The organism is Halomonas sp. M20, assembly GCF_020622265.1.
Lineage (GTDB): Bacteria > Pseudomonadota > Gammaproteobacteria > Pseudomonadales > Halomonadaceae > Modicisalibacter.
On the sequence record NZ_JACNMQ010000003.1, the window covers coordinates 229,330 to 344,672 of the forward strand.

The following is a 115,343-nucleotide window of genomic DNA, read 5'->3' on the forward strand; positions in this document are numbered from 1 at the left end:
TTCAAAGCACCCCACCGCAGGATAGGCGTTGGCTTCTAAACGCCGTAGGAGGACGTGATAGAGCCAGGATAACAAGGCGTCCTTAGCCATGGAGAAACGCGATGCAATGGTTTAAGAGGCACTTGATGTGGGGCCTGACGGCGTGGCTGTGGTTGCCGCTGGCGGGAGCGGCGGCGGAACTTGCCGTCGACAACGCCCACTTGCGGCTGCTGCCCGGAGAGTTGCCCGCGGCAGGTTATTTCGATCTGCGCAATACCGGCGATACTCGACATGTGCTGGTCGGGGCGAAAAGCGCCGCCTTCGAGCGGGTGGTGATGCACGAAAGTAGTGAAAACAACGGTACGGCCTCCATGAAGCGCATGAAGCAGTTGACGCTGGCCCCCGGTGAACGGGTGCGTTTCGCCCCGGGTGGGTATCACCTCATGTTCATGGAGCGTACTCGGCCCCTTGAGGTGGGCGATGAGGCGAGCGTCACCCTCGAGTTCGTCGACGAGCAGCGCTTGCCGGTCACCTTTCGTGTCGTTTCGCCGACTTTCACCCAGGAGGAATGATGCGCCATACGCTATTGATGTTGTTGGCTCTGGCTGGGCTCGTCGGCTGTTCCGATCCAGGCTGGCGAACCAAGGATATTTCCGGGCTCATGCCGCCACTGGCCTTCGAGCTCGTCAATGAAAATGGCAAGACCGTCAGTGCCGAGGCCTACCGTGGCCAGGTCACGCTGCTTTATTTCGGCTTCACTCATTGTCCCGACGTGTGTCCGACGACACTTGCCCAGCTCGCGGCGGCGGCGAATGAACTGGGAGAAGAGACGCAGGACGAACTGCGAGTATTGTTCGTATCCGTCGATCCGGCTCGGGACGATCCGGAAACGCTACACGACTATACTACCGCCTTCGGCCCCGAGTTCGTAGGTTTGACCGGCGATAGGGCCGCGCTGGATGCGTTGACGCGCCGGTACCACGTCACCTACGGCTATGGCGACAAGGACGCCGAAGGCAACTACGACGTCTCGCACTCCAGCGCCGTGTTTGCCTTCACTCGTGACGGGGAGGCGCAGTTGTTGATCCGGGAGAGCGATCCCAGGCCCGCGGTCGTCGACGATTTGCAGCGGCTGCTGGCGCGCGGGTGATGGCAGCCCTGGCCTGAGGCTGGCACTGCGCTCGGGCAGGGCCAGTCCGTACACGATCTGACCGCGGAGCCCTCTGTCATCACCTCGTTAATCAGCCACGACGACGCGATGCCGCCAAGGCCGTCATAGACTTTCCCTCTCCATGCCGGGTACCTCCAGCGATTGCAACAAAGCCCCCAAGCCTTCTGGCGCCCGCGCCTTGCAGCGAGCGCTGGTGAGGACATAGGAAGCGGCGTTCCAGACGATACGAAAGCCGCCGGCTTGGAGTGCGCGCACCAGATGCACATCTTCGTGAGCACGACGGGGTTCAAAGCCGCCTACCGCACGGTAGGCGTTGGCGCACACGCCCAGATTGGCGCCGTAAATGCGCCGAGGGTCACTGCCACGCAGATGCGCCAGGTAGCGCTTGCGCTGAACGACGGGTAGTTGGGACCATTGCGCCAGGCGAATGTTGCCGCACACGGCATCGCAATCAAGTTCGCACTGGCTGCTCAGCCAATCGTGGCTGACTTCGCTGTCCGCATCGGTGAAAGCCAGCCAGCGCGCCCCATGCTCGAGTAGCCAGCATGCACCGATGTGCCGCGCCATACCCACGTTGGTATGTTCGACTTCGATTACACGAACGGGAAAAGTAGTGGCAATGGCCGCAGAATCATCGGTGCAGGTATCCAGCACCAGAACGATCTCCACCGCCTCCTTTTGAATGTAAGAAAAGTGCTCGGCGGCGACCGTCAAGGCATTCAGGCAACAATGCAGGTGGTCTTGTTCGTTGTGCACGGGTACGACGATACCGATCATGGCGATCTCACTTCCCTGTGATGAACGATCTCATATCAAGCCATCGCGTCGAGCCACGGAGCTTTTTTCTTTAGACCACAGCTCGATGATGACGTCTTCTTCCAGATGCTGACTCAGACGAGTCAGTCCGCTGCCCTCGTTGATTAGGCGATGTACCGTCTCGCCATCGATTTCGCCGCCTTCGATAGGATGACGCCAGTGGCAGGCCAGTACTTCACCGCCATCTTCAAGAAGCGCCGAGAGGCGTGTAACAGCGACATCCATTGCCGAGCGATCGAGAAAGTACCCCAGCTCACTGAATACTACCAGATCGTACTTGCCCTCGGGCCAGGTATCCGGCAGTCGATGCTGTTCCAGGGTCACATGCTTATGCTGAGCCAGACGCTTGCGAGCGGTTTCGAGAGCGGCGGCACTCAAATCCCAGCCCAACAGGGTATCGCAGCGCTCCAGAAGCGCCTCGCTCATCACACCAATCGAGCAGCCAGGTTCGAATACGCGCTTGTAATAGGGGCGGGTCAGCATGGCAAGGCACAGAGCGCGCTTGCGCGCCTCGTACCAGCGATGCTCGTAGCCCCAAGGGTCGGGGCTTTGGGCGTAGAGCGTATCGAAATCATCCTTCGTGAAGCTCATAGAAACAGCACCTCGAAAGGGCGCAGCAGTCGCGCCAACGCAAAAGGCGCCAGCACCGGTCCTTGCTCGGTCGTGTCATCCGCAGTGAGCTGGCTGACGTGAGCCTCCAGAGCGGTGCACTTGCGCTCGTATTGATCGAGGCTGAGTTCAATACGCCGAGCGCGCTCCCAGGGGACGCGAGGGTCCCCGGGGCTTGCCCAGTGCCAGGTCCAGATCGGCAACTCGATGAGGGAGCACCCCTTGGTGCTGGCTACCTCGGCGCAGGCCTGGCCGGTTGCCTCATGATCCGGATGGCCATCGCCGCGCCAGGTGGTCACCAGGATGTCGTCGGGTTGAAGATGATCGTCAAGGTGCGCGATCAGCGCGGCTCGCTCTTGCGTCACTCGTGTGTCGATCAGTCCCAGTCGCAGGATAGGCACCTTGGCGAGTCCCAAGTATTCGAGGGCACGTAGGCTTTCTTGTGGGCGGGCCTTGGCCAGACGCTCCGGGGTCCAGTAGCCAGAGCCAGGATGACTGCCGGTGCCGTCGGTGACGCCAAGAATCAGTATCTCATGGCCGAGGGCGGCCAGCTGCATCAGCAAACCCGCGCAGCCCACTATCTCGTCATCCGGATGCGGCGCCACCATGACGATGCGGCTTCCCGCGGGTACCAGCGCTGAGGCTTCGGCGGCGGGCATGTCGAGCAGACCCGGCCAGGCGAGCCAGTCGCTCTCGGGAGTGCCTTCGCCGACGATGCGCCGGTTATCGTTCATGCTCATGGGCTCAGCCCCCAGGGCGAGGCCTCCGCAGCCGCCAACTCGCGGCCCAATGCTTCAAGGTCGCGCTCGGCGTGGCTTTGGCGCAGAAACACCGGCAGATCCGCCATGCGCTGGGCGAAAGCCGGGTCACGGCAATAGGGCCCCGCCCCCAGGGCGCGACCGGTATGATGGATTACCTCATTCACGGCGTTTTCGATTACGGCCCGGGCACGCATGGCGATAAGCTGCGCGCTCTCTCGGGGATGTGCATCGATCCAGCGAGCGGCTTCGCGCAGCGTGGCCCGAGCGCTTTCCAGGGCCACATCTACTGCGCCCAGGTGCGCCAGTAAATGGGGGTTGTCATTGCCTTTGGCCCGAGCGCGCAGCGTCTCCCCCAGGGCGCGGGCGCCGCCAAACCAGCAGGCGGCAATGCCGGCGCCACCCTGCCAGAACCCGGGGCGTTCGAGATAGCCCCCGGCAGGGCCGATGAGCAGCGCCCGGGCGTGATCGAACTCCACCTCGACGCTGGCAGTGGCGGCCATACCTACCGCCTCCCAGCCCCTATCGGTGACGTTCACCCCGGGCTGATCCAGCGCTACCGCTACCAGACGCTGGGCGTCGTTCTGCCAAGCGGTCATCAAACCATGGGTCAGAATCGGTGCACCGGAACACCAGGCCTTGCGACCGGAAATCGTCACATCACTGCCGCTGGCATCGCATTCATCGCCCGTTTGCTCTATCGCCACACGCGCAAACGGCGGCTCTGCGGCCCACATACCCCACTGGCCATCGGCGGGTACCAGGGCGTCGGCTTCATGTTCGGCGATGATGGCCAGCGCATCGGTATGGCCCTCGAAGAGCTTGACCAAGGAAAGATCGAGACCGGCCACATCGGCAAGAGTCTGCCAGCGGCTCAAGGTGCCGCCTTGGCCGGGCAGCGGCAGGTGGTCGGCGCCGGTGTCGATCAGATGCGCCAGCAACGCCGCAAGCGTATCGATATCGGTGGCAGGCACTCTTGAGTGCAGAGCCGGATCCGCAACGATCCGATCTCGATGCTCGGCGCTTGCGGGGCTGGATGACAAGGAGTGAGAAGCCGATTCCGTGGCCATGGATTTTCCTCTTTAGATTTTTTTATCCTGTCAGCTTAGCACGGCTATCACGATAACCTCGGTTGTGTTGAGGCTTGCGTGCCTTGCCGTTTCACACGTCTTTGCTGCCATTTTGGGTTGCCCATTCGGACCGGTGAAGGCGATTCAGGTAAATTTCAGAGGTAAATGATATTATAGGTGCGCCGATCGACCCCCCCATGGTCAAGCATCGCTGACGTTACGAGAAGATGGGGGCTGCAGACGATCCGGCCCTTCATAAGATCAATAAGTCCTGTTTCGCTTTTTCAATGAAGAATTCAAGCGCTTTTCCGCGCCTCATGGGTGCATCACTTATTTAGTTTTTTCGTACCGGTCGACACAGTGGTCTGTTTTTGGAGGAGTGGTCAGATGCCGGACAGTGCTCTGTCACGTTTGTTTATACGGTTTCTATTACCGTTGATATTGGTCGTGTTGAGTCAGGGGGGGCTCGCCGCGAATCAGGACTTCCTGCCCGTCGACAAGGCCTTCAAGCTACATGCGGAAAAGCAGGACGGCGAGGTGGTTCTGCGTTGGGAGATCGCGCCGGGCTATTACCTCTATCGCAAGCGCCTGGGCATCGAGGGCGAGTCTTCCGCCATCGCGCCGTTCTCTCTGCGCGATGGCCGGATCATCAGCGACGAGTACTTCGGCGAATCCGAGGTCTATTACGAGGAACTCGAGGTACGGGTCGACCCCCAGGAAGCCGAACGCCTGGCGCTGACCTGGCAGGGCTGCGCCGAGGATGGCCTCTGTTATGCCCCGCAGCGCGATACCTTGGATCTAGCCAACATGAGCCTCGAGAACGGTAAGCTGGCGGGAGGCGGTTTTTTCTCGTCCCTGAGTGGTTCTGGCGCTAGCTCTAGCTCAGAGTCTGGCTCGTGGTTTGGCTCCAGCGAATCAAGCGCCGGCAGTCCGGCCACGACCGAGCCAGAATTTGAGCCCGAGCCCGAGCCCGAGCAGAATGCTGCGGTCGCTAATCCTCAGGGTAACAATACCGCGCTGGGCGAAGACCAATTCCTGGCCGCGCAGCTATCCGATGCCTCGTTTGGCTGGGCCTTGGCAGCTTTCTTCGGCATGGGGTTGCTGTTGACGTTCACGCCCTGTGTGCTGCCGATGGTGCCGATCCTGTCGAGCCTGGTGGTGGGTTCCGGCGCGGGAGCCAAGCGCGGCCTGCTGCTGTCGATTGCCTTCGTGCTGCCCATGGCCCTGACCTATGCCGTGATCGGCGTCATCGCCGCCCTGGCCGGCGCCAATCTACAGGCGATGCTGCAAACCCCCTGGGTGTTGGGCGTGTTCGCGTTGCTGTTCGTGGTGCTGGCCCTGGCCATGTTCGGACTTTTCGAGTTGCAGTTGCCCCAGGCGCTGCGTCAGCGCCTCGATAACATGCAGCAGCGCCAGCGCGGCGGCACCCTGGGGGGCGCCGCGGCGATGGGAACGCTCTCGGCGATACTGGTCGGCCCCTGCATGACCGCCCCTCTTGCCGGGGCGCTTTTGTATATCGCGGATAGCGGCGATGCACTGCTGGGCGGTAGTGTGTTGCTGGCGTTGGGGCTGGGCATGGGCGCGCCGCTGCTGCTCGTCGGGGCGCTGGGCGCACGTTTGCTACCCCGCCCCGGGGCCTGGATGACCCGGGTCAAGGTGCTATTCGGGTTCGTGCTGCTGGGCATGGCCATCTGGTTTGTCGCCCGGGTCATCCCGAGCAGCATCGAATTGGGGCTGTGGGGTGCCTGGCTCGTGGGAATCGCCGTCGCGCTATGGCAGGCGAGCCAGGCTACCGTGCCGAGCCCGGGGCAGTTGATTGCTCGCAGTGCTGGTCTGGTACTGGGGCTGTGGGGGGCGGTGATGCTGGTGGGCAGCGCTGGCGGCGGTGACGATCCCTACCGGCCTCTGGCGTTTCTCCAGTCGGCTCCGGCAGGCGCTGGCGTTCAAGAAGACTTCATGGCCCGCTTTGCGCAGGTGGAGGATCTCGCCGATATGTCGCGCAAGCTCGATCTTGCCGGCGAGCGTGGCCAATGGACTCTGGTCGATTACTACGCCGAGTGGTGCATCTCCTGCAAGGTGATCGAGGAAGAGGTGTTCGGTGATCCTCGAGTACAGAAGGAGTTGGCGAGCATGCAGCTGCTGCGCCCGGACGTGACCGAGAACGATGCCGCCGACAAGGCCATGCTCAAGGCGTATGGCGTGCTCGGACCGCCCACCATCATGCTGATTGGCCCTGATGGCAAGGAGCGTCGTGGTCAGCGCATTGTCGGTGAAATCAGTGCCGAGGCGTTTCTCGAACGGCTTGATCAAGCCCGGGAAGGGGAGCGGAGCACGTCTTGAGTCGAGAGGGTAAGAGCGCCACTTACGTCATAAAAGGAGTTTCCATGATCGATAATCACCTGGGCCACGGTTTGCTGATCGTTGTTCTGACAGGGCTACTCTGGCCCTTGGACGGTATGGCTCAGGAGTCGAAGTGGCCGGCACCGGTTCAGGCGTTGGAAAAGCAGGGCTTGACGGTGCATGAGCGCTTCGAGACCCCGGCAGGACTGACCGGCTACGCTGCCAGCGTGCAAGGCCGTGAAGTGGCGGTCTATGTCACCGAGGACGGTCAGCATGCCATCGTCGGGACATTGCTGGATGCCCAGGGTAACGATCTTTCCGCCGAGCCCCTGGCCAAGCTAGTGGGCGGGCCGCAGGATGCGGCACTGTGGCAACAGCTCGAGGAAAGCACCTGGATCGCCGATGGCGATGATGACGCCGAGCGTGTGCTCTATACCTTCACCGATCCCAACTGTCCCTATTGTCATAAGTTCTTCAAGCAGACACGGCCCTGGGTGGAAGCCGGCAAAGTGCAACTGCGTCATGTCATGGTGGGTATTCTCAAAAAGGATAGCCCGCTGAAGGCGATTGCCCTGCTTGCCGCCGATGATCCTACCCAGGCACTTCGCGACCATCAAAACGGTGACGAGGTGGCGTTGCTTGATAAGCTGCCCAAGGAAGAAGAAGACGAATTGTTCGCCAACAATCAGTTGATGAGCTCTCTAGGGCTGAACGCCACGCCCAGCACCTTTTATCATGCGGGAGAAAACGATCGGTTATCGGTAACACAGGGCGCACCCGGCGAGGACGAGCTGGTAAAAATGATGGGCTCGCCCAAGCCTTGACCGGATTCCAGCAGCGTCAGGCTTTTGCCGGCAGCTTACGCGCCAGAAACCATCCGCCGATCATGGTTGCGAGCATGGCAACGAGCGGCGGCGTGATGCCGGCGATGGAGGCGAATGCCGGCCCCGGGCAGTAGCCGGAGAGCCCCCAGCCGATGCCGAATAGCGCCGCGCCACCGATCAGGCGTCCATCCAGGTCGCGCCGGGTCGGCAGTTGAAAGCCTTGTGCCACCAGGGGCCGGTCGCGGCGCAGCACCAGCCGGTAACCGATGAAGGTCGTGACCACGGCTCCGCCCAGCACGAATATGAGCGTTGGGTCCCAGGCGCCGGCAACGTCAAGGAAGCCCAGCACCCGAGCGGGGTCGGTCATGCCGCTAATCGCCAGTCCCAGGCCGAACAGCAATCCAGCGATGTAACCCATTAGCGCTTTCATGCGCCACCTCCGATTGCGTGTCGTGTCACATAGACGGTCAGCATGGCCACCAGCAGGAAGGTAACGGTCGCAACGATCGAACGCGTCGATAGGCGCGCCATGCCGCAGACGCCATGACCGCTGGTGCAGCCTCCCCCGATACCGGTGCCGACCCCGACCAGCAGGCCGGCCAGCAGCATCAGACCGATGCCTCCGGCAGGCTCGCCGATTACCTTGGCGGGAGCATTGACTACGTTGCCTAGCCCTTCACCCAGGCCACTGCCCAGCAGCATCAGGATAAGCGGGCCGCTGATCAGCCCCAGAAAAAAGGTCAACCGCCAAGCGGAATCGCCTGGACTGCTACGGGTCAAAAGCCCCGACAGAATGCCGCTGATACCGGCGATACGCCCGAGGGTCGCCATCAGCCATACGGCGGACAGGCCGATCAGAACACCGCCGATCAGACCATGAATAGTGGCCGTCACATCCACATGAACTCTCCTTTATTAACCGTTTCAGAACAGATTGATAGGCACTTTGATATAGACCTGATCGTTGTCCTCTGGGGGCGGCAGTTGTCCGGCGCGCATGTTGACCTGCACCGAGGGTAGAATCAGCTTGGGCATGTTCAAAGTAGCGTCCCGCTCGGTGCGCATTTTGACGAAATCATCCTCATCGATGCCTTCATGCACATGAACATTGTTCGCCCGCTGTTCAGCTACTGTGGTCTGGTGCTGATACTCTTCGCGGCCGGGCGCCTTGTAGTCATGACACAGGAACAGTCGGGTCTCGCCGGGTAGCGCCAGTACCTTCTGGATCGAGCGATACAGGGTGCGGGCGTTGCCACCTGGGAAATCGCAACGCGCCGTGCCGTAATCCGGCATGAACAGGGTATCGCCGACGAAGGCGGCGTCGCCTATCACGTAAGTGAGGCAGGCGGGGGTGTGCCCGGGGGTATGCAGCACCCGGGCTTTCAGACCGCCGATAGTGAAGGTGTCACCCTCTTCGAACAGACGATCGAACTGGCTGCCGTCCCGGGCAAACTCGGTGCCGGCGTTGAAGGCCTTGCCAAAGGTCTCCTGGACCTCGCGGATTCTGGCACCGATACCGGTCTTGCCTCCCAGCTTCGCGTGCAAATAGGGCGCGGCGGAAAGATGGTCGGCATGCACGTGGGTCTCGAGTACCCACTCGACGGATAAATCATGGTGCTGAATGAAATCGATGATGGCGTCGGCGGAACGTACGTCGGTACGCCCCGCGGCGTAATCGAAATCGAGTACCGAATCGATGATTGCGCAGGCATTACTGCTCGGGTCCTGAACGACATAGCTGAACGTGCTGGTGGGCTCGTCGAAGAAGTGAGTCACAACTGGATTACACATGGTAGGCCTCCAGATTCATTGGCATCATTCAAGATGCAGACCAAAGATCTTAAAATTAGTTCTAACGTTAGGCATTTTTAGCATAAAGCAAGCCGAAGTGCCTTACGAAATCGGAGAAAGTGCATGGCGAGTTACGTGTTGATCAAACAGCTCCACATGCTGGCGGCGGGGCTCAGCATCGTGCTGTTCATGCTGCGAGCCTGGTGGGCGGTACGGGAATCGCCTCAACTCAAGCGGCGCTGGGTGCGCATTCTTCCCCATGTGATCGACACCGTGCTACTGATCGCAGGCGTCACCCTGATGATCCTGCTCAAGGCCTGGCCCACCCAGCAGCCCTGGCTGGCGGCCAAGCTCATAGGGTTGGTGGCCTATATCGGCGTTGGTACCATCGCCATCAAACGCGGTCGTACCCCGGCCACGCGAGGTGCGGCGGCGCTGATAGCCATCGCGATCTTTGCTTATATCGTCGGTGCGGCCGTTACCCGCGACCCACTTTCCTGGTGGACGATGATGGCGACATGATCATGATCATGAGCAGATAGCGAGGCGAGCAGTTCGAACAAGGCACTCTTGCGTCAAACGATCCGGAATAAACGCTGTCGTGCCTTGTTCCTGAAAGGCGCGAATAGCGCGGATACCGGCTCCAGAAGAACCTGTCCGGCTGGCTGTAACGTGATTGCATTTGTCGTGAGCGTCACCAGGCCATCCTCGACAAAGGGGGTTAGCGCCACCAATTCTGAGGCGAAATACTTGCGAAACACGATGTGATACCGCTCTTCTATCGCCTTGACCTCAACCCTATGGCGATCCAGCAGTTGATGAACGATCTCGCGTCGCAACAGGTCATCGAAATTCAACTTGTAGCCGCGCCATACAGGCAATCGGCCCTGATCGAGATGGTTGAAATAGTGAGATAACCCCAGGGTATTCTGACTATAGCTATCGTCCAGCCGACTGAAGGCCCCAGCCCCTAGACCGATCAGATCGCAACTCCGACGGGGCGAATACCCACCCAAATCGTAGCGCAGAGTGTGCCTGTGCCAGTTCACTGTCAGGTCGTCTTCCGCCAAGGCGAAATGCCCCAAGCCAAGATGTTGGTAACCGGCTTCCTTGAAATGCAGGATGGCCTGCTGCAGATGCGCGAGGGGGAGTGTGGTGGTGGCGTTTTCAGCGTCGAAAAAACGGTGGTAGTAAAGGCTGACTTGATCCGGCCGTAGCGCGACCAGTTTGGCCAAGTCTGACTCGAAACTTGCGAGCGTCTGCTGCGGATAGCCGTAAGTCAATGTAATGCCCACACCCTGTAGCTGCGCTTGCCGCGCGGCGTCGATAAGCGGCACAAGAGATTCCACGCAAAACCTGCCGCTGCCCTGACCCGGGAATGATGTTTGAGTCCGTGCTATCAGGTTCAGGTGGGTGAATCCCAGCTCCCCAAGGAGTGCTATATACCCGGAAGAGGCGCTATCAGGTCTTATGTCGATGGTGGAGGTGGGCTGGTCGCCCTGAGCCAGCGAAAAGTGGTGTGTCAGTACGCCGAATAGCCTTTCCCACTGGGTATATTTCATGCAGGCCGATAAGTCGCCATTCACATGAACGTGCTCTATCTGGCGATCCTTGTCGAACAGAGCGGCTTGCAAAGCGATTTCGCGTTCGAAATGGCCAATATACTCATTGATGCAGGCTGTATGACGGGCAGTGTCTACCCCTGGACAAGTGTTTAGTTCGTCTAGATCATGGCTGGCAGGCAGACACAAGGAAACCGAGAGTGGTCTCGGGATCGGGTCTTCATTGCTGGCTTGAGCCGCCTGACGGTAGGCTTTCTCCGAGAAATCCTTGCGTAAATGCATCAGGGGAGAATAGGGCCCCTGGCAGGACTCGGTGCAAGCGTATTTTTCAAGTAAGGCGCGATCGAGCACTACGTGGGCAACCATCCTGTGTCCTTAGCCAAGGATCTTTGCACTCACTATAGTTAGTGACGCCCCGTAGGATGTTGACTTAAGTCACGTCTGCTCGATCGTTCCACTGATAGGGTGGTACTTCATCCGCTGCGACGGCAGGCGTTCGGAGTCGCCTCGGGTGCCGTTCCATAGGCCAGTTCCGTCAAGGCAGATTTATCGGCAATATTAATTTCCTTGCCGGCGATGTCGAGAAGGCCTTGCTCTTCCAGGCGACGGAAGGTGCGGCTCATGGTTTCAGGCACCAATCCAAGATAATTGCCCAGATCCAGGCGTGACATGGGTAGGCGGAAACGATTGCCGGACAGGCCTCGTCTGACGAAGCGCTCGGAGAAATTTAGAAGGATGGCGGCGAGACGTTGCTCCGCAGAACGGCGGGTGAGCAATTGGGCAGTACCTTGCTCCGTGACCAGTTCGCGGCTCATGATGCGAACCAGCTGCTGTTGCAACTTGGGCGCCTTCTCACCCAGCACTTCAAGCGCATGGAACGGAATCTCGCAGACACTCGAGGTTTCCATGGCGATAGCGGCGCAGGCATGTCGATCGGATGTGATGGCTTCAAGCCCGATTACCTCGCCGGGGAAATGAAAACCGGTGATATGCTCATCGCCATTGGCCAGCAGACTCGATGTCTTGATGGAACCGGTACGCACCGCATAAATGGCATTGAAAGGGTGGCCGGATTGAAACAAATAGTCGCCCCGGGCAATTGGTTTGCGGCGTTGAACGATCTCCTCGAGCTTGGACACCTCTGCCAGGGAAAGGGAGTCGGGCAGACAGAGTTCGCGCAGACGGCAATTGCGACAGCTGTCACGCACCTCATTGACTGCAGCAACACGGGGCAGGGACATGCTTTCCTCCTCACTGTGAGCCTTGCCTTTATGTAAAGAATGCTGACGCAGGGTTAGCAAGGGCTCGATGATCGTAAATACATAGTATAGGTTAAACGGGTGGGTACCCAAGGGTGAAAATGGACAAGTCGACTAGCGTAGCAAGGACTCGAGCTTATTGTCGGCAGAAATGGTATTTACTTTAGAAGGAGTAAGTCTTTATGTCTCAACAGAATTTGCCTTCCGGCGCCGGTGAAGTTGCCGAACAGTATCCTGAAGTATGGAATGCTTATGCCGCTCTGGGAGAAGCCTGCGCCAAGTCGGGGCCGCTGGATGAGCGCACCCGCCGCCTGGTCAAGCTGGCGTTGGCGGTAGGGGCACGTTCCGAGGGCGCGGTGCATTCCCACACGAGGCGTGCCCTGGAAGAATCCATCGGTGCCGAGGAACTCAGGCAGGTGGCCATGATGTCGATCCCCACCCTGGGTTTCCCCGCTGCCGTAGCGGCTCTGACCTGGATCGAAGATGTCACCGAGAAATGATGCTACACGGCCCCGGAGGGTGAATCCGGGGCAGCACCTGCCAAGATGAGGTCTTCAGCGTTCGGTAGAATGCTCGCCATTGGAATGGTGCTTGGCATAAGCCGCCGCCGGCGCCTGAATCTCGGGGAGATAGCGAAAATGCTCCTCCGCTAGCTCCGGCACGCGCTGACGTTCCATGCGACGAATCGCTCCGTGCATCCAGACAAGCGACACAGCCACTAGAACGAACAGCACCATGTAGGAACTGGTCCACACCCCGGTAAGATCGAGCACCGCACCGAACAGGATCGGCAGGAAGAAGCCACCCAGGCCACCGATCATGCCCACCAAGCCGCCCACGGAGCCCACGTTCTGCGGGTAATAGACCGGGATGTGCTTGTACACCGCCGCCTTGCCCAACGACATGAAGAAGCCCAGCAGTACGGTGAGCACCACCACGCCCCATAGCGGCATGGCCAGGGTGAAGGCGATCTCGCCCTCCTTGCCCTGTACCACGTAGCTGGTTTCCGGATAGGCGAGCAGGAACAGGCACACCAGCGAGGCGATGAAGGTAAGGTACATGATCGCCCGGGCGCCGTAGCGATCCGACATCCAGCCGCCCAATGCACGGAACACGCTGGCCGGCAGGGTGTAGAGCGCCGCCAGGGTGCCCGCCACGGCGATGCTCACCTCATAGGCACCGACATAATAGCGCGGTAGGTAGGAGGCCAGCGCCACGAAGGCGCCGAATACGAAGAAGTAGTAGAGCGAGAAGCGCCACACCTGGATATGCTTGAGTGGCTCAAGCTGAGCCATTGCCGAGGTGGCCTTTCCTCCACTACCGCGCCGCGCGCGGGTCAGCGGATCTTCCTTGGTGAATATCCAGAAGATCACCGCCATTACCGCCAGCACGATGGCATAGACCACCGCCGTACGCTGCCAACCCACCGCCAGCAGCAGGAAGGGCGCGGCGAAGTTGGTCACCGCGGCGCCCATGTTGCCGGCCCCGAAGATGCCCAGCGCCGTGCCTTGTTTCTCCTTCTCGAACCAGTAGGAGGTATAGGCGATGCCGACGATGAAGGAACCACCGGCGAGCCCGACACCCAAGGCGGCCACCAGGAACATGGCGTAGGTTTCGACGTAGGAGAGCAGGAAGACGCACACTGCGGTGATCAGCATCAACAGGCTGAATACCCGGCGCCCACCGAACTGCTCGGTCCAGATGCCGAGGAAGATACGGCTGATGGAGCCGGTCAATATCGGGGTGGCCACCAGGATGCCGAACTGGGTCTCGTTGAGGCCCAGGTCCTGTTTGATCTTGATGCCGATGATGGAAAATATCGTCCACACTGCAAAACAGGTGGTGAATGCCAGGGTACTGAGTGTCAGTGCCTGGTACTGCTGAGGTCGAGTCACCCCGTCGAGATGGTTCATGGCTTGTTCCTGCGTGGCTTGGGAGAACGGTGTCAAGCTGACACACTGCATGCGGCCTGGTCTTGACATGAATCAATTCAATGAAGCGGCTCCCTCCTTTGCGCCGATGGCTATATCCAAGGAGGTAGCTATCTCTAAAAAAAGCCCGAGCGTTGGCTCGGGCGTCTCATCACGGGTTCTTCACGTAGGCGTTCTTGCGCAGATAGAACCACCAGTTGACCACCAGGCAGGCGGCGTAGAAGACGGCGAAACCGTACATGGCCATTTCCGGGGTACCGGCCTTGATCTGTTCGCCGATGACGCGCGGAGCGATGAAAGCGCCGTAGGCGGCCACGGCGGAGGTCCAGCCCAGTACCGGGCCCTTCTGCTGCACGTTGAAGATCACCCCGATACTGCGGAAGGTGGAACCGTTGCCAATGCCACTGGCGGCAAACAGCACGATGAACAGCGCCAGGAACATCCAGAAGTACTGGTTCGGGTCGGTGGCGTTGTAGGCCAGCATCATCACGTAGCCCACCGCGGCGGAGGCCACCACCATGATCACCGAGATGATCTGGGTGACGATGGCGCCGCCGACCTTGTCGGAAATCCAGCCGCCCACCGGGCGGATCAGGGCGCCGACGAAGGGACCCATCCAGGCCCAGGTCAGGGCGCTGGGCGCGTCCGGGTTGGCGACTCTCGTCATGGCGCCGTCGGCGGCGACCTCCATCATGTTGCCGAAGATGACGGTGATGGAAAGCGGCAGGGCGGCGGAGAAGCCAATGAAAGAGCCGAAGGTGGCGGTATAGATAATGGTCATCGCCCAGGTGTGCTTGTCGCGGAAGATGGCGTACTGGGTCTTGATGCTGGTCTTGATGGCGCCCGGCAGCAGCAGCAACAGTCCTAAGGTCAAGAGGATGGTGATGGGCAGAGCCAACCACATGTTGATCCAGTCCAGCGCGATCATGCCGACCACTGAGGCGATGAGCCCGAGTGCATACAGCCCGATGATCTTGCCGAAGGCGGCCGGCGGCGTGCCGGGATTCGGCGTGACGGTGCGCAGGTTGTTCATGCCGAACCAGCCTGCAAAGGCCAGCGGGATCAAAAAGACCAACCAGATGAAGCCGGCGTTCTGAATCCAGGTGTCGGTGCCCGCCTCGATGCGTCCGATCAGGGTGCCGCTGGCGCGGGTCAGCTCCATCGGGTCGCCGGCAATGGCGCCGAAGATGCCGACGGTCATCACCAGCGGGATCAGGATCTGCATGGTGGTGACGCCGAAGTTGCCCAGCCCAGCGTTCATGCCCAGGGCGTAGCCTTGCTGCTTCTTGGGGTAGAAGGTCGAGATGTTGCTCATGGAACAGGCGAAGTTGCCGCCGCCAATGCCGGAGAGCAGCGCAAGGGCTTGGAACACCCACAGCGGCGTGCCCGAATTCATCAGCGCCAAGCCGGTCCCGAGTGCCGGAATCATCAGCAGCGCAGTGGTCAGGAAGATGGTGTTGCGCCCGCCGGCAATGCGGATCATGAACGAGGCGGGAATACGCAGCGTGGCGCCGGCGAGTCCGGCGATGGCGGTCAGGGTGAAGAGTTGATCGACCGTGAAGTGAAAGCCCAGGTTGCGCATTTGCGTGGTGATCATGCCCCACATCAACCACACGGCGAAGCCCATCAGCAGGCTGGGAATCGAGATCCACAGGTTGCGGGTGGCGATCTTCTTGCCTTCCCGATTCCAGAATTCTTCGTTTTCGGTGTCCCAGTGCTCGATATCGGCATTCGCACGTCTCCGGCCACCGCCGGCATGGTTGCTTGTGGCACCACCATGGTCAAGGTCTACGTTTCCGGTCATGACTCCCCCAATCGATGAGTATGCAAGGCGCCTTGTCATGCCCTCTCGAGATTGAGCAAGATCAAGAGACAAGGCTTTAAGGCGCAAGATACGCCCTCTCTATAGGGGGGGGAACTGACGAAAAAAGCTGCAAAAGCAGGTAGATACCACTTTCGAGATAGAAGAAGATGTATTTTATCTGTTTGTTGGTAAAGCGTTTTTTGTGCGCTGTGACGGAAAAATCAATGCGTCTTGATGGCTCGCTGCTTTTTGGAGGTATCCACGAAAATCGAGGTCTGGCTCAGTCGCCGAGGTTGGCCTGCACTGCCCACACCGCCGCTTCCACCCGGGAGCGCAGGTTGAGTTTCTTGAGCAGATGCTTGACGTGGACCTTGACCGTGCCTTCGGTGATGTCGAGCTTGCGCGCGATCAGCTTGTTGGAAAGTCCGGCGGCGAGCTCGCGCAGGATTTCACGCTCGCGCTGGGTCAGGCTATGCACATCTGGTGTGGTTGGCTTGTTGCGCTGGTTACGCAGGGCTTCCGCAAGTAATACCGTGAGGCTGTCGCTGATCACCATGCGCCCCAGTCCCGCTTGGCGTATCTGGCGCACCATTTCGTCTGGGTCCATGTCTTTGAGCAGATAGCCATCGGCACCGGCACGTAGGGCGGCGACCACGTCCTCTTCGTGGTCCGATACCGTGAACATCACTACGCGACCGGCATAGTTTGCTTCGCGCAAGCGCTTCAGGGTCTCGATGCCATTCATGCCCGGCATATTGAGATCCAGCAGGATCATGTCCGGATCGAGTTCTTCAGCGAGACGCAGGCCTTCTTCCGGATCGCCGGTCTCGCCCACCAGTTCCAGATCGTCTTCGAGTTCCAGCAATTGTGCGACCCCACGGCGCAATAGTGGATGATCGTCGATGATCAAAAGCGTGGCGGGTGTTTCCTGAACGGACTTGGCGGAGTCGGCCATCGTCGCTTATTCCCTGTGGTTGGTGGTGGTGGCTACATCGCGCGCACCGTGCCCCGGTTGGCGGGCAATCAGGCGGGCAGTTTGCGGCGTGAACCTCAGTGCCACCAGGGTGCCGCCGGCGGCACGATTGCCAAGTGTTAGTTCGCCGCCCAAGGTCTGCGCACGATCGCTCATGATCACCAGGCCATAATGCATCGCCGGCGAGTTGTTGTCTTTGAGACCCACACCGTCATCCTCGATCTGAAGCAACAACTGGGCATTGCTAAAATGCAGCGAGACGGCGGCCCAATGTGCATGAGCATGCTTATGGGTATTGGCCAGAGCCTCGCGCACGATCTGCAGGACGTGGATCTCCTCGTTAGGATTGAGCAGGTACGGCGGGAGGTCGTAGAAGAATTCCACTGGCGCCCCCATGCGCTCGGCGAACTCCTCGGTGGTTTGCAGCAAGGTAGACTTGAGCCCGGGACCTTCGAGCTTCAAGCGAAACGTCGTGAGTAACTCCCTGAGTTGTCGATAAGCGCTGTTAAGGCCGGTACGCAGCTCGTCGAAGACTGCCGCCTGCGTCTCCCGCGAAGCATTCTTCTGCTGCATGCGCTCCAGACGCGCCACCTGCATCTTTAGATAAGAAAGCGACTGGGCCAGGGAGTCGTGCAGCTCCCGGGCGATGATGGTGCGCTCGTTCATCAGCGTCACCTGTTGCTGCTCCTCGATGCGTCGTTGCAGGTAGACCGCAGTGGCCAATTGATCACTCAGAGCGTTGAGCAGACGACGAGTGCTGTCGCTCAGGGGCGTGGTTTTGGCGTGCCAGATTTCCAGGGTGCCGAGCAGCTCATTACCCATGTTGATTGGAAGCAGCAGGCATTCGCGCTCCGCGTCCGGCTCGAGCTCGAGCGAGTGGGGCTCGATCAGGCAGGCATGACACTCCCAATCCCGGCAGTAGTCGGGGCGAGTAGTCGAATGGGTAGCCAAAACGGGGGTCGGTTGTTGATCGAATGAATCGTTGAGCGATAGCTGAATGGGGCCGATGTCGAGCAAGGTTTCGAGCTCACGCAACATGGGCGCTGCGCTGGCACACAGGTCGTTGCCGCCGCCATAGAGAAAGCGGCTGCCATCGTGCAGGATCTGCATGGCCTGGTTACTGCGCTGAAGTTCCTGCTGCTTGGTTGACACCCGATCTTCCAGGGCCGCATAGCTCGATCCCAGCTCCTTGGCCATGGTGTCCAGGGTCCGACCGAGTAATGCCAGTTCATCGTTACCTCGCAGATGGCTGCGTGGGCGGAAGTTGTGGTGCGCAACCTCTCGGGCCAGGGAGACCAGCTGGCGTAACGGAATGACCAGGTTGTGGCGAATATCGTAGAGGGCGATGGCCACCACCGCTGCAGTGAGGATCAGAAACAAGATCTGCAGGGCACTGATCAGTCGAATCTTCGACTCGGCGTTCTGTTCGAGCAGCGTCACCATATGGTCGATATCGCCCACCAGATCATCCAATGTTTCGCGCAACGCCTGATCATCCAAGCGCTCCTCCTGGAGAGAGGTTTTGACCTGAGGCGCAAGCTCCTGCTCCCAGCGGGCCAGCAGGCGGCGATACTCTTCGCGTAATTCATGATCATCGGCCGCCGGGATGGCGCCCACTAATTCATGACTGGTCAGGCGCTCGCGAAAGCGCGTGATCAGTCGTTCGACCTGCTCGCGCCGGGAAGCATCGGGTTGTTGCTGATAATAAAGTAGGGCGGCGGCGATCTGATAACTGTTCATGCGCAACGAGCCAGCCATGTTGATGGCGGCAGCGTCCCCTCGACTGCTGTTCGCAACACTCATGGTCACGACGATGCTGATTAGCACCATGGCAGTGATCGCCAGTAGCGAGGCGACGATGCGTGCCACCAGGGAACGTTGCAACAGTCTCATTGCGGTTGAAATCCTCTCGCTACCGAGGCCGTTGGTATCAGCCTCAACACGCAGATTTAGAAGTAAAAGCTCTACTACTTTACTTGGTCAAGTACGAACCCTCAAAGCCTACCTCAAAGGAGTTACTCCCGATGCCCTTTTGACGCTGGGCGATGGCGTCGTGAAAATTTCTCTGATCACTCATGAGTCTTCCGGTATGTCCACGGCCCAATGCGCTAGTGTCTTCGAGGCAACCAATGGCTATCAGCCGTTGGTGGTGGCGTTGTTGTCGCCATTGGCCTTCGCCCTGGTGTTTGCTTGCTGGACACTGTTCGCCGTGCTCGGTATGGAGCTCAAGCGCTCCCTGGGCTTTGACGAGTTCGATTTTGCCCTGCTATTGGCCACGCCGATGCTGATCGCCGCAATGACCAGCTTACCCATGGCGCGGCTGGCGCAGCAGGTTGGTGGGCATCGTGTCATGCTGGGCTGTCTACTACTTATCTGCCCCTTTCTTTGGTGGATCAGTGTCGCCGAGCGCTATGCCGAATTTCTATTGGCGGGTGCAGGGCTGGGTTTCGGTGCCGGCTCTCTCGCGGCCGGGCTAGTCTACGTGGCAGCCTGGGGGCCGCGAGGGCGTATCGGTCTGGCGCTAGGCCTCTACGGTGCCGGCATGCTGGGCGCTGGGCTCAGTTATCTGCTATTACCCCTGGCCAGTCAGGCCTATGGCTGGCGCTTGGCTCCAAAGCTTTATCTGTTGCCGGTATTGCTGGTAGCGATTTTGCTATGGCTGTTCGCCGAGAATGATGCAAATGACGATGGCGCTCCTATCTCTGGCTCCATGGAAGATACGCAACGCCGTGTTCGTCGACGACGCTGGCAACGACTGCTCGTTTCGTTATTACCGCCGGCGAGTTGGCATGTGTGGCGTCTAGCCCTCTATTACAGTTTCTTCTATGGCGCCTTCGTGGCGCTGGCGTTGTGGTTGCCAAGCTATCTTGCCGCGCAGTATCAGCTATCGCTACAGCAAGCGGCCCTATGGGCGTTATTGTTCATTCTCGCGGGCGGGACGGGGCAAATCCTCGGAGGGCTGTTGGCAGACTGGCGCGATTTCCGAGCACTGCGCTGGTGGGTCAGCGCCTGGGTGCTGATCTGCCTGTTTCTACTCTCTTACCCCCCATTTTCGATCCAGATTGAGGGCGTACATGGCACGGTCGCCTTCCATTTCAGCACACCACTGTGGGCTTTCGAGGCACTGCTAGTGCTGATGGGGCTGGCCATGGGCCTGGGCAAGGGCAGTCTGATGCGCCTGATCTATCGCGATCATGGCGATGACATGGCCCGGGTCGGTGGGCTGGCGCTGGCTTTAGGCGGGCTGTTCGCTGGGGTATTGCCGCTGGTATTCGTACTCGGCAACGAGTGGGTCGGCATTCGTAGTGCCGGCTTCATGTTCCTGTATGGCGCTTTAGTGGTGTGCATGCTGGTAATGCTGTGGGACCACAACCGTACTGTCTCATGAGCCCTCTGTTCATGTTATCCCTCGCGGCATTGCGCCCTATCTCCTTGGAGGTAGACCGGGGGTATGTGGAGGTAACCACGGCGAAATCTGCTTGCCGTTAACGCAGAATTGCCCTCAACACCCCTGCCGAAGGGAGCGATTCCGCATCTCCCCCGAAGGCTGGCCGAGTAAACCCCGTGTTTGCTCCCATTTTCTAGGAGCCTGGAGATCGTCCATGAGTCACTTTCTAGATCGACTGAAGTATCTGGCCAACAAGCCACCCCAATTCGCCGACGGCCATGGCGAGACTCGTGATGAGGCCCGCAACTGGGAAGACGGCTATCGTCAGCGCTGGCAGCATGACAAGGTCGTGCGCAGCACTCACGGCGTGAACTGCACCGGTTCCTGCAGCTGGAAGATCTACGTCAAGAACGGCCTGGTCACCTGGGAAAACCAGCAGACCGACTATCCGCGCACTCGGCCGGATCTACCCAATCACGAACCTCGCGGCTGCCCCCGGGGCGCCAGCTATTCCTGGTATCTGTACAGTGCCAACCGTCTGAAGTATCCGCTGGTGCGCCAGACTCTGATCAGCTTGTGGCGCGAGGCGCGCCAGGAACACGCCGACCCGGTGGACGCCTGGGCGTCGATCGTCGAGGATCCGACCAAGACCAAGCAGTACAAGCGTATTCGTGGGCGCGGTGGTTTCCTGCGTGCCGACTGGGACGAGCTCAACGAGCTGATCGCCGCCTCCAACGTCTATACCGCCAAGCAGTATGGCCCGGACCGGGTGATCGGCTTCTCGCCGATTCCCGCCATGTCGATGGTCTCCTACGCCTCCGGCGCCCGCTACCTGTCGCTGATCGGCGGGGTCTGCCTCTCCTTCTACGACTGGTACTGCGACCTGCCGCCGGCCAGCCCGCAGACCTGGGGCGAGCAGACCGACGTGCCGGAATCCGCGGACTGGTATAACAGCAACTATCTGATCGCCTGGGGTTCCAACGTGCCCCAGACCCGCTCTCCGGACGCTCATTTCTTCACCGAGGTACGCTACAAGGGCACCAAGACCGTCGCCATCACCCCGGACTATGCCGAGGTTTCCAAACTGTGCGATGAGTGGCTGAGCCCGAAGCAGGGTACCGACGCGGCGCTGGCCATGGCCATGGGCCATGTCATTCTCAAGGAATTCCATCTCGACAAGCCCAGCGTCTATTTTACCGACTACGTGCGCCGTTACACCGACATGCCGTTTCTGGTCGAGCTGGAGCCTCGGGAAGATGGCGTCTACGCACCGGGGCGTCAGCTGCGTACCTCGGATTTCGAGGGTGCACTGGGCCAGACCAATAATGCGGAATGGAAGACCGTCGCCTGGGATGAAACCAGCGATCGCATCGTCGTGCCGCGCGGTTCCATCGGCTTCCGCTGGGGCGAGAAGGAGGGGGACACCGGCCGTTGGAACCTGGAGTCCAAGGACGCTGACGGCAAAGAGATCAAACCGACCTTATCCCTGGCCGAGCGCCATGACGAAGTTGCTCGAGTCGGCTTCCCCTACTTCGGCGGCATTCAGCACGAGCACTTCGATCACGTCGAGGCCAAGGAAATCCTGCAGCACAATCTGCCCGCCAAGCGCCTGACCCTGGCGGATGGCCGCGAAGTGCTGGCGGTGACAGTGTTCGACCTGATGTGCGCCAACTACGGCATCGATCGTGGCTTTGGGAGTAACGAGGGCGAAGACGACGGCGCCACCAGTTACGAGCAGGTCAAGCCCTATACCCCGGCCTGGCAGGAAAAGATCACCGGCGTACCGGCGGAGCAGGCCATTCGTCTGGCCCGGGAGTTCGCCGACAACGCGGACAAGACCCAGGGTCGCAGCATGATCATCGTCGGTGCCGGCATGAACCACTGGTACCACATGGATATGAACTACCGTGGCCTGATCAACATGCTGATCCTGTGCGGCTGCGTAGGGCAGACCGGTGGCGGCTGGGCGCACTACGTGGGCCAGGAGAAGCTACGCCCGCAGACCGGCTGGCTGCCGTTGGCCTTCGGTCTCGACTGGAACCGCCCGCCGCGCCAGATGAACGGCACCTCGTTCTTCTACAACCACTCCAGCCAGTGGCGCTACGAGAAGCTCGAGATCAAATCCATCCTCTCGCCCCTGGCCAAGGCCGAGGACTACCCTGGTTCGCTGATCGACTACAACGTGCGCGCCGAGCGCATGGGCTGGCTGCCTTCCGCGCCACAGCTGGATACCAACCCGCTGCGCCTGGCCAAGGCGGCCAAGGATGCCGGCAAGTCCACCGCAGACTACGTGGTCGACGAACTCAAGAGCGGCAAGCTGCGCTTCGCCGCGGAGCACCCGGACAGCCCACAGAACTTCCCGCGCAATCTGTTCATCTGGCGCTCCAACTTGCTGGGTAGTTCCGGCAAGGGCCACGATTACATGCTCAAGTATTTGCTCGGTGCCAATCACGGCATCCAGGGCATGGATCTGGGCAGCATGGACGGTATCAAGCCCGAGGAAGTCGATTGGCGGGAAGAAGCGGCGGAAGGCAAGGTCGACCTGCTGGTGACCCTGGACTTCCGCATGTCCACCACCTGCCTGTATTCCGACATCGTGCTGCCTACGGCCACCTGGTACGAGAAGGACGATCTCAATACCTCGGACATGCACCCGTTCATCCACCCGCTGACTGCGGCCACGGATCCGGCCTGGGAATCCCGCAGCGACTGGGATATCTACAAGGGCATCGCCAAGGCGTTCTCCAAGGTCTGTGTGGGCCATCTCGGCGAGGAAACCGATCTGGTGACCCTGCCGATGCAACATGACTCCCCCGGGGAACTGGCCCAGGCTCACGTTCTGGACTGGAAAAAAGGCGAGTGCGCGCCGATTCCCGGAAAGACCATGCCGAGCCTGATCGAGGTCAAGCGCGACTACCCGGCGACCTACGAGCGTTTCACCTCGGTGGGGCCGCTGCTGGAAAGCATCGGCAACGGCGGCAAGGGTATCAACTGGAAGACTGAATCCGAGGTGGAGCTGCTGCGTGGGCTCAACCACCGCAAGCTCGACGGCCCGGCCAAGGGCCAGCCGATCATCGACACCGCCATCGATGCCGCCGAGATGATTTTGACCCTGGCGCCGGAAACCAATGGTCAGGTGGCGGTCAAGGCCTGGGAGGCGTTGTCCAAGATCACCGGGCGCGATCACACCCATCTGGCGCTGCCCAAGCACGATGAGAAGATTCGCTTCCGCGACGTGGTGGCCCAGCCGCGCAAGATCATCTCCAGCCCGACCTGGTCGGGGCTCGAGGACGAACATGTCTCCTACAACGCGGGCTATACCAACGTCCACGAGCTGATTCCCTGGCGCACCATCACCGGCCGTCAGCAGCTCTATCAGGATCACCCCTGGATGCGCGCCTTCGGCGAGAGCCTGTTGGTCTATCGTCCGCCCATCGACACCAAGGCGGTGGCCAGCGTCCACGCGCCGAAGAGCAACGGCAATCCGGAAATCGCGCTGAACTGGATCACGCCGCACCAGAAGTGGGGCATCCACTCCACCTACAGTGACAACCTGCTGATGCAGACCCTGTCCCGAGGCGGGCCCATCGTGTGGCTGTCCGAGGACGATGCCAAGTCCATCGGCGTCGAGGACAACGACTGGATGGAGCTGTACAACGCCAACGGCGCCATCGCGGCGCGGGCTGTGGTCAGCCAGCGGGTCAAGGTGGGCATGGCGATGATGTACCACGCCCAGGAACGCATCGTGAACATCCCCGGTTCCGAAATCTCCGGCACCCGGGGCGGTATTCACAACTCGGTCACGCGGATATGCCCCAAGCCGACCCACATGATCGGCGGTTACGGTCAGCTTTCCTACAGCTTCAACTACTACGGCACCGTGGGCTCCAACCGGGATGAGTTCGTCATCGTGCGCAAGATGAAGCGCATCGATTGGCTCGACGGCGAGGGCAATGACTACGAACAGGAGTCCGTGAAATGAAGATTCGCTCACAAGTAGGCATGGTCCTCAACCTGGACAAGTGCATCGGTTGCCACACCTGCTCGGTGACCTGCAAGAACGTCTGGACCAGCCGCGAGGGCGTGGAATACGCCTGGTTCAACAACGTCGAGACCAAGCCCGGTATCGGCTACCCGAAAGAGTGGGAGAACCAGAAGAAGTGGCGCGGCGGCTGGCTGCGTCGCAAGGATGGCGGCATCGAACCGCGCATCGGTGGCAAGTGGCGGGTGCTGGCGAACATTTTCGCCAACCCGGATCTGCCGGAGATCGACGACTACTACGAGCCGTTCACCTTCGACTATCAGCACCTGCACACCGCCAAGATCAGCGAGCACCAGCCCATCGCAAGGCCGCGTTCGCTGATCTCGGGTCAGCGCATGAAGAAGATCGAATGGGGGCCTAACTGGGAGGAGATTCTCGGTACCGAATTTGCCAAGCGGCGCAAGGACGTCAACTTCGAGAAGATCCAGGCGGACATCTACGGTCAGTTCGAAAACACCTTCATGATGTATCTGCCGCGCCTGTGCGAGCACTGCCTGAACCCGACCTGCGTGGCGAGCTGCCCGAGCGGTGCAATCTACAAGCGCGAAGAAGACGGTATCGTACTGATCGACCAGGACAAGTGCCGCGGCTGGCGGATGTGCATCTCCGGCTGCCCCTACAAGAAGATCTACTACAACTGGAAGACCGGCAAGTCCGAGAAGTGTATCTTCTGCTATCCGCGCATCGAGGTGGGCTACCCCACGGTGTGTTCCGAGACCTGCGTGGGCCGTATTCGCTATCTTGGCGTGCTGTTGTATGACGCGGATCGCATCAAGGAAGTGGCCGCCTCGGAAGACGAGCGGGATCTCTACCATCGCCAGTGCGAGATCTTCCTCGACCCACATGATCCGGCGGTGATCGCTCAGGCACGCAAGGACGGCGTTCAGGACAACGTCATCAAGGCCGCCCAGGAATCCCCCATCTACAAGATGGCCATCGACTGGCAGCTGGCCCTGCCGCTGCACCCGGAGTATCGCACCCTGCCAATGGTGTGGTACGTGCCGCCACTGTCGCCGATCCAATCCGCCGCAGAGAAAGGGCATGTCGAATTCGACGGTGTGCTGCCGAAGATCGAATCCCTGCGTATCCCGATGCGCTATCTCGCCAACATGCTCACCGCCGGCGATGAGGCCCCGGTGGTCCGTGCCCTCAAGCGGTTGATGGCGATGCGCCTCTACATGCGCGGCAAGCATGTGGAAGGCAATGCCGAGGCCGCGGTGCTCGAGGAGGTGGGCCTGAGCGTGGCCCAGGTGGAAGAGATGTATCGCTATCTCGCCATCGCCAACTACGAGGATCGGTTCGTGATTCCCACCAGTCATCGTGAAATGGCCCGGGACGCCTACGCTGAGAAAGGTGGCTGTGGTTTCACCTTCGGCGATGGCTGCCACGGCGGCAACGATCGCGCCAATCTTTTCGGTGGGCGCAGCCAGACGACGACCCTGGTCAAACCTGTCGAGACCTATGAGCCGCAGCCGAAACAAGAGAGGGAGGTGCAGCATGACTGATCAGACACTATGGAGCCTACGTGTGCTGGCGCGCCTGCTGGATTATCCCAGCGCGGAGCTGCAGGACGCCGTTCCCGAGATGATCGAGATCATCGCTGCCGAGAAGCGTTTGAACCCGCTGCTGCGTGGTGAGCTCATGAGCTGGTGCCAGCGTCTGCTCGAGGCGGATCTGCTTGACCTACAAGCCGAGTACGTGGCGCTGTTTGATCGTGGCAAGGCCACCTCGCTACTGCTGTTCGAACACGTGCATGGCGAATCTCGGGATCGTGGCCAGGCCATGGTCGATCTGCTCGCCCAGTACGAAGCCGCCGGTTTCATACTCGACGCCCGGGAACTGCCGGATCACCTGCCGGTGTTCCTGGAGTTCCTTTCTACCCAGGATGAGGCGGAAGTAGGGCGCTGGCTGGGCGAGATTCGTCACATTTTGGCGCTGCTGGCTGCGCGTATCGAAGAGCGTGGCGCCGATCATGCCCTGGTACCCACCGCGCTGCTCGGACTGATCGGTGCCGAAGACGAGATCGAGCAACATCGGCCCAAGGTCAAGGAAGAGGAGCCGGATCACACTGCCGAAGCCTTGGACGCAGTATGGGAAGAGGAGGCGGTGCGCTTCTCTGCGCAGTCCGACGAGGACTGTGCCCTGCAGTCCGCCGAAGGCCGGCGCTTGGCCGAACGCAAGCACGCGGTCGCCAGCGAACCCGTACGTATCATGCCCGCGCCGAACGCTACGTCCGCAGCGATCGAGCGTTAACCGGAGAATCGCCATGTTTGTAGAATACTTGCAGCACCTCATCTACGGTTACTACCCGTATCTGGCCGGTACGGTGTTCCTGGTCGGTAGTCTGATGCGCTTCGATCATGGTCAGTTCACTTGGAAGACCGGTTCCAGCCAGATGCTTTCTTCGAAGAACATGCGTCTGGCCAGCAATCTTTTCCATATCGGTATTCTGGTGATCTTCTTTGGCCACCTGTTCGGCATGCTCACGCCCCACTGGGTCTATGCACCTTTCCTGAGTGCCGGATCCAAGCAGATCCTGGCCATCCTCATCGGGGGCATCGCCGGCGTGCTGGTGCTGATCGGAGGCGGCATGCTGCTGCATCGTCGCCTGACCAACCCGCGGGTCAAGGCCTCTTCCAGTACCATGGATACGCTGATCCTCGCCATCCTGGTGTTCCAGGCGGCGCTGGGTATTGTCACCGTGTTCTTTTCCCTGGGCCATCTGGACGGCGAGATGATGCTGACCCTGGCCTCCTGGGCGCAATCCATCGTGTTCTTCAGCGGCGGCGCGGCGGATTACATGGCGGAAGTCTCCTGGATCTACAAGCTGCATGTGTTCCTGGGCCTGACCATCATCCTGCTGTTTCCGTTTAGCCGCCTGGTGCATGTGTGGAGCATTCCGCTGGGTTACCTAGGACGGAACTATCAAATCGTGCGCCGCAGGGGCTAAAACTGGCTTTGCTCGGCCATGCGTTGTTGGAGATCGGCTCAAAATGCTCATTTACAGGCTCGTAAACTCCGCTTTTTCGCCGTTCTCCGCCTAGCCTGGCCATCGCACACTCAGTTTTGAGGTTGAGGAGAAGAATATGCAGATGATTGAAGTCGAAAACCTGCCGGGGGGGAGCGCCGCTCCCCCGATCCGAGTGGGTGACGTGGCGATAGCCGAGGAAGCGATCGCTCAGGAGATGCAGTACCATCCTTCAGAGAATGTCAGCGATGCCCAGCTCAAGGCGGCGCGTGCCTTGGTGGTGCGGGAGCTATTGAGCCAGCGAGCGGCGGAACTCGGTCTCGCGCCGATCGTGGATGACAAAGGGGTCGAGAACGACGCCGCCATGACCGAGTTGCTGGAGCGGGAGCTCGAGGTGCCTGAACCCGATGAAGCTGCCTGCCAGCGCTTCTTCGAGGCCTATCCGGAGCGTTTCTTCGAGCCGGTGCAGATGCAGGTGCGGCATATCTTGTTGCTGGCCGCCCCGGAAGACGCTCAAGCGCGGGATGCCCAGTATCACCAAGGCGTCGAGTTGCTCGAAGAACTGGCAGTAGCGCCGGAGCGTTTCACCGAGTTCGCTTTGCGCCATTCCGCTTGCCCTTCGAAGAATGAAGGAGGGGAGCTGGGCTGGTTGACGACCGGCCAGACCGTGCCCGAGCTTGATCGTGCCTTGCAGCATCTGCCCGGAGGGCTTCATGATCGCCCATTGGCATCGCGCTACGGCTGGCACCTGGTCAGCATCGACAAGCGAATCGAGGCCCAGCCGCTGCCTTTTGAGGTGGTCGCGGATAAAGTTCGCCATACGCTGCACGAACAGGCCACTCGCCGTGCCCTGCGCCATTACCTGCTGGCGCTGGAAGAAACCTACGGTGTCGAGGGGCTGGCTCTGGATAAAGATGCGGACGGCGCTTTGATGCAGTAGACCTGACAAGCATTGCGGTCTACTGGACCAACAACAAGGAGAAGGTAGACGTCATGTGTCCCAGCACATCTCATTCATCAGGGCAGCAACCTTCGCTCACGTCGACGCAGGTGCGCGAGCTAGTCGTCCAGGTGCCCTGGTTCAGTCATCTGCCCGCTTCGACAATCGACGCCATGCTGGCATCGTCTCGATTACAGGCAATCGAACACCATGAATGGCTGTTTCACCAAGGTGAAGCCGCCGAATACTTGTATGCTGTGCTCAGTGGCGGAGTACGCCTGGTCCGAACTTCCGACGATGGCCGCCTGGCAACCATTCGGTGCGCTGAGCGTGGCGATACCGTGGGCGAGTTGAGCATGCTGTCGAACGAGCCCCGCTATCTATATTCCGCCGAAGCCTTGATGCGAACGGAAGTACTGGTACTGAATCTTGCACAGTGCTGGCGCTATATCGACGCTAACGCAGAGTGTCGTGCGAAATTCATGCTGCAGCTCTCTGGCGAGTTGGCCGATCGCCTGGAGGACATGGTGCTGTTGACCCAGGGTGATGCCCTATCACGTCTGATTGGTTTTATCCTGCGTCAATTGCCTGAACCGCCGCAACCGCCTGGCGTGGTTCATCTGGATACACCGAAATACCTGCTGGCAGCGCAACTGGCGATGACGCCGGAAACCCTGTCGCGGTTGCTCACTCGCCTGCGTGAGAGCGGCGCCATTACGGTCGAGCGCCAGCAGCTGATCGTGCATGACGCTCAGCAATTGAGAAAGATGATGGCGGTGAAGAAACAGTAGTATTCGTGAAACGTGAAAAACGGCTGGATAGTGCGTAATTCGCTATCTGGCGACCTATGGATACTCTCAAGCAAATAAAAAATCGGCCGATTAAGATGCCAACTGGTTTGGTCGGATGTAGGCCGCGAACCCACGTTTAATATATAGATAAAAATATGATAGCTATTCATGCACGTTCGGGAAGCTTTAGCGATAAATGGATCGAGTACTGTGAAACGCATCGCATCGCCTACAAGCTGGTCGATTGTTACGCACTCGATATCATAGAACAGATGCGCCCCTGTAGTGGCCTGATGTGGCATTGGGCAGAGAGTGACGGCAAGTCGTTGCTGTTTGCCAGGCAGTTGACCGCCGCGCTCGAGACAATGGGCAAGAAGGTGTTTCCCGGCAGCGCTACCATCTGGTATTACGACGACAAGATAGCGCAGAAGTATCTACTCGAAGCGATAGGTGCTCCGCTTATCCCTAGTCATGTTTTCTACGATAAGCGGAAGGCGCTGGAGTGGGCGGAGGCTGCCGATTTTCCCAAGGTGTTCAAGCTGCGAGGCGGCATTCTGTCGGAAAACGTGCGTATCGCCAGGGACCGCAAGGCCGGCGTCAAATTCATCGAGCGGGCTTTCGGATCCGGTTATCAGGCCAAGAGCCGCGTTCATTATCTTAACAAGCAGCTACGTCGATTCGGCCGGGAAAGGAACCTGCAGTCCTTCGTCGGCATCGGACGGGGAGCCTACCGCGTTGCCTTTCCCACGCCCCAGGTGACGAACAACACCACCATCGAAAAGAACTACGTCTATTTCCAGGATTTTGTTCCTAACAACGATCACGATATCCGCGTCGTTGTAATCGGGAAGCGAGCGTTTGCTGTCAAGAGAATGGTTCATGAAGGGGATTTCAGAGCCTCGGGTAGCGGGCATATTATTTATGATCCGTTGCAGATTCCTGAAGAGTGTTTAAAGATCGCCTTCGACGTCACCGACCGGCTCGGTTCTCAATGTGCCGCCTACGATTTCGTGTTTGGTGAAAATGGGCCGATGATAGTGGAAGTAAGCTACGGTTTTTCAATATCGGCGCACCGCCCCTGCCCGGGATACTGGACATATGAGCTTGAGTGGAATGAAGGCGAGTTCTTCTTCGAAAGTTTCATGATCGAAGATTTCATTGCGGAGTGTTCCAGCATTCAAAGAGAAAACGAGAGGGCGTGAATTCTTCGTGGAAATCCACAAAATCGAAGAATGCATTGCCTATTTCAATAGCGGGATTGGCTTCTCTGACTCGGTTTCAAGTTTAGATGTCGAGTCCCGCGTTATTGATTACGCGGGCCCGACAACTAGACATTTTCTGAAAAGATTAGATGGCTTGGTTAGAATGCTCTTTTTTAAAGTGGCAAAGTAGGTCTGCAAAGTTTGGACCATGCACAGCTTCGCTAAATTTTATGTCATTATGGCCAGCATTCCATTCCATTATTTCAGTTTCTTCATTTTCATTAATGCTAATATCCCAGCCGATGCAGCTAACAAACGGGTAGTTGTTATGAAGGTTTTCAACTTCCCGTAGAGCGTTTTTTAAATTAGGGATAACCAGTCCGTTAAAATGTTTTTTTGTGTCGGGGTGAGAGTCTGTTGCTCTCCAGTCCACCAAGTAGCCAGTAGGAAATAATTCACCGGTATCTAAATTAATGGCGATCCTAATTGTATTAAACACCTGGACATGTTTAGACAGCGAATTACCACTACTACTTCCTATTCTAAGGTAGGCTGCCCGTGTCGTAGCAACACCTTTAGGGTCAAGCGCTGTCGTTATCCTTATGGTTGCTCCTGGATGAGGGTATATTTCATCAAAAAATCTATGTTGTTTGATAACTTTTTGAAAGACACCGTTGGATAAATCCATTTTTTCGGCATCCCAATTGTCTTTAAAGAAAAATTCAACTCCTTTTCCCTGTAAAGAGTTGTTTTTTTTGAAGATGACAGAGTCTCTCTCATTAAATAATAAGTCAAAAGCCTCCTCGGGTGTTACTGGGTTGTAATTGTCAGGTTCGAAAAAAATGCCATTATGGTAATATAGTATATCTGGAAGCTTGTCTGTCTTTAACAGCCTGTTTGATAACGCCTTTAGATTAGCTGGGATGGAAAATTCTCCGTCCATTTTAGGGACGATATTTGTTCCATAGTAATTGTCTGGAATCCATCCTTCCTTAAACTGTCCCTGCATGGCTGAATAAACATATAGCCATGGAGCATATTTCTTGTCACCTAGATATTCAGTAGCATGTTTGTCGCATAGTGAAATAGTTTCTTTTGATAGCTTTCCATTTTTATTTTCAATGGCCTTTAACGCTTTCAACGCACTTTTTTTGTGTGATTGATGGTAGCGATAGCTTTTTATGCTTTTGGTTAAATGGTTTGCAATAAAATTAGGTAGTTTTTTCAAAATGGAAGACCTGTAAGATATTTGAATACGGTTACGCATGCTCTGTTATGCGTTGGGAAATAGTATTATGCTTTAAAAGCTGAAAATAATTCTCTTGATCCACCATTTGAACATCGACGAGAAGATATGTTGAATCACGTTTTTTAACGGTAACCAAACGGTGTGAAAACGTAATGATAGTCTTTTCTGAGAAGCTATGGATGGCATCCATAACCAGCTTTCCACTGATGCCATCCAACGCTTACCTGGACTTTCCTAAGCGCTCGATGGCCAGGTGCTTGTCTTTTATCTCTTCCAAGTGTCCAAGAGTCGCGTCCCTGGGTAAAAGTTTTTATACGCCTGATTTTGGCGGCAAGTTTTGCTAAACGGACTTCAATTTCTTGGAGAAAACAAATGGCCAGCACAAAAACCAACGTTATATGTGTATTGCAGATATAATTTAGTAATTAATATCGGTTAGAGGAATCAAGTCGCCAGCTTCGTCACGATAAACGCCTCCATCGCCTGGGCCGCCGGCGACAGGCTGCGCTTGCGCGGCCTTAACAGGCCAATTTCGCGTTCGACCTTGGGATCGGCGAAAGGGATGAAGCGCAGTCGTGGATGTTCTTTCGGAAAAGCCAGCTGGGGTAGCGTAGTCACGCCCACGCCGGCCTCTAGCATTGCCGTCAGCGATATCATGTTGGCGACGAAGTAGGCGTTCTGCTCGAGTAGCGGCGCTGCCTCGGTGCCTTCCAGCAGTCTCGATGTGCCGTTGCCGATCACTACCTGACGCTGCAGCTCCTGCCAGTCGAGTGTTTCCCGCTCAGCAAGAGGGTGATCGGTGCGGCATACTACCCCGACCCTGTCCCGTAACAGTGGCGTGAAGTCCAGCTCGTCTTCCATTTGTCCCTCTTGCCTCGACCACACGCTGCCCACGCCCAGATCCGCGTCGCCGCTCGTCACCTGACGGCGCACGAACTCTGCGTTACCGTCCTGCAGGCTGACCTTGAGATCAGGATAGAGGGCAATGAACTTCCCCAGTATCTCCGGCATGAGCCGACTGGCCACCGAGGGGACCGCGGCAATATCAAGATGCCCGGCCTGCTTGTCGATCTGGGCCTTGAGCTCGCGACTCAGCCGGTCGTGCTGGGCGATGAATTCACGAAAGCGTGGCAGGCAATAGAGGCCGAAGGGTGTCAGCTGCGCTTTTCCGCTCTTCTCGAACAATGATTGCCCCAGCCGTTGTTCGAGCTCCTTGATTGCCATGGAAAGCGCCGGCTGGCTGCGGTGCAGATGTCGTGCCGCCGCATTGAAGCCACCTTCATCAATGATGGCCAGCACATAGCGCAAGGGCTGAATCTTCAATTCCGGCGGCATCGCTATAGTCCCCTCGTTTCATGCGGTCAGCAGTAAGTAAAATTTATCGTTTAATTTTTATAATTGATTATATTTATAGCTCATTCCCCGCTAGGCTGACAGCAATCTTTCAGGAGGTTTTCATGTCTAACGCTCACTCCCTCTATATCGATGGCCAGTGGATCGCCGGTAGCGATACGCTGACCAACACGAATCCTTCGGATACAAGCGACGTGATCGGTGAATTCGCCCAGGCCAGTACCGATCAAGTGCAGGATGCCATTACAGCGGCCCGTCGTGGTACTCGCGAGTGGGCCAAGAGCGGCCTGGAAGCGCGTTACGGCGTACTGATGGCGATCGGCAATGAGCTGATTGCCCGCAAGGACGAGCTGGGTCGGCTGCTTTCCCGGGAAGAGGGCAAGACCCTGGCGGAAGGCGCAGGCGAGGTCTATCGCTCCGGGCAGTTTTTCCATTATTACGCCGCCGAAGTGCTGCGCCAGATCGACGATCGTGCCGATTCCGTTCGTCCGGGTGTCGAAGTGGAAACCCGCCGTGAGCCGGTCGGTGTGGTCGGTATCATCAGCCCCTGGAACTTCCCGTTGGCAACGGCGGTGTGGAAGATCGCCCCGGCATTGGCCTTCGGCAATGCGGTGATCTTCAAGCCCGCCAACTTGGTGCCCGCCAGCGCCTGGGCCTTGGCCGAGATCATCAGTCGTCAGGAATTGCCAGCAGGCACTTTCAACCTGCTGATGGGCTCCGGTAGCCAGGTCGGCGATGCGTTGATCTCGAGCCCGGAGATCGACGCGGTGAGCTTTACCGGCTCCCTGGAAGTCGGTCGTCGTGTGGCCGCAGCCACCGCAGGCAATCTGGTCAAGTGCCAGCTCGAGATGGGCTCCAAGAACGCCCTGATCGTCGCGGATGATGCAAATCTCGATCTAGCGGTAGAGGCCGCCTTTGCCGGCGCCTATTCCGGTACCGGTCAGAAGTGCACTGCCTCGTCACGCTTGATCGTGACGGAAGCCGTTCACGACGCTTTCGTCGAGAAGCTGGTCGAAAAGCTCAAGACCATCAAGGTCGGTCACGCCCTGGAAGAAGGCGTGCATCTGGGGCCGGTCGTGGATTCCCGCCAGCTTGAGTCCAATCTATCCTGGATCGAGCGTGGCAAGAAAGATGGCGCCACCCTGGTCTTCGGCGGTGAGCGGCTAGAGCGCGACACCGATGGCTTCTTCATGGCGCCGACGCTGTTCACGGATACCCGCAACGACATGGCAATCAACCGTGAGGAAGTGTTCGGTCCCATCGCCTGCGTGATCAAGGTGCGGGATTACGAGGAAGCCATCGCGACCCTCAACGACACGAACTTCGGTCTGACCGCCGGCATCATCACCGATTCTCTGAAACTGGCCAGCGACTTCAAGGCTAGGGCCGAGACCGGCTGTGTGATGGTCAATCTGGCCACCGCCGGTACGGATTATCACGTGCCCTTCGGCGGACGCAAGGATTCGAGCTTCGGGCCTCGGGAGCAGGGCCGCTACGCCCGGGAGTTTTATACCCAGGTCAAGACTTGCTACGTGAAGGCGTGAGGTAGGGTTATGTCTCAGGAAATGCTCATCGTCGATGGTCTGCAGTACTCCAGCTGGTCCCGGGAAATCTTCGAGCAGATGCACGAAGGCGGGGTCGATGCGGTGCACGCCACCCTAGTCTATCACGAGACCACGCGAGATACGCTGAGCCGGCTGGGTGAGTGGAACCGGCGCTTCGAGGCCAACAGCGATCTGATCATGCCGGTGCATGAGCCGGCGGATATCCAGCGCGCCCGAGAGGCCGGCAAGGTGGGCATCTTCCTGGGCGCTCAGAACTGCTCACCGATCGAGGACGACATCGATATGGTGGCGGTAATGCGTCGGCTGGGGCTTTTGATCATGCAGCTCACTTATAACAATCAGAGTCTCTTGGCCTGCGGTTGTTACGAGAGCAAAGACAGCGGTATTACCCGCTTCGGTCGTCAGGTGATCAAGGAGATGAACCGGGTCGGCATGGTCATCGACATGTCCCATAGCGCCGAGCGCTCGACCCTGGAGGCCATCGAGCTCTCCGAGCGGCCGGTGATCATTTCCCACGCCAACCCCAATGCCTGGCACCCGGCTAAACGCAACAAGTCGGACAAGGTGCTCAAGGCCATTGCCGAGTCTGAGGGAATCCTAGGCTTTTCGGCCTACCCTTTTCACCTCAAAGACGGTCCAGACTGCACCCTGGAAGCATATTGTGACATGATTGCGGCCACGGCTGACCTGATGGGGATCGAGCATATCGGTATCGGTACCGATCTTTGTCAAGGCCAGCCAACGTCGGTGCTGGAGTGGATGCGTAACGGTCGTTGGTCGAAGGAGATGGATTACGGCGAGGGAAGCCAGGCCAATGCCGGTTGGCCGCGCCCGCTATCCTGGTTCCGAGACAATCGCGACTTCCCCAATTTGATCGAAGGACTGCGTCAACGCGGGTTCGATGACGGGGAAATCGAACGCATCATGGGCCGCAATTGGATTGAGCTGCTCGAACGAGCCGCGACGCCAACGGCTGCCTGATCGTTTTCCGTTATGTTCCAAGCCCAACACCAACAGTTGACAATAAAGGGCCATTAATCATGAGCAATGACAGTGCAAAGAGCCACTCGTCATCACAAAGCAAGACCTCTCGCTGGGGCGACCCGGTCGTTCTCGGCGTCAGCATCGGGTTCATCGTGCTATTCGTGGCATTGTCACTCTATGACCTCGACATGGTAGCTAATGGTATCAGTGAAGGATTTGCCTGGACCGCCAAGACTCTGGGCACCTTCTTCCAGATGCTGCTGCTGCTGACCTTCTTCATCGCCATGGCGCTGACCGTATCTTCTGCCTCGGGCGCGCGTATCGGCAATCGCCATACGCCCGAGATGAGCAACTTCAAGTGGTTGTCGATCATCATGTGTACCCTGCTGGCAGGGGGCGGTGTATTTTTCGCCGCAGGTGAGCCAGTCTATCACTTCATCGTCACGCCGCCGGCCTTCGATACAGAACCGGGCACTGCGGAAGCGGTGTCGAACGCCTTGGCGCAATCCTTCATGCACTGGGGTTTTCTGGCTTGGGCAGTGTTGGGTTCGCTGACTGCCGTGGTACTGGCGCACCTTCACTACGTCAAGGGTCATCCATTGCGTCCCCGTACGCTTCTTTATCCGGTATTGGGTGAGAAGTTCATGAGCGGCTGGTTTGGCGGCTTGGTGGATGCGCTCTGTGTCATCGCCGTGGTGGCAGGCACCGTGGGACCGATAGGTTTCCTGGCGACCCAGGTGGCCTACGGCTTGCATGAACTGTTCAGCTTCTCCGAAGGTTTCGGCACTCAGCTCATCGTGCTGGTGGGTCTGGGCGTGGTGTACGTCACATCCGCTGTAAGCGGTATCGATCGCGGTATTCAACTGCTCAGTCGTTTCAACGTCTTTCTGGCCTTGGCCATTGCGGCGGCCATCTTCATCTTCGGCCCTACGCTGTTTCTGACCAATGCCTTCTTTCAGGGCTTCGGTGAATATCTGACCTCGTTCTTCACCATGGCCACCATGACCACGGAAACCGCCCCGGAATGGTGGATGCAGTGGTGGACGGTGTTCTTCTTCGCCTGGTTCATTGGCTATGGTCCGTTGATGGCGATCTTCGTGGCGCGTATCTCTCGCGGTCGTACCGTGCGTCAGATGATCCTCGCCGTGGCGGTCATGGCGCCTATCGCCACGACGGTCTGGTTCACCCTGCTAGGCGGATCAGGTATCTACTATCAGTTGAACGGCGCCATCGATCTTGCGGATGCCCTCAACAACTTCCAGTTCGATGTGGCGACCCTGACCGTGGCCCAGGCCTTGCCCGGTGGCACCTTCATGGCGTTGGCCATTCTGCTGCTGACCACCATCTTCGTGGCCACCACCGGCGACTCCATGAGCTATGCCATTGCCGTGGTGGGGTCTGGACATGACGATCCCAATGCATTCATCCGCGCCTTCTGGGGCATCGCCATGGCGGTAATGGCGGGCATCCTGCTGTATATGGGCTCGGGTCAGATAAGCGCCTTGCAACAATTCATCGTGATTACCGCGATTCCCGTATCCCTTGTATTGCTGCCATCGCTTTGGACAGGGCCTCAGGCGGCCTATGCCATGGCGCGAGAGCAAGGGCTACTGCCCAAGGAGAAGGAGCATGCACGATCTTGATAGCCAACCACGTGTCAGACCTCTTCTGCGTCCTGCCGAGCAGGTCATGGAATTGGAACGGCTGGGCAGTTTACACGCCAGCCGCCTGAGCTTCGTGCGCTCGCTGGTGCGCCAGATGGCGCGCCAGCGCTGGCAGGTGAGCTGTAGTCGTTTCGAGCTCGACGACAATGGTCATGGCACGGCTATCTATCGTGTGCAGACACCTCATGGGCGCTACCATGAGGTGATCTTCTCCCAACCCTTGAGTGACGAAGCCCGCTCCGACCGAGTCATCGCCGAGGCCTGGGATGTCACCTTCGGCCTGGTCGAGGGGGATGTCGACGAATCACTGCTCGAGCAGATGGCGGCCAACGTGCCGCTACAAGAAGCCGGCCGGCAGCACCCGCGGCTGCTGGTGCTGTCTCGAGCCAATCGCAGCCTGCGTAACTTCTCCCATTTTACTCAGGCACTGGCGGAAGGCCGTCAGCCGGATCCTGCTTGGTTGACCAAGGTGGGGTATCTTTACCGTACTACCGCCGTCTACGGTAACGGCAAGTTTGGCATTGCGGACTTCGCGCGCCTGCAAGACAGCCCGGACTTCAAACGACCGTTCTCAGCGCAAATGCTTGCAGTCTATCTGCTGCGCCACTTCTCCATTGCCCAGGTGGAACATATTGCCCGTGTCCGATCGCCGCAAGCCGCGGTGACCATGGACCCCGAGCTGCAACGTTATCTGGGAATAGGCAACTCCACGGGCCTGGGAATGGCGCCATTTCTGATCAACCACCCCAAGTTGATTCAGCAGTGGGTGCACTGCCGTGAGCAGGCGTTGGGTCTGGCCATCGATCAGCTCCCCAGCGAGGCGGACCGCCTGCGCCTGATTGAGCTCACACGCCGCGCCCTTACGCACCTCGAGCAGACGGTCACCGAGGATGTGGAGCAGGGTGAGCGCAATGCCGCTATCGTGGCGGCGCTACCGGAAGTAGTGACCTGGCTGGAGCAGGTGCCGCTGAGCCTGGATATGTGGCAGCAGCTAGTGGCCTGGGGGGAGCGCACGTTGCCTCTGGAGGCCCAGGAGCTTATCAATACGCTGTTGATCGAGCTTTATCCGCTCCAGGTCGATACGCTCGAGGACCATATGGGGGCCGATGAGCGTATGGAGCTGGTGCCGGACATGGCCTTGGTGCGGCTCAAGCAATTGATCGAAACCCATTACGATTGGGCACTTGCCGAGGACTACGATGCACTGGATGCCTGCTACTGGTTCTGGTATCGCTCCGCGGAGAAAGAGGAGCCGCGCCTTGGGGTGCGCTACACGGAGCCGGGACAGGAAAAAGAGATGCCCTTGGCCATGGCCCCCCGAGTACGCAAGGCCCACGAAGCGCTGAGTCGCTTTCTTGAGGATCACCCCCGGGCGCTAGTCGTGGAATTCCTGATGGCCAACCCGCGTCACAAGGAGATCGTTCGCCGTATCCAGGCAATGGCGGATACGCCCTACGGTGAGATTCGCGCCAATCTCTGGCACCGGGACATGAAGCCTATGCACCTGTTGCGCACCAAGCTCTCGTTCTTCGGCGCCAGCCGTTTCGACCCTAAATCCGATCGCTGGGTGCGCATCACCTTGTTCCAGGGCGCGCCCCTGGTCGAGGAATTGAACGCCGAGCCGGTGAGTCTGGCTGACTTCGACGACTGGAGCTTCCCCCTGGAGCCCAAATTCAACGATATGCCAATGACGAACGAGTTGGCTGTTCAACAGGGGTGATCGCAGATAACAACGAGACGACTGTGTGATGGTCGTGGGCCGATGGTGGGCCGATAGAGAGAAGGGCGAAGCATGAAAGTATCCTACAACGAGCTTCAGGGTCTATGCCGCAAGGCGTTCAGCGGCATGGAGTTCGAAGAGGGCGAGGCTGCGGACGCCGCGGATATGGTGGCCTGGATGCAGTGCCATGGCCTGGAGGGGCTCAATGCCCTGGGTCGCGGGCTGGATCATCTGTTGCAAGAAGACCCCAATCAGCTGACCAGCATTCTCTACAATGATGGCGATCTTGCCGTGCTCGACGGTCACGGCCAGAGCGTGCTGCGCAGTTCGAGCCTGGCGGTGGAACTGGGCTTCGCCAAGGCCCGGGCGCGGGGGCTTGCCATCATCAAGATCCGGCGCTGTCACAATCGCCAATTGATCATGGGCTATCTATCCCGGTTGGCGGGGCGAGGCATGAACGTTACCGCCTTCTGGCGCAACGCCCAGATGCCGTTGACCGAGCAGGTAGTGGGTTTCCGCGCCAATAGTACGGTACCGGAGATTCGCGTCTATGCCGTCCACGAAGTGCCAGAAGAGAATGAGCCCAACGATGGCATTACCCTGGTTCTGGCCAACCACGTCGATCTTCTGCCGGCAATGCGCTCGGACTATCACTACGAGGTATTGGCCCGCCAGGAGGAATCCGAGCTGCTGGCCTGCCGCGAGCGCGCCTTTGCCGAAGGCATCGATGTCGACGACGCGCTATGGCAGCGGCTCAAGACTCTGGCCTCGCGCATCCTGGTGGAGTCCAGCGATGCCTCACGCGGTGGCGCCGGGGCGGGAACCAACGATAACGATTGAATGGCCAGCTCGTGGCGCGCCTCACTCGGAGCGTGCCAGCCGAATCCCTTTCGCCTCGATGACGATCCGCCGCTGCTTGTAGAGCTTGCCAATGGCCTGCTTGAAGGCGCTCTTGCTGATGCCCAGCTGCGATTTGATGGTGGCCGGCGAGCTCTTGTCGCTCAGAGCCAGAAAGCCTTGATTCGCCTGCAACGCGTCTATTATCCGTTCCGCGGCCAGTTGCTGCTTTTCCGCCCCCGAAGGCAGTAGGGAAAGATCCAGCCGGCCGTCCTCGCGCACCCGGCGCACGTAGCCCTCCATGCGTTCACCGCGTTTCGGCGGGCGCGTCAATTCATCGTGATACAAGAGCCCCCAGAAACGCTGGTTGACCACTGCCTTGACGCCAAGGTCGGTTCGCTCGCCGATTACCAGGGCGACCTTGTCGCCGTTTTTCAGCCCTTCTGCTTGATCGATGATGAAATCCTCGAGTCGCATCGACGCCGCCGGTCGGCCTTGGTCGTCCTCGAAGATCATCACCAGCACCTGCTGACCGACCCGGGGGCGGCTGCGCTGCTCGCTGTAGGGCAGCAATAGGTCCTTGGGGCGCCCCCAGCCGAGAAAGGCACCAGCATCCTTGATCGCCACCACCTCGAGCAAGGCGACGTCACCGATGGTGGGTTGAAAGAAATGATCTCGAGGCATGGGCGGTTTTCCTTTCTGAGCATTCGGGCAAGGCTGTTCCGAGTGCAGGTTAGCAAGATGTCGACCTTGGGCGCGACGCTTAGCGTTCCGCTCGCGTCATGGTCCTCTTGCGTGCCAGGGCCTGCGCTATGCTGCGAACGTAGCTCCCATTCAACCGCAAGGGTAGTGCCATGACCCTGTTCGACAACAAGAATACCTACCTCAACGCCGTTGCCAAGGATGCGTCGCTGGTGAACCCGGTGAGCGACACCACCCACCGCCGGGCACGCGCCTATCGGCTGGCCCGGGTCAGGGAAGAGCTGGCGCGTGACGACTGCGCGGCGGTGCTGCTCTACGATCCGGTGAATATCCGCTACGCCACCGATGCCTCCAACATGCAGGTCTGGACCGCCCACAACGCCGCGCGTTATGCCCTGGTTTTCGCGGACGGCCCGGTCATTCTCTGGGAGTTTCATAACTGCGCGCATCTGTGCGCTCATCTAGAAACCATTGACGAAGTACGCTCGGCGATCAACTGGGCCTATTTCGGCGCCGGCCCGCGGGTGGCGGAAAAGGCCCGGGAGTGGGCCGCGGAGATTGCTTCGCTGCTGCAGGAGTATGGTGGCGGCAACCGACGCCTGGCGGTAGACCGCATGGAGCCGGAAGGCGTGCATTGCCTCGCGGCCCTAGGCGTGACGCTGCGCCAAGGGCAGCCACTGCTGGAGCAGGCACGTTCGGTCAAGTCCAGTGAGGAGCTCGAACTGATTCGCTGGACGATGACGGTGTGCGATCACGCCATCGAGCGCATGCGCCACGAGCTGCGCCCGGGCATGACCGAGCAACAGCTATGGGCCCACCTGCACTACGAAAACATCCGCCATGGCGGCGAGTGGATCGAAACGCGACTGTTGGCCTCGGGGCCGCGCACCAATCCATGGATGCAGGAGTGCAGTTCGCGCATCATGCAGGAAGGCGAGATCGTCGCCTTCGATACGGATATGATCGGCCCCTACGGCTACTGCGCGGACGTCTCCCGGGCTTGGATCGTCGGTCATGGCGCGCCGAGTGCCGAGCAGCGGCGTTTGTATGGCATCGCCCACGAGCAGGTACACTACAACATGGCGCTGCTGCGGGTCGGCATGACCTTCAGGGAGTTCAGCGCCAGGGCCTGGGCCATTCCCGAGGCGTTCTACGCCAATCGCTACTGCTGCGTGGCCCACGGCATCGGCATGGCGGACGAGTATCCGGCCATCGCCCATGCCGGTGACGACTGGATCCGTGCCGGCTACGACGGCGTGTTCGAGGCAGGCATGACCGTCTGCCTGGAAAGCTATATCGGCGCCGTCAGTGGCAGGGAAGGCATCAAACTGGAGCAACCGGTGCTGCTCACCGAGGCGGGCTGTGTACCCTTGACGAACGCTCCCTGGGAGGAGGAGTGGCTATGCTGAAACGATTCGTCTGAACCGACTGCCATATCGGAAATACAACAATACGGGAGGACACTGCCTATGGACGAACGCTGCCCACCCCCCTGAAACTGTTTTAGAAGGCTATTTTGGAATACGGCTGGCCGATGGAGCGATGAGTTAGTCATGAGCGAAGTCGACGCGTGCAGGCAAATTTTTCAAAAGAATGCTCACAAAGACTCAATCTTGAGCTTTACTTAGGAAAAACGCGTGTTGAAGAATAAATAACTCGCTGAAGTTTTATTAGATACGGCATAATAAGTAATATTAAAAAATTATAATGCCTCTTGGTAAGCATATCAGTACGTAGTACTGATATAGGGAGTGGGTCATGGGAGGTTCCGATAGCTCGGCTGGGGAAACTCAGTCTCGAGAGTGGGCGTGGCCGTCCCCCGCGCAGGGAAACGCCAGTTTCGAGCACCTTTCGATCTTGGCTAGCGATATCTTCGACGCATCTTCGGTGTTACTGGTGCTGGAAGATGCGGATCGCCTCTGGGTGAGTCCCGGGTCGGACTTGAAACTGACGGCTTGCATCAGCACTCTGCTGTGCCGGCTCGTTATCGATGGCAATGCGCCAAGACTCATCGAAGATACTCTCGATCCGCCTGTATCCGAAGAGGATTTTCCTCTCGATCAAATCCCGCAGGTTCGCTTCCTTGCAGGTTACCCGCTCTATCTGCAGGGCTCTCGCCCGGTAGGCGCACTATGTCTTCTGGATGATACTCCTCGCAAATTCGATGATCGTGCCTGGCGTCTATTGCGTGGTCTGACGCAGCAAGCGGAAGAGCTTTTGCGGCTACACGCCCAGTGTCGGCAAAAAGCACAGGAGCAGGCCCGCAGTCGCAAGCTTTCGTCACTTTATTACAATGTGTTCGACAGTTGTCGTGAACCCATCTATGTGCGCAATCGCAGTGGCAGTTTTCTGGCGGCCAATCGCGCAAGTTATGCTTTGATGGATGAAAAAACAGAGAATCTTCCCGAGCAGGTGCGTTTGAGTGATTACTTTCCAAAGGAGGTAGTGGAACGGCTCGAACAAGGGGAGCGCGAAGTCATCGAACATCATGAGTCACGCAGCGTGCTGTTGCCACCTATCAAGAACTGTCAGTTCGAGATCACCATTTCACCGTTGATCGATGAGCTAGGCGACGTGCGTGGCGTGGTATCCGTGGCTCACGATATTACCGAGGAACATCGTCAGGCCCTACTGCTCAAGGTGCTGCATCAGGGCATCACCGATTATCAGGCGCTGATGTCCGGTGAACGACTATGGGATTTTCTACTTCAGGCACTGCGTAAGCTGACCTTGAGCGATTATGGCCTGATTGGGGAGGTGATCGATCAACAGGGCACTCCGTCCTTGAGGATTCATGCGATCACTGACCTCATCTGGGATGAAGAGTCGCGTCAGCTGATGCAGGGGCTGCGCAGTGGCGACGTGCTGCTGTCCAATCCAGAGAGCCTGCTGGGGCGCGTATTCGCTCAAGGCGAAACGGTCATGTCCGACGATCTCTACAGCCGGCCCAAACAGGGCGGCTTTCCTCCGAACAATCCGCGCTTGCACAACTATCTGGGCGTACCCATCTATGATGGTGAGACGTTGATCGGCATGTACGGCATTGCCAATGGTCACCAAGGCTACGATGAGGCGCTGCTGGAGCGATTGAAACCCTTCACGGCGACCTGTGCGCTATTGATCAATCTTTACCGCCAGTTCGCCGAACGCGAACAGGTAATGCAGGAGCTGGCCTACGCCCGGGACGAGGCCGAGCGAGCCAGTCAGGCCAAAAGTGAGTTTCTTTCCGGCATGAGTCATGAGTTTCGTACGCCCTTGAATGCCATTCTGGGGTTCGCGCAACTGCTCTTGAACAGTCGTCGATCGCCCTTGGATGAGCGTCAACGGCGACAGGTGGCCCACGTTGAAAAAAGCGGTCATCATCTGCTGAATTTGATTAACGAAGTGCTCGATCTATCGCAGATCGAAGCAGGACGACTTCAGCTTTCTCTCGAGGCCGTTTCGCTACAGGTGGTGATTCAGGACGTTGTCGAAACGCTCTCGGCGGCTGCTTACCAAGGTGACGTCACGATCAAGTTTGACGAATGCACCGAGGATTTAAGGGTGCGCGCCGATTACACTCGCCTCAAGCAAGTGCTGCTCAATCTGCTTTCCAACGCCATCAAGTACAACTCACGCCCGGGACATGTGCATATCCACTGTCGCCCTCGCCAGGAGACTCTGCGCGTGATCGTCAGTGATACGGGGCCGGGAATTCCCAAGGATCGCCATGCCGAACTCTTCCAGCCGTTCAGTCGTCTGGGCGCGGAACACGGCGCCATTGAAGGCACCGGTATCGGTCTTTCCCTGACCAAGAAGTTGGTCGAGCGCATGGCCGGCACCATTGGCGTCGAGAGTGTAAAAGGCCGGGGTAGCCAGTTCTGGTTCGAATTGCCGTTGGCCTTGGAAAGCAAAACCGTCTCGGGCATATCCCGGGGCTCGAAACGCACGGCTTTACACTCCCATGCACAGCGTCGTTGGCAAGTACTGCATATCGAGGACAATCCGGCCAATCAGCGCCTCATGGAGGATATCTTCATCGATTACCCTATGCTCGAGTTGCACGGCGCTGCGAGCGCCGAGGCAGGTATGGAATTGTTGAAAAATCAGCCCATCGATCTGATTTTGATGGACATCCACCTACCCGGTATCGACGGTTATCAAGCCTTGAACCGGCTGCGCCAGGAGTCGCGCTTTACCGACCTGCCGATCATCGGGTTGTCGGCCGATGCCATGCAGCGCGATGCCTACCGTGACACCGCTACCGAATTCACGGACTTCTTGACCAAGCCTCTCGATATCACAGCGCTGATCGATGCGATATCGAAGACGCTGCCAGAAAGTGTGGCACGGTCATGAAACTATCCAGCTGCGAGAAAGAACTCGTTGGTAAACACGTGCTGATCGTGGACGATCAGCCGGTTAACGTGGAACTGCTGGAAACGCTGCTCGAAGACTACGGATTCGAGAACATAGAAGGATTGAGCGATCCACGCAAGGTGCTCAAGTACTGCCAGCAGCGGCCCCCCGATCTGATTTTACTGGATATTCGGATGCCGTATCTGGATGGTTTTCAGGTGCTCGAGCAACTCGATGCGCAGTTTGACGAGTGGATGCCGGCGGTCATCGTACTCACGGCACAGATCGACGATCAGACGCGTCAGCGAGCCTTGAGCATGGGAGTTCGGGACTTCTTGAGCAAGCCCTTGAAACATGATGAGGTCATTCAGCGACTGAACAATGTGTTGTCGGTGCAACATCGTTACCAGCTGCGCGATCGCGAGGCGGACGCTCTCGAGCTGATGGTGGCCGAACGTACCCGGCAGCTAGAGCATCAGTCGCACTCCGACCCCATTACCGGCCTACCCAATCGACGCGCATTGCTGCAACATCTCGACAATTTTGTACGATCGGGGCGTTCGATCGGGCTGTTGTTCATCGCGTTGGATAGCCTGGACGACATCATTCGTCTCCATGGTTACAGCGCTAGCGAGGCGCTGCTATGGAAGCTAGGGAAAACGCTGCAACACCATCTCGAGGAGGAACACTATCTTGGTTTGTGGGCTGGCGGCGAGTTGCTAATCGTCTGGGCGGATGCGCCAGATGATCTGGTCTTGAAGCAACTGGCTCAAAAGATACATGCCCTAGTGCATACGGACCATCGGATTGGCGAACTGCTGTTGCCGCTCAAGGCGCGTATCGGGTTTCATCATGGCGTTGGCGGAGAGCCGGAGCGTCTAGTGCAGATGGCGGTACTGGCGCTGCCGCGCCAGGGCAAATCACCGATACAACGCTATACCCGACAACTCGAGGCCGCGCAGCAAAAACAGCTCAGCATACAGCAGGCGTTGCATGGGGCGGTATCCCGAGGCGAGTTTTCGCTCAGCTATCAGCCCAAGGTATCCCTGACAAGCGGCTGCACCCAGGGGGTCGAGGTCCTGTTGCGTTGGTATCATCCCTACTTGGGGTGGGTGTCGCCGGAGGAGTTCATTCCTCTAGCCGAGGCCTCGGGCGATATCCTTGGCATAGGTGAATGGGCCCTGGAAGAAGCCATCGTTCAGGCAGCGAGCTGGTATACCCAAGACTTGCTCGAGAATGACTTCGATGTGGCCATCAATGTATCCGTGCGGCAACTGGTGCAGGACGGTTTCGCCGACCATCTGCTGACGTTGCTAGCCGATCAAGGTTTGCCCCATGAACACCTTTCCCTGGAGATCACTGAATCCGATCTTATGGTGGATGTGGAAACCGCTCGGGTTCAGTTACTGAGGTTGTCCCAATCCGGCGTACGTGTCGCCATCGATGATTTCGGTACCGGTTACTCGTCTCTAGTGTATCTGAAGTCGTTGCCGGTATCGGTACTCAAGATCGATCGTGCCTTCGTAGAAGGTCTGGTAGTAAACACCGACGATCAACGATTGGTAAGCATGATCCTGAGCCTTGCTCATGGTAGTGGCTGTCTGGTCGTGGCGGAGGGCATCGAGACCGAAGAGCAGGCTGCCTTGCTGGCGAAAATGGGCTGTGATCAGGGTCAGGGCTATTTCTACCTGCCGCCACGAAACGCCGATGAACTGGTGGCCTGGTGTCGTACTCGAAAGCCTGCTCGCAAACACCTGGGGAGTGCATTCAAGTAGCTGAAAATAGGGTTTTTCTAGAAGGATATTTGCAGGTGCAATGAGTGCATTTACGCTAGTCATTTGCCCTTTGAGCGGCCGCTGTCGATAGTCGAGGTGAGGCTAACACAACAACTCAAGGAGCATGTCATGCAGTTGCCATCACTCATCGAGATTCCCAACGGTGACAAGGTCACCCCCACCTTCTCCGATCAGGAAATGAAGTCGCGTCTGGACCGGCTGAGACGCCACATGGCGGAGAACGATATCGATGCGGCGGTTTTTACCTCCTATCATAACATCAACTACTTCAGCGATTTCGTTTACTGCAAGTTCGGTCGGGACTACGGCCTGGTCGTGACCCAGGACAAGTTCACCACGGTTACCGCCAACATCGACGGTGGACAGCCATATCGGCGTAATCGGTTGGGCGACAACATCGTCTACACCGACTGGCAGAAGGATAATTTCTTCAAGGCCATCAAGCAGCTATGTGGAAACAGCAAGCGTGTCGGCGTTGAGTACGATCACCTGACCCTGCAAAACCAGCAGAAGCTCAAGGATTCATTGGGAGGCGTCGAGTTCGTCGATATCGGCGTACCTACCATGAAGATGCGCATGCTCAAGTCCGCTGAGGAGATCGAGCTGATCCGCAATGGCGCCCAAGTGGCAGACGTGGGCGGCGAAGCGATACGCGACGCGATCAAGGCCGGCGTACCTGAATATGAAGTTGCCCTGGCGGGCACCCAGGCCATGGTGCGTGAAATCGCCAAGCGCTTTCCCCATGGCGAGCTGATGGATACCTGGGTATGGTTCCAGTCCGGTATCAATACCGACGGCGCCCATAACCCGGTGACCAGCCGCAAGGTGCAGCCCGGCGACATCCTGAGCCTGAACACTTTCCCAATGATTGCCGGTTACTACACGGCGCTCGAGCGTACTTTGTTCTGCGAGCACGCCTCCGACGAGCATCTACGCCTATGGGAAGTCAACTGCAAGGTTCACGAGCGCGGCCAGGAACTGATCAAGCCGGGCGTGCGCTGCAGCGACATCGCCCACGAGCTCAACGAGATCTTCGCCGAACACGACCTGCTCAAGTACCGCACCTTCGGCTATGGCCACTCCTTCGGTACATTGAGTCACTATTATGGCCGTGAAGCCGGTCTTGAGTTGCGCGAAGACGTCGACACGGTCCTCGAGCCCAACATGGTCGTGTCCATGGAGCCGATGATCATGATTCCCGAAGGCCAGCCCGGCGCCGGTGGCTATCGTGAACACGACATCCTGGTAATCCACGAGGACAAGACCGAGAACATCACCGGCTTCCCCTATGGGCCGGAACACAACATCATCAAGTAAACAAAATGAAAAGGGGAGCCAGGCTCCCCTTTTTTGTGTGCTCCATTAAAAAAACAACCGGAGCGTTTTCGCAACTAGTGCGAAAACCCGTATGGAGAAGTGACAATGTCGAATAACAGCACAGAGCAGAATGCCTCTGCCGGGAACTCCCAGTCTCCCGGGAGCGTGGAGGTTCCTCGATTCACGGGCAAGGATCTTCCACCCGTTGGCCGATTATTTATCCAGTTTGCACCGCCGATAGCGATCATTGCCCTTATTGCGACGGTGCTAATCAATCCTGACGGTGTGGCCGCAGTCATTTTCGATATGCGTAGCTTTGTCACCGGCGGGTTTACCTGGATGTTCATCCTGTATTCGCTTTTTGCCGTGGCAGTGTGCGCCTGGCTTGTGTTCAGCAAGGTTGGTGGAAGGGTTCGATTGGGTGGGCCGGATGCGAAATCCGAACACAGCAATTTTGCCTGGTACTCGATGCTGTTTGCCTGCGGGCAGGGCATCGGGCTGATTTTCTGGTCGGTGGCAGAACCGATCATGCTTCGTGATGAAAGTCCTGTCATCCAGGCGACGGCAGGCAACGTCGCTGAGGGTGGCCTTGTCTGGGCTTATTTTCATTGGGGTTTCACCGCCTGGGCCATGTATTGCGTCGTGGCGGTGTGTCTTGCCTATTCGCATCACAATCTGGGCAAGACCCTGACTTTTCGCGAGGCTACGGTGGATATTCTGCCAAAGTGGGCCCAGGGCGGCGCCGGCGTGGTGGTAGAGTTGCTGGCCATCATGGCCACGATACTTGGCTTGGCTACGTCCTTCGGGTTCGCGGCACTGCAGTTCAGCTCCGGAATCACCTCCTTCACCGGGATTGCGTCGTCGCCTGCGGTTTGGTTGATTGTTATCCTTGGATTGGCAGTTCTCACCGCAGTCTCGGCTTTCTTCGGTATCAGCAAGGGCATGCGCGTAATCAGTGAGACCAACTCCATCCTCAGTGTCGTTCTGGTCATTGCTGTTTTTGTGTTTGGCCCGACGCTATTTATCATTTCCAACGTCACTCAGACCTTTGGCTCCTTCTTTACTAATTTCGTGGCCATGAGCTTCTGGACGGACGCGCCGAGTACCGCGGAGCCACTGACATCCTGGCAGGACAGCTGGAATGGCTGGTGGACCGTGTTCATCTGGTGCTGGGTCATTGCATTTTCACCCTTCGTGGCGGGTTTCATCGCACGTATTTCCCGAGGTCGTACCATCCGTGAATTCGTGATTGGGGTGACCGTCGTTCCTTCCCTGATCGTCATGGTATGGATTGGGGTTCTCGGATCGGCTGCTATTTTCTATGACGATCAGACCGGGCGTGGGATCTCGACAGCGGTGGGCGAGAACGTCTCCAGCGGACTGTTCGTGATGCTGGAATCAATACCCATCGTCGGTAGCCTCCTGCTCGTAGTCTCGACCGTGTTGGTGGCGACGTACTATGTCACATCGCTGGATGCCGGTACCTACGCACTATCAGACTTCGTATCTTCACCGAAAAAGTCAGGGGCGTGGTTCCGAGTGGTTCTGGTAGCCAGTATTGCCGCAGTCGCGTCACTATTGCTGACCGTAGGCGGAAGCGCTGTGGTCGATACGGTGCAGACCGGTACCATCATTGGGGCGTTCCCCTTCTCCATTGTCATCATGCTCATGATCGCCAACATGATCAGGCGGCTCTTGAAAAGAGATCGGTCGACCAGGCAGCTGGAAAGGGCGGTCAACGACCCGAATCCCAACGTCAAGTTGCACGTGGATGACAACGGTGAAGTGCAGTCAACGCCGGATATGGCAAATCCAGATGGTTTAGCTTCTCGGTGATGGTATGAAGCCAATGGGTATCGAGGTTAGTTGAAATGAAAAATATCAAGATTGAAAACATGGACTGGGTGTCCTACAAGGGCAAGACCGAGAAAGGACAGTGCAGAATCATCCTGCCGATCGGTGCGATCGAGCAGCATGGTCCTCACATGTCCCTTAACCCGGACGTGCTGATCCCCAGTTATATTGCAGAACAAGTGGCACAAAGAGGTGACAACATGCTGGTGGCGCCGGCCATCAGCTATGGCTACAAGTCTCAGGTGAAATCCGGTGGTGGCAACTTCTTTCCGGGCACTACCTGCGTCTCGGGAAGCTCTCTAGAACAGTACGTCTATGACGTACTGCTGGCCTATGTGAATCATGGCAACCGTGAGTTCGTCCTGATCAACGGCCACTTCGAGAACTCCATGTTCCTGTGCGAGGCAGCAGACAAGCTGGTCAAGCACTGCGAGCTGCGCAACCTTGAAGTGAAGGTCTACCTGCTTTCCTACTGGGATTTCATCAGCGAAAAAACCATCGCCAAGGTGTTTCCCGATGGGTTTACCGGCTGGGCCGTCGAGCATGGGGGTATTCTGGAAACTTCCATCATGCTCGAGCTTCATCCGGAGCTTGTGGATATGGATAAGGCGGTGCATGTCGAGCCTGCCACGTTTCCCCCCTATGATGTGTTCCCGGCCGATCCGAGCTGGGTGGCCGAAAGTGGCACACTCTCTTCTCCTGTAGATGCCACTTCAGAAAAAGGGCGCTGGATACTAGATGAGTGCATCGAGGGAATTTCAGGGCAGCTGAAATGAAGGTCAGGTAACTTCCGTTAACAGGGCATCGTCAATCACAGGGTCTCGTATCGGCTCTTCTCCAGATTGGCGATGCCTGCACGAATAAAGTCCAGGGCGCGGTGTGCGGCGGCACTCAAACGTTCGTTCTCGTAGTAGACGCCGATGCAGACATTGCCCAGTTTCGGCAGATTTGCGGTGTGCTCGATACTTTTCAACTGACTGGGAATGGTCGAGTGCGCCATGACGGTAACGCCGAGTCCTGCCTCTACCGCAGAAAGTAGCCCTAACAGACTCGGGCTGGTGTACACCATTCTGTGCGGCTTTTCATGGGCGACTAGCACTTCTTCGGTAATTCCCCGATAGACGCACCCTTGAGGGTATGTAATCAAGGGAATGCTTTCCTGAGGCGATAGCTTGTAGTCGTGGGCCATGACCCACTCCAGAGGCTCGATGCGATAGTCGCGTCGGTCACGATGCTCGTCACCGTTGACCCGCTCCATCAATAGCACGATATCGTAGAAATGCTTCTGATAGCGCTGCTGAATGGCCTTGCTGATGTCGCAATCCACCTCCACGGAAACGTTGGGGTGGCTCTTGGTGAAACTTCTGAGCACCTTAGGCAGGAAGGCCAGTTCGAAGTCGTTGGGGATACCGAGGCGCACCTTACCCGAAACGCCTTCGCCTTTGATCTTATGGATGATCTCGTCGTTGATTTCGAGCATCTTCTTGGCCGACTCGTACAGATATTCGCCATCGGCGGTGAGCGTCAGGCTAGTACCGCGCAGGAAAAGCCGCGTATCGAGTGTTTCTTCGAGTTTCTTGACCTGCAGGCTGATGGCGGGCTGTGAGCGCCCCAGCAGTTCTCCCGCGCTAGTGAATCCGCCCAAGTCCTTGATGGTAACAAAGGTTCTCAAGAGATCCGTCGGTATGTTCTTCATTATTGTTCCCCCCTATTGGCATACATGATGCCGGGATTAGCCATACAAATTGGTCACCCCTGACTCGCTGCAATAACGTCAATTGTTATAACGGTATTCGCTGCGCTTGTTTAACCCCCGCAGCAGCAACAATCCTATTTTAACAAGCTCAATAACAAGAGGATGCGATCATGGATTCCTGGGTATTGTCCACCTTCCTGGTGCTGACCATCTACATGTTAGTGCATGCCGGTGCCGCCTACGTGCGCCGTGAGTTCAAGCGCAAGCAACAAGAACAAAAGGGGAGGTAATCATCATGGATGGCTATCAAATATTCAACTGGGGTCTCTTGCTGATCACCTTCGGGCTGATGATCTATCTGGGCTTTCTATCCTCGCGCATGATGAAAAAAGACGACGAGGGTGGCTTCTTGCTGGCAGGACGATCTCTCGGCGCTTTCGTGGGTGCCGGTACCATTGTGGCCACCGGCTTCAGCGGCTGGGGATTCGTGGGTTCTCCCGGAGCCACCTATCAGTTCGGCGCAGTCGAGGTGCTGGGCAATTTCTTTTTTGCGCCGGCGATGATGATTGCGGTGCTCTATTTCGCCAGTTTCCTGCAAGCCAAGGCGGTGGATATGGGCAGCAATACCATTCCCGAGTACATCGCCCAGATTCACGGCGGCGGCACCTTGGGTCGCGCGGTACAAGGCCTGGCGGCGGTCATCACCATCATACTGCTGTTGGTGTTTCTGACCAGTCAGATCAAGGCGGTGGCATTGCTTGGCGCCAACTGGCTGGATATCGAAATGACCAACAGTGCGCTCTTGATGGTCGGCGTCATCATCATCTATACCATGCTGGGCGGGCTTGCCGCCGTTGCCTGGACGGATACAGTGATGGTCTGCGGCATGGCAGTCGCTGCGGTATTGATCGTCGTTCAGATATTGACCAGCGTGAACCTGGGCGAGTGGGAAAGCGCGCTCAACGCCATCGATCCGGAACTCTTGAATCCCACCACCGGCGCCCACTATGGCGATAGCCCGGCAGCCATATTCCTGGTGCTGCCCTATGCGTTCCTGTTCGCAGCGGTATTACCCTTCATGGCGGTGCGCTTTCTGGCCTTCAAGCCGGACGTCAAGCTGCACAAGATGGGGGTTTACGTGGCGTTTTTCGGTGCATTGTTGAGCCTTGTGCCGATCGTAGGGCTTTATGTGCGCATGAAGGTGCCCGGCCTGGAAGATCCAGACAATGCCATGCCGGTTTATCTGGCGGAGTTCATGCCGCCGGCCCTGGAAGGCTTGATTACGCTGTTCATTCTGTTCGCCATGAAGTCTACCGCTAACTCGCTGTTGCACACCGTGGCCTCCGCGACCTCCCACGATCTGCGTCTGGCGCTATTCGGCAATTTCTTCCATCGCGCGTCTCTGGTGCTATGGATCAACCGCTTTGCGGTGGTCATCCTGGGCGTCGTGGCGCTGTTGATGATGCTCTATGCGCCGCCCTTCATGCTCTCCTGGCTAGGCATCCTGGGCACCGGTACGTTGCTGGCCAGTTTGATCGGCCCGGTGTTCATCTCGACTTTCTGGCAGGGCTCCGCCTGGGGCGCGATCGTTGCCATGCTGGCGGGCTTCATTACCAGCGGCTACATGATGCTGTTCGCCGATGTCGGCTGGCTGATGGGGCCTCTTACTGGCTGCGTCGTTTCCTCGATCTGCTACGTAGGCGTATCCTTGGTCACTAAGCGTACGGCATATCAGAAAGCAGCGGCCTAAAGTCGCCATGTCATCCCCGGGGCTCTTTGGGCCCCGGGGATGCTCGTTAACGGGGGCATCGGAATTTTTACGCCATTTACTCTTTCGTCCATTTTATTTGAAACTCGATCTCCTCTTCGTTTTTCTCCCGTTCATGCTCGATGCTGTAGGTCGCTCGTACAGGTACATAGATCCTTTCACCGGCAATACTGATTTCAAACTGCTGCCCCTTTTCGAGGCAGTCCGCAAGACGGCGCAGCTTCGCGATGAAGTCGGCGGTGGGGTAACTTTTCTCGATATCTCTATCTGTCTTGTCGTTCATGATCTCTTCTTGTTGTTTGGCAATTGCCTGTTTTGTAGCAGTAGAGTGGCGAGCTCGCTCAACTGGTCGACGACGAGATCTGCGTCCTCAGTGAAGCGATGATTATCACCATAGCGATACAGACAGCTCAAAGCACCGGCAGCCCTGGCAGTTTGCAGGTCAAAAAGAAAGTCGCCCACGTAGATGAGCTGTGATGCGCTAGCGTTGAAATGAGCGGCAATCTTGTTCAACCCATCCGGGTTGGGCTTGGGTGCGCAGTCTTCCCGGGTCAGGGTCAGATCGATGGGGATTTCCAGGTTGCGCTTGGCAAGCTCCATGGCCTGACGGGTATTGCGGGTGAGAATCGCGGTATAAAGACCAACGCCATGGAGTGTATCGAGCAGTTGTTGAGCACCGGGCATCCAGGTAGCGGCTGATGCCCCGGCCATTTCATGACGGTGGATGACCTGGTGAGCATGTTGAACCTGGTTGTTATCTTCCAGCGTGGCGATGTGCTCGAGCAAGCCGACATCTTCGGGAAAACCAAGCTCTCGACGAATGGCAGGAAAATCCAGGCGTGAATCAATCAGGGTGCCGTCCAAGTCGAAGGCGACGACGGTTAAGTTCGCAAGGTCCAGCACCGGGCGGCTCCTATGGCAGGAATAGGATGAAGAAAAAGGTAAATTAAGTTCTATTACTATTTCTGACATTATCAGCGTCAATTTCAATACTCTCTCAACAATAACCTTCGAGAATCATCGATGCATAAAAAACGCTCACGACTCGACCCCTACGTCTTCTGGCCCGCCATCGCCGTACTGCTGGTAATCACGGCGCTGCTGGCCGGTTTTCAGCAAACCCTCGCGCCCCTGATGACCCAAGCCCTGAACCTGATCAACAATCGACTGGATTGGGTTTTCGAGTTCTTAACCTTTGGCATCTTCGTCATGCTGCTATGGTTTGCCTTCGGGCGCTACGGGAGGATTCGCTTCGGCGGGCACGGCGAGCCTCAAGCCTTTGGCAACTTCAGCTACGGTGCCATGCTCTTCTGCGCCGGTATGGGCACCAGCATCATGTTCTGGTCCATCATCGAGCCGATGTACTACTTTCAGGGGCCGCCATTCCAGGTAGAGGCCAAGAGCGACGCAGCGGTGGAATGGGCGCTGACCTATGGGCTCTTCCACTGGGGCGTGTCCGCCTGGTGCATCTACACCCTGCCCACCGTCGTGATCGCTTATTCCCTCTACAACAAGGGCAACAAGTCGCTGAAGATCTCCCAGGCATGCAAGGGGGTACTGGGCGCCACGGCGGACGGCTGGCTGGGGCGCATCATCGATATTTTCGTGATCTGGTCCTTGGTAGGCGGACTGGGTACGTCCCTGGGGCTCGGCGTGCCGATGATCTCAGCCGGCATCGGCGATATCTTCGGTATCGAGCAGTCTACCCAGCTCAGCATCATCATCATTCTGATCTGGTCGGTCATCTACCTGACCAGCGCCACCCTGGGGCTCGAGAAGGGCATCAGCAACCTGAGCAACCTCAACGTCTATCTGGCGGTCACCCTGGCCCTGTTCGTGCTGCTCGTCGGCCCCACGAGCTTTCTGCTTTCCTATTTCACCGACAGCTTCGGGCGCATGGCGCAGAATTTCCTGCGCATGAGCTTTTACACCGACCCGATTCGCCAGGGCGGCTTTCCCCAGAGCTGGACGGTATTCTATTGGGTCTGGTTTGCCTGTACCGCGCCCTTTCTCGGCCTGTTCGTGGCGCGTATCTCCAAGGGGCGTACCATCAAGTCCGTCGTCGTCAACATGCTCGCCTGGGGCACCTTGGGCGGCTGGCTGTACTTTGCCGTCATGGGTGGCTACGCCATGCACCTGCAACTGACCGATGTGTTTGATGTGGTGGGCAGCATGGCGGAAAACGGCGATGCCCAGACCATCATCAATGTGCTCAACACCCTGCCCCTGGGCAAGGTCGTGGTGATCTTCTTCGTCGTCCTTGGCTTCATCTTCCTGGCCACGTCGCTTGATTCGGCGTCCTTCGTGCTGGCTTCTACCGCCTCCATCGGCGAAGAGGATGGCGAAGAGCCGGCTACCTGGCACACCATCACCTGGGGCGTGCTCATGGCAGTGCTGGCGATTTCCCTGCTGCTGATCGGTGGCTTGAAGGTGGTGCAGTCCTCCACGGTCATCGTCGCGGTGCCGGTACTGTTGATCTATCTGCTGCTGATTGCTTCCATTGTCTGCTGGCTACGCCAGGACCATGGACCACAGGGAGAGAAATGATGGGTGTATTCGACGTCGACTACAGCAAGATTCACGAACGAACGGACCTGCCTTATGCCGTCGCGGTCACCGAGCATGCGCCTATCGAGCTTGCGGACGGCACCGTGCTCTCCGCCAAGCTGTGGCTTCCCGAGGGGCTCGCCACGGCCCGAGGCGTGATCCTCGAGTATTTGCCCTATCGCAAGGACGAGTTCACCGCGCTGCGCGATGAAATTCGCCACGCCTATTTTGCCGGCTGCGGCTATGCGGCGGTGCGGGTGGACATTCGCGGCACCGGCGATTCCGGCGGCATCATCACGGACGAGTACCCGCATCAGGAGCAGCAGGACTGCCTGGAGATATTCGACTGGATCGCCGAGCAGTCCTGGTCCGCCGGCAATATCGCCATGATCGGTAAGTCCTGGGGGGGCTTCAACGGCCTGCAGATGGCGTCCTACAACCATTCGGCGCTGAAGACCATCGTCACGCTGTGCTCCACGGACGACCGCTACGAGGACGACGTTCATTATCGTGGCGGTACCTTGATGGCCTCGGATATGCTGTGGTGGGCCTCCACGATGTTCGCCTACAACGCCCGCCCGCCTTTTCCACGCTTTGTCGGCGACAAGTGGCGCGAGATGTGGCTGGAACGCCTGGAAAAAACGCCGCCTTTCGTCGAGACCTGGCTCGAGCACCAGACCCGGGACGACTACTGGCGCCAGGGCTCGATCTGCGAGAATTTCAGCGATATCCGCATTCCGGTGCTGACCATGAGCGGCTGGGCGGACGGCTACACCGACGCGGTGTTCCGACTGATGGATAACCTCGACGTACCCAAGCGCGCCATCATCGGCCCCTGGGCCCACGAGTTTCCCGACCTGGCGATACCCGGGCCGCAGATCGGCTACCTGCAGGAGTGTGTCAGCTGGTTCGACCGCTGGCTGGCCACGGATGCCACGGACGAGCCCCACAAAGACAGCTTCGTCGTCTACCTGCAGGACAGCGTGCCCCCTCAGACCACCTATGACTATCGGCCCGGAGAGTGGGTGGATATGTTGGCCACGGATATCTCGCATATGGACGTGCTGGACGTCTTATCCGGGCAGCGCACACTCGCCAACCGCCAGCATCACGGCCTGTATTCCGGCGTGTTCTGTCCCTTTGGCCAGGAAGGCGATCTGCCCGACGATCAGACCATCGATAACGCTCTGGCCACGTCGCTGACGCTCTCGCCGGCGGAGCAACCGCTCAATATTCTCGGCAAGACGCAGGTCAAGCTGCGCCTGAAAAGCAATCAGCCTACCGGCAACGTGCATGCGCGGCTGACGGATGTGTCACCGGCGGGTGAGAAGACCTACATTACTGCGGGCCAGTTCAATCTTACCCATCGTCACTCCCATGCGGTGCCGGAAGAACTTCCGTTGGATGAATGGTTCGACGTCGAGTTCGGCCTGGATGTCATCGGCTATCAGTTGCCGGCAGGACATCAGTTGGAAATCAGCCTGAGCCCCACCTACTGGCCGCAGATATGGCCGGCGACGACGGTGGCGGAACTCCAGGTCGATCTGGGTCACAGCCAGGTACGGGTGCCCCGGGCCACCGAGCCGGTATTCACCGAACTGCCCTTCACCCGGGCGGAAACCGCCAGACCCCTGGCTAAGACGGTGCTGCGTGAAGGCAGTCGCACCCGCCGCGTCATCAAGTCCCTGACCACTCGGGAATGGCTGCTCGACGACTTCTCCGACGAGGGGTTGCGCATGCTCGATCACAACGGCATTACCTATGGCACCAAGAATCATAACGTCTGGCGCATCCGTGAGGGCGAACCTCTGAGCGCCGTGACGGAGTCCAACTGGGAAGTGGATCTGAGCGATGCGGACATCCGCATTCATGTGGATACCCAGAGTCGCATGAGCTGCGACGCGGAGAACTTCTATCTGGTCAACAGTCTGCAGGCCTTTGAAGAAGACGAGGAGATCTATCGCAATACTTGGGAGAAAACGATTCCCCGGCATTGGTAGTGAGTCAATGAAGCTTCATGGCTGATATTGTTACTGGCCCCTAAGCGCAAATAAAATAATCAGCATATTTATATTATAAGTTGCGACGAGCAAAAAGCCCGATGCGCTTAATGCATCGGGCCTCGCTTGCTATTCTGTGTCAGCGATAGGAAGTCGCCCTCAGGCGATAGTGAAGTAGTCCGCCATATTGGCATTGATGTCGTCCGCGGCCACTCCGATCATCATAATTTGGGTCTGTTCACCCAGTTCGACCGCAGTGCCTTCATCGGCATCCGTGACGCGACCCGCCAGGTCAGAAAGGCTTTCGATATCCGTATCGTTGATGTTGGTGGCGACGATGATTTGATCGTTTGCGGCAGCGAAGTCATGGATCTCATCGTTGCCGTCGTCACCGATATAGAAAATCTTGGTGCTGCTGCCTTCGGTGGGCTGGCCGTCCTCATCGGCGCTGCCGAAGATGATGTCGTCACCGCTCTCACCCTGGATCTGGTCGTCACCGGTACCGCCGTGAAGCCAGTCGTCGTCTGCACTGGCAAAGATGATATCGTCGCCTTCGCCGCCAAAGATCACGTCCTGACCGGTACCGCCGTGGAGCATATCGTTACCGGTATCGCCGTACAGGGTGTTGTCGCCGGACTTGTCGCCGAAGATGGCCACGAGGATGTCGTCGCCCGGGCCGCCCAGCAGCTGATCGTTGCCTTCGCCGCCCCTGAGCATGTCGTTGCCTTCTCCGCCGGCCAGCCAATCGCTACCCGCGCCGCCGTGGATCAGGTCGTCACCGTTCTCGCCGAGAATCGCATCGCTGCCGTCGCCGCTATAGGCAACGTCGTTGCCATCGCCGAGATGGGCTATATCGCTGTAGTCGCCAAGGCGCAACCCATCATTGCCACCCCTTGCGCGAACGAGGGAGGAGTCGCTGCCGAAGATGAGTTCACCTTCGTCGGTACCATAAGTCAGACCGCTGGCTTCCTGGATAAAGGACATGGTGTTTCCTTCGATGAATAGCATGGCTGCATCGTGTGGATGCATTGAGTCACGTTTAGCACTGCCTTAAAGATTGAACCGGACCAATATCTTGATGGCCAAGGTTGCCAATAGCCGCGTTAAGCGCAGGCAGAATGATAGGTGCCATCGTTTGGATTGATAGGCGATTTTTGTAGTGTTTTGTTGGCGAAAAATGTGCTGTGAGCTAATTTAGCTAATCTGCTGTCAGGTAGGAGCGTAATCATCCGGTCGCTTATATCTGGTCACGGCAAGTAGCTCTGCGGCTCTTGCGACAAGCCCTTGAGGCCATGAAGACAATCCCGGTGATCGATCTGGCGCGACGATTTTAGCTTCCAGAGACCCATTCTCATATCTTTCTAGCTCGACGTTGATGATGGCAGGCCTGTCCGCTCAGATGACTTTGCCTTCATCGGTGCAGTTGATCAATTCGCTGCCCTGATTCTGAATTGCCATGCTCCGCTCCTTGAATAATCGCTGTGTCTGCTAAGGTTGTGTTTAACGCCGTGCCGATGACTGTACCGGTCTCGGTAGTAGTTTTCACAACGAGAATCGTTGTGCTTTGCAAAAAACAAATATATCAATAACTGGTATTTGTAGCATTTTGTCAGCGTCTATCTCTCAACGTGCAGCGGATGACGGTGAGGGCTGTTCTTCCGGTCTCGCAGATCCTTGAGCGCAACCCCGAGGGCGCCAAGGACGACGACGATGATCAGGCCGAACCCGAGGGCTACGGCTACCGGCCAGGAGGAGGTCACGCCAAGCGCGGCAAAGACCGCCGCGGTGATGACGGCGATGCCGATGGAGGTGCCGATGCGTTGGCCGGTCTGCATGATGGCGCCAGAGCTTCCCGCGTACTGCAGGGGAACCTCCGCCAGGGTCAGCGCCTGGTTGGGGCTGATCACGGCACCCTGAGCCGTGCCGATCAGTGCCAGGGAGAGCAGCAGCCACCAGATGCTCAGATAGCCGCCTGCATGCAGCAGCACGACGGCGATACTCGCAGCAAGGCCGGTGAGGGCGAGAAGCAGGCCACAGATAACCATCTTGCGCCCATAGGTCATCACCCGCCGACCGGCCCAGCTGGCTGCATAGGCCGAGATGAAGGCGGCTGGCGTGCTGATGAGACCGGTTGCGAGGGCGGATTCACCTAGGCCCTGCTGCAGATACAGTGCCACCAGCACCCAGATGCTGGTCATCCCGGTAAAGTACAGGGTCATGATGAGAGCGCCGTTGGTGAAGCTGCGGGTGGAGAATATGCTCAGATCCACCATCGGACTGCGACCTAGGCGAGCATAGCGTCGTTCCCAGCCAACCCAGAGCGCGACGAGGGTCACGCCTAGCGGGAGCAGCAGCCAGGTGAGAGGCGACGACTGGGACTCCATGAACGGGAACAGCACGGCGAGCACCGCAAGCGCTAGCAGTACGGCTCCAACCGGGTCCAGGGAGCGGAATGTATGCAGCACCCCGCGGGGGGTGTTCGTCGACTCTTCTGGCCCATGACTGAACAGCGGTTTCGGGAACCAGGCAAGCGCCATGACGATGGCGGCGATACCAATGGGCACGTTGACCAGAAACGTCAGGCGCCAGCCGAGATCGGCACCACCAAGTTCGATCAGCAGGCCGCCCAGCACCGGACCGATGCCAACCGACAGGCCGACCGCGGTGCCAAAATAGCCGAACGCTCTGCCACGCTCCGACCCGCGAAAATACTGCTGGATCATGCCCACGCCCTGAGGGCTCAGCAGCCCCGAGCCGACGCCCTGCACGAATCGGGCGATATTGAGCCAGTCGGCATCTGGGGCCAGGCCCGAGGCAATTGAAGCTGCCGTGAATACCGCCACACCGACAACGAAGATGCCACCTCGTCCCAGGAGATCCCCAGCGCGACCGGCGGCTACCAGCACCACGCCGAAGGTCAACGCATAGCCCGACAGCACCCACTGCAGATCGGACTGGGAAGCCCCCAGCCCCTGCTGAATGGAAGGCAGGGCGACATTGACGATGCTGACGTTGATCAGCGACATAGCGATGGCTGCCAGCAGCACCGCTAGGATGCGCCAGCGCGTCGAATCATCGATCGACTCGTCGCTTATCTTCCTTGAATCAGACCGACTTTGCACCGGATCTTGTCTCCGCTTCCTGGGGGGTAAGTATGAATAGCGCCGAGAGCAGACGAATTCGCCTACAAGAGTGACACCATCCCTGCCAAGAATGAAGGCGCGCCCGTTTGCTTACCTCACTGTAGTGACCTCGAATGTTTTCATGCCCTGTAAGCGGGTGCTACTAGCCGGGCAATAGTCGGCGCTGCATCTTGGCAGGCTGTGCACCGGGGAAGTTGCGCTCGATGAGGCGCATGGCGATGGTCAGTACCACCGTCAGGGCAATGTAGATTCCCGCGATCAACAGCAAGGGCTCATAGACCAGGAAGGTCTCGTCGCGCACCAGGTTGGCGGCCTTGAGCAGATCCATGACGGCGATGGTGGATACCAGCGGCACGGACTTGAGCAGCAGGATCATCTCACCGGTGAGCGTGGGCAGACAGAGCTGCACGGCCCGCGGCAGCCATAGACGATAGAGCACCTGCCAGCGTGACAGCCCGAAGGCCCGGCCCGCGGCCAGTTCGCCGCTGGGCACGCTGAGCATGGCGCCGCGAAGCACCTCGCCGGAATAGGCGCCCACGCTGATGGTGAAGGTCAGCGCGCCGTAGAAGAACGGATCGCGCAGCAGCGGCCAGATGATGCTTTCCTGAATGCCGGGAATCTCCGGCAGTAGGCGCCCCACGCCATCATAAAAGAAGAACAGCTGCACCAGTAGCGGCGTGCCGCGGATCACCGTGGTGAAGCCGCGTACCAGCATGGCAATCGGCTTGGGCGCGGTGATCTGGACCAGGGCGATGATGACCGCCAGTATCAGCCCCAGGATGCCGGACACCGCCACCAGCAGCAGCGTGTTGACGAAACCCGTCCAGAGATATTCTTGATAGAAAGGATCGAAGATCCAGGAAAAATCCATGGTGTTGTTCTCTTGGAAGTTGGCTTAGACCTCTTTCAGCAGTGCCTAGGCGTTGTCTGAAAGCTGGCCACGCCGAACGACGCGCTCCGCCCAGCCGAAAAGCGCGTTGGAGCCCAGTGTCATGACCAGATAGAGCGCTCCCGCGACGCTGTAGAACAGGAAGTAGGAGCGGGTGCTCGCCGCCGCTTGCTGGGCGGTGAAGAACAACTCCTCGAAACCGATCACGCTGATCAACGCCGTATCCTTGACCAGGATCAGCCACAGGTTGGACATGCCGGGCAGGGCATTAGGCAACATGCCGGGAATCACGAAACGATGAAACCGGGTCCAGCGCGAGAAACCATAGGCATCCGCGGCTTCGAGCTGGCCGCGAGGAATGGCCAGAATGGCGCCGCGAAACACCTCGGTCATGTAGGCGCACTGAACGAAGGCCAGCACCCCCACGGCAGTGACGAAGCCGCTGATCTGCATGGCGCTTTCGAAGCCCAGCGCACCGAGCCCCGCATTGAGTGCCTGGGTGCCGGCGTAGTACAGCAGGATGATCAGCAACAGCTCGGGGATGGCACGTACAAGGGTGGAGTAGGCGGTGGCCAGGGCCTGTAATGGTCCCCAGCCGCTCAATCTAGCGCTGGCGCCGATCAGCCCGAGCGCCAGGCCGATGGCATAGGCCAGTAGGGCGATCTCTATCGTCACGAGTGCCCCTTCCAGGATCGGCCCGGCCCACTCCTGGAGTCCTTCGTTCTGATAGTTTTCCATGGTGAGATTCTTTATCGAATGAGCAGGATCTTCCGCCAAGGCTTTACCCTGGCGGAAGAAGCGATGAGCTAGGAAAGGCGATCAGCCGCCGCAGATATCCGTTCCGAAATACTGCTGCGAAAGCTCGCTGCACCTGCCGTTTTCCACCACTGCGGCGATGGCGTCGTTGAGCTTGCTTTCGAGCTCGTCATCGTTTTTGCGCAGCCCGATGCCGATACCTTCACCAAAGGCTTCATGCTTGGGCGCCGTGGCAATGATGGCGTACTCCTGGGCTTCGTCCCGCTCGACAAAGGCGGTCATGACGATCTTGTCGGCGAGCATGACATCGATACGCCTGGCCAGCAGATCGCGGTTGACCTGCTCCTGCTGGTCGTAGATCTTGAGCTCGACGCCGCTGTCGCGCAGTTCCCGCCGCGCATAAGTGGCGTTTGTGGTGGCGCCCTGCACGCCGAGAATCTTGCCGTCCAGCCCTTCGGGAATCTCGAAGTCGGCGTCCTTGGCTGCCACATAGGCCGCCGGGGTGTAGTAGTAGGGATCGGTGAAGTCGATGACCCGCTTGCGTTTATCGGTGATCGACAGGGAGTTCATGATCATGTCGATCTTGCCGGAGTTCAGTGCCGGAAAAATCCCGCTCCAGCCGGTCGGGGTGACCTCGCACTGCACCTGCATTTCCTCACACAACGCTTGGCCGAGCTCGACCTCGAAGCCGGTCCAGTCGCCATTGGCGCTCTTGTAGCTAAAAGGGGGGTAGGGTTCCGCTGCAATGCCGATCTTCAGCGGCTCCTGGGCCAGGCTGGCGGTGCTTAGGGCCAAAGCGGCGAGTCCAGCCGCCATGACCAAGGTGTGCTTCATCAGAGTCGTTTTCATCAGCTATCCTCGTTTGTTGTTTTCTTTCTATGCCACGCTGGACAGAAACTGCCGGCAGCGTGCGTTGCTCGCTCGTTCGAAGACCTGTTGTGGCGTGCCGGCTTCGGCAATTTCCCCTTCATGCAGGAACACCACCTGATGGGAGACTTCCCGGGCAAAGCTCATTTCATGGGTCACCATCAGCATGGTGCGCCCCTCGGCGGCGAGATCGCGTATCACACCCAACACTTCGCTTACCAATTCTGGGTCCAGAGCTGACGTGGGCTCGTCGAACAATAGCACCCGAGGCTCCATGGCCAGTGCTCGGGCAATGGCAACCCGCTGTTGCTGGCCGCCAGAAAGATAGGCTGGGTATTGGTCGCGCTTGTCGGAAAGACCTACCTTGGCCAGATAATGCTCACCGAGCTTGACCGCCTTACGCCGGCTCAAGCCGCGTACCCGCAACGGCGCCTCAATGACATTGCCCAGCACGGTCAGATGCGGCCAAAGATTGAACTGCTGGAACACCATGGTGACCTTGGCGCGCAGGCGATGGATTTGGCGGCGATCCAGACCGGTGATGTTGCCCTCGGCGTCATGAGTGAAGTGAATGTCCTCATCGGCGATGGTTAGTTCACCTTTATTGGGACGCTCGAGCAGGTTCATGCAACGCAGTAGCGTGCTCTTGCCGGAACCACTCGAGCCAATGATCGAGACCACCTGGCCTTCAGCGACACTAAGGGAGACATCCTTGAGGACCTCGAGTTCTCCAAAGCATTTGACCAGATGACGAGCATCGATCATTGGGGCAGACGTTGTTGTTGTATTCATAGGCACTCAAGCTGTTGTTGTCAGGCATTGCTCGGCACAGCGTTCGATCCGTTTGCAGGCCTCGCCCAATAGTTCCGCTTCCACCGTCAGACTCAGGCGCACGAAGCCCGCCGCCGAGGGGCCGAAGGCCTCGCCGGATAGCACGGATACATTCTGCTCCGCCAGCAGGCGGTCGGCGAAGGCCTGGGTGGATAAACCGGTACGGCGAATATCCACCATCATGAACATGCCGGCCTTGGGTGTGAGCACCTCAAGTACCTCGCTGTCGGCCAGGGTCGCCAGAACCACATCCCGGCGCTGCCGATAGGTCTCGCGCATCTGCGCGAGTTCTTGCGGCGGATGCTCCAGGGCGTGACAAGCAGCGTCCTGGATAAAATCCGGGCAGCCATAGAGCATGCATAGCGCCAGATTGGTCAGGTGCTCGATCAGCTTCTCGGGACCGATCACCCAGCCCAGTCGCCAGCCGGTCATGGCATGGGATTTCGACAGGCTGTCCACCACCGCGGTGCGTTCCGACATGCCAGGGAGGGTGGCAGGGGAGATATGTTCGTTCTCGAAGACAAGCTCGCCGTAGACTTCATCGGAGATCAGCCACAGGTCATGACGCTGACACGCATCGGCGATGGCCTGCCAGTGTTCTCGGCTCAGTACCTGGCCGGTGGGGTTGTGCGGGCTGTTGACCAGCATGGCCTTGGTGCGTGGTGTGACGGCCGCCTCGATATCCGATGCCCGGGGCAGGAAATCCTCGTCCGCGTGCAGCGATACCCGCACCAGAGTGGCGCCAGCGGCTTGCAAAGCGGCTTCATAGGTGACGTACATGGGCTCGAAGACGATCACCTCGTCGCCAGGGTCGAGCAGACACTGAGCGACGGCGTAAAGCCCGCACTGGGCGCCGGCCAGCACAGCGACGTTATCCGCCGTGGCGCTGCCGCCGCGCTGGCGATGTTGGGCGGCAATCAGTTCCCGCAGGCGCAGCTTGCCCTGAACGTCGGCGTAGTGGGTCGCGCCGGCCTGCAAGCTCGTCACGGCGCTGTCTATGATGGGCTGGGGCGTGACGAAGTCCGGATCGCCGATGGAGAGCACGATGATATCCTCGCCCCGGGCCTTGCGCTCCATGGCGTGATAGTGAATATCCCAGGCGGCTGCGCCTTCACCGGCGATGCGATTCGTCAGGTCAGAGTAATGCATGATGGCTCCTTTTTACTGGATAGCGTCCTGGGCTGGTTGTCCATCCCGCCTCGTCACTCCCTCTAGAAACGCCCTGATCTGATCCGGATGATCCTCGATCCAGGCCTCGGCGACGTCTTCCAGATTCTTTTCCTGTTGACTGAACTCGTCGATGAACCGGCTTTGTTCCTCCGCGCTGAACACGACTTGATCCAGCAGCTTGGTCAGATTGGGATTGGCTTCGCTGAAATCACGCCGAACGATGGTGCGGATATCGCTTTTGCCGTTCTCCTTACCGTAGACGCTTTCCGGGTCGTCGAGAATGGCCATGTCGTACTTGGGCGCCATCCAGTGCGGTGTCCAACCGTAGAAGACGATCCAACGCTCATCCCGGGCGGCGGCATCGACCTCCGCCAGCATGCCCGCAGTAGAGGATTCGCGGATGTTCCAGTCGCCCAGGCCGTAGACATCCGCATTCACGGCGTCGTTGATGGATTCGCTGACGGTGGAGCCGCTTTCGATAGAGTAGAACTCGCCATCGAAGCGCTTGCGATTTTCCGGATCATTCAGTTGGGCGGCGCTGGTGATGCCCGCATCATGCACATAACCCGGCACCGCGAATCCCATGCGCGCACCCTCGACGTTGTTGCCCAGATCGACGATGGCATCGGACTGTATGGCGGCGTCATAAATCTTCTGCTGGGCAGGCAGCCAACCCCCGAGAAAGACGTCGGTATCGCCGGATTGCAGGGTGCTGTAGCCCACGGTGCTGCTCATGTCGATACGGTTGGCCCGGTAGCCCAGATCGTCGATGAGCTTTGCGACGATTTCGGTCTTGACCGTTACCCCGGGCCAAGGAGGCACCACGAAGTTGACCGTATCCGCTTCATCGGCGGCCTGAACGGTGAGGGGAAGTAGCGTCAAACTGGCAATAAACAATGTCTTGCGTAGTGTCATAGGGTTGCCCTCATTATTGTGTAAGGCGCTGGTTGAGTAGCGCTCTGCCGCCTCCCGGCGGGCAAGTAGAAAAACAGAAATCAGTTCTTGGCGGCTACCTCAGGTGTTTGCTCGGCACCGAACGGGGCGCGACTCATGATGCGCTCCACCATGGGCACGAAGTGCTCGAGAGGCAAGGTGTCGTAGTCCGGATCGAAGGCGCACTGATCCCAGTCGTCGCAGAAGCGCACGGTGCGGGCATAGGCCGTGTGGTCGCGATATTGCTCCCGGGCCTTGGGGTCGAGGCCGTAGAAGTGGCGATAATGGTAGCCTTGGAACAGCTCGTGGTGGCGAATCATCCAGGTGTTGAGCGGGTCGATGAAGGGCTCGAGAATCCCCGCGGCGATTTCCGCATGATTGGCCGGCGCCAGGTCGTCGCCGATATCATGCAGCAGGGCGCAGACCACGGTTTCCTCGTCGGCGCTGTCGCGCAGCGCCCGGGTGGCGGTCTGCAGGCTGTGCTCGAAGCGGTCCACCGGGTAGCCGTGATTATCGCCCTTGAGATGTAACAGGTGTTCGAGCACCCGGCGGCTGGCGTCGTTCTGATACGCTTGGAAGTGCTTGTCGATGATCTGCCAATCCTCGGCGCGGCTTTCGTCGAAGCGCTTGAAGGTTGCCTGGTTCATCATGCGCCCTCCCTTAGTTGTGTCTGTAGAACGCGGCGACGGCTGGCGGTGCTATCCCGGTCCACGTAACCCTGGCGCATATGGCGTATGCCGCCTTCCAGTTGAAAGGCGGTGCGACCGTGGAACAAGCGGTAGTTGTCCAAGATCAGCATTTCACCCTGGTCGAGCTTGAGATGCACGGTCAGTTCATCGGAGGTGATCAGCTCGTAGAAGCGCTGCCGGGCGGCGTAGTAGTGCTCCAGGGTGGCCGGATTGTGGGCGGGAATGCGCTCGGTACGATTGGAAAAGCGCACCCGGCGTAGCTGACCTTGGCTGTCGAGCTCAATCAGCGGCCCTTCGCTTTCCAGATGGGTTGTGTCATCGGTGTACACGAACTCCGTGGCGAGCTGGCTCAGGCAGTCGAAGTGCTCCGGAGACTCTTCTCGCAGCCGCCGGGCCGCCATGAAGCCGTCCACCAGGGTGCTGTCACCACCCTCCGCAGCGTTGGTCAAGCAATGCAGCCAGATATAGCCAGGGATGGGGTCGCGATAGGGGTTGTCGGTATGCGGTTCCAGGCCGCGCTGGGTCATGGTCAGGTCATAGGCTTGAGGCACGGATTTGACGTCGGCGATGCCGCCCCAGTTGGTGCGCCGCAGCGGGCCGATGCGATCGATCAGCGCCTGCATGCCGTCTTCATCATTAGGCACACCGCGCACCCGCACGAAGCCGTAGCGGCGCAGATCCTCCAGCATCGCCAGCAGCCGCTCGTCGCTTTGCAGCGCAACATCGAAGTCTGCCTCTGGCAGCGTGGCAAGCCCTGCATCCCAGAGAATCAGGTCGTCGGGTATGTCGCGCTTGCTGACATCACCTGTCTCGCGAAGCGCCGCTAAAGGAAAGGCCGTGCGATGTGCGTCGCTGAACTGCAGGCGGAGTGTTTCACCCTCGACCTTGGCTTCTTCGATGGTCAGGTCGAGAGGTAGCTGAGCGGCCTCGATCAGGCGCTGACCGGTCTGGGCATCCAGCGTCTCGGTATCCGGGGCGCGCTCCCGCAACCACAAGGCGGCGAAGCAGCGCTCCCGGTCTTGATCGCGCAGGACTAGACGACGGCCTTGGGCATCCAGCGTGATGTCGGCGGTGGTCATGGTTCGCGATTCTCCACGGCATTTGGGTGATGGATGACGGCATTGGCTTTAACTTAGTGCCATAATTGCAATCGAGTTTGATTTTTTTGGCCATATGATTGCAGTTATTTGCCATGAATGAACCTTTCTCGACAATTTGGCCCTATCCGCATCCGGACATTCCACCGGTGCTGCGGCCGGAAGAGGCCGAACACACCATTGATGTCTGGCTGCTGCCCAAGTTCTCGATGCTGTCTCTCGTTTGCCTGCTGGAGCCGCTGCGGGTCGCCAATCGTTTCGGTCGCGCACTGTTCGCCTGGCGTTTGCTATCGAGTACCGGTGAGCCGGTGGTGGCCAGTAATGGCGTACGTACTGATGTGGATGGCCGGCTCGAAGAGCTCAAGGCGTGCGAACTGCTGATGGCGATCTCTTCTTACGAGGCCGAAGCAACGGTGACTGCCGGCGATCGCGCCATGCTGCGCCAGGTCGCGGCGTTTGGTGGCAAGGTCGGGGGGCTGGATACGGCGCCCTTCATTCTGGCCCGGGCCGGGGTACTGGAACGTCAGCCGGTGGCCTTGCATTGGGAGAGTATCCCGGCGTTCCAGGAGGAGTTTCCGCATCTTGTAGTCAGCCGGTCACGCTTCGAATTCACTCCCCAGTGTTTGACCGGTTCCGGCGGCGCGACGGGCATCGATATGATGCTGCAATGGATCGAGCAGGGTTATGGGCCAGCGTTGGCGGAGGCGGTCAGTCGCCAACTGGTGCACCAGCGCTTTTCCGAAGGCGAGTTGCGTGAACATCAGGCTCAACGGCAGCTAAGGCATTTGCCGCGCACGGTGGCCAACGCCCTAGCCATCATGGAGGCGCACCTGGGCCAGGTATTGCCGATACCGGAAATCTGTCGGCTGGTGGGGCAGTCCCAGCGCCAGCTATCCCGCCAATTCCAGGCGCACTTCAATGAGACCCCCAAACAGTGCTACCTGGGTATGCGCCTGGATCAAGCCCGGCGCATCCTCACCGACAGCCGTTGCCGAATCACCGAGGCAGCGCTGGCCACGGGGTTTACCCATCTGGCGCATTTTTCCCGGGCGTATCAGATGCGCTTCGGCGAGCGTCCCAGTGAGACCGCGGAGCGGGGTGCTATTTGAGCCGATGTTGCTAAAGAAAAGCCTGAAGCCGTCGATACTTTTCTTTCGTAAAGATTACTTGTCCGGAGCCAATATGAGCGGTACCTATAATTTCTGGTTGGTCGCCCTGTCGCTGGTAGTCGCATCGCTGGCATCTTATACTGCCCTTGATCTGTCGGGTCGTATCGCTTTGCTCAAGCGCTCCAGACTGCGCCATCTATGGTTTGCAGGTGGTGCCGTGGCCATGGGGCTAGGTATCTGGTCTATGCACTTCATCGGCATGCTGGCGTTTTCACTGCCGATGGCGATGGGCTATGACCTGGTGATTACTGGCTATTCACTGGTCATTGCCATTGTCGTCTCCTGGTTCGCGCTACATGTCGTCACGCGTGCGAAACTAGGTATTTATCGCCTCGTTGTGGGCGGTATATCGATGGGCCTCGGCATCGCCAGCATGCACTATACCGGTATGGCTGCCATGCAGATGCAACCCGCCATTGAATACGAACCGGGGCTCTTTGCTACTTCCATCGCCATCGCCATCGCCGCCTCCGGTGCCGCTCTCTGGATCGCACACACGCTCAGCGTCTCCGACCATTACCGTGTCTTCATCAAGCGCGTCATCGCCGCCTGCGTGATGGGCATTGCGATCTGCGGCATGCATTATACTGGAATGGCCGCGGCCCGCTTTCCTCAGGGAATGGTCAGCGGCGCGGCCAGTAGCATCGACTCCCATTGGCTCGCCACTACGGTTACCCTGTTCACCTTTGCCATCTTGGCCGTAACACTGATCCTGTCGCGCTTCGATACCAGGAACAGTCACCTGGCCGGCTCGGTGTCTCAGTTGAATGGCCAGATCGTCCATATGGCGACTTTCGACACCCTGACCGAACTGCCGAACCGACATACTTTGACAGAGCGTATCGAGCGGGCTATCGAGCATTCGAGACGCCGGCACAGCCTGTTCGCAGTCCTGTTCATGGATATCGATGGCTTCAAGACCATCAACGATTCGCTCGGTCATACTGTGGGCGATGAGGTCTTGAAATCTTTCGCACGACGACTGCTTTACTGCGTACGCAACGACGATACCGTGGCTCGCCTCGGTGGCGACGAGTTCGTGGTAGTGCTCGAGAACATTGCCTCGCCGGACGATGCCAGCCGCATGGCCAAGAGCGTCCTCGAACGGATGCGTAAAGGATTCTGGAATGATGATCAACCCCTGCAGGTCATGCCCAGCATCGGCATTGCCCTGTTCCCTCAGGACGGCAAGAGCGTCGATACGCTGCTCAAGAATGCCGATGCGGCCATGTACGAGGCCAAGCATGGCAAGAGCACCTATTGCTTTTACGAAGCGAGCATGAACGAGAAGGCCTCGCGCATCCTGACGATTCACCAGGCGCTGCTCGAGGCGCTGAACAACGGCTATTTCCTACTGCATTTCCAGCCCAAGTTCCACAGTGCCAGCGGTGAGCTCTCGGGGGCCGAGGCGTTGCTGCGTCTCGATCACCCCGAACTGGGCCCGCTCATGCCGGGGGAATTCATCCCGATCGCCGAGCGCTACGGGCAGATCGTCCAGATCGGCTACTGGGTGGTAAGCGAAACCTGTCGCCAGATCCGGCGCTGGCAGCGCGATGGCCGGCAGGCGGTGCGGGTGGCCGTCAATCTCTCGCCCCGGCAATTGGCGGAGCCGGATCTCGTCACCAAGATCCTCGCCATCGTCCACGCGGAAGGCGTCGATTGCGATCAGTTGATGTTCGAGATTACCGAGACGGTAGCAATGCAGAATGCAACGCGGACCATCGAAATGATCCGTGAATTCCAGGCAAACGGTTTCGAGATTGCGATCGACGACTTCGGCACCGGCTATTCCAGCCTTGCTTACCTGCAGCGCTTCCGGGTCAAGCAGTTGAAGATCGATCGCTTTTTCACCAATGGCTTGGATACCCATGCCCAGGAAGGCAGCGCCATCGTCTCGGCGATCATAGCCCTGGCCCACTCACTTGATATGGGTGTAGTGGCCGAAGGCGTCGAAACGCCGTCGCAGCGCGACAAGCTGAAGTCCTTGATGTGTGACGAGATGCAAGGCTATCTGCTTGGCAGACCACTGTCTGCCGATGCTTTCCAGGCCCTACTGCAAACGCTGAGAGAGCGAGCCTGAAGGCATCGTATCCTTTACTGCTCGACCACAGCCTCCTGATGTGACTGATCGAACGCCTCGACCCGCCGTTGGCGTTCGGCTCGCCACAACATGCGCAGCCGGGAACGGATCTCATCGCGCTCCATGTAGCAGCCCTGCAGCCAACGGCGGCCTGAACTGCCCTCGAAGGCGTCCCGGGCGTGTAGCAGGCGACGGTTGTCGAAGATCACCAGATCGCCGGGGTGATAGGTGAAGCGCTGGGCGAAACGCGGCTCCTTGAGCATGCGCTGCAGCTGCATCAAGGCGTCATAAGCCGGTTCGATGTCATCAAACGGTGCCATCAATGGGCCGCGCAGGAAGTCGGCGATGCGTACCTCAACCAGGCGCCCTCGATCATCGAGCTTGATCATCGGATCGAACCAGACGTAATCCGTCACCTTGGCGGTGTTGGCGTAGCACCAATGAACACGAGTCAAGGTCGCGAAAGCCTCGGGATGCTCATCGCGCAGCGTCTCGGCAATGGCGAAGCCGTCCGCCATTACCGCCTGACCGCCTTCGACGCTGTTTTCCAGGCAGTGCAGGAACTGCAGCCCCGGTTGATATTCCCGGGTGGGCAGATCCACGTGAAAGGGCAGGGCGATGGAAGTGTAGGCGTTGGAGTCCGGGTCTGGTTTAGCCTTGACGTCGAACAGGGTGCCGAAGTTGGTATCCCGCATGGGGCCTATGCGCTCGGCGATGCGCGCCAGGGTGCCGGGCTCCGTAGGCAGGTTGCGCAGGCGCACCAGCCCGTGACCGAGCACCGCTTTCAGGGCGCTTTCAAGCAGCGCCTCGAACTGTGGGTCGTCTTTCGTATGGGTATCTGTATGAGAGAGCCAACCGCTGGCGTCCAGGCTGATAGGTTCCGCCATGTCCTTGCCGGTCCAGGTGGTCACCGGCACCAGCGGCGCGTCTGGTTGCTCGAGGTTGGAGTAGTCATTCGCCCGCAGCCAGCCTGGGTGAAAATGCAGGGTGCGATTTTCTGGGGCAAAGGTGACGCTCAAGGCGCCGTGATCGTCCAGCCTCGCCGCGCTGATCGTCGGCCATCCGCCGAGACTCGAAAGATCGAGGATACGCTCCCGGGTGGCGGGATTGACGGTGCTCTCGTCGGCGGCATTCTCGCGCAGCCAGACGCTGTGATAGTGGCTGACTCGTCCATCCTGCCAATGCAGTTCAAGCACGCGTTCATCGTGGCTGACCCGGGCAGGCCATACCTCAATGGGCCAGGCGTCGTAATCCGGTGTGAGGGGAAGGCGATAATCGGTCGCTGTGCTGGTCATGATCATGGTTGCCTTGGGAACATTTTACGTTAGCATGCCCGTCTGGGTCTTCATCGACATGACATAACACGACGGCTTATTAGCATGACTCGCCATGTCATGAAGGGTAGTGCCTGGGGCGTCATGAACGATTCAGTCGGGATGCCGATCCGAGCGGGGGCTGAGGCTGTAGCGTCCTTTATAGGCTCGGGAGAAACTCGAAGGCGAGGTAAAGCCACAGGCTAGGCTGATACTCAGAATATCGTGATCGGTTTCCTTTAGAAGCTGACGCCCACGGCCGAGACGCAGCGCAAGATAGTGATCGCGAGGGCTTGCGGTCAGTTCCTGCTCGAACAGCCGTTGCAGTTGGCGCAGCGAAATACCCACTCTCTCGGCGATATCGCCGACGGATAACGGCATCTCGATATGCTGCTCCATCAACGCTACCGCCTCGATCAGAGCATGGCGATGAGTGCCCAGCCGGCGGGTCAGGGTCAGGCGCTGATGGTCATGCTGGGTGCGCATGCGGGCATGAATCAACTGTTCCGAGACCGCGTTGGCAAGCTCGTCGCCATGACGCCGCGTAATCATCGCCAAAGCCATGTCCATGGCGGCAGCACCGCCGGCACAGGAAAAGCGCTCAGTGCTTATTTCGTAAAGTGATTCAGTGGCGTCGATCTCGGGGAAACGTTCGCGAAACGTCGGCAGGCTTTCCCAGTGCATTGTCACACGCTGCCTTTCAAGTAACCCTGCGCGAGCCAGAATGAAGCTGCCGGTATCGATACCCCCCAATACACAGCCGCGTTGCGCCAACCGGTTGAGCCAGCGAATTAGCTCGCGGGACAGGGTCGCTTCCGGCTCGAAGCTGGCCACCACTGCCAGACTGGCTAACGGCGGAGCCGAGTCCAAGGACGTATCCGCTAGCAGGGTCATGCCATTGCTGGCGCTGATGGGCTGGCCATCCTGGCTGATCACATGCCAGCAAAAGACCTCCTTGCCCGCAATGCGATTGGCGATGCGCAGTGGCTCCACCGCGGAGAAGAACGCCATCATCGAAAAGCGGGGCAGCAATAGGAACCCGATGGGCTCGGGCCAAGGCCCTTGATAGTCCAGGCGCATGCAGGTGTCTCGCGATAATCAATGTTGTAAAGCGACGCAACCCCCTATCCTAATCTAAGAAGAATCTGAAGAAGATGGCGCCAGTTCGAGCCGCGCCTTCTCCACCAGCTCCTCCGGTAGTTCCTTCTTGACCGATACGCCGAGTTCACGAAACTCACTCGCCTGCTTGATCAAATTGCCCTTGCCGCCGGTGAGCTGGCCAAGCGCCTGGTCATAGCTCATTCTCGCGCCATCCAAACGTTTGCCGACATCCTGCATGCTCTCCAGGAATACCCGCAGCTTGTTGTAGAAGCGCTCGGCGCGATTGGCGAGTTCGGCGCTGTGCTTGCTTTGATCCTCGAAGCGCCAGAGCTGGCGCACGATATTGAGGCTCGTCAGTAGCGTCGTGGGCGTGGTGACCAGCACGTTGTTCTCGATGGCGCGCTGATAAAGCGTGTCGTCGAACTTCAGCGCCTCGACGTAGGCGGACTCCACGGGAATGAACATGATCACCACCTCCGGGGAGTTGAGCCCGGGCAGGTCGTAGTAGTGCTTATCCGCCAACTCGTTTATGCGATCGCTGACCGCCCGGCTGTGTTCTGCCAAGGCCTGGGTACGCTCAATGTCCTCATCGCTGTTGACGTAGCGCACGTAGGCGGAAAGCGACGTCTTGGCATCGATGATCAGATGCTTGTTTTGGGGCAGATAGACGATGGCGTCCGGGCGGCGGCGTCCTTCCTCGGTGGTGAAGCTGACTTCCCGCTTGTAATCCGTGCCTCGTCGCAGCCCGGAACCATCCAGCACGTTCTCCAGCATGAGTTCGCCCCAGTTGCCCTGAATCTTCTTCTGCCCTTGAAGTGCCTCGGTCAGACGCTGGGCCTGATCGGTAATCTCCCGGTTGAGGCTTTGCAGGTTTCTGAGCTCCGTGCGCAGCGCTTCCTGCTGCCGAGTGTCCTGATGATGCAGATTCTCGATCCGCTCCCTAAACCCTTTCATCTCAGCATGCATGGGCTGAAGCAGGTTGGTCAGGTTTCTCTCCGAGAATTCGCTGAAGCTCTTGCCCTTGCGCTCGAGCACCTCGTTGGCCAGATTCTCGAACTCCTCCTTGAGCTGTTCTCGGCTGGTGTCGACAAAAGCGAGCTGCTCATCGAAATGGCGCTGTTTCTGTTCGAGGGTGATCGACATGCGTGTATTGGCTAGGCGTTCATCCTGTAATGCTTGCGAAGTGTGATCGAGCCGCTCCCGGGTCTGGGCAAGTTCCTGCTCACTTTGTTGCAGACGCTGGTGATAGTGCTGGGCCGCCTGCTGACTGACGATCCATTTGCTGCGCAGGATCAGAAAGGTCAACAGAACGCCTGCCAGTAGGGCAGCAAATAAGTAGAGCGCCAGATAGAGGGAATCGGTCGGCATGGGGTAATTCTCAGGCAACGATGATCGGAAACGCTGGTTCCCGATAATATCAGCGATCGGTGAAAGCCGCAGAATCGACTATTGATCAGCCGGATTTGCTATCGTGATGCGGTCTTCCCCTAATCGGAATCTGCTTGTGGCTCTCGCCAACACTCATGGGTTGTCCATTGGCTTCGTATTGCTGCCGCGCTTCACCCTGTTGCCCTTTGCCGGCTTCGTCGATTGCCTGCGTCTGGCGGCTCGCCCTGCCAGCCCCTGGAGAATTCCGACTATCCCAAGCAGAGCATCATTGCGGTCGGCGAGCGTTGCAGCTTTACCGAGACCATGCACTTCTCGCACAACTTCAAGGAGTCTTTCGGCTATACCCTGACGGAAATTCGTAAGGGAGATGCCGTCCTGCAGCAGGAATTGGTTGATCCCTTCTTCCTGCATATCGGCAAGCTCGATGGATAGCGCTTGGGTGCTTTCTTGATAGCTGCAAAGGTAAATGGTTTGCCCGATTGAAAGTTTTCGCAAAGTAATGGCTTTTACCAAGGAGATGGTCGTTATATTTGCGTTTTATGCAACGTTTTTCGTATTTGCAATCTCTTGCGCTATATGGAATATCGTGTACGAGTCTATTGTTCCATAATTTTCATTGAGTTAAAGGTTTTTTCCATGCTTTCCCAATGGCTTTCCTCCATTGGGAAGGGGGGGGATAAATTATTGCTCTTCATATTATCAATTTTGGCCGAAATGGCATTAGACGATTCTAGATGCAGCGCATAGTCTTTATAATATCAAATAAAGTTAGTCTTTAGTTTTGATAATTAATGATATTAAGAGTTAGCTGTTAAGTAGTTAGTGCATGAGTTGGCTGTCGGGTTTTTAAGATTGCTGACGCAATGCTTAACACGGTAATAAAAAAGTAAGTCTTATAAATAAATATAAATAACATTGGAGAAAAGATATGTCACAAGATCTGATGAAGATGCTGGAACAAGCCTTCGAGGAATCCACCAAACTGTATCAAGAGCGCGGCTTTCAGCGGCGCGTTGGCTTTGGTAAGCGTCCCGCACTGGTAAGCGTTGATCTCGCCAATGCTTGGACCCGCCCGGGTAATCCCTTCACCTGCGACCAGGAGAAGATGGACAACGAGATCATTCCCGGCATGCAGAAGCTCCTTAAGGCCTTCCGTGCCGCGAATCTGCCGGTTATCCATGTGACGACGGCCTATGAGATCACCGACCGCAACGCGCCGTTCACCGACATGGGACTATGGCATAACAAGATTCCCGTCGATGTCGTTGACCTTGCCGACAAGGAGCTTTGGGCCATCGACAGCCGCATTGCCCCGGTCGAGGGAGAATATACGCTGCTGAAGAAGCGTGCCTCGTCCTTTCACGGGACCGAACTCGCTGGCATCCTGCGCGCCAATAATGTCGACACGATCCTCGTGACCGGCGTGACGGCCTGCGCCTGTGTACGCCAAACGATCTGCGATGGGATCGCGGATGGTTTCCGCCCTATCGCGGTCAAGGAGTGCATCGGCGACCGGGTGCCTGGCGCGGTAGCCTGGAACTTGTTCGATATCGACGCCAAGTTTGGGGACGTGGTGACCGTCGATCATTGTGTCGATTATATTGATACAGTCAATAAAGTATAACTTATTGCCCTAATGCTGCTGAGACAATAAATATAGTCATCTTGGGAGAAATAGCATGGCACGTATAGGCGTGGACGTAGGCGGTACTAATACAGACTTAATATTGGAAACCAGTGACAATGACTCGGTGGGGAAAGGAATATATCAGCACAAAGTACCTAGTACGACGGATGATCAATCCGTAGCGGTGATGCAAGGCATCATCGAAATATGCGAAAAAGCAAGAATCAACAAAAATGAAATTGACCATATCGTTCATGGAACCACAGTAGCAACGAATATCTCCATTGAACATAATGGTGCCGAAGTGGGCATGCTTACTACAAAAGGTTTCCGCGATATATTACATATTGGAAGACATAAAAGACCACATAACTTTTCCTTGCATTTCGATGTTCCATGGCAAACGTCTCCTCTAGTAAAGCGCCGTAATCGAATCCCCATCAGTGAACGGGTATTACCTCCCAATGGCGACGTGGAAACACCTTTAGATGAAGAGGAAGTTAAAGCAGCAGCTGAAAAGTTAAAGAGAGAGGGCGTTAAATCTGTCATTATCGGCTTTCTCTACTCATTCCTAAATCGCGACCACGAAATCCGTGCCAAGGAAATCGTCAAAAGCATCATGCCGGATGCCTACGTTTGCTGTTCTTGTGAAGTGGTTGATGCCATGCGGGAGTATGAACGGTTTTCAACAACCGCGATGAATGCCTACATTGGACCTAAAACATCTTACTACCTAAAGCATCTAGAAAGTGAGTTAAAAGAACAGGGAATTCACGCCGATCTACGCCTCATGCAATCCAATGGCGGTGTGGCGACCATCGATAGCTGCTGTGAGAAGCCGGTTAATATTTTGATGTCGGGCCCCGCAGGTGGTGTGATTGGTGGGCATTATTTCGCAAATCTGGACGGAGAAAAAAATATCATTACCGTGGATATCGGCGGAACGTCGGCCGATATTTCCACGCTTTCGGATGGTGGTATAAAAATAATGAACCCACGGGACTCCTATGTTGGAGGACACCCCGTGATGGTTCCAATGATTGATCTTATCACTATCGGCGCCGGTGGAGGTTCAGTTGCTTACGTAGATGAAGCCGGTGGTTTTCAGGTAGGACCACGCTCTGCAGGCTCGATGCCAGGGCCTGCTTGTTATAACCGAGGCGGGACCGAGCCGACAGTCACTGATGCCAATATCGTGCTAGGACGCCTGGATCCCGATCAGATGCTCGGCGGTGATCTACAAGTAGATCCTGCGCTCTCCATCGAAGCCATTAGAGAAAAGGTGGCAGAGCCCCTTGGGCTAAGTGTAAAGGATGCGGCGCTGGGTATTATTAAAATAATAAATAACAATATGGCGCTCGCAATCCGCTCGAATTCTGTCGCTAAAGGGGTTGATCCACGCGATTACGTATTAATGCCCTTTGGTGGTGCAGGCCCGGTTCACGGCCCCGCACTAGCCGAAGAAATGAATGCCAAGGCAGTGCTATGCCCCCCTGCACCTGGTATCACGTCGGCCGCCGGTTTGTTGACGACAAACCTACAATACGAAGCCACACGTTCTCTGCTGTGTGATCTCGACACTATTTCGAAAAATGATTTCGAAAAAGCCATTGTTTATGTGAATGAACTCGAAGAAGAAGTCACGGGTAAACTTCGTGATGATGGGGTCGATGATGCCCATATCAATTTAATACGGCTAGCCGAATGCCGGTATCATGGGCAGGGGTTCGAGTTGCGTGCCGACGTCCCGGCAGGCGAGTTGGATCAAGATAAGCTGGCGACTGTAATTGAGAATTTCCATAGAACGCATGAAGCGGATTATGGGTATCGTTTCAATGATGCGGCAGTCGAACTCGTGACATTGCGTGTTATCGGCACATCGGAGTCAAAAAAGCTAACCTGGGATACCTTGAAAGAAGCAAGTGTCGACGATCTCAAAGAAGCACTGATGTATGAGAGGAAAACGACATTCGATGATGGTGAAGAGCTGCTTACGCCCCGCTATAACAGGAGTTTATTGGGAGCCGGTCAAGTTATAGAAGGCCCTGCCATGCTGATGCAACATGACTCTACTTCACTGGTACCTCCTGGTTGGGTAGCCAAAATATCTGCCCATGGAAATCTTATAATTTCTAAATAGTGCTGATGAGGTGAATGATGAAAAATAATACAGTCGATCCTATTACTCTCCAGGTGATAAGTGGCGCACTAGATACAATTGCTGAAGAAATGGGGCATGTGCTCTACCGCATGTCTTTTTCTTCTATCATTCGAGAATCACAGGACTTGGGAGCGGGGTTGTTCGATGCTAACTATCAGACGATCTGCGAATCCGAGTCGACCCCTATGCATATTGGTTCGATTCCCGCTTATCTCCGCGGTGCCGAGCAAACATTGCAGGATGGCGAATGGCATGAAGGGGACGTGATTGTTCACAACCACCCTTATTATGGGTCCAGCCATACACCCGATCTGGCTATTATAATTCCTATTTTTTATCAAGGTGAACTGGTCGGGTTCTCGGGTAATACGGCCCATCATATTGATATCGGTGCCGCGACCCCCGGCCTGATTATCGACGTGGGCGATGTGTATGCAGAAGGTATGCTTTTTGCAGGGCTGAAGTTATATGAAAAAGGCGTAAGAAACGAAGGCCTTGCTAAGATGATTACGGCCAATAGCCGTGCATCTAATCAGCTCATGCGTGATATCGAGGCTCAGGTTGCCTCGGCAAAGCTTGGGGTTAAAAGGTTTAAAGAGCTAATCGATCGATATGGAAAGGGTGTTACTTTTTCCGCCATTGAACAGTTGATCAACTATTCCGAAAAGATGCTCAGGCAAAGAATACAAGAAGTACCCGATGGCGAATATCGTGCCGAAGGGTTCTTAGATGACGATGGAAGAAATCGTGAAAATCGATTGCCCGTCGTGGTGACGGTAAAGGTAGAAGGAGATTCGGTGGTCGTCGATCTAACAGGTTCAGCGCCTCAAACACCTACCGCTTACAATGTACCTTTTGAAGGGTCGTGTAAGGTGGCAGCATATGCCGCATTCCGAAAGCTTCTTTTAGACGCATGCAGTCTCGAGGTACCCATTCCTTCGAATGAAGGCTCATTCAAGCCAATCAGTGTAGTGGCTCCGAAAGGTTCTATCTTTAATCCGAATTTCCCCGCCGCTGCTGAGGCTCGGTTTACTCAATGCAATAGGATGATTGATCTCATCATCAAAGCTCTCTCACCTGTGCTACCAGATAAGGTTATTGCCGGTAGCTCCGCATCTATCTCATTTGCGTCTTATGCTGGCATGAAGGAAGACGGTGATTACTGGGTCTTCTTGGAGGTTAATGAAGGCGCTTATGGAGGAAGGCCGAAATCGGATGGTCCGGATTCTATTGATAATCTCATGGCAAATACACGCAATAACCCAATCGAAGATCTTGGTATGCACCTGCCGATGATCTGTGATCGCTATGAGTTACGAGATGATGTTATGCCAGGTGCGGGTAAGCATCGTGGAGGTATTGGTGTCGTTAAATCGCAGCGTGTTCTTACACCAGGATTTATTACTCATGAAAGTGAGCGCCACTACGATGTTCCCTGGGGAGCATTTGGAGGAAAGGATGGGGCTGTAGGAAAAACGGAGATTTATAATTACTCTGATAGTAAGAGTATAAAGGAGATGCCCTCCAAGTTTTCAGGGTACGTAACCAAAGCCGGCGATGTAATGGCTTATTATTCTCCATGCGGTGGTGGTTTTGGTGATCCCTTAGAACGCTCAGCGGAAAAGGTAAGAGAAGATGTTTTGGATGACTTCTGTACCGTAGAGCATGCCTACGAGGTATATGGCGTAGTTTTAGATGCTGACCTTAGGGTTGATGTTGGGGCGACCGAAAAACGTCGACAGGCAGCAAGTTAAGAATAATATAACGCTATTTTATATCTTATAGAATCGTTTGTTTGCGCAGGTGGGCATCATATGTATGCTCACTTGTACGCAAGCAATGAGAGCGAGTTCTATCAAAGACATATTTAACACCTTCTGATTAAAATTTAATAAGTACAATTAAAGGAAGCCTACAATGTCTTCAGATATCAGTGCAGAGTCGTTGAGTGCTCAAAAAGAGACGCCTAGAAACAAGCTTCTAGAACAGTCTATTTTACCGGTTGCGATCAATCAGAAACCTATATCTGCATTAGGCTTTGTATGGATCTGGATTGGTATCGCAGTCATGATCGCAACTTTTCAACTTGGAGCTAATGGTGTTACTGGTCTGCCACTAGCTCAAGTTGTGACAGTAATCTTTATCGCTAATATGGTGCTGGCCCTCTTGATGATGCTAACCGCTGACATCGGGACGGAGCATGGTCTTTCGTTTGCCGTTTATTTACGAGCGCCTTTTGGAGTGTTCGGGACTCACTTGCCTTCTGTATTCAGAGGTGTAGTCGCTGCTATTTGGTTCGGAATTTTGACGTACTTGGGTGCCCTTGCTCTCAATGGAATCGTTGAATATTTTATAGGATACTCTAACTGGCCTCTTTGGTATGCAGTTTTTGCTCTTGTTCAAATGGCTAATACTGCCCTCGGGATAAAGGCCGTCGAACGCCTTGCCGCCATAGCTGCACCCGCAATAATGGTGATATCTATTTGGATGTATTACACGCTTGACGTGCTTGCAAAGACGAAAGGCGTTAATATATGGACTTTTGTTGGGAATCAAGAGGTTACTATTTTGACTCTGTTTCTCGCTAATGTCGCATTCTGGTCCACCTTGGCCATTGATATCCCTAATATTACGAGGTTTGTCAAAGCACACTCTGGTACAAAGAACTTTTTCTCACGCAATAGAAATATTTTTGCGGCACAGCTTTTCGCTTTGCCCGTTACTCAAGCTTGGGTAGCCTTGATTGGAGCCGTTTCTTTCATTGCTGCCGGCGATTGGAATCCAATCAATGTTATACAAGAACAAAGTGCTGGTTTTAGTCTTATCGTGTTATTGATTTTAATAATATTAGCGCAGTGGTCAACAAATAGTGCTGCCAATCTTATACCGGCGGCCCTGACATTTGTGAATGCGGGAGCTCCATATGTTAAATACCCTATGGCAGTATTTATTGCTGGTGTAGTCGGTACTCTCTCCATGCCTTGGGCCATTCTAGATAATCTTTTTTCTTTCTTATTTTCTTATGGGTCATTTCTCTCGGCGATTGGCGGTATCATGATTGCGGATTATTATCTAATAAGGAAGCGGCGGCTCAATGTACCTGAACTCTATATATATTCAGGTCAGTTTTATTATACAAAGGGATTCAATCTGGCTGGTGTGGTAGCCTGGTTTAGTGCGGGTGGTATCGCATTTTACTCTGGGTCCTGGGCATTTTTGGTCGGGTTCTTTTCCGGAGCCATCATATATTTCATATTGATGAAAGCTTTTGTTATGCGAAAATATACTCAGACGGAGTGTAGCAATAAAAATAGTGACGAGTTTTTAGCGACGAGTGTTGGCATGAACTGGATCTACGATGAAAAGAGCAAGCGCTTTTCGCGCGTACCAAATGAAAAAACCGAGCTGAAGGCGGCTAGAGAGGACCTTTAAAATATTTTCGTGGAATGATAGTGCTGCGGCAGGGATGATAGCCACTTGCATTCGTGCCGCAGACTTCATTGAATATCCAGCTCGTTTTGCAGCAAGTCTCTGAACAACTTAAAGCTTGAGCTAATATAAGATTGATTCCATGCGGCGATCGTCTCGATCCTGTGTTGTTCGTTCGCAAGTGGCACGATAGCGATGCCTTCGCGCTTGAAACTCTTTGCGCATTCGGAGTACAGGGATATCCCCATGTTGGCAGCCACCAGCCCGAAGATGCCATTGCTGGTGGTAGCCTCTTGAATGACATAAGGTGTAAAGCCCGATTTCAAGCACAGCTCGAAGGTATAAGTACGGAACGCTTGCCAGCCACTTTCCGCGCCCAGTATGAATCTTTCCTCCGCTAACTCTTCTATCTTGATGCTCTTGCGGGTGGCCAGCGGATGTCGCCTGGGCAGGATGACAACGACCCTCTCCAATGCCAATCGATGTGTTTCCACGCCCTTGAGTTCGAGAGGGCCGATCAAGAAACCGACATCTATGTCGTAGTCCTTTATTGCCTGGTATTGCTCATGAGAAGGCATATAAGTGAGATCGATCGCAATGTCGGGGTATTTTTCCTTGAAACGATCGAGTATCTCGGGAAGCACACCATTTATAGAAAAGTCGTTATAAGCAACGGTGATGCGCCCAATATCGCCTTGGGCGGCAAGTTGGGCGAGATGGACCCCCCTTTCCAGATGGCTGAGGGCGTCTTGGCATTCCGCTAGAAATAGCCTCCCGGCGTCGGTGAGTTCAACCTGTCGTGTAGTTCGCTTGAATAGCTCCGCTCCGATACTTTCTTCTAACCCTTTGATAAGGCGGCTAAAGGCAGGCTGCGTGATGCACAGAATATCGGCTGCTTTCTTGAAATGCAGCGTTTCGGCCACGGCGATGAAGGCTCTTATATGACGAAGATCGAATTTAATATTATTGTTCATGATGTTATCAGTTTTATAGAAAATGGCATTATACGGTAAGAGTTGTGGCGCATGGGCTGGTTGTTGTCAAGCAAAATGCCGATTCAGGCGTCGGTGCGATAACAACTGACAGAATGAGGTGCGGCAGTATGTTCAACAAGCGAGCAAAACCTGTTCTTTCCTATGCTGACTCGGGCGCGACGCTACTGACAGCATTGAGTACGACGCATGCAGCGACAGGTGTTCGAGTACATTGAACTGTTTACAACCGGCAACGGCGGCACTGAGCAATCGAGACGATCAGCCCAGCTGCGTTGGAGACCCGAATGATAGCCTAGTCGAGCATTTACCAATGCAGGCAAGAACGCTTCTTTATTTTTAACCGTTTATTCCTGGACGGTTTTTTTATGCTTGGTTGTCGATAAACATTCCTCGAATAGTTATTTAAAGCAATGGCACATTGTTAACTTTAAGGCATTAATAAAATTAAAAAAGGAATTGGATATTATTAATTGCCACGCTTAACCTTGATGGTGTCAGAGGCAAAATACTCTCTCAAGAATGAGTATTACCCTTAATTTATTTTGAATTTCCCTCTTATTAGGAAGCAAGGAAATGTCACAAGATCTAATGAAGATGCTGGAGCAAGCCTTCGAGGAATCCATCAAACTGTATCAGGAGCGCGGCTTTCAGCGGCGCGTCGGCTTTGGTAAGCGTCCCGCGCTGGTAAGCGTTGATCTCGCCAATGCTTGGACCCGCCCGGGCAATCCCTTCACCTGCGACCAGGAGAAGATGGACAACGAGATCATTCCCGGCATGCAGAAGCTCCTCAAGGCCTTCCGCGCCGCGAACCTGCCAGTTATCCACGTAACCACGGCCTATGAGATCACCGACCGCAACGCGCCTTTCACCGATATGGGGCTTTGGCACGACAAAATTCCCATCGACGTTGTCGATCTTGCCGACAAGGAGCTCTGGGCCATCGATAGCCGTATCGCGCCGGTCAAAGGTGAATACACGCTGCTGAAAAAGCGTGCATCGTCCTTCCACGGCACCGAGCTTGCTGGCATCCTACGCGCCAATAACGTCGACACGATTCTCGTGACTGGTGTAACGGCCTGTGCCTGTGTTCGGCAGACGATCTGCGATGGTATTGCGGACGGTTTTCGCCCTATTGCGGTCAAAGAATGCATCGGCGACCGGGTGCCTGGCGCTGTAGCCTGGAACCTGTTCGACATCGACGCCAAGTTCGGCGATGTAGAATCCGTGGATACCTGCATTGACTATTTGAACAGTCTAGCTAAATAACCTCGACCATTTTCATGTATCGCCTGGCAAGCCAATGGTCTGTCAGGCTTCTTTTTTTACGTACTTGAACTTTTTCCTATCTCGATCCGGCTATACCCGGCGCAATATTTGCTATCGTGACATCTCTCCTACTGATCGGAAATCAACCGTGGAGCTCAACACTCGAGGGTTGTCCATTGGCTTCGTATTGCTGCCGCGCTTCACCCTGTTGCCCTTTGCCGGCTTCGTCGATTGCCTGCGTCTGGCGGCGGACGAGGGCGATATGAGTCGTCAGTTGCGTTGTAATTGGACTTTCATGACCAGCGACGGCGAGAGTGCGCTATCGAGCAGCGGGGCGGCGATATCACCCTGCCAGACCTATCAGCCGCCAGAGAATTTCGATTATCTGGTGGTCATTGCCGGGGTGCTCAAGGACAAGGAGATGGTGGATCGTGTAACCATTGACTATCTCAAGCGGGCGGATCGGCTCGGCGTTCCGCTGGTGGGGATCTGTACCGGAGTGTTTGCTCTGATTCAGGCGGGCTTGATGAATCGGCGGCGCTGCTGCGTGAGCTGGTATCACCACACGGATCTCGTGAAGCGCTTTCCCCAGGTTACCCCGGAATCGGATCAGCTGTTCATCGATGACGGCGATCGCCTGACCTGCGCGGGAGGAATCGCCTCTGCGGATCTGGCCGCTTATCTGGTCGAGCGCCACTTGGGCCGGGCCTGGGCCAAGAAGAGTCTGCATATCATGCTGATCGACGAGGCGCGCCAGGGCAATCATCCGCAACCCCATCCGCTGGTACTCAATAAGGTCGATAATCGCCAGGTGCGCAAGGCCATCTCTCTGATCGAACAGCATCTGGGGGAGTTGATTCCCATCGATGAACTCGCAGAGCGCGTAGGGTGTTCTCGCCGCGCCCTGGAGCGGCATTTTCGCGAAACATTGGGGGTCAGCCCACAGAAGTTTTCCCGGGATCTACGCTTGCGCTATGGCCTGTGGCTGCTCAATTTCACCCAGAAAAGCATCACCGAGGTTGGCGAACGCTGCGGGTTTTCCGATACCGCGCACTTTTCGCGCAACTTCAAGGACTCCTTTGGCTACACGCCGTCGGAGGTCAGAAAGGGCGAGACTCAGTTGCCGGAGAATCTGGTAGATCCTTTCTTCCTGCATATCGGCAAGCTGGATGGATAGAAAAAGCATGAGGCAATAAATAATGTGGCATTTTATATCTAATGTCTTAAATTGTATTTTTAGCTCCCGTTCAATGTCAGGCTAACCTTACAAAGGAATGCAATATCGGGGTATAGACAAATGTTGCAATAACAATGTCTACACAAGGACAAGGTGATCAACTCGATTCTCTTCGATCGGGTTTTACCCAATCCGATCTTATAAGGAAATAACAGCTCATGCCCCAATCTCGTTCGTCCAAAGTCGGCGCCATACTGCTTTTTGTAGCCTCTCTCGCCGGGCTTGGCGTTGCCCTCTATGCCTATTTTGCACCGCTTACCGGTGTTACCGGCTCAATTGGCGCACTTGTCGTCATTCTGGCCTGCATCGCGCTCGCAGTCATGGCACTCATGCTGGCAGCAGCGAAAGGCCGTGGCGCTCTCATCGCTTTGCGGATCTTGATTCTTGTTGGTCTTGTCGGCACCTGCTTTGCCGGGCTCCTTTTGCATCAGTGGTGGATCGGGGTTGCCATGGCGGTCGGCCTTCTCGGGTTGATACTCGACATGGTTCGTCATACCAGCAATGCCAATCGTTTTGTCTATTCGTAAGGAATCCACTCGTGCCGACATCCAACTCCATCGTATACCGTCTTTTTATAGCTACTGCGCTTGCGCTGCTTGTCGCACCAGCTTCGCTGCTGGCCCAGGATCAACCAGCCAACTCAGATCAGCCGATGGATTCGAGCCAGACAGCTGTTCAAAGTCAGTCTCAAGAACAGGATAAGTCCGCTGAACAGAAAGGCGCTGCCTCACAGGAGTACGCTGCAGCGCCGGTACCTCTTGTGCCCGAAACCCCCACCTGGGACAGCTTCCATGGTCAGCTGAATGCCCAGAAATACAGCCCGCTTGATCAGATCACTGCGGAGAACGTGGGTGAGTTGGAAAAGGTTTGGGAAGTGCATACTGGCGACGTTTCTGATGGCTCCGGCGATCTGCCTCCCACCGTCTGGTCCGCGACACCGATCTTCGCTAACGAGACGCTATATATCGGTACGCCATTTTACCGCATCCTGGCGCTCGACCCGGCCACCGGTGAGGAGAAGTGGAGTTTCGATACACAGTCCGAGTTGAAGGCGTTGACCCAGCCTGCCTTGAAAAATCGCGGCGTGGCTTACTGGGAAGCCGATGACCCGAAAGAGGGTGAGGCCTGCCAGAAGATCATCTACATGGGCACCATGGATGCGCAGCTTTTCGCCGTGGATGCTGACAGCGGTAAACCCTGCGCCGATTTCGCCGATAATGGCGTGCTCAATGTCAATCAATGGAACACCATCAACGACAAATTCCCCTTGTCGCTGCTGCAGCCCCCCAACGTGATCGGCGATCGGTTGATCTTGGGCTGGGCGGGCAAGGACTGGGCTTATGAGCAGACGCCACCGGGAACGGTTTTTGCCCTGAATGCCCGCACCGGCGAGCGTGAATGGACCTTTGAAGCCTTGCCCGAGGAGCTGCGCGAGAAAAGCGGTACCGCTAACGTCTGGACCCACATGTCCGCAGACGAAGAGCTCGGACTTGTCTATTTGCCGGTCTCGTCCCCCTCGCCGAACTACTGGGGCGGCAACCGTACCCAGGACGCGCCCCTAGCGACCTCAACGACCGCACTGAATATCGACACCGGTGAGGTGGTTTGGTCCCGTCAATGGGTGCATCACGATATCTGGGATTACGATACCAACTCTGCCCCGACGCTGATGGATATCACCGTGGATGGCGAGGAAATCCCCGCGCTGATGCAGGCCACCAAGCAGGGTTTTCTGTTCGTCGTGAACCGAGAAACCGGCGAGGATGTCTGGCCGATCGAGGAACGTCCGGTGCCTGGCGGCGATGGCTCCGTGAAGGGCGAGGTCTATGCCGATACTCAGCCTTTTCCGACCAAGCCTGCGCCGCTTCTCGATCAATCCGAGAAGCCGGAGATCTGGTGGCTGGCGGATGCGGTGGGAATGGGGCAATGCTCCCGCCTGTGGGATGATCTCTGGTACGAAGGCATGTACACCCCGCCCACGACCCAGGACGAGGGGGTGTTAACCTATCCGGACAGTTCCGGGGGCGTGCAGTGGGGCGGGGTAGCTTTTGATCCGCAGAGCCAGACGGCAATCGTGAACACTTCGCATATCGTGCAGTACGTAAAACTCTATGGTCGCGAGGCCTATGAAAAAGCGGATAGCGGATCGGGCAACAAGAGCGGGTTCTCGGCCCAAGAGGGCGCGCCCTACGGCATGCGTCTCAAGACGGCGCTGAACTGGCTCGGCATGCCCTGTTGGGAGCCGCCTTTCGGCGAAATCGTGGCACTCGACATGAAAACCGGCGATATCAATTGGCGTCGGCCGGTGGGGGCCTCTCAACAATACGGCTTCTTCATGCCGGAAAACTGGGGCTCGCCTACCATCGGTGGCCCGGCGGTCACCGCCGGTGGGGTCGTGTTCATCGGCGCTTCCATGGACGCTAAACTGCGTGCCTATTCCCTCGAGACCGGCGAAGAGCTCTGGGAGGATCAGGCTGAAGCGCCGGCAGTTGCAAATCCCGCGGTCTACGAATACGACGATCGGCAATATGTTGCCTTCGCAGCCGGCGGTAATACGATCATGAAGGATCAGGTTGGCGATCAGATCGTGGTGTACGCGTTGCCGGAATAGACCTCTAGCGTCATGCCGTTTTCATGATAAAAACGCCGGCCTCGCAAGCGGGACCGGCGCATTTGTCTCGTAACGGCTATTAACGTGGCTGACGTACCACCCGCAAGTAGGAGGTCTTTGTTTCCCAGCCTTCCGGGAAGCGCTCCTTGGCGGCTTCATCCGAGACCGAGGGAGCGATGATGACGTCCTCGCCGTTTTGCCAGTCCACCGGGGTTGCCACCTGGTGCTTGCTGGTCAACTGCAGCGAGTCGATCACCCGCAGGATCTCGTCGACGTTACGCCCGGTGCTCGGTGGATAAGTCAGGGTTAAGCGAATTTTCTTGTCCGGGTCGATGACGAACACGGTGCGCACGGTGACCTTGGGATCCGCCTTGGGATGGATCATGCCGTAGAGGTTGGCCACAGTCTGGTCCGGGTCTGCCAGCAAAGGGTAGTTGAGCGCCGCGCCCTGGGTGGTTTCGATATCCTTGGCCCAGCCCTGGTGAGAGTCCAGTGGATCCACGGAGACGCCCAAAAGCTTGACGCCACGCTGGTCGAATTCCGGGCGACGCTTGGCGAAGGCGCCGAGCTCCGTGGTGCAGACCGGGGTGTAGTCCGCCGGATGGGAGAACAGCACGGCCCAGTCGTTTCCGAGCCAGTCGTGGAAGCTGATTTCACCCTCGGTGGATTCGACGGTGAAGTCCGGTGCGGTGTCGCCTAGTTGTAGTGCCATGAGAGGCTCCTTTTGCGGTAGGTAAGATGAAGGGTCATTGTTCGTGGAAATGACGCCCGGCGGTGGTTTCCTTGATCACCCCAGCGCGGATCACGAAGTCGCCGAAATGCTCGCTTTGCTCGCGCTCCTTCGCGTAGCGATGCAGCAGCGGCGTCAACTCCTCGAGAATCGTCGCTTCGTCGATGTTCTCGCGATAAAGCTTGTTGAGCCGCTGCCCGGTGAAGTTGCCGCCGAGATAGAGGTTGTAGCGCCCCAGCGCCTTACCGACGAAGCCGATCTCGGCCAAATAAGGGCGGGCGCAGCCGTTGGGGCAACCGGTCATGCGCATCACGATGGCATCCTCGGCGAGCCCCGCCTCGGCCATGATTTCGTCGAGCTTGTCGATGAGTGACGGCAGGTAGCGCTCGCTCTCCGCCATGGCCAGGCCGCAGGTGGGGAAGGCCACACAGGCCATGGACTGACGGCGCAGCGCCGTGGTGTTGCGGCTCAGGCGGTACTTGTCCAACAGGGCGTCGATGGTTTCGCGCTGCTCGTCGGCGACGTTGGCGATGATCAGGTTCTGGTTGGTGGTCAGCAGTATGTCGCCGTCATGGCGTTGGGCGATCTCACGCATGCCGGTCATCAGCTGGCGGTCGGTGTCGACGAAATCCGCAATGCGGCCATTCTCTACGAACAGGCCGTAGTGCCAGTGGCCGTTCTCGCCCTGATACCAGCCATAGCGGTCGCCGTTGCTGTCGAACTGGAAATCGCGGGCTTCTTCCAGGGCGTAGCCCAGGCGACGCTCCACTTCACTGCGGAACCAGTCGACGCCGTGGGTCTCGAGAGTGTATTTCAGCCGCGCCTGCTTACGGTCGTGGCGGTTGCCGTAGTCGCGCTGCACCAGCATGACCTTCTCCGCCACTTCGACGACGCGCTCCACCGGGCAGTAGCCGATGACGTCGCCGGTACGCGGGAAAGTTTCCGGTTCGCCGTGGGTCATGCCCATGCCGCCGCCGACGCTGACGTTGAAGCCCTTGAGTTCGCCGCTTTCGACATGCGCGATGAAGCCCAAATCGTGGGCGAAGACATCCACGTCGTTCTCGGGGGGAATCGCCAGGGCGATCTTGAACTTGCGCGGCAGATAGTGCTTCGTGTAAAGCGGTTCTTGCTCCTCCGGGCCGCCGGCCACCCGCTCCTCACCCAGAAAGATCTCGTGATAAGCCCGGGTGGTCGGCAGCAGATGGGCGCTGATCTCGCCGGCCAGTTCATAGGCTTGGCGATGAATGGGCGAAACATGAGGGTTGGCGGTACTGATGACGTTGCGGTTGACGTCGCCGCAGGCGGCGATGGTGTCGAGCATGGCGTCGTTGACCGCCTTCAGGTGGGCACGCAGGTCGTTCTTGAATACGCCATGATACTGAAAGGTCTGGCGGGTGGTGATGCGCAGGGTGCCGTTGGCGTAGTGCCGCGCCGCCTCGTCGAGCTTGAGCCATTGTGCGCTGCTCATTACCCCGCCGGGCATGCGCAGGCGCACCATGAAGGAGTAGAGCGGCTCGAGCTTCTGCTGGCGGCGCTCGCTGCGCACGTCCCGGTCGTCCTGCATGTAGAAGCCGTGGAACTTGGTTAGCTGGGTGTCGCTGTCCGCCACGGCGCCGGTGGCGCGGTCGGCCATGCCTTCCACGAGCTCACCGCGCAGGTAATCGGCGTTCACCTTGAGGCGCTCGTTGGCGTGCAGCTCTTCTAGGAAGTCAGGGTCTTCTTTGAGTCGTTCGATATAGTGGGTCATCAGTACACATCCCGCTGGTAGCGCTTGGCTTTCTGTAGATCACGCACATAGTCTGCCGCCGCATCCTCGCTGCGCCCGCCTTGCTCACGAATCACATCGATCAGCGCCTGATTGACGTCCGCGGCCATGCGCTCGCCGTCGCCGCAAACGTAAAAATGCGCGCCTTCCTCCAACCAGGCATAGACGTCCTGGGCGTTCTCGCGCAAGCGGTCCTGGACATAGACTTTCTCCTGCTGATCCCGGGAGAAGGCCACGTCGAGCCGGTTGAGCAGCCCCTTGCCGCGCCAATTGAGCCATTCCGCCTGGTAGAGAAAATCGCTGCGAAAACGGCGATCGCCGAAGAACAGCCAGTTCTTGCCCTGGGCGCCGGTCTCCTCACGCTGTTGCAGAAAGGATCGGAAAGGCGCCACCCCGGTGCCCGGCCCCACCATGATGGTGGGCGTGGCGTCATCAGAAGGCAGCTTGAAGTTCTTGTTGCGGTCGATGTAGACCGGCACGCTGTCACCGGGCTGAATGCGATCGGCCAGATAGGTGCTGGTCACGCCGTTACGCTGGCGGCCGTGAGTCTCGTAGCGCACCGCGCCCACAGTCAGGTGGACCTCGTCCGGGTTGGCCTCGAGGCTCGAGGCGATGGAGTAGAGCCGCGGCGGCAGCTTGCGCAGCGCCGCAAGAAAGTCCTTGGCGGCCAGTCCCGTCACCGGAAAATGCTCGAGCACGTCGATGATGTGGCGGCCGTGCATCCACTCGCGCAGCTCGCCTCGGGCTTCCTCGCCCAGCAGGCGACGCAGTTCCTCGGCTTCCGAGAGCTCCGCCCAGTGGTTCAGGAAAGGACGGGTCAGGGTGGTGACTTCGAACTCCCCCAATAGCGCTTCTCTTAGCTTGCGGCCCTCGCCGAGATCTTCCTCGGCATCCAGACGTAGCGTTTCGAGCAGCTCGTCCACGTAGCGGGGATCGTTCTGGGGCAGGATGCCCAGGGCGTCGCCGGGCTGATAGTCGAGGCCCGAGTCCTCCAGGGAAAGCTCCAGATGATGGGTGGCCTTGTCAGAGCCGCGGCCGTTGAGCAGCACCGAATCCAGCACCTCGGCCTGAAAGGGGTTCTTCTTCGAGTACTGGGTCGCAGGTTCGGCAACAGCGGTCAGCGGTATCTGACCGGGGGCCGCTGTAGCTTCGGGTGCGGCCCCTGAGGCGACATCACCGCCGGACAACTCGCCGAAACGATTGAGCACCGATTCGATCCAGGCTTCGGCGGGATCTTCGTAGTCGACATCGCAGTCCTGACGGTCATGGATGCGCTCGCCGCCCAGAGCCGCGAAGCGCTCGTCCAGGTGCTTGCCGGTATAACAGAAATATTCGTAGCTCGAATCACCCAGGCCGAGCACGCTAAAGCGCGAGCCCTCGAGCTTGGGCGCCTTACGCCCGTCGACCAGCTCGAAGAAGCCCTCGGCGGTATCCGGCGGCTCGCCTTCGCCCTGGGTGCTCACCACCACCAGGTAGTTGCCGGCTTGCTTGAAGTCCTTCTTGTTGGCCTCGGCCATGTCCAGCAGTCGGGCCTTAAAGCCCCGCGCCTGGGCGCGCTCGAAGGCCTGTTGAGCTACACCTTCAGCGTTACCAGTCTGGCTACCGTAGAGCACGGTGATCTCTAATGCTTCGGGCGCGGCGGTGTTGGCGGCAGTCTGAGAGGCACTCGGCGCGATACTCTGCGCTGTCAGACCAGCGAGATAGCCGCTCAGCCAAGTCATCTGCTCACCGTTGAGACCGGACAGCGCTTGATTCAACTGTGTGGCCTGCTCGGCCCTCAGAGGGCTGGTGGTATCAGACAAAGGCGCATATGACATCGAATTAGCCGTCTCTATTCATGAAGAGTCGATCAGGCTAGCGGCTTTGTGAGTCGATTCAAAAGAATAAAAATAAATTCTTTTATTCTTTTCAGGAATTTGTAAATGAAAGACCTTTTTCTACTTGTATTGCTGACGTTCGAAGGACTCTAAGCAGAAAGTAGACAATTCTCGCATTTGTTATACAAATAGTTTCTTTCGCCTTGAAAACAAGGGGTTAGAACGGCTTTTTTTTCTGCAATAAACTTGGCGCATTTATTCAATTCCTGACGACATCTCTCCGCTATTAATGGCTGACATACATTTGTTAGCTTTTACGACAACTACAGCTAAGGGGAAGTCATTGTGATTGAAAGCTGTCGCAAGCCCAGCTTGCCTTTGGCACTCTTGCCCATCGTACTGACGTTTTTGGTGTTGGGTACGCAGCTGTTCATCTTCGATACCTTTACGCCCCATGTGCCCTTGGTGATCGGCATTGCCATTACTGCGGTACTGGGTCGCTATTTGAATTGCGCCTGGCAGGACATGGAAGAGGGCATGCTGCATGTGGTGAGCATCGGCCTGCCTGCGGTGGGTATCCTGATTCTGGTGGGAATGATCACCGGCGTGTGGATTTCCAGTGGCACTGTGCCAACGCTGATCTACTATGGTCTCGAGGTCTTGAGCCCCGAAGTGTTCCTGACGGCGGCGGCGATCCTGTGCGCCGTAGTCTCCGTATCCTTGGGTACTTCCTGGGGTACCGTGGGTACCGTAGGCCTGGCGTTGATGGGTATCGGGGCCGGTTTCGAGATTCCCGTCTACTGGACCGCCGGTGCCGTGGTATCCGGCGCATTCTTCGGCGACAAGGTCTCGCCGCTTTCCGATACCACCAATCTGGCCCCAGCGGTGACCGGGGTAAACCTGTTCGATCATATTCGCAACCTGATGCCGACCACGCTGCCGGCCATGCTGATCGCCTTGATCATCTATACCATCGTTGGCTTTGGCATGGTGGGTGACGAAGCCGCTTCCTTTGCGCGAATTACTGCCATCAATACCGGGCTTGCCGACAACTTCACGCTTTCCCTGTGGACGATACTGCCAGTGGTGCTGGTCATCGCATTCGCGGTGATGCGTATGCCAGCCATGCCGGTACTGTTCATGGGGGTGGTACTCGGCGGCCTGACGGCGTTGCTGTTTCAGGACGCCCCGGTCAAGGACATCTTTACCTACGCTTTTTCCGGCTATGAGATCACTACCGGGGTGGATGAGATCGATGGTCTTCTGAATCGCGGCGGCATTCAGTCCATGACCTGGGTAATCACCCTGTTGTTAATTGCGCTGTCCTTCGGTGGCATCCTGGAAAGTACCGGCTGCATGAAGGCGATCATCGAGGCGGTGGTCAAGCGGGCGCGCCGCTTCGGCTCGCTGCAGTCCTCTGCCATCGGCAGTGCCATCGCCACCAACGTGGTCGCAGGCGACCCTTATCTATCGATCACCTTGACCGGGCGCATGTTCGGACCGGTCTATCGCGGCATGAAGTACTCCATGCTCAACCTCTCTCGCGCCACGGAAGAGGGCGGCACGTTGGTATCGCCGCTGATTCCTTGGAACGCGGGGGGCGCCGTGGTCATCACCTCTCTGGGGCTTGGGGTCTACAGCGGCAATATGGAGCATCTTCTATATATCCCACTGGCCTTTGCCTGCTGGCTGTCGCCGCTGATCGGGATTCTCTATGCCTGGACGGGGTGGTTCTCTCCCAAGGCGAGCGAGAAAGAGCAGGCCCAGTGGAAAGCCCAGGGCGAGGAAATCATGGACGTGACTTACGTTCAGAACGAGACCCGTTCGAGAGTCTATCGCGTCAACTAGCAGTAAATAACCGCATTTGGATTATTGATTGGTACCTGAAACGCACTCTCACTAGCTTGTAAGCAAGCGTCGCTGAACCGATACAGAGCGATCATGAAAATATCACGTAATAGCACATCGAGCACAGCTCTCGATTACAACAAGGAGAAGACCATGAATACAACGTCCCTTCACGATTTCGATCCCCAGGTTGCTGCCGCCATTGATGATGAAGTGGCGCGTCAGGAAGCACATATCGAGCTGATCGCCTCGGAAAACTATGCCAGCAAAGCCGTCATGGATGCCCAGGGCACCCAGCTGACCAACAAGTACGCGGAAGGCTATCCGGGCAAGCGCTACTACGGTGGCTGCGAGCATGTGGATGTGGTGGAGCAGTTGGCCATCGATCGTGCCTGCGCCCTGTTCGGTGCGGATTATGCCAACGTACAGCCTCACTCCGGTGCCCAGGCCAATGCCGCCGCCTTCATGGCGCTGGTCAAGCCCGGTGACACCATCCTGGGCATGAGCCTGGCCCACGGTGGCCACCTGACCCACGGTGCGGCGCCGAACTTCTCGGGCAAATACTACAACGCCGTGCAGTACGGTCTGAACCCGGAGACCGGCGAGATTGATTACGAGGAAGTCGAGCGTCTGGCCCGCAGTCACAAGCCGAAAATGATCATCGCCGGCTTCTCCGCCTACGCTCGCGTGGTGGACTGGCGCCGTTTTCGCGCCATCGCCGATGAAGTCGGTGCCTGGTTCCTGGTGGATATGGCCCACGTGGCGGGCCTGGTGGCAGCGGACCTCTATACGAGCCCGATTCCCCACGCCCATGTGGTTACCACCACGACCCACAAGACCCTGCGCGGCCCCCGCGGCGGCCTGATTCTCGCCGCCGGCGGCGACGAAGCGCTGCACAAGAAGCTCAACGGCGCGGTATTCCCGGGGCAGCAGGGTGGCCCCCTGATGCACGTCATCGCCGCCAAGGCGGTCGCTTTCAAGGAAGCCATGAGCCAGGATTTCGTGCGTTATCAGACCCAGGTCATCGACAACGCTCGGGCCATGGCCAAGGTATTCCTGGAGCGCGACTATGACGTGATCTCCAAGGGTACCGACAATCATCTATTCCTGGTTTCGCTGATCAAGCAGGGCGTGACCGGCAAGGATGCAGACGCGGCCCTGGGGCGTTCGCACATCACCGTCAACAAGAACGCGGTACCCAATGACCCGCAAAGCCCCTTTGTCACCTCCGGGCTGCGTATTGGTACCCCGGCGGCGACTAGCCGCGGCTTCAATGAAGAGGATTGCACGGCTCTGGCTGGCTGGATCTGCGATATTCTCGATGTACTGGCCCGCGGTGATGACACTAGCGACATAGAGGCAGAAGTGCGAGAGAAGGTCGCCGAAGTGTGCGGTCGCCACCCGGTCTATTCCGCTCAGACAGGCAGTGTTCGCGAAACCGCCAAGGCCTGAGATAAGCCCCGAGGAGAGCTTTATGCAACGTTATTCCGGCTTCGGCTTGGTCAAGCACGCACTGAGCCATCATGAAAACTGGCAGCGCCAGTGGCGTAATCCCACGCCCAAGAAGCAGTACGATGTGATCATCGTCGGGGGTGGCGGCCACGGGCTGGCCACCGCCTATTACCTGGCTAAGAACCACGGCATCAAGAACGTGGCCGTGGTCGAGAAAGGCTGGCTGGGCGGCGGTAATACCGCTCGTAATACCACCATCGTGCGCTCCAACTATCTTTGGGACGAGGCGGCGCGGTTATACAACCATTCCCTCGACCTGTGGAAGGGACTGTCTCAGGACATCAACTACAACGTGATGTTCTCTCAGCGTGGCGTCATGAACCTGGGCCATACCCTGCAGGACATGCGTGACATCCAGCGCCGGGTCAACGCCAACCGCTTGAACGGCATCGACAGTGAGGTGATCACTCCTGAGCGGATCAAGGAGATCGTGCCGATCATCGACACCTCCACGCGTGCCCGCTATCCGATCATGGGGGCTTCGTGGCAGAAAAGCGCCGGTGTTGCGCGCCACGACGCCGTGGCCTGGGGCTATGCCCGCGCCGCGGACTCTCTGGGAGTCGACCTGCTGCAGAATACCGAAGTGACCGGTTTCAAGATTCGTGACGGTCAGGTGTATGGCGTACACACCAACCGCGGCGATATCGAAGCCAAAACCATCGGTTGCGTGGCGGCGGGTAACTCCGGAGTACTGGCGAACATGGCTGGGCTTAAGCTACCGCTGGAATCCCATCCACTGCAGGCACTGGTCTCCGAGCCGCTCAAGCCGATTCTCGACACCGTGGTGATGTCCAACCATGTGCATGGCTACGTCAGCCAGTCGGACAAGGGCGACCTGGTCATTGGCGCCGGTATCGACGGCTATCTCGGCTACGGTCAGCGCGGCAGCTACTCCACCGTGGAGCATACCCTGCAGGCCATCGTCGAGATGTTCCCGATGTTCTCCCGGGTGCGCATGAACCGTCAGTGGGGCGGTATCGTAGATACCTGCGCTGACGCCTGCCCGATCCTGTCGAAGACCAAGGTCAAGGGCCTGTTCTTCAACTGCGGTTGGGGCACCGGCGGCTTCAAGGCCACCCCGGGTTCTGGGCATGTGTTTGCCGCCAGCCTCGCCAAGGGTGAAATGCATCCCATCGCCGAGCCGTTCTCTATCGATCGCTTCAATACGGGCGCACTGGTAGACGAACACGGTGCCGCTGGTGTCGCCCACTGATTTCTGCGAGCTGCGCCGCGCGATGGCGGCGTTGTTCGACTCATCGGAATCCTCATGTACAAACACGTACACTCCGGTTCCTCTTTGTCGAACGCCTTGCCCTCATCGCGACACGCAGCGCAGAAGTTGTTAGTGGTGAATTACGATTTTTTCCCTTAGAGGGGACCTGACAATGTTCTATATTCATTGCCCTTACTGCGACGAGCATCGCGAAGAGGAAGAGTTTCATCCCAAGGGCCAGGCGCACATCGCGCGGCCGGCGGACCCGGAGAACTGCACGGAGGAGGAGTGGGGCGACTATCTGTTCTTCCGCGACAATCCACGCGGTATCCACCATGAGCTGTGGGTACACGCCATAGGCTGTCGCAAGTTCTTCAACATCACCCGTAACACGGCGACCTACGAGATTCTCGAGACCTATCGCATGGGCGAGCGCCCGGCGGTAACCGCAGAAAATCTGCCAGACAAGCAGAAGCAGTCTGGCGTTCAAGCCGCGGATGCCGGCTGGCAGACCGTAGGCGCTCGTCCTGAAAGCGAAGCGCTGAACGAAAGCAGCGAGTCACAGGGCAAAGCCAATAAGGAGGAGTCGGTATGACTCAGACCAATCGTCTGCAGCAAGGCGGTCGTATCGATCGTTCCAAGGTTCTGAGCTTCAGCTTCAACGGCAAGACCTATCAGGGCCATGCTGGCGATACGCTTGCAGCGGCGCTGTTGGCCAACGGCATCGATGTGGTCAACCGTAGCTTCAAGTACTCCCGGCCCCGGGGTATCGTCGCCGCCGGTGCGGAAGAGCCCAATGCGCTGTTTCAGCTGGGTCAGACGGAAGCAGCGCAAGTGCCCAACGTGCGCGCCACTCAGCAGGCGCTGTACAACGGCCTGACCGTTCGCTCCACCAACGGCTGGCCCAACGTCCAGAAGGACATGATGAGCTGGGTCGGCAAGCTGGGCGGCGGTTTCATGCCCCCGGGCTTCTATTACAAGACCTTCATGGCGCCGGCTTCAATGTGGATGACTTATGAAAAGTACATCCGCAAGGGTGCTGGCCTGGGGCGTGCTCCCAAGGAAAGCGATCCGGACATTTACGATCATCTCAATCAGCACTGCGACGTGCTGGTGATCGGTGCCGGCCCGGCGGGTCTGTCCGCGGCGCTTTCGGCGGCCACCAGCGGCGCTCGGGTGATCCTGTGCGACGAGCAGGAAGAGATGGGCGGTTCGCTGCTTGATAGCCGTGAAACCCTGGACGGCGCGCCGGCAGCGAAGTGGGCTGAAAGTACGCTGTCCACGCTGGCAGGCATGGACAATGTAACCCTGTTGCCGCGTACCACTGCCAATGGCTATCACGATCACAACTTCGTGACCCTGCACGAGCGTCGCACCGAACACCTGGCGGACACTGCGCCGATGGTCAACAACCATCGCCAGGCTCGTTCCAGGCTGCATCGCGTGCGTGCCGATCAGGTGGTACTGGCCACCGGCACCCATGAACGGCCGTTGGTATATGCCAACAATGACGTCCCGGGCAACATGCTCGCCGGTGCTGTTTCAAGCTACATTCAGCGCTATGCCGTGGTACCGGGTAACAAGCTGGTGCTCTCCACCACCAACGACCATGCCTATCGTGCCGCGCTGGATTGGACCGAGGCAGGCCGCGAGGTGGTCGCCATCGTCGATGCCCGGGCTAACCCGGACGGCGATCTGGTCAAGGAAGCCCAGGCCAAGGGCATCCGTCTTATCACTGGCTCCGCGGTCATCGAAGGCAAGGGCGCCAATCGCGTCACCGGTGCCCGGGTCGCGAAGATCGACGCAGAGCGTTTTGCCGTGACCGGTCAGGTGGAAGAGCTTGCGTGCGACACCATCGCCAGCTCCGGCGGCTATAGCCCGGTGGTGCATCTGGCCTCCCACACCGGCTCGCGCCCGACCTGGCGTGACGATCTGCTAGGTTTCGTGCCCGGCAAAGTGACCGGTATGCATTTTGCCGGCGGTGTTCAGGGCATCTATGGCTTGGCGGAGGTCCTTGGCGATGGCGCTCAGGCCGGCGCCCAGGCAACCAAGGCCAGCGGTATCGACACCCTCAAGGATATCGAGCTGCCTGGCGCGGATTCCCCCAAAGAGTCCCCGGCCTGCGCGCTCTACCAAGTGCCTCACGAGAAGCCGACCTTGCGTGCGCCCAAGCAGTTCGTCGATCAGCAGAACGACGTCACTGCCGCAGGCATCGAAGTGGCAACGAAAGAAGGGTTCGAGTCCATTGAGCACGTCAAGCGCTATACCGCCATGGGTTTCGGGACCGACCAGGGCAAGCTCGGCAACATCAACGGCATGGCCATTGCTGCGCGCTTTTTGAAGCGCTCGATTCCGGAAGTGGGCACCACGGTATTCCGCCCCAACTACACTCCGGTTACCTTTGGCGCCATTGCTGGCCGTCACGCCAAGGAGTTGTTCGATCCGGAACGCTATACCGCCATGCATCAGTGGCATGTGGAGAATGGCGCCGAGTTTGAAGACGTCGGCCAGTGGAAGCGCCCCTGGTACTTCCCGCGCAAGGTCAACGGCAAGCTCGAAACCATGCACGAGGCGGTTTCTCGGGAGAGCCTGGCAGTGCGTACCGGCGTGGGCATTCTGGATGCCACGACCCTGGGCAAGATCGACATTCAGGGCCCGGACGCCCGGGAATTCCTGGGGCGTATCTACACCAACAAGTGGGCCAAGCTGGCGCCGGGTCGCGTGCGCTACGGCTTGATGTGCAAAGACGACGGCATGCTGATGGACGACGGTACCACCAGCTGCCTGGGCGAGAATCACTTCCTGATGACCACTACCACCGGCGGTGCCGCCGGGGTCATGGAGTGGCTCGAGTTGTGGCATCAGACTGAATGGCCTGAGCTACAGGTGTACTTCACCTCGGTCACGGACCACTGGGCAACCATGACCGTGACCGGCCCGGACGCGCGCAAGCTGCTTTCGGAAGTCACCGACATCGACCTGGACAAAGAGCAGTTCAAGTTCATGGACTGGCGCAACGGCAAGGTCGCGGACGTGCCCGCTCGAGTGTTCCGCATCTCCTTCACCGGGGAGCTGGCCTACGAGATCAACGTTCAGGCCAACTACGCCCTGCATGTTTGGAAGACGCTGTTCGAGCACGGCAAGAAGTACGATCTGACCCCTTACGGCACGGAAACCATGCACGTACTGCGCGCCGAGAAAGGATTGATCATTGCCGGGCAGGACACGGACGGCTCCGTGACCCCGGAAGATTTGGGCATGTACTGGGCGGTTGGCTACGACAAGCCCTACTCCTGGATCGGCAAGCGTGCCCTGACGCGTACGGATACCGCGCGCAAGGATCGCAAGCAGCTGGTGGGCCTCAAGCCCACGGACCCGAAGGTCGTGCTGGAAGAGGGCGCTCAGATCGTCTTCGATCCGAACGAGGAAATTCCCATGTCCATGCAGGGGCATGTGACCTCGAGCTACTACAGCCCGAATCTGGAGCACGGGTTTGCCCTCGCGGTGGTCAAGGGCGGTCAGGAGCGCATGGGCCAGAAGGTGTATTTGCCCATGTCCGACGGCGTGACCCATGAAGCCGAGATCGTCAGCACCGTATTCATCGATCCCAAGGGAGAGCGTCAACATGTCTGATCAGACTTACGGCAACGTCGCTGTCTTCGATACGCGGCCCGAGAAGGATATCGCGACCGAGTCGCCGCTGTCCGTGGCCTACCATCAAGGTAATGCGCCGAAACCGACTCAGCAAAGCCAGGTCGTGCTCGAGGAGAAGCCATTTCTCGGTCATCTAATCCTGCGCGGTGGCGCCATCGTCCTCGACGAGGCTGTACGGGACGTGCTCGGTATGAGCCTGCCCGGGCGCCCCTTGGGGTTGGCTCACGACAGCAGCGGTGAGCGCAGCGTGCAGTGGATATCCCCGGACGAATGGCTCGTCATCGTACCCGGTGGTGAAGAGTTCGATCTGGAAAACCGCTTGCGCGAGAAACTGGGTGATGCGCATTTCGCCATCCTCAACGCCAGCGGCGGTCAGACCCTGGTGGAATTGTCCGGTGAGAAGGCGCGAGAGCTTCTGATGAAGTCCGTACCTTATGACGTGCACCCGGCCAACTTTCCAGTGGGCAAGGCGGTCAGCGTGGTGTTCGCCAAGTCCAGCGCCATTCTGCGCCGCCCCAGCGAAGAGCGCTACGAGCTAGTGCTGCGCAGAAGCTTCGCCGACTACTGCTATCGCTGGCTACTGGATGCCGGCGAGGAGTTTGGAATTGGCGTGAAGCGCTGAGCCAAAAAGAGTTAGATAGGTGAACGAAGGCCGGGAGAACATCCCGGCCTTTTTTGATTCAATGAGCTTGATTTCGTATTGGTGATCTATTCACTGAACATGTTCTTGAATCACATCCCGTGTCTGTGATGGATCAAATACCGTATCGAACGCCCATTGACCGAAGCCTCCTTGGATATTGACCGCCTCTACCCAAGCCTTCATAGCTTCCCGCTTGGCGGCGTTCTGGGCACTATCTTGACCCTTGACTTCCAATACTAGAGTTTTTCCATTGTTCAAGCGGATCAAGTAGTCGGGTATGAAATTGCGGGAAGAGCCGCGCCATAGATAACGAACCTTGAAATCCAGATGATCGTTCTTGGCCCAGGCGGTGATATTCGAGTCCTTCTCGCAAATTTCGGCAACGACTTTTTCCCAGGTGCTATCGTAGACCACATGGCTGATCTGCGAGCGCTGAGTTGCCTTGCATGGTTTAGTGGTGAGCCAAGAGCGCATATAGGCCGTGGAACCGATGGGTCGATGTTCATCAAAAATCACCTCTTGGCGCTCCACGTTCTGCTCGGATACATAGCGACTGACGTGAGCGACGATCATGTCCATGTTGAGAGCGAACAACAGGCGGCGACGAACGGGATCCTGATGCCACAAACTTGGAATATCGAGCTTGTTGCTGTCCAGAAACTGCTCCACTAACCGTATCAGTTGCACGGCCAGGTACTGCTTGTCGCCACCGAAGACAGCCTCGTTTTGCAGGTAGAGTTTCCTGGCGGCCCGGAAGACGAGATTCTGTAAACGAAAGTCTTCGATGGCTTCCTCGAGGTCGATCTCCTTGATCATGGCGAGATTTGGCGCACCGGTCAGCGAGGGCGCAATATCCGCGTTCAGTGGCGTCCGGGCCGGGTCGAGTTTGAGCTCCGGTACGGCCTGCCAGTCCATTACGAGCTCCGGCTTGAGCACGCTGTCGATGCGCTCGACGTTGGGCCAGCGAATCTCGAACTGGTTACGTCCCGGCTCCACTTCGACTCTGACACTTGGCTTGGGCGGCGGTGGCGGCTCGCCACCGCCGCTGAGATCCTGAAATATGGACAGGGGCACGCCGAAGACGTTGACATACTCCGGCAAGAACCTGCCCTCATCATCCATGTCATGAGCGACCCGGCGCAGTCCCCGACCGATGACTTGCTCGCAAAGTAGCTGGCTGGTGAAGGCTCGAAGTCCCATGATGTGAGTGACGTTGGCGGCATCCCAACCCTCGGAGAGCATCGCCACCGAGATTACGTTCTGTAGATATTGACCTGGCTTGCCACGCTTACCCACAGTGTCCACCAGTGCGCGTAGCTGTTCTTCCTGTTTCAAGCTCAGAATGTCAGCTTTCTTGTCGGTGGGAAGATTGGCCGCCTCGATCAGCTCTTTCAGCCGTTCGGCATATTCCTTGTTCTTGCTGATCGACTCACCGCGCTCTGCCTTCTCCAGGACCTTGGAATCGACCCGGAGAGTGTGGTTAGGCGCCTGGGTGCCGGAGATAAGGCAATCCCCGTTGTTGAAGAAGTGCTCGACACGCGCTGCGGTCTCGGTACGGTTACATACCGTCAGCATGACCGGAGGAATAGTGTGGCCGTTTTCGTGCCATTGCCGTGCGGTTTCCTTCCAGTCGTAGGCCAGTAGGGCATAGGCCTTTTGCACCAAGTCTGGTAGGGGAGCGTGCAGCTCGGCTCTGCGGTTGAGATCCTCCTTTACCTCCTCCTCGCGGTAGAGATGGTAGAGCTTGCTGGCGTAAGTCTTGGCATTAGGCAGGGCGTCGTCACGAACCACGACCCTTGGTGTCTTCACCAGCCCGGCTTCGATGGCGTCGTTGAGCCCGAAGTCGGACACGATCCACTCGAAGAGCCCCGCCTCGGTATTGCTCTTGCCTGTTGGCGCGAAAGGCGTCGCAGAGAGATCGAAACAGCGACGAATCCGTCGCGTCTTGTGGATGCGATCGAGTCCCTCGATCCAGCGAGTGGCTTCCTCGAGGTCGAGCCCCAACGCATCGGCCTCTCCCTTGCTCACCTTCATTTCGGCTCGTTGGCGGTAGGCGTGGTGGGCCTCGTCGTTGATGACAAGAAGATCCTTATGCTCAGCCAGCTTGCCCAGCACACGGCGAGTGAAGGCTTCATCACTCTCTTCCCCCTTCTTGACCACGGAGCGTGCCTGCTCCTTCAACGGCATCAGGGCATGCCAGTTCTCGACCGCAATCTCGACCCGGTTCAATTGCTGGCGCATCGACTCGTTGGGGCATAGCCGAAACTCATCGTAGACGTTGGTTGGGTTGCCTGGGTAGAGGACCTGCAGGCGGCTCTTCACCGTAAGCCCCGGGGTGACCACAAATACCGCCTTCGAGAAACGCCGGTCGTTGGGGTATTGAATGGCATTCAGCGCTTGCCAGGTAATGATCAGCGCCATCACTGTGGTCTTGCCCGAACCGGTGGCCATCTTGTTACAGATGCGCTCCCACTCGCCGCCGTCACCCTGCAGGAAGATGCCTTGGCGGAACGATGGCTGAGCCTCCAGCCACCAGATGAGCGTCTCGATGGCCTCCAACTGGCAGAAATAGAACGGATACTGACGTGGCCCACCCTCCCAGCGGCGAGCGTCGGAGTCCCACTCTCCTCTCTCATGCCAATGCTCTAGCAATTGTCGAGTCACGCTGGTAATGCCGGGATAACCGGCAGCACGCCACTCATCGACCCGTTGGCGAATGCGGTTCACCTGATCGAGGGGTTCGGTGCGTTGGGTATTGTTACGGGTATCGAATATCTCGTAAGCGGCAGGCCGACGCCCATGATGCAACATCATCACCTTGCCATTTTCGTCTTGCCTCCAGTAGACGACAGGGCTGTCATAGGGAGAGTTGACGATCAGTGACTGGGCCGTCATTCGGAGACTCCTTCTGCCGTGCGATAGCGCTGTAGGCGATGGTTAGGTGTGTCTGGGTAAAGGGGCTGCAGTTTCCCCTCCTTGACGAGAGGTGTCAGGTAGCGGTCCCGTAGTCCGTCAGGATTTCGGTCGACCAATTCGGCTAACTCAGCACGACTGAGAAATTGTTGCTGGCATAGCTTCAAAAGAATCGCGCGCATGGTTTCCGGAGCCGTTCGTTTGTTATCGCGCACCGGCTTGGCAATCGCCAATAACGCTTCATCTGTGTCGGTGTCAAGCGGACCAGCTTCCGTTTTCTTTATGCTGTTCGCACTCTGTGGGAAGTTCGCATCGCTGTGTAGGGAGAACGGGTCACTGTGTGAGGAGGTCGGATTGCTATGTGGGGAGTTCATGTCACTATGTAGGGGCTCGCTCCCTCCAGTGTCGGCGACAGTATAATAGGCGCCACGGCGCGCCCCGTGAGGTACCAGCATTTCCTTCTCCACCAGACCACGCAACACCTGAGTAATATCGACCCGGTGCAGTGTCAGCATCTCCTGAAGACGCTGGTTGGTTACCTGGCCTTCTACTTCTGCGGTGACCAGCGCCTGGGCCTCGTTCTTCGAAAGCTCCTGGAAAGCAAGGCCAAACCGCGCGCTTAGCTCGGCCATCACGTTCTCCGCCATGACGCTGATCAGCGGTAGCAGCAAAATGACCCGGTCTGGCCGAAAGCGCTCGCGCAGGCTGGGAGGCTGCCATAGATGGGCATGCCAGCTGCTGCGAATCTTGTCGAGCCCTGAGCCCGCTTTATCGCCTACTCCCAACAGCTGGAACATCTTCTGCAGCGACTTGTTACGGCATTCGCTGACACCGCCCGCCATTAGTTGCTCCAACGACAGCAGCAAGGTACCAGGGTTGGAGAATTCAAAGCGGTCCTTGAAACGATCGATCACGATACCGCCCTGGCCGTAGTGGTCAGCATGGATCAAGGCGTTGACCAGGGCCTCCTTGAGCGCCTCGTGGGCGTCGGTCTGGCTCTTGCGATCGGGCTGGAAAGGAATCTTGAGGGCCGGATCGTTAGTCAGTTTCTGCGAGACACGCTGATAGAACTGAAACAAATTGGCTTCCCAGGTGCCGTCGATGGTGATCCTGTCGCTCCAGCGTGTCGCCGCATCGTCTGCTAGGCGCTCACGATAATCGAGATGGAAGCCGGGCAGGGCGGCGTGGTCCTGGATCGCTTCGGTCTTGCCGAACATCAAAAGCCCCGCCAGGGTCAGCCCAGCCTGGCCGGTCTGGCGGTCTTTACGCCATCCGCCCAGCTTGGTCAGCAGGCCTCTGTCGTCTTCGCTCAGCCAAGGATGATCGGGTATACGCGAGGCCATGCGGTTACGGAATTGCTTGAGCGAGGTACTATCCAGATCTTCCAGGCCAAATAGCTCGAGGATTCGACCGTCAGCGGGCTCTTGTTCGAGGCGGTCGGCGAACATGCGCTGCACCTCGGCTTCATTGCAGCGGAAGTCCCCTTCGTGGTTACGCCGGTAGGTGCCTTTGAATGGGTCCACACCGATATAGACCGGGCGTTCACTATGCGAGGCACGTGGAACTTCGATCACCAGGATATCGTTGCCCTGAAACGACTCGATGCTGACATGGCGCTCCTGCAGGATGTTGACGCTTACCTTCTGGCGGTTGTTGAGGGTTGTCCAGAACTCACGCCGCAGCTTGTCAATATCTGAAATACCCGAGGTCACTGGCCCATCGTCAGTCTCCTTGACCCCTAAATAGAGCGTCCCGCCGGTTGTATTGGCAAAGGCGCTATAGGTCTCCCAAAGATCCTTGGGCAGGCCGCCCCGTGCCGACTTGTACTCGGTGTCGACCCCTTCATGGCGGGCCAGCACCTCGAGGAGGCTCGGTTGCTGTGTCATGGGTCAGTCCAGCCGAATGACTTTCAGCGACTCGATGCCGCGATTGTCGACGATCTTCACCGCGATGCAGCGGTTATCGCCGGGTTCGAAGGGCAACGATTTCGTGCCATGAAACTTGTCCAGCTGTTCCTCGTTCAGCTCGGCGCGAATGTCTTTCTTGAGCTTGTACCAGCCATCTTTCTTGCCGGCCATGGGAAAGAATACCTGGCGCGGGTAGAGGGAACGGTCGTCATAGTCGGTGTCCAATTCCCAGACGGCAATGTCGCGTTTGCCGCCGGATTTCAGCTCACCGGTCTTGGTATCGAAGTAGTCGAAGCCGTGGACCTCGACCTGTAGCTTGCCGCCCTTGAGTTCGTGGATCTCCACGTCCGGCTGGCCCATCAGCCAGAAGGATTCGTTGCTGCGGCTATTCTTCTTGAGATCTTCCGTGAGCAGATCGGTGTTCATCTGCACCTTGAGCGCCTGGATGCCTTTGATGCTGTCGATGTCCTTAGCGGCTTCGGGGTCGAAGGTGAACGCACAGAACACCAGTAACTTGGGCAGTGGGAACAGGTCGCCGGCCTCGTTCTTGGCGATCTCCACCTGGCGCTGCTCCAGCGCGGCGTATTCGGGCCCGAAGCTGACGGCGACACGCTCACCAGTGTCGGTCACAGTACCTACGGCATGCAGGTACTTCATTCCCGGCAGGGTTTCCAGATCCATCAGCTTGAGGTGCTGGCCCCCCTTGCCGCGAATACCCGCTTTCAGCAGTTCGTCGCGCCATTGGGCATGGCGAGAGGTCGCACCGGAGCGAGCCACCGCCACATCGGCCTCCTTGGGCTGCTCGGCTTCGTCCAGACCCAGCACGGTGGCAAACGGCACTGCCTCGACGGTGAAGGGGCCGGTGATGCGCCGCTTGTCCTTGCTGACGGTGGGCTGATCAAACAGCACCTCCTGGCCGGCATGATTGGCGATGCTAGTGTCCATTTGTTGCTGCATGGCCTGGCGGCAGGAGTGAAAACCCGCCAGAGCATGCAAGGCTTCTTGATTCCAGTGCTCGGGGTAGTCGAAAGGCACTTCCCATTCCAGCAGCGCGTTAACCGGCACTTCTTCGCCAGAGGGCAGCGTCTGGGTCTTGCCCGCATTCTTGACGAAATCAATCTGTTGCCCCTTGCGTGCGCCTTCCGTAACGGTAAAGGCACGCGAGGGAGGCTCTTTTTGCAGGGCCTCGTTCAGGCGCTCCAGGCAGTGCTGTATGGCAGGATGCTTCTTCTCGTAGATTTCGTCGATCTCGGGGTTGTTGGCGATCGACTTCAGGGTGATGTGCGGCACCGTCTTGTAGATAAAGCCGCCACGCAGACCCTCCTGGGGGTATTTCAGCTCGAAGTAGTCATAGCTGGCGGTCATCAGCCGCTGCTTGGCCAGGGTCACGGCGACCCGAGAGGTATCGCAGGTGATCCAGCGCCGGCCCCACTTCTCCGCCACATAGGCGGTAGTGCCGGAGCCGCAGGTGGGGTCCAGTACCAGGTCGCCAGGGTCAGTAGTCATTAGAATACAGCGTTCGATCACTCTTGTTGTAGTCTGTACTACATAAGCCTTTCCTTGCTCAGCAGTCCCCATGGTGTCATCCCATAGGTTGGTTAGAACAACAGCCGGGAAATCATCAACATAGATTTTATAATTGACGAAGTCTTTTGTTAACCGCAATCTAGAAGCGCGTATAAGCTTCTCCATGCCTTTAGCGCTTGTCTTCCAACCCCCTTTGTTCGGCCTCAAGCCCTTTCCTTGAAGCATAAAATCAAATGTCGTTGATTCACTTGCAGTTTCAGAGACGAGCGGCCCTCCAAGGAAAACTCTACAACATGAAGGTATTGTTTTTGGATGCCTTTTTTCTTCTTTCTTTAGCGGCCTAACTTTCCCGAAATTATCTTCAATCTGGTTATACCTTTCACCCGGACCCTCCCCGACAACCTTATCTTTATAAAGCCTTCTAAATTTTGCTTTTCCTGAATCTTTAGAAAACCAAACAACATAGTCGGAAACATTGTCAATAAACTGCTCACCCATCCCCCCAGTTTTTTTTGTTGTAATCACGCTTATGAGATTTTTAGAACCAAATATTTCATCTAATAACTCTTTTACGTGATGTAGATTTTCATCCGAAATCTGCACAAAGATCGAGCCACTATCACTCAACAGCTCCCTCGCCAGCAGCAGACGATTACGTAGATAGGTGAGGTAAGAGTGAATGCCCAGCTCCCAGGTATCCCGGAAGGCCTTGATCATCTCCGGCTCTTGGGTCAGGTCCTCGTCCCTGCGATCTGTCACGTCCCGCTTGTGGGTGAACGGCTGGAAGTTGGAGCCGTACTTGATGCCGTAAGGCGGGTCGATATAGATCATCTGCACCTGGCCGGCCATGCCTTCCTTGTGCAGCATGGAATTCATCACCAGCAGCGAATCGCCGGCGATCAGGCGGTTGGCCCAGTCGCGCTCATGCTTGTAGAAGTCGATGGCCTCGCGCAGCGGCAAGTTCTCGAAGGGCGCGTGGAACATGTCCGGCTGGAAGGTGCTGCTGCTCTCTTTTCCACCCTGCTTACCAGACTTCAGTTTCTTCTGCACGGCAGCCAGGATGGTGGCCGGGTCGATGCGCTCATGCACATGCAGCGAGACGGTATCCACTTCGAAGCTGGTGCGCTCGGCCTTGCCGGTCCACTGCAGGTAGGGTGACTGCAGGCGCTTCAACTCCTCCAGGGCCGCCTTCATCTGCGCCTGATCGCCGGAGGCCAGGGCGTCGTCGATCAGATTCTCAATCTGGGCACGAGTAGCGGAGGAGTCGAAGCGCAGCTCCGGGTCCAGGTGCGGGTCGTAGGCCCAGGTGTTCTTTTCCTCTACGCCGTCACTGGCGGTATCCACCATGCCCACGTGGGGGTTGTTCTTGCGCTTTTCGTCATAGCGATAGGAAAGCACCTGAGCGTGGTCCGCTTTCTTGTTTGACTTCCCCGCTGGCTTCACGGCCGAGACGGGCTTGTTCTTCGGCGGATGCAACGGCAACTCCGCGGGAGTCTCCTGCATTTCCAGAGTTAGGGCAGGAGCGGAAGATTCCTGAATCGAGGATTCTTGTCGCGCCAGTTCGGGGGTTGTCCCTTTCGCCAAAAAGACCGAGCCGCCGCGACCGCGTCCCTTGTCGAGTACGCCTTCGGTGAGCAACGCTTTCTGCACGCGCCAATAATCCGCTTCCGCCGCCGGCTCGCCCGTAGCGTTTGCCAGCAGTTTCTGAAGTTTGGCGTTGCCAATAGTGCTGCCGTCGGCGGGAACGTGAGAAAGGATCAGCTCGCGCAGTTGGGCGTCGGAGTGGCTCATGAAGGATTTCCTAGCGTACTCAGATTCATTCGATGGGCGATAGCATACCGCAAAGCCATTTATCCTGGTGCTTGGATTGGGCCAAGGCAAGATCGGCTATTCTGCGTATTGCATGATGCGAGCAAGTCTGGCCGATGCTGAGACTCTGGAGGCGCCCCGCTGACACTTGGACGCAGGGGAGCATACAGTCTCGAGCTGAAAGCGCTATCAAGATATCAATGCGTTGGACGATAATGATGTTCAGCACCTCCTTTTCTTTCTTTTTATAGAAATAGACCCGTTATCGGCTTTATTCCCACGATTGCCCTAAGGCAAGACAGTGATAAGTTGATTACCAACTTACAATATTCTTCGCAGGGCCCACCAATGACAATCATCACGCGTTTCATGGGCGTCATTACGCTGGCGGCATTCGTCAGCGGTTGCGCGACATCAGGGAGCGATCTTGTTCCGCCCGCTTATGGAACAGGCCATAGTGATGGTTTGCGTCAAGGCGAAGGGCTCTACGCTGCCGAGGGTGCAGACGAGGAGAGCTCTCCCTACCAGGCCTTGATGACCAATATGCTTGCCACTGCCAGCACGGCACTGCTCTTGAGTAGCAATGCTGGAATTGGATTGTCGCTAGGCAAGTCGTTTGGTCTCGGCTTTGCGGCCACGATGCTGGATCCCTTTCAGGATCAGGACAGAGAACAAGACGAGGCGTCTGTCAGTGCACCGGTAGCGCCTATGGCCTTGCAGACGATGACCCCGGAACAGATGCAAGCCCAACTGCGTGCCTCCCTGCAGCAGGCAGGCCTTCAAGCGCTGGTAGGTATGGGTGTGCCCCAGGCAACCCTCGCGCAAGGGATGCAGGTCAAGGCATTTTACGATCAGGCCAGCAATAACATGCTCGTGGCCAGTGAAGAGGATGGCTGCATCAAGATGGTTGGCAAAGACGGTGAAGGAACCTGCGTGCTTTCATTGCAACTTCAAGGGCCGACCCAGCTTTCCAGCCCAAGGAGCCCCTTGTTCGCCGATGCCTATGTACCGCCGGGCTATTTTGGCTTGTAGGCAATCCCCAACCAAATTGCGGCTGTATCACTCATCCAGCAGAGAACGTAGCTCGAGATAAAGCTTTTCCGATATCTCGATGCCATCTTTCTCGCTTTTCTCTCTGTTTTTATAGCGCCTTCCCGAAGGCAGTCGAGCACCTTGGGATTCGACTGAGTCGAAAAGAGTTTCGGCGCGGGCCAAATGCTCCTCGAAATTCCTGCCTGCAGTCATGGCGGGGTCCATGGCGATTATCACCTCGCCGTGGTAAGGCAATGCGCCTTTGCTCTTATCATGTTGTGATGATTCATAGCTCATCAGGTCGCCTATCAAGGGGCCGGCGATAAGCTCGATCATCATGGAAAGTGCTGCTCCCTTGTGTTCGCCGAATGTCAGCAGGGCTCCTTTCTCGAGTACCGTTCGCGGGTCGTTGCATCCTTGTCCCTTCGAGTCGACTCCCCAGCCATCGGGTATCGGCTTGCCTTCGCGCTCGTATAGTTCGACATCGCCCCTAGCGACCGTGCTGGTGGCGAAGTCGAAGACGAAGGGCGGCTTACCGGGTCTTGGCCAGCCAAATGCAAACGGGTTGGTGCCGAGAAGCGGCGCGCTTCCGCCATGTGGGGCGACATAAGCCTGGGTAGGGTTGCAGGCAATTGCTACCAAACCTTGCCTGGTGATCTGCTCTACTTCGATCCAGAGCGCGGAAAAATGCACGCAGTGGTTGATGGCAAGCAGCGCGATGCCATTCTCTTTCGCCTTTTCTATCAGCAGCGGTAGGCCAAGAGAGAAAGAGAGCTGTGAGAAGCCGCCATTGGCATTGATGCGTACGATGCTGCCTGAAGCGTCTTCGACATGAGGCTCGGCATCCGGGACGACGCCGCCCGCCTCTAGCGTCTTGATGCAGCCCAGGATTCGGTAAAGGCCGTGGGAGCCGCAGCCGTCTTTTTGTCCCGCAACGACCGTCTCGCTTAGCCCGCGCGAGACGTCTTTGCTGAAGCCTTTTTTCAACAATATATTCCGGGACATGGTCAGCGCGTCTTCTTCGCTCAAGAACACCGTTTTATCCGCCATGGCAACCTCGCTATTGTTGAATGGAGTTTACGAGTTTTCATGCGACCACGCGCAAGCATTGCCCAGCATGGTAAAGCGTGAATCCGCTCTCATAGGCGAAGCTACGTGCCCCAATGGCGGAAACGGGCTTCCGGTATCGAATGGGTAGCGGCAGCTCTTCATCCGAGTCATCCTGAATCAACTTGGCGAAGCCCTTGCCCACGACCGTACCTGTCGTGACGCCGCGGCCGTTATAGCCGGAAACCGCCAATATGCCCCGAGCAGGCGAGAACAGGCGTAACATATGGTCCGGGGTGAAACCGATCTGGCCGGTCCAGGTGTACTCCCACTTGAGTTTGCCAAGCTGAGGGAAGTAGTCATCCTTGATGCGGTCTGCCCAGCATTTGATGAACGCCAGTGGTTTACTCTCACCACGCCCCAGGCTACCCAGCAGCAATCTGCCTTCGGCGTCGCGGCGCAGACTGCTGAGAACGGTGCGCGTATCCCAGGCGCCCTGGCGCTCCGGCAGGATCTCACCAGCCAATTCATCGGATAGCGGTCTCGAGGCGACCTGGAAGAAGTGGCCGCAAAAGAAATGCTGGCGAACCTGATTCCAGTGATCCTCGGTGTAGGCGTTGGTAGCGATTACCAGGCGCGGTGCTTTGACGCTACCCTTGGCGGTAAATGCGCACCAGTCATCACCTTGGCGTTCAATACCGGTCACGGCACTATGGATATGAAGTCGAGCACCCGCCCCCGAGGCAGCCCGCGCCAAGCCCCGAGTATAAGCAGTGGGATTGAGCGTGCCGGCACGTTTGTCCAGTAACGCGCGACGAATGCGCTGGGTGCCGATGCGCTGCCGGCAGGCCTCGTCTTCGAGCAGTTCCACCGGTGCGCCCCGTTGCTGGAATTGCTTGAAGCGACGCTCCAGCTCCCCTGCACCCATGTCGTTATGCGCCAGGTACAAGGTACCGGTTCGAGTCGCGTCACAGTTGATGTGATGCTTCTCGATCAGCTTGAAAACCTCGGCGGGCGCGCCGCCGAGCACCCGGTTGGCCCGCTCGCCATCTTCCGGACCCAGAGTTTCGAGAATATCGTCCGGTGGAATCCACAGCCCCGCATTGACCAGACCCACGTTGAGTCCCGAGCCGCCGCTGGGTATGTCCCCGGCCTCGAGCAGGGTCACCTTTATGCCGGCCTCGGCTAGGTGCAGCGCAGTGCTAAGCCCGGTGATACCACCGCCGATCACGACAACCTCGGCGGTGTGATCACCCTGCAGCGCATCAAGAGGCAGGGCTGGTTCCGGGGAGGTGTCGTACCAGAGACAGGCGGATTTCATATGCTCTCCTTTGCAATGCTAACGGCGTAGCTAGGTAGCGGCCGACTCATCGCGCCAGTCGTAGAAGTGTCGGGGATTGTCTTGCAGCGCCCGTTGCTGGGTATCGAGCAGTTCACGCATTTCCTCGGCTTGCTCACCCTCGGGATGGTGAGCAAGCCAGCCTTCGAGGTCGCGCATTGCCCGGGGCGAGAGAGGCTCGAAGCTCTTTTGCGTTTCGAGCAGGGTGAGTTTGCGTTCCTCCTGGCGCATCGAGTAGACGAGCGCAGTGCTGGCTACACCCCACAGGGCGATAATGCAGGCAATCATGACGATAATGGCGGTAAGACTCATGATGACTGGCCTCCGACGCTGGTGGCAGGATAGGCGTCTCCCTGGCGGCGACCCATGATCCACATGCAAAGCGGAATCGTCAGCGTCAGGATTATCAAGCCACTGACGGTCTTCCAGGGCGTCGCGGTCAGGTTGCTGTAGAGGAAATAAACCATGATGAAGAGCATGATCGCCGGGATCTCGAAACGAATGATGCTCTCCCAGAATTTAGGCACGTATAGATCGGCACCGCGATTGAGGCTGAGAATGCGCAAGCGATTGGCATCGAACTTCCAGCCAATACTGAGCATGATGATGAAGGTCGCCAACGGCAGTCCCCAGTTGCCCACCACGAAGTCCAGATAGCCGAGGATGGAGGCGTTCATGGCGCTTGGAATGCCCAGCAGCCAGATGATGCCGCAGATGGTCAACACCGCCTTGCCGCGAGAAGTCTTGAGCTCTTCCTTGTAGGTGGTTACACCGACTTCGGTGATGGCGATCGCGGTGGTCAGATTGGCGAAGAAGAAGCCCATGAAGAACAGCAGCGCCCAGATATAACCACCGGACATGTTGCCGAAGGCGCTGGCCAGGGCCACGAAGGCAAGCTCCGCCCCGGAGGTCGGCGAGATACCCATGGCGAAGACGATGGGAAATACAGCAAAGATAGCCAGCAAGCCGAAGCTGGTATTGCCGATGGCGGTGAATATGCCACCGCCCAGGGGAATATCGTCGTCGCGCCCCAGATAGCTGCCATAGGTCAAGGCGATGCCCCAGCCGAGCCCCGTCGAGAACAGTGCCTGTCCCAGTGCGGCGAGCCAGGTTTGACCTCGGGCCAGATACTCCCAGTCCGGCGAGAAGCTGAACTCGAGCCCGGCCATCGCACCCGGCAGGGTCACGCCGCGTATGGCGATGGCGATCAGCGAAACGGTGAGGATGGGCATCATCCATTTGGCCAGGCGTTCGATGCCGCCCTTGATGCCCTTGAGCAGAATGACCGTGACGATCAACATCGCAACGGTATGCATGCCCACGTTCAAGGCAGTATTGCTGCTGAATGCCTGCCATAGGGCGGCGGTATCGAACTGTGTCTGAGTGAAGGAGCCGATTACCGCATGATAGGTGTAATAGATCGACCAGCCGACGATCGAGGAGTAATAGGACATCAACACGATGTTGAAGACCAGGATCACCAGCCCGAAGCCAACGAACTTGTTGTTGCCGTATATCTTGCGGAAAGTGCCGAGCAGCCCTTGGCGTGTATAGCGCCCAAGGCTGGTTTCACCCATCAGGCCGGGCACGGCGATCAAGTAGAGTAGTATGAAATAGGCGATCAGAAAGGCGCCGCCGCCGTTCTCGCCGGTGACATAGGGCATCCGCCAGATGTTGCCGGCACCGACCATGGCCCCGACTACCGCCATCAGGTAGCCGAACCGGCTACCCCATTGTTCTCTTGAAATTGTCGTTGTCATCGCTTGGCTCCATGACGCGTCAGTCAAGTGGGCGACACGCTATCCTCGCGACTCCGTTAAAACGGCGAGGTTGTGACGGAAGCCGCAGTCAATCGAGGGTACTTCCTTGTTCCCGTTATATTTAACGGCGCTTAGCACAATCAGGAAGCGTCTCCCTCCGGGAAATACTTGGTATAAATCTCGTCGTAGGTACCATCTTCTTTTAATTCCGCCAGCGCTTTGTTGAACTTCTCCACGAGCGCTTGATCGCGCTTGCGAAATGCAATGCCGAACCCTTCGCCGAAGTACTTCTCCGGTTCGTTGATGAGCTCTCCGATTATTCGGTACTCGCCGTTACCGTCATCGAGCAGTGCAGCGACTCCCGCGGGATGATCGAGAAAGATCAGGTCCACGCGATCCGACTGCATGTCCATGATCATGTCCGAGGTGGTCGAGTAGCGGTTGATGGCGGCAACGTCACTGAAGG

The 115,343-nt window shown here is 57.6% G+C and carries 90 protein-coding genes (1 of these 90 running past the window's edge); 45 read left to right on the plus strand and 45 right to left on the minus strand.

Annotated features, from left to right (window positions below):
• The first annotated feature begins 101 nt into the window (after positions 1-101).
• Together H7850_RS09980 and H7850_RS09985 are read left to right on the plus strand one after the other, a co-directional pair.
• Positions 102-551: a copper chaperone PCu(A)C gene (locus tag H7850_RS09980; protein ID WP_227369379.1), complete on the plus strand. Its 450-nt coding sequence runs from the start codon at positions 102-104 to the stop codon at positions 549-551.
• Positions 551-1,129, plus strand: coding sequence for an SCO family protein (locus H7850_RS09985; protein ID WP_227369380.1), 579 nt, complete (start codon positions 551-553; stop codon positions 1,127-1,129). The genes H7850_RS09980 and H7850_RS09985 overlap by 1 nt, the downstream gene beginning before the upstream one ends.
• Before the next feature lie 123 nt (positions 1,130-1,252).
• On the opposite strand, the gene H7850_RS09990 is transcribed toward H7850_RS09985, so the two are convergent.
• The 4 genes from H7850_RS09990 to H7850_RS10005 are packed head-to-tail and all read right to left on the minus strand — an operon-like array spanning position 1,253 to position 4,403.
• Positions 1,253-1,927, minus strand: a complete 675-nt coding sequence (locus H7850_RS09990) for a glycosyltransferase (RefSeq protein WP_227369381.1) — start codon at positions 1,925-1,927, stop codon at positions 1,253-1,255.
• Between the two features lie 30 nt (positions 1,928-1,957).
• Complete coding sequence (locus H7850_RS09995; protein ID WP_227369382.1) at positions 1,958-2,557, minus strand: class I SAM-dependent methyltransferase; 600 nt, start codon at positions 2,555-2,557, stop codon at positions 1,958-1,960.
• On the minus strand, positions 2,554-3,315 hold the full coding sequence (locus H7850_RS10000; protein WP_227369383.1) for a PIG-L deacetylase family protein: 762 nt from the start codon (positions 3,313-3,315) through the stop codon (positions 2,554-2,556). The genes H7850_RS09995 and H7850_RS10000 overlap by 4 nt, the downstream gene beginning before the upstream one ends.
• Positions 3,312-4,403 (minus strand): acyl-CoA dehydrogenase family protein, encoded by a 1,092-nt coding sequence (locus tag H7850_RS10005; protein ID WP_227369384.1) that lies wholly within the window; start codon positions 4,401-4,403, stop codon positions 3,312-3,314. Before H7850_RS10005 ends, H7850_RS10000 begins: the two co-directional genes overlap by 4 nt.
• Positions 4,404-4,790: 387 nt before the next feature.
• On the opposite strand from H7850_RS10005, the gene dsbD reads away from it, so the two are divergent.
• Both dsbD and dsbG read left to right on the plus strand, forming a co-directional pair.
• Positions 4,791-6,743 (plus strand): protein-disulfide reductase DsbD, encoded by a 1,953-nt coding sequence (gene dsbD / locus H7850_RS10010; RefSeq protein WP_227369385.1) that lies wholly within the window; start codon positions 4,791-4,793, stop codon positions 6,741-6,743.
• Between the two features lie 44 nt (positions 6,744-6,787).
• Positions 6,788-7,567: a thiol:disulfide interchange protein DsbG gene (dsbG, locus tag H7850_RS10015; RefSeq protein ID WP_227369386.1), complete on the plus strand. Its 780-nt coding sequence runs from the start codon at positions 6,788-6,790 to the stop codon at positions 7,565-7,567.
• A 16-nt stretch (positions 7,568-7,583) separates the two neighbouring features.
• Here dsbG and H7850_RS10020 read toward each other — a convergent pair whose 3' ends face one another.
• Genes H7850_RS10020 through H7850_RS10030 form a run of 3 tightly spaced genes read right to left on the minus strand, consistent with a single transcriptional unit; the run spans position 7,584 to position 9,358 of the window.
• Positions 7,584-7,997 carry a DUF6691 family protein gene (locus H7850_RS10020; RefSeq protein WP_227369387.1) on the minus strand — a complete coding sequence of 138 codons (414 nt, stop codon included), beginning with the start codon at positions 7,995-7,997 and terminating at the stop codon, positions 7,584-7,586.
• Positions 7,994-8,467 (minus strand): YeeE/YedE family protein, encoded by a 474-nt coding sequence (locus H7850_RS10025; RefSeq protein WP_227369388.1) that lies wholly within the window; start codon positions 8,465-8,467, stop codon positions 7,994-7,996. The genes H7850_RS10020 and H7850_RS10025 overlap by 4 nt, the downstream gene beginning before the upstream one ends.
• Before the next feature lie 24 nt (positions 8,468-8,491).
• Positions 8,492-9,358, minus strand: a complete 867-nt coding sequence (locus tag H7850_RS10030) for an MBL fold metallo-hydrolase (protein ID WP_227369389.1) — start codon at positions 9,356-9,358, stop codon at positions 8,492-8,494.
• Between the two features lie 123 nt (positions 9,359-9,481).
• On the opposite strand from H7850_RS10030, the gene H7850_RS10035 reads away from it, so the two are divergent.
• Positions 9,482-9,880 carry a SirB2 family protein gene (locus H7850_RS10035; protein WP_227369390.1) on the plus strand — a complete coding sequence of 133 codons (399 nt, stop codon included), beginning with the start codon at positions 9,482-9,484 and terminating at the stop codon, positions 9,878-9,880.
• Between the two features lie 53 nt (positions 9,881-9,933).
• Here H7850_RS10035 and H7850_RS10040 read toward each other — a convergent pair whose 3' ends face one another.
• Both H7850_RS10040 and fnr read right to left on the minus strand, forming a co-directional pair.
• Complete coding sequence (locus H7850_RS10040) at positions 9,934-11,286, minus strand: hypothetical protein (RefSeq protein ID WP_227369391.1); 1,353 nt, start codon at positions 11,284-11,286, stop codon at positions 9,934-9,936.
• A 107-nt stretch (positions 11,287-11,393) separates the two neighbouring features.
• Positions 11,394-12,161: a fumarate/nitrate reduction transcriptional regulator Fnr gene (fnr, locus tag H7850_RS10045; RefSeq protein ID WP_227369392.1), complete on the minus strand. Its 768-nt coding sequence runs from the start codon at positions 12,159-12,161 to the stop codon at positions 11,394-11,396.
• Positions 12,162-12,361: 200 nt separating this feature from the next.
• Here fnr and H7850_RS10050 point away from each other — a divergent pair, with 200 nt between their 5' ends.
• Complete coding sequence (locus H7850_RS10050; protein ID WP_227369393.1) at positions 12,362-12,679, plus strand: carboxymuconolactone decarboxylase family protein; 318 nt, start codon at positions 12,362-12,364, stop codon at positions 12,677-12,679.
• A gap of 54 nt (positions 12,680-12,733) precedes the next feature.
• On the opposite strand, the gene H7850_RS10055 is transcribed toward H7850_RS10050, so the two are convergent.
• From H7850_RS10055 to H7850_RS10070, 4 genes are all read right to left on the minus strand, one after another.
• Positions 12,734-14,092, minus strand: coding sequence for an MFS transporter (locus H7850_RS10055; protein ID WP_227369394.1), 1,359 nt, complete (start codon positions 14,090-14,092; stop codon positions 12,734-12,736).
• 169 nt (positions 14,093-14,261) lie between these two features.
• Positions 14,262-15,914, minus strand: coding sequence for an MFS transporter (locus H7850_RS10060; RefSeq protein WP_227369395.1), 1,653 nt, complete (start codon positions 15,912-15,914; stop codon positions 14,262-14,264).
• A gap of 280 nt (positions 15,915-16,194) precedes the next feature.
• Positions 16,195-16,869 carry a two-component system response regulator NarL gene (gene narL, locus H7850_RS10065; RefSeq protein WP_227369396.1) on the minus strand — a complete coding sequence of 225 codons (675 nt, stop codon included), beginning with the start codon at positions 16,867-16,869 and terminating at the stop codon, positions 16,195-16,197.
• A gap of 6 nt (positions 16,870-16,875) precedes the next feature.
• Entirely contained in the window at positions 16,876-18,780 is a 1,905-nt protein-coding gene (locus H7850_RS10070; RefSeq protein WP_227369397.1) for a type IV pili methyl-accepting chemotaxis transducer N-terminal domain-containing protein, read from the minus strand.
• Between the two features lie 160 nt (positions 18,781-18,940).
• On the opposite strand from H7850_RS10070, the gene H7850_RS10075 reads away from it, so the two are divergent.
• The 8 genes from H7850_RS10075 (at position 18,941) to H7850_RS10110 (ending at position 30,218) form a co-directional block, all read left to right on the plus strand.
• Entirely contained in the window at positions 18,941-20,275 is a 1,335-nt protein-coding gene (locus H7850_RS10075; protein WP_227369398.1) for an MFS transporter, read from the plus strand.
• 214 nt (positions 20,276-20,489) lie between these two features.
• Positions 20,490-24,257: a nitrate reductase subunit alpha gene (locus H7850_RS10080; RefSeq protein WP_227369399.1), complete on the plus strand. Its 3,768-nt coding sequence runs from the start codon at positions 20,490-20,492 to the stop codon at positions 24,255-24,257.
• Positions 24,254-25,822 carry a nitrate reductase subunit beta gene (narH, locus tag H7850_RS10085; protein WP_227369400.1) on the plus strand — a complete coding sequence of 523 codons (1,569 nt, stop codon included), beginning with the start codon at positions 24,254-24,256 and terminating at the stop codon, positions 25,820-25,822. The genes H7850_RS10080 and narH overlap by 4 nt, the downstream gene beginning before the upstream one ends.
• On the plus strand, positions 25,815-26,570 hold the full coding sequence (gene narJ, locus H7850_RS10090; RefSeq protein ID WP_227369401.1) for a nitrate reductase molybdenum cofactor assembly chaperone: 756 nt from the start codon (positions 25,815-25,817) through the stop codon (positions 26,568-26,570). The genes narH and narJ overlap by 8 nt, the downstream gene beginning before the upstream one ends.
• A gap of 13 nt (positions 26,571-26,583) precedes the next feature.
• The gene (narI, locus tag H7850_RS10095) at positions 26,584-27,267 is read left to right on the plus strand and encodes a respiratory nitrate reductase subunit gamma (protein ID WP_227369402.1); all 684 of its coding nucleotides are present in this window, start codon (positions 26,584-26,586) and stop codon (positions 27,265-27,267) included.
• Between the two features lie 136 nt (positions 27,268-27,403).
• Entirely contained in the window at positions 27,404-28,225 is an 822-nt protein-coding gene (locus H7850_RS10100) for a peptidylprolyl isomerase (protein ID WP_227369403.1), read from the plus strand.
• A 53-nt stretch (positions 28,226-28,278) separates the two neighbouring features.
• Entirely contained in the window at positions 28,279-29,016 is a 738-nt protein-coding gene (locus tag H7850_RS10105; protein ID WP_227369404.1) for a Crp/Fnr family transcriptional regulator, read from the plus strand.
• 155 nt (positions 29,017-29,171) lie between these two features.
• Positions 29,172-30,218, plus strand: a complete 1,047-nt coding sequence (locus tag H7850_RS10110; RefSeq protein WP_227369405.1) for an ATP-grasp domain-containing protein — start codon at positions 29,172-29,174, stop codon at positions 30,216-30,218.
• 145 nt (positions 30,219-30,363) lie between these two features.
• On the opposite strand, the gene H7850_RS10115 is transcribed toward H7850_RS10110, so the two are convergent.
• Together H7850_RS10115 and H7850_RS10120 are read right to left on the minus strand one after the other, a co-directional pair.
• Positions 30,364-31,485 carry a sugar-transfer associated ATP-grasp domain-containing protein gene (locus H7850_RS10115; RefSeq protein WP_227369406.1) on the minus strand — a complete coding sequence of 374 codons (1,122 nt, stop codon included), beginning with the start codon at positions 31,483-31,485 and terminating at the stop codon, positions 30,364-30,366.
• Positions 31,486-31,911: 426 nt separating this feature from the next.
• Positions 31,912-32,802, minus strand: a complete 891-nt coding sequence (locus H7850_RS10120) for a LysR family transcriptional regulator (RefSeq protein ID WP_227369407.1) — start codon at positions 32,800-32,802, stop codon at positions 31,912-31,914.
• Between the two features lie 122 nt (positions 32,803-32,924).
• Between H7850_RS10120 and H7850_RS10125 the strand changes: the two genes are divergently transcribed.
• The 5 genes from H7850_RS10125 to H7850_RS10145 all read left to right on the plus strand — a co-directional run bounded on the left by H7850_RS10125 (position 32,925) and on the right by H7850_RS10145 (position 39,593).
• Entirely contained in the window at positions 32,925-34,364 is a 1,440-nt protein-coding gene (locus H7850_RS10125; RefSeq protein WP_227369408.1) for an aldehyde dehydrogenase family protein, read from the plus strand.
• Between the two features lie 9 nt (positions 34,365-34,373).
• Positions 34,374-35,366, plus strand: a complete 993-nt coding sequence (locus tag H7850_RS10130) for a dipeptidase (protein ID WP_227369409.1) — start codon at positions 34,374-34,376, stop codon at positions 35,364-35,366.
• Positions 35,367-35,425: 59 nt separating this feature from the next.
• On the plus strand, positions 35,426-37,012 hold the full coding sequence (locus H7850_RS10135; RefSeq protein ID WP_227369410.1) for a BCCT family transporter: 1,587 nt from the start codon (positions 35,426-35,428) through the stop codon (positions 37,010-37,012).
• The gene (locus H7850_RS10140; RefSeq protein WP_227369411.1) at positions 36,999-38,753 is read left to right on the plus strand and encodes a hypothetical protein; all 1,755 of its coding nucleotides are present in this window, start codon (positions 36,999-37,001) and stop codon (positions 38,751-38,753) included. Before H7850_RS10135 ends, H7850_RS10140 begins: the two co-directional genes overlap by 14 nt.
• Positions 38,754-38,825: 72 nt before the next feature.
• The gene (locus H7850_RS10145; protein ID WP_227369412.1) at positions 38,826-39,593 is read left to right on the plus strand and encodes a DUF3726 domain-containing protein; all 768 of its coding nucleotides are present in this window, start codon (positions 38,826-38,828) and stop codon (positions 39,591-39,593) included.
• A gap of 21 nt (positions 39,594-39,614) precedes the next feature.
• Here the strand turns inward: H7850_RS10145 and H7850_RS10150 are convergent, their stop codons facing one another.
• A complete protein-coding gene (locus tag H7850_RS10150) occupies positions 39,615-40,274 on the minus strand; it encodes a S1 RNA-binding domain-containing protein (protein WP_227369413.1) in 660 nt (219 codons plus the stop codon).
• Between the two features lie 170 nt (positions 40,275-40,444).
• Between H7850_RS10150 and H7850_RS10155 the strand changes: the two genes are divergently transcribed.
• The 6 genes from H7850_RS10155 (at position 40,445) to H7850_RS10180 (ending at position 50,373) form a co-directional block, all read left to right on the plus strand.
• Entirely contained in the window at positions 40,445-41,701 is a 1,257-nt protein-coding gene (locus tag H7850_RS10155; protein ID WP_227369414.1) for a M24 family metallopeptidase, read from the plus strand.
• Positions 41,702-42,050: 349 nt separating this feature from the next.
• Positions 42,051-44,630 (plus strand): ATP-binding protein, encoded by a 2,580-nt coding sequence (locus H7850_RS10160; RefSeq protein ID WP_227369415.1) that lies wholly within the window; start codon positions 42,051-42,053, stop codon positions 44,628-44,630.
• Positions 44,627-46,405, plus strand: a complete 1,779-nt coding sequence (locus H7850_RS10165; protein WP_227369416.1) for an EAL domain-containing protein — start codon at positions 44,627-44,629, stop codon at positions 46,403-46,405. The genes H7850_RS10160 and H7850_RS10165 overlap by 4 nt, the downstream gene beginning before the upstream one ends.
• A gap of 129 nt (positions 46,406-46,534) precedes the next feature.
• The gene (locus H7850_RS10170) at positions 46,535-47,743 is read left to right on the plus strand and encodes a M24 family metallopeptidase (protein ID WP_227369417.1); all 1,209 of its coding nucleotides are present in this window, start codon (positions 46,535-46,537) and stop codon (positions 47,741-47,743) included.
• A gap of 105 nt (positions 47,744-47,848) precedes the next feature.
• Positions 47,849-49,579, plus strand: a complete 1,731-nt coding sequence (locus tag H7850_RS10175) for a BCCT family transporter (protein ID WP_227369418.1) — start codon at positions 47,849-47,851, stop codon at positions 49,577-49,579.
• A gap of 35 nt (positions 49,580-49,614) precedes the next feature.
• Complete coding sequence (locus tag H7850_RS10180) at positions 49,615-50,373, plus strand: creatininase (RefSeq protein ID WP_227369419.1); 759 nt, start codon at positions 49,615-49,617, stop codon at positions 50,371-50,373.
• Between the two features lie 35 nt (positions 50,374-50,408).
• Here the strand turns inward: H7850_RS10180 and H7850_RS10185 are convergent, their stop codons facing one another.
• Positions 50,409-51,293, minus strand: coding sequence for a LysR family transcriptional regulator (locus H7850_RS10185; RefSeq protein WP_227369420.1), 885 nt, complete (start codon positions 51,291-51,293; stop codon positions 50,409-50,411).
• Between the two features lie 295 nt (positions 51,294-51,588).
• Between H7850_RS10185 and H7850_RS10190 the strand changes: the two genes are divergently transcribed.
• On the plus strand, positions 51,589-53,043 hold the full coding sequence (locus H7850_RS10190; protein ID WP_227369421.1) for a sodium:solute symporter family protein: 1,455 nt from the start codon (positions 51,589-51,591) through the stop codon (positions 53,041-53,043).
• A 76-nt stretch (positions 53,044-53,119) separates the two neighbouring features.
• Here the strand turns inward: H7850_RS10190 and H7850_RS10195 are convergent, their stop codons facing one another.
• Together H7850_RS10195 and H7850_RS10200 are read right to left on the minus strand one after the other, a co-directional pair.
• Positions 53,120-53,344, minus strand: a complete 225-nt coding sequence (locus H7850_RS10195) for an amphi-Trp domain-containing protein (RefSeq protein WP_227369422.1) — start codon at positions 53,342-53,344, stop codon at positions 53,120-53,122.
• Positions 53,341-53,964, minus strand: a complete 624-nt coding sequence (locus H7850_RS10200) for an HAD family hydrolase (RefSeq protein ID WP_227369423.1) — start codon at positions 53,962-53,964, stop codon at positions 53,341-53,343. Before H7850_RS10200 ends, H7850_RS10195 begins: the two co-directional genes overlap by 4 nt.
• A 120-nt stretch (positions 53,965-54,084) precedes the next feature.
• On the opposite strand from H7850_RS10200, the gene H7850_RS10205 reads away from it, so the two are divergent.
• Together H7850_RS10205 and H7850_RS10210 are read left to right on the plus strand one after the other, a co-directional pair.
• Entirely contained in the window at positions 54,085-55,608 is a 1,524-nt protein-coding gene (locus tag H7850_RS10205) for a BCCT family transporter (RefSeq protein ID WP_227369424.1), read from the plus strand.
• Complete coding sequence (locus tag H7850_RS10210) at positions 55,608-57,608, plus strand: CocE/NonD family hydrolase (RefSeq protein ID WP_227369425.1); 2,001 nt, start codon at positions 55,608-55,610, stop codon at positions 57,606-57,608. Before H7850_RS10205 ends, H7850_RS10210 begins: the two co-directional genes overlap by 1 nt.
• A 159-nt stretch (positions 57,609-57,767) precedes the next feature.
• Here H7850_RS10210 and H7850_RS10215 read toward each other — a convergent pair whose 3' ends face one another.
• The 10 genes from H7850_RS10215 to H7850_RS10260 form a co-directional block, all read right to left on the minus strand.
• Positions 57,768-58,637: a calcium-binding protein gene (locus tag H7850_RS10215; protein WP_227369426.1), complete on the minus strand. Its 870-nt coding sequence runs from the start codon at positions 58,635-58,637 to the stop codon at positions 57,768-57,770.
• Between the two features lie 587 nt (positions 58,638-59,224).
• Positions 59,225-60,730, minus strand: coding sequence for an MFS transporter (locus H7850_RS10220; protein ID WP_227369427.1), 1,506 nt, complete (start codon positions 60,728-60,730; stop codon positions 59,225-59,227).
• Positions 60,731-60,893: 163 nt separating this feature from the next.
• The gene (locus tag H7850_RS10225) at positions 60,894-61,622 is read right to left on the minus strand and encodes an ABC transporter permease (RefSeq protein WP_227369428.1); all 729 of its coding nucleotides are present in this window, start codon (positions 61,620-61,622) and stop codon (positions 60,894-60,896) included.
• 45 nt (positions 61,623-61,667) lie between these two features.
• Positions 61,668-62,378 (minus strand): ABC transporter permease, encoded by a 711-nt coding sequence (locus H7850_RS10230; RefSeq protein ID WP_227369429.1) that lies wholly within the window; start codon positions 62,376-62,378, stop codon positions 61,668-61,670.
• An 81-nt stretch (positions 62,379-62,459) separates the two neighbouring features.
• Positions 62,460-63,245, minus strand: a complete 786-nt coding sequence (locus H7850_RS10235; RefSeq protein WP_227369430.1) for a transporter substrate-binding domain-containing protein — start codon at positions 63,243-63,245, stop codon at positions 62,460-62,462.
• A gap of 27 nt (positions 63,246-63,272) precedes the next feature.
• Entirely contained in the window at positions 63,273-64,055 is a 783-nt protein-coding gene (locus tag H7850_RS10240) for an amino acid ABC transporter ATP-binding protein (RefSeq protein ID WP_319799277.1), read from the minus strand.
• A 6-nt stretch (positions 64,056-64,061) separates the two neighbouring features.
• Entirely contained in the window at positions 64,062-65,243 is a 1,182-nt protein-coding gene (locus H7850_RS10245) for a pyridoxal phosphate-dependent aminotransferase (RefSeq protein WP_227369431.1), read from the minus strand.
• A 12-nt stretch (positions 65,244-65,255) separates the two neighbouring features.
• Positions 65,256-66,179 carry a glycine betaine ABC transporter substrate-binding protein gene (locus tag H7850_RS10250; RefSeq protein WP_227369432.1) on the minus strand — a complete coding sequence of 308 codons (924 nt, stop codon included), beginning with the start codon at positions 66,177-66,179 and terminating at the stop codon, positions 65,256-65,258.
• Between the two features lie 80 nt (positions 66,180-66,259).
• Positions 66,260-66,844: an HD domain-containing protein gene (locus H7850_RS10255; RefSeq protein WP_227369643.1), complete on the minus strand. Its 585-nt coding sequence runs from the start codon at positions 66,842-66,844 to the stop codon at positions 66,260-66,262.
• A complete protein-coding gene (locus H7850_RS10260; RefSeq protein WP_227369433.1) occupies positions 66,844-67,965 on the minus strand; it encodes a TauD/TfdA family dioxygenase in 1,122 nt (373 codons plus the stop codon). The genes H7850_RS10255 and H7850_RS10260 overlap by 1 nt, the downstream gene beginning before the upstream one ends.
• Before the next feature lie 113 nt (positions 67,966-68,078).
• Between H7850_RS10260 and H7850_RS10265 the strand changes: the two genes are divergently transcribed.
• Both H7850_RS10265 and H7850_RS10270 read left to right on the plus strand, forming a co-directional pair.
• On the plus strand, positions 68,079-69,092 hold the full coding sequence (locus H7850_RS10265; RefSeq protein ID WP_227369434.1) for a GlxA family transcriptional regulator: 1,014 nt from the start codon (positions 68,079-68,081) through the stop codon (positions 69,090-69,092).
• A 73-nt stretch (positions 69,093-69,165) separates the two neighbouring features.
• Entirely contained in the window at positions 69,166-71,232 is a 2,067-nt protein-coding gene (locus H7850_RS10270) for a putative bifunctional diguanylate cyclase/phosphodiesterase (RefSeq protein ID WP_227369435.1), read from the plus strand.
• A 14-nt stretch (positions 71,233-71,246) separates the two neighbouring features.
• On the opposite strand, the gene H7850_RS10275 is transcribed toward H7850_RS10270, so the two are convergent.
• The 4 genes from H7850_RS10275 to H7850_RS10290 all read right to left on the minus strand — a co-directional run bounded on the left by H7850_RS10275 (position 71,247) and on the right by H7850_RS10290 (position 75,548).
• Positions 71,247-72,527, minus strand: a complete 1,281-nt coding sequence (locus H7850_RS10275) for a TauD/TfdA family dioxygenase (protein WP_227369436.1) — start codon at positions 72,525-72,527, stop codon at positions 71,247-71,249.
• 132 nt (positions 72,528-72,659) lie between these two features.
• On the minus strand, positions 72,660-73,625 hold the full coding sequence (locus H7850_RS10280) for a GlxA family transcriptional regulator (protein ID WP_227369437.1): 966 nt from the start codon (positions 73,623-73,625) through the stop codon (positions 72,660-72,662).
• A 54-nt stretch (positions 73,626-73,679) separates the two neighbouring features.
• A complete protein-coding gene (rmuC, locus tag H7850_RS10285; protein ID WP_227369438.1) occupies positions 73,680-75,014 on the minus strand; it encodes a DNA recombination protein RmuC in 1,335 nt (444 codons plus the stop codon).
• Between the two features lie 153 nt (positions 75,015-75,167).
• A complete protein-coding gene (locus tag H7850_RS10290; RefSeq protein ID WP_227369439.1) occupies positions 75,168-75,548 on the minus strand; it encodes a hypothetical protein in 381 nt (126 codons plus the stop codon).
• 415 nt (positions 75,549-75,963) lie between these two features.
• Between H7850_RS10290 and H7850_RS10295 the strand changes: the two genes are divergently transcribed.
• The 4 genes from H7850_RS10295 to H7850_RS10310 all read left to right on the plus strand — a co-directional run bounded on the left by H7850_RS10295 (position 75,964) and on the right by H7850_RS10310 (position 82,255).
• Positions 75,964-76,659, plus strand: coding sequence for an isochorismatase family protein (locus H7850_RS10295; RefSeq protein WP_227369440.1), 696 nt, complete (start codon positions 75,964-75,966; stop codon positions 76,657-76,659).
• Positions 76,660-76,714: 55 nt separating this feature from the next.
• Positions 76,715-78,802 (plus strand): hydantoinase/oxoprolinase family protein, encoded by a 2,088-nt coding sequence (locus H7850_RS10300; RefSeq protein ID WP_227369441.1) that lies wholly within the window; start codon positions 76,715-76,717, stop codon positions 78,800-78,802.
• A 17-nt stretch (positions 78,803-78,819) separates the two neighbouring features.
• Positions 78,820-80,577, plus strand: a complete 1,758-nt coding sequence (locus H7850_RS10305; protein ID WP_227369442.1) for a hydantoinase B/oxoprolinase family protein — start codon at positions 78,820-78,822, stop codon at positions 80,575-80,577.
• A gap of 163 nt (positions 80,578-80,740) precedes the next feature.
• Entirely contained in the window at positions 80,741-82,255 is a 1,515-nt protein-coding gene (locus H7850_RS10310) for an NCS1 family transporter (protein ID WP_227369443.1), read from the plus strand.
• Between the two features lie 65 nt (positions 82,256-82,320).
• On the opposite strand, the gene H7850_RS10315 is transcribed toward H7850_RS10310, so the two are convergent.
• The gene (locus H7850_RS10315) at positions 82,321-83,226 is read right to left on the minus strand and encodes a LysR family transcriptional regulator (protein ID WP_227369444.1); all 906 of its coding nucleotides are present in this window, start codon (positions 83,224-83,226) and stop codon (positions 82,321-82,323) included.
• A gap of 615 nt (positions 83,227-83,841) precedes the next feature.
• Here H7850_RS10315 and H7850_RS10320 point away from each other — a divergent pair.
• The 4 genes from H7850_RS10320 (at position 83,842) to H7850_RS10335 (ending at position 88,361) form a co-directional block, all read left to right on the plus strand.
• Complete coding sequence (locus H7850_RS10320) at positions 83,842-84,513, plus strand: isochorismatase family protein (RefSeq protein WP_227369445.1); 672 nt, start codon at positions 83,842-83,844, stop codon at positions 84,511-84,513.
• Between the two features lie 148 nt (positions 84,514-84,661).
• Positions 84,662-85,690 carry a GlxA family transcriptional regulator gene (locus H7850_RS10325; protein WP_227369446.1) on the plus strand — a complete coding sequence of 343 codons (1,029 nt, stop codon included), beginning with the start codon at positions 84,662-84,664 and terminating at the stop codon, positions 85,688-85,690.
• Between the two features lie 218 nt (positions 85,691-85,908).
• Positions 85,909-86,277, plus strand: coding sequence for a hypothetical protein (locus H7850_RS10330; protein ID WP_227369447.1), 369 nt, complete (start codon positions 85,909-85,911; stop codon positions 86,275-86,277).
• An 11-nt stretch (positions 86,278-86,288) separates the two neighbouring features.
• Positions 86,289-88,361 carry a pyrroloquinoline quinone-dependent dehydrogenase gene (locus H7850_RS10335; protein ID WP_227369448.1) on the plus strand — a complete coding sequence of 691 codons (2,073 nt, stop codon included), beginning with the start codon at positions 86,289-86,291 and terminating at the stop codon, positions 88,359-88,361.
• Positions 88,362-88,440: 79 nt separating this feature from the next.
• Here H7850_RS10335 and H7850_RS10340 read toward each other — a convergent pair whose 3' ends face one another.
• The 3 genes from H7850_RS10340 to H7850_RS10350 are packed head-to-tail and all read right to left on the minus strand — an operon-like array spanning position 88,441 to position 92,673.
• Entirely contained in the window at positions 88,441-89,073 is a 633-nt protein-coding gene (locus H7850_RS10340) for a peroxiredoxin (RefSeq protein ID WP_227369449.1), read from the minus strand.
• A 34-nt stretch (positions 89,074-89,107) separates the two neighbouring features.
• Positions 89,108-90,838 (minus strand): assimilatory sulfite reductase (NADPH) hemoprotein subunit, encoded by a 1,731-nt coding sequence (cysI, locus tag H7850_RS10345; RefSeq protein ID WP_227369450.1) that lies wholly within the window; start codon positions 90,836-90,838, stop codon positions 89,108-89,110.
• Entirely contained in the window at positions 90,838-92,673 is a 1,836-nt protein-coding gene (locus tag H7850_RS10350) for an assimilatory sulfite reductase (NADPH) flavoprotein subunit (protein WP_227369451.1), read from the minus strand. The genes cysI and H7850_RS10350 overlap by 1 nt, the downstream gene beginning before the upstream one ends.
• Before the next feature lie 345 nt (positions 92,674-93,018).
• Between H7850_RS10350 and nhaC the strand changes: the two genes are divergently transcribed.
• The 6 genes from nhaC to H7850_RS10380 all read left to right on the plus strand — a co-directional run bounded on the left by nhaC (position 93,019) and on the right by H7850_RS10380 (position 101,522).
• Positions 93,019-94,521 carry a Na+/H+ antiporter NhaC gene (gene nhaC / locus H7850_RS10355; RefSeq protein ID WP_227369452.1) on the plus strand — a complete coding sequence of 501 codons (1,503 nt, stop codon included), beginning with the start codon at positions 93,019-93,021 and terminating at the stop codon, positions 94,519-94,521.
• Between the two features lie 153 nt (positions 94,522-94,674).
• Positions 94,675-95,973, plus strand: a complete 1,299-nt coding sequence (glyA, locus tag H7850_RS10360) for a serine hydroxymethyltransferase (protein ID WP_227369453.1) — start codon at positions 94,675-94,677, stop codon at positions 95,971-95,973.
• A 22-nt stretch (positions 95,974-95,995) separates the two neighbouring features.
• Complete coding sequence (locus H7850_RS10365) at positions 95,996-97,246, plus strand: sarcosine oxidase subunit beta family protein (protein WP_227369454.1); 1,251 nt, start codon at positions 95,996-95,998, stop codon at positions 97,244-97,246.
• 172 nt (positions 97,247-97,418) lie between these two features.
• Positions 97,419-97,841, plus strand: coding sequence for a sarcosine oxidase subunit delta (locus H7850_RS10370; protein ID WP_227369455.1), 423 nt, complete (start codon positions 97,419-97,421; stop codon positions 97,839-97,841).
• On the plus strand, positions 97,838-100,879 hold the full coding sequence (locus H7850_RS10375) for a sarcosine oxidase subunit alpha family protein (RefSeq protein WP_227369456.1): 3,042 nt from the start codon (positions 97,838-97,840) through the stop codon (positions 100,877-100,879). Before H7850_RS10370 ends, H7850_RS10375 begins: the two co-directional genes overlap by 4 nt.
• Entirely contained in the window at positions 100,872-101,522 is a 651-nt protein-coding gene (locus H7850_RS10380; protein WP_227369457.1) for a sarcosine oxidase subunit gamma, read from the plus strand. Before H7850_RS10375 ends, H7850_RS10380 begins: the two co-directional genes overlap by 8 nt.
• Before the next feature lie 90 nt (positions 101,523-101,612).
• On the opposite strand, the gene H7850_RS10385 is transcribed toward H7850_RS10380, so the two are convergent.
• From H7850_RS10385 to H7850_RS10395, 3 genes are read right to left on the minus strand one after another with little or no spacing between them, the layout of a single operon-like run.
• Positions 101,613-104,438: a BPTD_3080 family restriction endonuclease gene (locus H7850_RS10385; RefSeq protein WP_227369458.1), complete on the minus strand. Its 2,826-nt coding sequence runs from the start codon at positions 104,436-104,438 to the stop codon at positions 101,613-101,615.
• Positions 104,435-106,342 carry an ATP-binding protein gene (locus H7850_RS10390; protein WP_227369459.1) on the minus strand — a complete coding sequence of 636 codons (1,908 nt, stop codon included), beginning with the start codon at positions 106,340-106,342 and terminating at the stop codon, positions 104,435-104,437. The genes H7850_RS10385 and H7850_RS10390 overlap by 4 nt, the downstream gene beginning before the upstream one ends.
• 3 nt (positions 106,343-106,345) lie before the next feature.
• Positions 106,346-109,681, minus strand: coding sequence for a site-specific DNA-methyltransferase (locus H7850_RS10395; RefSeq protein WP_227369460.1), 3,336 nt, complete (start codon positions 109,679-109,681; stop codon positions 106,346-106,348).
• A gap of 366 nt (positions 109,682-110,047) precedes the next feature.
• Between H7850_RS10395 and H7850_RS10400 the strand changes: the two genes are divergently transcribed.
• Positions 110,048-110,731 (plus strand): hypothetical protein, encoded by a 684-nt coding sequence (locus H7850_RS10400; RefSeq protein ID WP_227369461.1) that lies wholly within the window; start codon positions 110,048-110,050, stop codon positions 110,729-110,731.
• A 27-nt stretch (positions 110,732-110,758) separates the two neighbouring features.
• Here H7850_RS10400 and H7850_RS10405 read toward each other — a convergent pair whose 3' ends face one another.
• The 5 genes from H7850_RS10405 to H7850_RS10425 all read right to left on the minus strand — a co-directional run.
• A complete protein-coding gene (locus H7850_RS10405) occupies positions 110,759-111,781 on the minus strand; it encodes an Ldh family oxidoreductase (RefSeq protein ID WP_227369462.1) in 1,023 nt (340 codons plus the stop codon).
• 37 nt (positions 111,782-111,818) lie between these two features.
• A complete protein-coding gene (locus H7850_RS10410; protein WP_227369463.1) occupies positions 111,819-113,099 on the minus strand; it encodes an NAD(P)/FAD-dependent oxidoreductase in 1,281 nt (426 codons plus the stop codon).
• Positions 113,100-113,129: 30 nt separating this feature from the next.
• The gene (locus H7850_RS10415) at positions 113,130-113,429 is read right to left on the minus strand and encodes a hypothetical protein (RefSeq protein ID WP_227369464.1); all 300 of its coding nucleotides are present in this window, start codon (positions 113,427-113,429) and stop codon (positions 113,130-113,132) included.
• Complete coding sequence (locus H7850_RS10420) at positions 113,426-114,877, minus strand: sodium-dependent transporter (protein WP_227369465.1); 1,452 nt, start codon at positions 114,875-114,877, stop codon at positions 113,426-113,428. The genes H7850_RS10415 and H7850_RS10420 overlap by 4 nt, the downstream gene beginning before the upstream one ends.
• A gap of 140 nt (positions 114,878-115,017) precedes the next feature.
• A protein-coding gene (locus tag H7850_RS10425) for a transporter substrate-binding domain-containing protein (RefSeq protein WP_227369466.1) crosses the window boundary here: on the minus strand, positions 115,018-115,343 show its 3' portion. Its footprint extends 448 nt past the window's final position; 326 of the gene's 774 nt are visible here — the last part of the coding sequence; the start codon falls outside the window, past its right edge; its stop codon occupies positions 115,018-115,020.

Bases quoted from the DNA above. Each gene is read 5' to 3' on its own strand.
- H7850_RS09980 (WP_227369379.1), top strand. From the start codon at position 102: ATGCAATGGTTTAAGAGGCACTTGATGTGGGGCCTGACGGCGTGGCTG.
- H7850_RS09985 (WP_227369380.1), top strand. From the start codon at position 551: ATGCGCCATACGCTATTGATGTTGTTGGCTCTGGCTGGGCTCGTCGGC.
- H7850_RS09990 (WP_227369381.1), bottom strand. From the start codon at position 1,927: ATGATCGGTATCGTCGTACCCGTGCACAACGAACAAGACCACCTGCAT.
- H7850_RS09995 (WP_227369382.1), bottom strand. From the start codon at position 2,557: ATGAGCTTCACGAAGGATGATTTCGATACGCTCTACGCCCAAAGCCCC.
- H7850_RS10000 (WP_227369383.1), bottom strand. From the start codon at position 3,315: ATGAGCATGAACGATAACCGGCGCATCGTCGGCGAAGGCACTCCCGAG.
- H7850_RS10005 (WP_227369384.1), bottom strand. From the start codon at position 4,403: ATGGCCACGGAATCGGCTTCTCACTCCTTGTCATCCAGCCCCGCAAGC.
- dsbD (WP_227369385.1), top strand. From the start codon at position 4,791: ATGCCGGACAGTGCTCTGTCACGTTTGTTTATACGGTTTCTATTACCG.
- dsbG (WP_227369386.1), top strand. From the start codon at position 6,788: ATGATCGATAATCACCTGGGCCACGGTTTGCTGATCGTTGTTCTGACA.
- H7850_RS10020 (WP_227369387.1), bottom strand. From the start codon at position 7,997: ATGAAAGCGCTAATGGGTTACATCGCTGGATTGCTGTTCGGCCTGGGA.
- H7850_RS10030 (WP_227369389.1), bottom strand. From the start codon at position 9,358: ATGTGTAATCCAGTTGTGACTCACTTCTTCGACGAGCCCACCAGCACG.
- H7850_RS10035 (WP_227369390.1), top strand. From the start codon at position 9,482: ATGGCGAGTTACGTGTTGATCAAACAGCTCCACATGCTGGCGGCGGGG.
- H7850_RS10040 (WP_227369391.1), bottom strand. From the start codon at position 11,286: ATGGTTGCCCACGTAGTGCTCGATCGCGCCTTACTTGAAAAATACGCT.
- fnr (WP_227369392.1), bottom strand. From the start codon at position 12,161: ATGTCCCTGCCCCGTGTTGCTGCAGTCAATGAGGTGCGTGACAGCTGT.
- H7850_RS10050 (WP_227369393.1), top strand. From the start codon at position 12,362: ATGTCTCAACAGAATTTGCCTTCCGGCGCCGGTGAAGTTGCCGAACAG.
- H7850_RS10055 (WP_227369394.1), bottom strand. From the start codon at position 14,092: ATGAACCATCTCGACGGGGTGACTCGACCTCAGCAGTACCAGGCACTG.
- H7850_RS10060 (WP_227369395.1), bottom strand. From the start codon at position 15,914: ATGACCGGAAACGTAGACCTTGACCATGGTGGTGCCACAAGCAACCAT.
- narL (WP_227369396.1), bottom strand. From the start codon at position 16,869: ATGGCCGACTCCGCCAAGTCCGTTCAGGAAACACCCGCCACGCTTTTG.
- H7850_RS10070 (WP_227369397.1), bottom strand. From the start codon at position 18,780: ATGAGACTGTTGCAACGTTCCCTGGTGGCACGCATCGTCGCCTCGCTA.
- H7850_RS10080 (WP_227369399.1), top strand. From the start codon at position 20,490: ATGAGTCACTTTCTAGATCGACTGAAGTATCTGGCCAACAAGCCACCC.
- narH (WP_227369400.1), top strand. From the start codon at position 24,254: ATGAAGATTCGCTCACAAGTAGGCATGGTCCTCAACCTGGACAAGTGC.
- narJ (WP_227369401.1), top strand. From the start codon at position 25,815: ATGACTGATCAGACACTATGGAGCCTACGTGTGCTGGCGCGCCTGCTG.
- narI (WP_227369402.1), top strand. From the start codon at position 26,584: ATGTTTGTAGAATACTTGCAGCACCTCATCTACGGTTACTACCCGTAT.
- H7850_RS10100 (WP_227369403.1), top strand. From the start codon at position 27,404: ATGCAGATGATTGAAGTCGAAAACCTGCCGGGGGGGAGCGCCGCTCCC.
- H7850_RS10105 (WP_227369404.1), top strand. From the start codon at position 28,279: ATGTGTCCCAGCACATCTCATTCATCAGGGCAGCAACCTTCGCTCACG.
- H7850_RS10110 (WP_227369405.1), top strand. From the start codon at position 29,172: ATGATAGCTATTCATGCACGTTCGGGAAGCTTTAGCGATAAATGGATC.
- H7850_RS10115 (WP_227369406.1), bottom strand. From the start codon at position 31,485: ATGCGTAACCGTATTCAAATATCTTACAGGTCTTCCATTTTGAAAAAA.
- H7850_RS10120 (WP_227369407.1), bottom strand. From the start codon at position 32,802: ATGCCGCCGGAATTGAAGATTCAGCCCTTGCGCTATGTGCTGGCCATC.
- H7850_RS10125 (WP_227369408.1), top strand. From the start codon at position 32,925: ATGTCTAACGCTCACTCCCTCTATATCGATGGCCAGTGGATCGCCGGT.
- H7850_RS10130 (WP_227369409.1), top strand. From the start codon at position 34,374: ATGTCTCAGGAAATGCTCATCGTCGATGGTCTGCAGTACTCCAGCTGG.
- H7850_RS10135 (WP_227369410.1), top strand. From the start codon at position 35,426: ATGAGCAATGACAGTGCAAAGAGCCACTCGTCATCACAAAGCAAGACC.
- H7850_RS10140 (WP_227369411.1), top strand. From the start codon at position 36,999: ATGCACGATCTTGATAGCCAACCACGTGTCAGACCTCTTCTGCGTCCT.
- H7850_RS10145 (WP_227369412.1), top strand. From the start codon at position 38,826: ATGAAAGTATCCTACAACGAGCTTCAGGGTCTATGCCGCAAGGCGTTC.
- H7850_RS10150 (WP_227369413.1), bottom strand. From the start codon at position 40,274: ATGCCTCGAGATCATTTCTTTCAACCCACCATCGGTGACGTCGCCTTG.
- H7850_RS10155 (WP_227369414.1), top strand. From the start codon at position 40,445: ATGACCCTGTTCGACAACAAGAATACCTACCTCAACGCCGTTGCCAAG.
- H7850_RS10160 (WP_227369415.1), top strand. From the start codon at position 42,051: ATGGGAGGTTCCGATAGCTCGGCTGGGGAAACTCAGTCTCGAGAGTGG.
- H7850_RS10165 (WP_227369416.1), top strand. From the start codon at position 44,627: ATGAAACTATCCAGCTGCGAGAAAGAACTCGTTGGTAAACACGTGCTG.
- H7850_RS10170 (WP_227369417.1), top strand. From the start codon at position 46,535: ATGCAGTTGCCATCACTCATCGAGATTCCCAACGGTGACAAGGTCACC.
- H7850_RS10175 (WP_227369418.1), top strand. From the start codon at position 47,849: ATGTCGAATAACAGCACAGAGCAGAATGCCTCTGCCGGGAACTCCCAG.
- H7850_RS10180 (WP_227369419.1), top strand. From the start codon at position 49,615: ATGAAAAATATCAAGATTGAAAACATGGACTGGGTGTCCTACAAGGGC.
- H7850_RS10185 (WP_227369420.1), bottom strand. From the start codon at position 51,293: ATGAAGAACATACCGACGGATCTCTTGAGAACCTTTGTTACCATCAAG.
- H7850_RS10190 (WP_227369421.1), top strand. From the start codon at position 51,589: ATGGATGGCTATCAAATATTCAACTGGGGTCTCTTGCTGATCACCTTC.
- H7850_RS10195 (WP_227369422.1), bottom strand. From the start codon at position 53,344: ATGAACGACAAGACAGATAGAGATATCGAGAAAAGTTACCCCACCGCC.
- H7850_RS10205 (WP_227369424.1), top strand. From the start codon at position 54,085: ATGCATAAAAAACGCTCACGACTCGACCCCTACGTCTTCTGGCCCGCC.
- H7850_RS10210 (WP_227369425.1), top strand. From the start codon at position 55,608: ATGGGTGTATTCGACGTCGACTACAGCAAGATTCACGAACGAACGGAC.
- H7850_RS10215 (WP_227369426.1), bottom strand. From the start codon at position 58,637: ATGCATCCACACGATGCAGCCATGCTATTCATCGAAGGAAACACCATG.
- H7850_RS10225 (WP_227369428.1), bottom strand. From the start codon at position 61,622: ATGGATTTTTCCTGGATCTTCGATCCTTTCTATCAAGAATATCTCTGG.
- H7850_RS10230 (WP_227369429.1), bottom strand. From the start codon at position 62,378: ATGGAAAACTATCAGAACGAAGGACTCCAGGAGTGGGCCGGGCCGATC.
- H7850_RS10235 (WP_227369430.1), bottom strand. From the start codon at position 63,245: ATGAAAACGACTCTGATGAAGCACACCTTGGTCATGGCGGCTGGACTC.
- H7850_RS10240 (WP_319799277.1), bottom strand. From the start codon at position 64,055: ATGAATACAACAACAACGTCTGCCCCAATGATCGATGCTCGTCATCTG.
- H7850_RS10245 (WP_227369431.1), bottom strand. From the start codon at position 65,243: ATGCATTACTCTGACCTGACGAATCGCATCGCCGGTGAAGGCGCAGCC.
- H7850_RS10250 (WP_227369432.1), bottom strand. From the start codon at position 66,179: ATGACACTACGCAAGACATTGTTTATTGCCAGTTTGACGCTACTTCCC.
- H7850_RS10255 (WP_227369643.1), bottom strand. From the start codon at position 66,844: ATGAACCAGGCAACCTTCAAGCGCTTCGACGAAAGCCGCGCCGAGGAT.
- H7850_RS10260 (WP_227369433.1), bottom strand. From the start codon at position 67,965: ATGACCACCGCCGACATCACGCTGGATGCCCAAGGCCGTCGTCTAGTC.
- H7850_RS10265 (WP_227369434.1), top strand. From the start codon at position 68,079: ATGAATGAACCTTTCTCGACAATTTGGCCCTATCCGCATCCGGACATT.
- H7850_RS10270 (WP_227369435.1), top strand. From the start codon at position 69,166: ATGAGCGGTACCTATAATTTCTGGTTGGTCGCCCTGTCGCTGGTAGTC.
- H7850_RS10275 (WP_227369436.1), bottom strand. From the start codon at position 72,527: ATGACCAGCACAGCGACCGATTATCGCCTTCCCCTCACACCGGATTAC.
- H7850_RS10280 (WP_227369437.1), bottom strand. From the start codon at position 73,625: ATGCGCCTGGACTATCAAGGGCCTTGGCCCGAGCCCATCGGGTTCCTA.
- rmuC (WP_227369438.1), bottom strand. From the start codon at position 75,014: ATGCCGACCGATTCCCTCTATCTGGCGCTCTACTTATTTGCTGCCCTA.
- H7850_RS10295 (WP_227369440.1), top strand. From the start codon at position 75,964: ATGTCACAAGATCTGATGAAGATGCTGGAACAAGCCTTCGAGGAATCC.
- H7850_RS10300 (WP_227369441.1), top strand. From the start codon at position 76,715: ATGGCACGTATAGGCGTGGACGTAGGCGGTACTAATACAGACTTAATA.
- H7850_RS10305 (WP_227369442.1), top strand. From the start codon at position 78,820: ATGAAAAATAATACAGTCGATCCTATTACTCTCCAGGTGATAAGTGGC.
- H7850_RS10310 (WP_227369443.1), top strand. From the start codon at position 80,741: ATGTCTTCAGATATCAGTGCAGAGTCGTTGAGTGCTCAAAAAGAGACG.
- H7850_RS10315 (WP_227369444.1), bottom strand. From the start codon at position 83,226: ATGAACAATAATATTAAATTCGATCTTCGTCATATAAGAGCCTTCATC.
- H7850_RS10320 (WP_227369445.1), top strand. From the start codon at position 83,842: ATGCTGGAGCAAGCCTTCGAGGAATCCATCAAACTGTATCAGGAGCGC.
- H7850_RS10330 (WP_227369447.1), top strand. From the start codon at position 85,909: ATGCCCCAATCTCGTTCGTCCAAAGTCGGCGCCATACTGCTTTTTGTA.
- H7850_RS10340 (WP_227369449.1), bottom strand. From the start codon at position 89,073: ATGGCACTACAACTAGGCGACACCGCACCGGACTTCACCGTCGAATCC.
- cysI (WP_227369450.1), bottom strand. From the start codon at position 90,838: ATGACCCACTATATCGAACGACTCAAAGAAGACCCTGACTTCCTAGAA.
- H7850_RS10350 (WP_227369451.1), bottom strand. From the start codon at position 92,673: ATGTCATATGCGCCTTTGTCTGATACCACCAGCCCTCTGAGGGCCGAG.
- glyA (WP_227369453.1), top strand. From the start codon at position 94,675: ATGAATACAACGTCCCTTCACGATTTCGATCCCCAGGTTGCTGCCGCC.
- H7850_RS10365 (WP_227369454.1), top strand. From the start codon at position 95,996: ATGCAACGTTATTCCGGCTTCGGCTTGGTCAAGCACGCACTGAGCCAT.
- H7850_RS10370 (WP_227369455.1), top strand. From the start codon at position 97,419: ATGTTCTATATTCATTGCCCTTACTGCGACGAGCATCGCGAAGAGGAA.
- H7850_RS10375 (WP_227369456.1), top strand. From the start codon at position 97,838: ATGACTCAGACCAATCGTCTGCAGCAAGGCGGTCGTATCGATCGTTCC.
- H7850_RS10380 (WP_227369457.1), top strand. From the start codon at position 100,872: ATGTCTGATCAGACTTACGGCAACGTCGCTGTCTTCGATACGCGGCCC.
- H7850_RS10385 (WP_227369458.1), bottom strand. From the start codon at position 104,438: ATGACGGCCCAGTCACTGATCGTCAACTCTCCCTATGACAGCCCTGTC.
- H7850_RS10390 (WP_227369459.1), bottom strand. From the start codon at position 106,342: ATGACACAGCAACCGAGCCTCCTCGAGGTGCTGGCCCGCCATGAAGGG.
- H7850_RS10395 (WP_227369460.1), bottom strand. From the start codon at position 109,681: ATGAGCCACTCCGACGCCCAACTGCGCGAGCTGATCCTTTCTCACGTT.
- H7850_RS10400 (WP_227369461.1), top strand. From the start codon at position 110,048: ATGACAATCATCACGCGTTTCATGGGCGTCATTACGCTGGCGGCATTC.
- H7850_RS10405 (WP_227369462.1), bottom strand. From the start codon at position 111,781: ATGGCGGATAAAACGGTGTTCTTGAGCGAAGAAGACGCGCTGACCATG.
- H7850_RS10410 (WP_227369463.1), bottom strand. From the start codon at position 113,099: ATGAAATCCGCCTGTCTCTGGTACGACACCTCCCCGGAACCAGCCCTG.
- H7850_RS10415 (WP_227369464.1), bottom strand. From the start codon at position 113,429: ATGAGTCTTACCGCCATTATCGTCATGATTGCCTGCATTATCGCCCTG.
- H7850_RS10420 (WP_227369465.1), bottom strand. From the start codon at position 114,877: ATGACAACGACAATTTCAAGAGAACAATGGGGTAGCCGGTTCGGCTAC.